This window comes from Yersinia sp. 2540 StPb PI (genome assembly GCF_052217165.1).
GTDB classification, from domain to species: Bacteria; Pseudomonadota; Gammaproteobacteria; order Enterobacterales; family Enterobacteriaceae; genus Yersinia; species Yersinia enterocolitica_E.
Window position 1 is genome coordinate 2,652,610 of sequence record NZ_JAZGQC010000001.1, and the last position, 115,343, is coordinate 2,767,952.

The window sequence follows — 115,343 nt, forward strand, 5'->3', positions numbered from 1 at the left end:
AAATCGCCCAGGCACATCGGCATGGTCGGCGGTTGTATATGGGTACGGTGGATCTCGATTCGCAAAGATTTATTGTCTGGAACATGGGGCTGATTGCGATGAAAGGGACTCCTGAAGCCCTAATGCTATTTCGTAAGGTGATGCTGGCTTCCTCTTCAGTCCCTGTCGCGTTCTCACCGGTATTTTTTGATGTGGTGGCTCAGGGTAAGCATTACGATGAAATGCATGTTGACGGCGGTGTGGCGGCGCGGGTCTTCTATAATGGTGGTGTGTACAGCTCAAAAGTCGTACGTACCAGAGCGGGCCTGGCAGACAGTAAAGAAGATATTTATATCATCCATAATGGACAGCTTGGCCCACAACCAGAACCGACCCCACGGTTGGTGCGTAATATCGCTATGCGTACTCTTGACTCAACCAGCAAAGCGGCATTGGTCGGGGATTTGTATCGTATTTATGCATTCTCTTTGGCTGAAAATTCAGGATTCCACTGGATAACGATTCCATCAAATGTTGATACCAATGGCGCAGAGATTTTTGATCCCATCAAGATGGAGCGTTTGTATCAGGCGGGTTATGCAGAGGCATTACAGGGGCCAAAATGGTCACTACGACCACCAGGTACCATTGAGATGAACTCCTTACTACAAGATGCTGCTGCCATGCACAGTAACTAGAGGGGGCGCTTTGGCGTTGATGCCATTGTCAGGCTGGTACTTGGGTTACATTAGGTCAAGCAGTGGGAGTGAGCCATCAATAAGCGCCGCGGTGATATAGATAATAAATAGTGAATAGAGAAAGAAATTGCTGATCATTCGGCACCTCAATTACTCACACAGATAAGGTCTTTGTCATGGCAAAGCCACTACAATATAGCATGTGAACTGACTAAAAAACGCACTGATCGTGAATAAATAATGAATCTGCTGGGGTGGATTTAGCATGATGAATGCTTTTTAAGCAACTTCTGAGCGCGTAGTAGGGTTTTAGAGTGACTGAACAATGAGGTTAGGAGCAGATCTTGCCTGTCAGGCTTGGTTGAATATGCTGTAATATCAAAACGTTATCTTCAATTGAAAACAATTTAAGCAGCATATGATCAGAGAGAGTGTAATTGTGCTACACTATGCGACCGATAATCAAGGATAAAACATGAAAAAAGTCTCAATCATTGCTCAGTGCTTAATAAACGCTAAGAGTTTCAGTGAGATGTCCGAAGCTGAATCCTCGATAAAAAAAGTTTTCAACGATAGTTACGCAGAACATTCTTTTGATGAATGGAATACCGACGTTTCTACGTTGAGTGCTAACCGTGTTATCAGTTTGGTTGCTGGTGCTTCCAAGGTTCGGGTCAGAGGGTTGATCCAAGAATTATGGAATCACTGACCCCAGACCAAAGGTTTCCAATAACCCGTCTACCACATCACTACGCCAAGCATGCAAGTCATGCTGCGTGGTGAATGATTTCCCCGTACTTTCCATTTTCCGCTTGTTTTTTTCCGTTGTCTCCTGCAAAACCGGCTATTTTCGTGAACAAAAATCTGGCCCGGTACAGATAATCTGAGTAAACGCTGACCACTCCACGGTTTATTGCCGTTGGTTAACGTAATCTAACGAGGTTGTACAACTGAGAGGCGAGCATATGTCATTTCTTGATAGCGTCAAAAGATTGGTTAGCAGTGTAAAAGTGAAGATTAAGTGCCCAGATTGTGGCGCAGTCTCTGAGCAGAGCTCAGAAAAAGTGCACAAAAATACGGCCTTGGTTTGCCCAAAGTGTGGTTGCTTATTTTTACCTAAAGACAAACGCTAGCGGTAGCAATATCAGCCAAAAATCATCGACGCCCACCGCAGCAGCATTAATGCGCCACAGATACAGAGTAACACCACAAACATCTTCCAATGTTTCGTATGCAAGCGTTTGGTCACCATAGGGTCCTTATTCAATTTAGTATTATGTCTGACGGGGTCAGCTCTGCGGAATTCATTTGTTTACTGCGACGCTGGTTACTTTAGGTATATACCCGTCATACATCAAGCTGCATGTGCGTTGGCTGCTTTCGTTCACCCCAGTGACTTACTTGAAGTAAGCTCTTGGGGATTTACTCAATTGCCGCCTTCCTGCAACTCGAATTATTTAGGGTATAGTAGCGAAAATTTATGCTGATGCGAGAGTTAGTCAGTTCGTACCAGTTAAGATAAAGTGTAATATGCGCTGCATCAATAAGATGACGAATAGGAATAATGAAACTATGGCTACAGTCCCACAAAAATATCAAGACGCCGAGCGTTGGGCATTTGGTGATACTGAACAAGTGGCAGATGATGTATTGGCATTAGTACTGAACGGTACGAAAACAGCGATCTGTGCGGCATTGGATGAAGATGGCGTGCCGCAGGCGGGGGATATCTTTGTTGTGGTCAATGGCCGCAATGAACCGGTTTGTGCGATAGAGTTGACCGACGTAGAATTGAAAACGTTTGATCAGGTTGATGAAGCCCATGCTGTCGCTGAAGGTGAGGGCGATCGAACGCTGACGTTTTGGCGTAAAACGCAACAGCGCTTTTTTGAGGAGTACGAGATGTTTTCCCCAGAAATGATGCTGATTTGTATGCAGTTCAAAGTATTGGAAAAATTCTGATAGCTGGCTTCTGGTAGTCAGTAATTTGATTGATTTTGCCCTACAGATATTATCGAGTCGCAAGAGAAGAAACCGTCACTCATAAATTGTAGCTATGGGTTGACGGATCTTCTTATTGCAACAATCACGTTACCCTCATTACCCAAGCATCCTGATGTCGATCGTAATGTTGCTTAAAAAGCAACCGGTCTTTCCCATCTAACGTTGCGGGAATGCTGGTATGTTCATCCCACCCATCTAGCTGCATGCACAATTCAGGATCCGATTTACAGGGGATACTGAGGGTGCTTTCGCCTTTTGTCAGTGGTGCAGATAACTCTGCGTCATCAACTTCAAAATCTCTGATTTTTACTAGGGTTTTTCCCATAAAGACTCCTTACCTATCAAGTGGTATGAGGTATGACCAGATTGGTCGCCTTATTGAGAATAGCTGAGTCAGAAAAAAGTGCCAGAGGCCGCATCTAAAAAATACCGCCTCGGCGAAAATTCTATCCGCATCGAATCTGATGGGGGTTAATTATTTAATACCGAGTATGTTTAGTCAGAGTAGCCTAATGGCTGCATTCGCAGGGGAGTTCAGCCAAATTAAATTGGTTACGGCCATTCTTTTTCGAGTAATAAAGTGCTTGATCTGCCGCGAGCATTAAATCCGCTTGATCCGTAATACCACTATGCTGATGGGCTTGATAAACAGTGACACCAAGGCTGATGGTGACTTTACGGAATTTACTGTCATTGTGTTTAATGCCCATAGCACGGATAGATTGCAATATATGCTCGGCCACCAGGCTGGCGCCCTGTTGGTCGGTATCTGGCAGAATAGCGGCAAACTCTTCTCCACCATAGCGAGCAACAATATCGGTGCTGCGTTTTAGTGATTTGCGTAATGCCCTGGCGACCAAGCGTAAGCAGGCATCACCAGAGATATGACCATAGCAATCATTGAAGTTCTTAAAGTAATCAATATCAATCATTAAAACTGCTAGCGGAGAGTCTGAGCGTTTTGCCCGCATAAATTCATGGGCCAGCACTTTTTTGAACGCCCGGCGATTAGGCAATTTAGTCAGTGAGTCTGTTCTGGCCTGAATTTCCAGACGTCGATTCGCTTTAACCAGCTTAAGTTCCAGCAATTTTCGTTCATGGATATCTTCTGCGGTTCCATACCAACACAACACATCGCCATTGTCACCTACGCTGGGAACTGCTCGGATTCGCATCCAGTTCCATCCCTTTTCAACATGACAAAAGCGGATTTCAACATCCAGTGGCTGCTGTGTTTGTAAGGAGTGTTCCCAACTGATTAAGGTGGGGTGGCGATCATCTAAATGGATGGTACGGAGCCATTTATCTGCCAGCGCCTCTTCGCGGGTTAATCCCGTAATTTTTTCAAAGCGAGAACTGACATCGGTAATCATGCCATCCGGGGATGCAGTCCAGGGAATTTGCGGATTCAGCTCCACCATATTGCGGTAATGCTGTTTACTGCTGCGCAGCTTTTCTTCCATCTCTTTCAATGGCGTAATATCGATCATCGCGACGGACAGCCCACTCACTTGACCACTGGGATATCTGGCGGCATTTATCCGCATAAAGAACACCCGTGCTTTATCCGGCATCTGAAACTCAGCATCGGGGATACTGTCATTGCAATAAGCTTTCAGCAGCGCACTCTGCAAAATAGGAATAATGCCCGGTAGGAAGTCTGCAATTTTGCGCCCATTAATCTCTACTGTATTTTTACCCAGAAGTTCAGCCAGATAATCATTTACAGTAACATAGCGCAGGGTCGTATCGATAAAGCACAGACCAGCCGGAGCACTGGAATAAATCGATTCCAACTCAAATAAGCGTTTATCCGCATCATAAGGTAAATTGCTCAGGTTTCGATCAATTCCGCGGTAACCTTTGAATTCCCCGTTATCATCGAACAGTGGGATACCACTGGTTTCAACTAAGACTTCGCTGCCATCAGCGCGAATATTACGGTTTTGCAAACCGGCAAAAGGGATACGTGCAGCCGCAATCTCTGCAAATATCTTTCCTACCCGGCTGGCTTCATCCTGAGGCATAAAGTCAAACGGCGTTTTACCGACCACCTCATGGGGTAGGCGACCAAGAAGCTCGATGGATTTTGCAGATGAAAACGTATAACGGCCGGAAGCATCAACTTCCCAGATCCAGTCTGAATTATTTTCGATGATGTCCCGTAAGCTGTTCATTTCTTTTAACAGACCAATGTCAGCTGATTCTTCCCGATTATCGTAGTCAGTCATGATGTCCACTCCTGTTTAATCTCGGCTTTCCTTAGATAGAAATATGTCGGCTATTATTTAAGCCCGCAGATTGTATAACAGGGACAGATTTAGTACAGCCCAATCGGATTTTTCTTATAAATAAACAATAACTAAAAATTTCAATCATAAAAAAATAAAAGATTAAAAGACCAATAGTGCATAAAACACAACGAGTTAATGGCTTCTCATCCTCTGTATTCCGGCAGCACACTAGTATTCCAGCACTACACTGACATTGTCCTGATAGGTGCCAACGGTTCTTTGCGTTTGTTGTGCATTGATCATCGCTTTATAAGGGATCTGTTGAGCTGAGCCTGTCGCGGTATCTGATCTTTTGTTGGTTATATTCCAGGGAATCGACCCCGAGCCCTGATACAGTTGATACTGTAAATAGTCGGTAGGGGGTGCAGGTATAACACTCCCTGGGAGCAATTTCATTTGGGGCCAAGGGGCAGAGAAATTATCGCCATTTGTTATGTAGGTAGTGAAGGTGGCGTTCTTGGTACAGGTAGCGGTGATAAATTGATTTACAGGAATAAATTGTGACATTAACGCGTAGCTACCAAAATCGACATTGGGCGCGGCGTTTATGACACAATCGTTGTTGACCACCAATGTGACAGTGACTGTTGATGATGCGGTTCCTTTGAATGTGCCACCGATACAGACGCCAATAACGGCAGAGCATAAATCATAATTCCAGTTCAAAGAGATAGTATCGGTATAAGTGCCAGCACTGATATTGATGTTAATGGCATTATTACTGCCAGTACGGATATAGATAGGTAAATTGGCTTTTATTTTCCCCAGCACGATGGTGAGTAAATTGCTGTTAGCATAGTTAATATTCCCCCCGACTATAATGGGATTGTTGTAGCCTGGGTCAGAATAGATTGAATAAGGAATTAAGTCGCCGGCGGCATTCTTAAGATTAAGATTATTAGCAGTGCTGGTGATGGTGCTGTTCAATACGGGGGTGGATAATACGCTCAGCGCTGTTCCATCACAGCCAAGTGCCGTTATACCACTGGCACTTTCGGGGAGGGTATTGACATTAAACGATGAATTTTGCGGCAGTTTTACTTCTGCGGCAGCAAAAGTGCACGCAGTGGCACTGCTGACAGACAATAGCCACAGTACAGACAGAACCAACCAGTAAGGTAGCCTGTATGGCCGAGGTAGCTTGCTGGCAATTCGCGTCGTGAGCGATATCATTAGCTGCTCCTTAAATAAAGTTGTCGATAGCCAGGTACGGCAATTATTGGCATATGGCTGTACCAGCATCTTGTATCCCTTTAGTATTTTTCAATTGGAATTGGCTGTAGCAGCGGGTGCCATTATCAGCTCGCACGATGGTGAGTTTATTCAATTGGGTGGCTTGCTCAATATAAGCCATACCATCCCAACCGACATAACCGCTAGGTGTGTCGCCCGTGGTATATATCGCGCTGCCTTTCGGTAAGTCTTGACCGGATTTATCGGTAAGTCTGATATTTGCGGCGGTAATCTGTGTTATGGGAAAATCAATTAAATAGCCACTGCGTTCGCTGATCGCTAAATTTCGCTCTACTGTTGGCAATATGACATCGGCAGGTAAATTCATGGGATCAATCTGGAATTTGGCCTGATAATATGAAGAAACTGTCGGAATCAAGATATATCCGTTGTTGTTCGTAGTACCAATCAGTTGATTTTCGTAACTGACCGGAATATTGCTAAAACCATTGGTTGATACCAAGGCAAATGCATCGTTAATCATATTACTGGCATAAACGCCGCCATTCATCATAACCAGCGAGCCACTCATTTCACCCCAACTATTATAGTTATCACTATTGCCATAAACACCGGCGCGACTTTCCATTATCCGAGTGCGCCAAATAATATCTGCTTGTTGGTAACTGCTATTTTCACTGTTGCCGTTGGCATAAGCGAGATTCCAACCCAGCCCGCCATTAGAAGGCGCTGCCCGGCTATAATTCACGCGTTGGGACCACTGGTTATCAACATCACGGCTGGTGCTGGCGCTGGCTGATCCCCATTCACCCAGCGGGATACTCCAGATCAGTTGTGCGTTGTAACCTTTGGTCCCCAACTCACGATTGAGGGAGAGGTAAATACTGGTATTACGGAATATTGAGGTGCTATAGCTGATATTGACCAACCGGGTTCGCTCACCGAGCGCATCCCTGACATCGAAATAACCAGATCCAAGTGTCCCTAAGTTTCCAAGGCTGATACTGCCGGTTATCTGGTCGGTACGTCGGCTCAGACGAAAGTCGCTTTTGTAATTAGCCAGATCGCCATAATTATCGCTGCGGCTAATGCGCTGAGCATTCAGATTAAAGTAGGAATTACTGTAGGTATAACCTAATGAACGCTGGTTACCGATACCACCACGGGTATTAATGGCAACCTGTGAGGTATTAATGGTTGAATTGTTAATATCAGTGGCTGGTTGACTGATGACATCACTAAATGCATCGGCAGAGGTATTACTCATACTGTAGGCACCATTCAGTACCCCAAATAGGCCCAGCCGAAATCCGGCTCCGCCACCTACCACATTCATGCCTTTGGCAGCATCCCCTCGGCCTTCTAGTGTCAACCAAGACGTTGTGCCATAACGAACCACGCCACTGGCGACAGGATCAGCATAATCGGCAGAACGGATGGCATAATTGCGGCGTAAAGCACCGGCTGACAGGCTAAAATCCCACATGCCGGGTTTTAGCAGTGAACTGGCAACATAAAATGGCACTGAGGTGCTGATTTGTCTACCGAGGGCATCGGTTGTAATAATAGTCGCTTGGCCAGCACCATTAATACGAGGGGCATTATCGATAACAAAAGGGCCGGGGTTAATATTGGCTGATTGTGTTCTGAAGTTATCAATATACAGTTCGACAGTGCTAGGTACCGCAGCTTGACCGGCAAATTGCGGCATCGGATAGGTAATAAGGTCGGGGCGAATAGCAAAATTACGCGCGATTTGAACACCACCCAGGCGCACCGCGCTACTCCAGGGCAAGGCTCCGGTGATCAGGTCACCTGCGGTATAACGTAGCAGGTTTTTTTCATCATTCCTCTGCCATTGGGTATCAAACCGAATATAGCCGTTATTATCCGTGTCGCCGTTATTACCTGAAAAGTTAGTACGATAAACGCCGGTATTACTGATCAAACCAAAACGGTCAAAAATACGTTGCTCGCTCCAGGCTGAGGCATTACCTGACTGTGGGTTACCACTGTTCTGGCTGACATAAAAATCATAATTTAATAAAAATCCCAGGCTACTTTGTGCAAGATTAAAATCATCAGTTGCGGCAGAGTTAATTTGCTGTTTCGGTAACCACTCGCTGGGGACATCAATCAATAACCGTTGGTTTTCTCCATCATATTTCACGGCCACCTTATCCATCTTATCAACCGCAACCTCTGCACTAGAGGGTAATCCGATGGTTTTTAACTGTGCTGGTGAAAGATAGTAATGTCCCCCGCGATAGATGACTGGCACAGCATCACCAAAGTTACGGTCATTGACCACTAACTCAAGATATAAGGTACTGTCGGGCATTGTTGCCATAGGTGGCGGCAGATTATCCCCCCAAACCTCCCAGGGGATGAGTGAAGGCAACAACACTGAGCCATACATCAATATTAATAATGGTGACAGCTTGAATCTGATAGTCATTCCCAACCCTAGGTTATTATTAAACACACCTTATCTGCTGTATGCGAACACCTTATTGGTGTGGGATGACTATGGGTTTGGTGCTGTTATTGATAATGGCGCTTAATTCTCCTGTTCTGGCTGTTGGGCTGAGCGGGAAACTCATTTTTTCACCGGCTAACACATAACCGAGTAAACCTTTATTAATGTCTTTCTCTTGCAGGGTCACCCGCGAAATCCGTGCATGAACAGCACCCTGATTAGAGATATTCAACCATTGTTTCTCGCCTTGTGAATGCACGCTATAACTGAGTTTCGTCGGCATAACACCGGGGGCTGGTGTGGTATCAGATGCCGCCAGCACACCACTGCCGTAAACAAACAAGGGAACGGAATAGCGCATTTGGAATTTCAGCCCTAACTGAGTGGCAGCGGGGGCGGTTTTATCGTTTGGGTCCTTATAAGGTATTTCATCAATTAATATGCGGTAGGCTTGTTCTTGCCCGGCGGGAACGGGGGCGTTTTTGACTAAACGAATCAGTTGACGCTTACCGGGTTGAATAGTTGCAACCGGTGGGCTGGCGATAATTCTTGATTGCGGGGTGTAATCGTCTTGGGTGTTGACCTGCTGCCAACCTAATACTCGAATCTGCATATAGATAGGCTGACTATCTTTATTTTCCAACCACAATGCAGTGGCTTTATCACTGTCTGAAATTATCGGGTCAATGGGCCAGATCAGAACGGAGGCCGCAGCATACAGTTGGCTACTGGTCAGTGTGGCCGAAAGCAATATTACCCGAGATAGTAGGTTAAATGGCGTCATAGTGAAATCTCCTGCGGCATCGTGCCAGTAATCAATAAGTAACTGTAACTAATAAAGTATCTGTGTAGACGCCAGCGCTAGGTTGCGTACTACTGGCAGACAGTTGTGCATATAAAATGACTTGTTGCAGGGTGCCATCGGTGGTCACTAAACGTGTCGATCCCCCATTGGCACCATCCCCTCAGATCTGGGTTCGGGCAGAGTTTTGATATATTTGATACAGCAAATATTCGCCCGTTGTGCTGTTGAGTAAGCGCCTGCCGGCAGAAATGTTACCTGAGGTATTGGCCCCGGAATTAAGTGCCAGTGTGACCGTGGGATTACCACTGCACTGGAGGACGATACTGCCTGAGTTGAGTCCAGATATTGCGTTAGTGGCGTTTGCCAATGAAGAGACGGTGCCGAAATCCAATGTGCCAAAGTTGCTGGTATCGGTGGCTCCGCCCCCAAGGCTACAGCCGGTTTGCACTATTGCATTGACAGTGAAACTTTTAGATACCGGTGAGGTGGCAGCATGGGCAACGGCGATGCTGAGTACTAAAATAAGTAGGGCGCGGGTGAGGTTATACTGAGATAAAGCATATTTCATTGTCAGCATCCTCGATAATATTTACCAATTCACCGTGACCTGAATGGTGTCGGTATAAGTCCCAACCGCCGGGGTCGGTTGGACAAAAACCAGACCATAAACCGGAATGACCACCACTGATCCGGTAGCAATCTGGGAAATGCCAGTCAGGTTATCCCAAATTTTGCTATGTGCCGCATCGGTATACAGGTTGTAATTAACATGCTGGCCTGACGGGCCGCCGGCCAAATAACGGCTGGCAGTGCTACCACTCTGCCCACCACTGAGTAGCACATTAAAACTGGTCCCCTTACTGCATTGGACGGAAATAGCACCGTTATTTCCCTGACCGGCGACGGCAATCGGGGTGGTTAACGCAACCACGGTGCCGAAATTCAGGGTACCAAAACTGGTTGCGCCATTAACAATGGTGCCCGCAGTACAAGTGGGCAATAGCGTGGCACGGACGGTGATATTGGCATTTTTCGTTATAGCCCCAACGGGAAAAAGTGGCAGCAGTAATAAGCTGCAAGTGGCGGCCAGAGCAAACAAGCGGCCTGCCATTACCAGGTAACAGTGACGGTAACAGTATCGAGATAGGTGCCGACACTGGGGGTCGCTTGAACAGGGACGCGGGCATAAATAGTCAGTGGGATCGCGGTGGCCAACCCAGTGCCCGTTCCATCAACCGTGCCGGATACTGGCGTCGCATTCCATGGCTGGAGAAAACCGTTGTCTCTGTAAAGGTTATAATTGACGAATTCTGATGTTCCGCCAGCCAGTCGTCGTTGCCCTGAGTTGTCATGTAGCCCATTATCTATTGCGATGGAATAAGCGGTATTATTGCTGCAATGCAATTTAAGTGAATCGTTGGTGGTGCCACTGAATGTCACGCTAAGAGGTGCGGTTAGGTCGCTCACTGTACCGAAATTTACAGTGCCCAGATTACTTAAGTTGCCACTCCCGAGGCCATTATCGATGTAACAACCGGCGATGATGTTGAGTGTTGCGTTTAGTGTTCCACTGGCAGTACCTGCACCTTGCACTGGCGCTGTCTGTAGTACCATCACCGCACCTAAAATAAGTAAGATTTTCTTCATTATTGCTTCCTTAATCATCTAATTTGCAGCCAGGTAAGCGAGAACAGAGTTGCGCCAATAACGTAGCGAAACTAATGTTTATGTAACAAAACATTAAAAATTTAGATATTTAATTAATAGCAGCAAGATTTAGAAAGTGTTTAAAATTAATTAAAAAATCTTTATCCATCTCATTTGCATCATTTATTCCTATTTGTACTGGCAAAAATTCAAAAATGGGTTAGCTATTTTATTCAAGATAAATTGATGTTTTTATATCGGGGGTTTTCTGGCGTGAATCCATTCAGCCAAATAAGGATATGCTGAGATTCATATCAAAGAGCCTGGCTATTGATTAGATTTATTTTTTGAATATATTGCAGAAATAGCTAAAGCAGTACCGCCCAATAGGGCGGCTATGCGGTAAGTAAACTGCATTCCCTGGGTGATATGAGCCACGGTTGCTAATTGAATGTCTTGCTGGGCGCAGGCAAAGGCGAAAATAGCCCCCATGACCGCAGCGCCAGTAATCAGCCCGAGATTGCGCGAAAGATTCAGCAGGCCGGATGCAATGCCTCGCTGTTGCGCGCCAACAGATTTAATCACCAGCGTATTATTCGCAGCCTGGAAAATAGCATAGCCAGCTGTAATCAGGCAGACCGGCAAAATATAGCCGGGCAGGCCGGCAATTGGCCCGATCATCGACAGTGCAATTGCCCCGGTAGTGATCGCCGTTAATTCTGTAATCACCATCATTTGAGCACCGAATCTGTCGACCAGATAACCCGCAGGAACCCCGATGAGTGCCGCGACTATCGGGCCGGCGGACATCGACAATCCAACCCATGGTGTACTCATGGCAAAAGCCCGTGAAAGATAGAATGGCCCAACGACTAAGGTTGCCATCATGATAGTGGTGACCAATGCACTGACTATCAATGCACTACGCAGCTGTGAGTGGCGCCACATAGCGGTTTGAATTAATGGGAATGGAGTGTTCTTTTCCGCCCAGATGAATAACCCGATGCCAATTACCGCAGCGAGTAATAACACTAAATTAAGTGTACCGAAGGTGCCATGGCCCAGCGTCATGGCAAGGGCATACAGTGCCAGAGTCAGGCCCAGCAAGAGCATCCCAAGAGGATCAAAACCACCATGGGCCTGTTGTAATTCGTTGTTAGTGCTAGTGAATGAGTCGGAGATGGGTAAATAGCGTGATAGCAAAAATAAGGCTAATAACCCAAAAGGGATGTTAATCAGGAACATCGCTGGCCAACCGAACCCGCTGATTAACATGCCACCCACTGAGGGCCCAAGTGCCGTGCCGATAGCCGAGATGCTGCCGAGCATGCCCATCGCCCGCCCGATTTTTTCTTTACTAATCGCCTCACCGACCAGCGCCAGAGTCAGTGTCATCATGGTGGCGGCCCCTAATCCCTGTAACACACGGGCAGCAATTAACACTCCGATGTCAGGGGCTAACGCGCAACCCAGAGAGGCCACTGTGAATAAACCAATCCCCGCATTCAACAATCGGCGTTTGTTAGTGATATCCCCCAAACGGCCAATGCTGATGGCCGAGGTGGTAATCGCCAGTAAATAGGCTAAAACGACCCACTGCGCCGCTTGAAAAGAGGCACTGAAAGTGAGTGTTAACGTGGGTAAGCCCACATTGGCGATGCTGGTTGCTAATGAAGAAAGCAGCATCGGCAGGGAGAGGCTGATAATTATTCTGCTTAGTGCACTGTTGGCGATGATGTCACTATTGATGTTTTCGGTATTGATTTTCATTAATAGATTAACTCCTGAATGACCTGTTCAGGAGAGATTAGGGTATTACATCATAAGGCGGAAGACGCATGGAATGCAGGTTATCCATGCATAAAACGCCATGTCAGCATGAGGTTGTGCTAGAGTCAGTACATGACAAAACCTGATCTCAATTTATTAATCACACTCAATGTTCTGCTGGCCGAGGGGAGCGTGGCGCGTGCTGCCCAGCGATTAGGGCTTAGCCCATCGGCGATGAGTCGGGCGTTGGCAAGATTGCGTAAAACAACCGGTGATCCCTTGCTGGTCAGGGCAGGGCGCGCCTTGGTAGCGACACCAAGAGCACTTGAACTGCGTGAACAGGTCAGCCAATTAGTACAAGAAGCCACATCGGTGCTGCGGCCTGCGGCAAAACTGGACCTGGCACAGTTGATGCGTACCTTCACTTTGCGTACCAGCGATGGCTTTGTCGAAAACTTTGGCGGCGCATTGCTGACTCGGATTCATCAACAAGCCCCCAATGTGCAACTGCATTTCATGCAAAAATTGAATAAAGACAGCGCATTGTTACGTGATGGCATGGTGGATCTGGAAACGGGTGTGGTGGGCCAGACTGCCAGCCCTGAATTACGAACACGGGCACTTTTCCGCGATCGCTTTATGGGCGTGGTGCGTGATGGTCACCCGCTATGTGGGGAGGACATCACCCCCGTGCGTTATGCAACTCAGGGGCATATTGTGGTTTCACGGCGTCAGGGCCATAAAGGGCCGATTGATGAGGCACTACAATTACTTGGGATTGAACGGAATATTATCGCCTCGGTTGATTCTATATCCACCGCATTGGCGCTGGTGAGAGGGACGGACTTGGTGGCGACGGTTCCCGAACGGCATAGCCAGAATCTGCGCCGAGGGATGTACAGCTTTCCTCTTCCTTTAACCTTACCGACTATTACGGTTTCGATGTTGTGGCATCCGCGCATGGATGCTGATCCGGCGCACCGCTGGTTGCGTCAATGCGTGCTGGATGTGATGGTGACACCGAGTGAGCAGCAGGTCGCACACGAAGATTAATCTTTATGCGGAAATGATGTCGGGGAATTATCAGGGCAGCCCAGTGTGAGCTACCCTGATGAGCACCTAAAAGCGGGGGATTGCTGTACCCCAATTGCGCCAATCTTTCGGCTCTTCTGGGTTAAGCAAGAAGTGCTGATTTATGCTGGCCTTAGGAGCCAGTGGTGTCGTTGGTGGGGTCGCGAAAGCAATGCCGCCGCGTATAAATTGCTGGAAGGTGCCGCTTTTCACCACACCACCGGTTAGACCGAATTCAAGGTTGTACCCTGATGCCAGCCAGAACACGCTATTTTGCCGCACCAACTGCTGGAATTTCTGGCTGATCCGTATCGATACCTGCACGCGATCAGACATCGCACCAAGGTTAAACCCGGTAACAGTACCCACTTCAAGCCCACGGAAGAGGACCGGTGTGCCAACCTGCAATGATCCTGCCTCCGCGGTATCCAGAATAAGGCTCAGCCCATCAAGATAACGGGAGTCGGTAATAGTGGCGGTTTGCAACTCAAAAGTACGTAATGTGCCACCTTTACCCGGCTCTACATTAATATAAGGTTGGAACAAGGTGTCCAGATTATTGACCCCTGCGGCTGATATCTCCGGCGAGACAATAGAAAAGCGGGTACCGGCCCGGGTAAAGTTCTGCACATATTCTGGATAGAGCACGGCTTTGGCTAACACTTCGTTGCGCTCAGGTGCCAATTTCAGCGATTCGACTTGGCCAATATTGATACCCAAATAACGAATCGGCATGCCGGTTGCCAGTTTGCTGGCATCAAAGGTGCGCAATATGATTTGACTACCGACAGCACGGGCGGCGGTTTCATTACCATACAAGGTGCGTTTGGCCCCCTTATCCAGTGTCACACCTTCCAGATTATCAAAGCTGATAGCCCCTTTTAGGGCGCGATTCAACGGAGATGCCTGCACAGTTAGCCCACTGCCGTTCAACTGGACTTTCGCCCCACCCTCGGCCCAGAAAATGCTCTTATCAGTGAGTAAATTGCGATATTCGGGCTGAATATAGACATCCACTTCAAACTCATTGGCTTTTGGCCTGATATGGGTAATTTCACCTACCTGAAACTTGCGATATAACACCACAGAACCGGTTTGCACATCGGGCAAGCTGGCAGCAGTTAAACTTAGTGTTGTGGCGGGGGCGTTGCCTAAAATGCCATCGGTAGCTTTGGCGACACTGCTATACAGCGGATACTTATTCAGGGCTTCACCTTTGCTGCCCGGCAGTATCAGAATACCGCCATCAATCCACTCCTGCGCACTGGCACCCTGAATATCAATACCATCAATCCCGAGTTTTACCTCCAGCCGACTGTTAACCACAAACTTGCTGTCTTTATGCACCAAATCACGGTATTTGGCTTCAATTGCTGCCGTGAAGGTCACACCGTCGGCTGATAACTCACGGGTCAAGACTTGGCCAATTTTAATGCCATGTAGCGAGATCGGCTGGCCGATATCAATGCCATAACTTTGCGGTGCGGTTAATTGCAATTCGAGCACATTGGGCTGCTGCAACAGACTTTTACTGCTTGGTAGCACGGTAAAGTGTTTTTGTGGTGCCCCTTCACCCGGGATTAACTCTAATGTATTGCCAGTCAAGAGTTCACTCAGTTTGGCATCATTAAGACTGATTCGGGGGCTGTTCATTTCAATGCGGCTGCCTGCACGCATCAAATCGACCACTGACGGGTCAATGGTCAGTTCACCGGTCACTTTACTGTCCGGTTGAAGTGTCATTTTGGTCAGGGTGCCAACCTGTAACCCCTGATAAATCAGCGGTGTTCTCCCCTCACTTAAACTACTCCCACTGGGTAAATCCAGCGTAATTGCCACACCACGTTGGCTATGTGCTAAATCGGGGTAGAGCTGAAAGGGTTGGTCCGGTTTCGCATCTGGGCTGTTTTTGGGTGAGTCAAAGGCAATGGCACCATTGACCAAGGCGGCCAGACTTTCCATTTGAACCGACGCGCCACTAAGACTGAAGTCACCTTTAAAACCAGACACATTCCAGAAGCGGGTATCGTTTTTTACCAATTTAGCGAAGCGCCGATCAATCAGTACATCAATGACAACGCCATTATTATCAGGCGCGATATTGTAGTCATAGACTTTACCCACCGGGATTTTACGGTAGTAAACCAGAGAGCCGTTATTGAGTGAGGCCAAATCGGGGGCATGGAGGTGAACCATCAATTCGCCGGTATTCAGGCGGAACTTAGGCTGGGTATCCAATGCGGTAAAGTGGCTCTGCGGTTTGCCCTCGCCTGGCATCATCCCGATATAGTTACCACCGACTAGCGCATCCAAGCCAGAGACCCCGGCCAAAGAGGCCTTGGGCGTCACTAGCCAGAACTGTGTCCCTTCTCGCAATGAGTCTTCCATATCATTTTTGATACTGGCGGTGACTTTTATATTGCGCAGGTCATCATCCAGACTGATGGATTGCACCATCCCGACTTCAACACCCTGATAGCGAATCGGGGTTCGGCCCGCCACAATACCGGCGGCAGACTGGAAATCAATAGTGACTTCGGTACCACGGTCCTGCCAGTTGTTATAAATCAGCCAACCGGCAATCAGCAGGGCAATAAAAGGCAGCAACCAGAAAGGCGATATCCGGCGTTTATGTTTAATTTGTGCCTCAGTCGGTGTACTCGGCGTTTCCTGTTGCATGTGCATCCCAAATCAATCGGCTATCGAGCCATTCAACAGCAAGGATAGTCAAAATGACCGCAGACCCAAAATAGAAGGCTGCCGGTCCCATAGTGAAGGAAAGGAGCTGATCACGATTAATCAGCGACATCATTAACGCAATAACAAAGAGGTCTAGCATCGACCAACGGCCAATCCAGGTAATCAGTCGCAGTAATCGCATGCGCGTTTTAAGGCTATGTTGTGTCTTTAGATGAATGCTGAGCAACAATGTTAGCAACACAATCACCTTGGTAAACGGCACCAGCACACTGGCGATAAACACCACCGCGGCGATGGGCAGGTTACCCGATGAGGCCAAAGAGACCACGCCGGAGAAAATAGTATCTTCCATGCGGGTGCCATTGGCATAAACAATTGATATCGGTAAAAGATTAGCAGGCAACAGCAGGACTATCGAGGCAATTAACGCCGCCCAGGTTTTTTGGATGCTATGGCGGCGGCGATGGCGCAAAGGGGTATGGCAGCGTGGGCAGCGGCCGTGTGCATCGCAGTGCCCGGTATAATGGCATGACAGGCAAATGCGCAATGTTTCCCGGGGGCCGGGGGGCTGCTCCTGGGGATAAAATCGCTCCCACAACTGCTCCAGATTCAAATGCACTAGCGTCAGAATACTGAGTAACGTCAGAGCCAGAAACGCTATCAATCCGCCACCGGGCATAACGTCCGCATACTCTTTGACCTTAATACAGGCCACCGCCATACCGATAAGATAGATATCTAGCATGACCCATTCTTTTAGCCGCTCCAGCATCAATAACACCGGGCGCAGGTTCATACCAATCCGGCTGCCGATACGCAGATACAGAATCGATGCGGTGAGTGTAACGGGAGCGCCAATAATACAAAATGCCACCATGCTGGCTGTAATCGGGCCGCCCTGACGACTCATTTGCCAGACACCCTCTAACAAACTGGCATCAATCCGCGTGCCGAGCAGGCGAATGGTGATCAGCGGCTCGGTAAAAGCAAATGGCATCAGCAGTAACATGGCAACCGCCATGGCGGTCAGGCGGGTAAGGGACCAATCGCGCCCACTGGCAATTTTTGCGCTGCACCGTGGGCAATAGGCTGTTTGTGTACCATTGAGCGGCGGCAGGGTAAATAGCGCATCGCACTGGCAGCAACGCTGAGCCCTTGCAGTGGAGAGTGGCCGTTGAATGGCATGTACCTTCATATTATAAAACCCTGATGCTGACACCGGTTTATAAAGAATAGCGCGGATGGTAGCAGAGCAATCGGTCAAAACAAGGGGCAAAACGGGCCAAACCCCCGATGGCGATAACTCTTTTACTTCGTTATAGCGGAATAACCTTGTAGCCAAGGGTATTTAATGATTACTTTATATAAGCTAAGCATAACTATCGCCTCTGGCTATTCTTAGGTTTCTAACGGTCATTACATGAAAAAAGCAGAATTCTACGCGGAATTAAAACGTGACTTGAGTGCCCTGATTGCAGGTGAAACGAATTTCATTGCTACTTTGGCTAATGCCAGCGCTTTACTTTATGAGCGTCTTGATGGGTTGAATTGGGCCGGTTTTTACTTGATCGACGGCAAACAATTAGTGCTGGGTCCTTTTCAAGGGAAAATCGCCTGTGTCCGTATTCCAATCGGCAAAGGCGTATGTGGAACTGCCGTGGCAGAAAACCGCGTTCAGCGAGTGGCGGATGTGCATGCATTCCCCGGACATATTGCCTGTGACGCCGCAAGTAATGCTGAAATTGTGCTGCCAATCACTGTGAAGGGTAAAATTATCGGCGTTTTGGATATCGACAGCATTGTTTATGATCGCTTTGATGACGCTGATGAATTGGGTTTAATCTCAGTCGTGGCGGGGCTTTGCGAGCATCTTGACCTGTGTGACAGTGAGAAATATGTCACACAGACTGCAAGTTGATATACGGATAACGTGGCAATTGCTGATGGCGTCATTATAATGACGCCTGTTCATGCCTGCGCTGGTTGGCAAACCCGTTGTAATCAGGAAATTTCATGGAAAATCAACCTAAGTTGAACAGTAGTAAAGAAGTCATAGCCTTTTTGGCTGAGCGGTTCCCGCTTTGCTTCACCGCCGAAGGCGAAGCACGTCCACTGAAGATCGGTATTTTTCAAGATCTGGTCGAACGTGTTCAGGGGGAAGAGAATTTAAGCAAAACGCAATTGCGTTCTGCGCTGCGTCTCTACACCTCAAGCTGGCGTTATCTTTATGGGGTCAAAGTCGGTGCTGAACGTGTTGATTTAGACGGCAACCCTTGTGGTGTGCTGGAAGAGCAACATGTAGAACATGCCCGCAAACAGCTAGAAGAGGCGAAAGCCCGTGTTCAGGCACAACGTGCTGAACAACAAGCTAAAAAGCGCGAAGCTGCCATTGCTGCGGGTGAAACCCCAGAGCCACGTCGCCCACGTCCGGCAGGTAAAAAACCTGCGCCGCGTCGTGAAGCGGGTGTGACTTCGGAAAACCGCAAGCCTCGTCAGTCACCTCGCCCACCACAGGCTCGGCCACCTCGTCCACAGGCCGAGGAAAACCAGCCACGCCCTGTGCCGGTCACAGATATCTCTAAACTGCAAATTGGTCAAGAAATCAAAGTCAGAGCAGGTAAGAGCGCGATGGATGCAACCGTATTAGAAATCGCTAAAGATGGCGTACGGGTGCAGCTATCTTCCGGTCTGGCGATGATTGTGCGCGCAGAACACTTGCAGTTCTGATACGGAGGCCAACCTAGGCATGAACAAATTTGTCAGACTAACAGCAATCGCAGGCTTGTTACTGGCGGGGGCGAGTTACGCAGCGGATACCACCTATCGCATCGATCAGCTACCTCAACTGCGTCAGGAACCCGAGCATGCAACCGTGAGTGAGCGCGTAACATCGCGCTTCACTCGCTCTCACTATCGTCAATTTACACTGGACGATCAGTTTTCCGCCAAAATATTTGATAGATTCCTCAACATGCTGGATTACAGCCATAACGTGTTGTTGGCATCAGATGTGGCACAGTTTGCGGATAAAAAGCAGTCGCTGGATGATGAGTTAAAATCAGGCCAGTTGGACACGCCTTTCGCTTTATTCAATTTGGCGCAAAAACGCCGCTTTGAGCGCTATCAATATGCATTGTCAGTACTGGACCGGCCAATGGTCTTTACCGGGAATGACACCATTGATATTGACCGTGGTAAAGCACCTTGGCCTACCAGCGAAGCTGAGCTGAACAAGCTTTGGGACGCAAAAGTTAAGTACGATCAGCTTAATTTGAAATTAACCGGTAAAACGGATAAAGAGATCAAAGAGACGCTGACAAAACGCTATCAGGCGGCCATTAAGCGTTTGACGCAAAGTAATAGCGAAGATGTATTCCAGCTAATTATGAATGCGTTTGCGCATGAAATTGACCCGCATACCAACTATTTGTCACCACGAAATACCGAACAGTTTAATACCGAAATGAGCTTGTCTCTGGAAGGTATTGGTGCTGTCCTGCAAATGGATGATGATTACACCTTAATCAACTCTATGGTTCCAGGTGGCCCCGCGGCGAAAAGTAAAACTATCGCCGTAGGTGATCGGGTGATCGGTGTGGGTCAAACCGGTAAGCCGATGGTGGATGTGATTGGATGGCGTCTCGATGATGTCGTGGCACTCATTAAAGGGCCGAAGGGCAGTAAAGTGCGGCTGGAGATTTTACCGGCCGGTAAAGGTACTAAACCGCGCACTGTCACCTTGACCCGTGAACGCATTCGTCTTGAAGATCGCGCAGTGAAAATGTCGGTAAAAACTATCGGCAAAGAGCGTGTCGGTGTACTGGATATCCCTGGTTTCTATGTTGGCCTGACCGAAGACGTTAAGGTGCAATTGCAGAAGCTGGAGAAAGAGAATGTCAGTAGCATTATTATTGACTTGCGCAGTAATGGTGGTGGTGCTCTGACCGAGGCTGTGTCGCTGTCTGGTTTGTTTATTCCGAGTGGGCCGGTGGTTCAAGTGCGGGATAACAACGGCAAAGTGCGTGAAGACAGTGATACTGATGGTGTGGTGTACTACAAAGGCCCGCTGGTGGTATTGGTGGACCGCTACAGTGCATCCGCTTCCGAAATCTTTGCTGCTGCCATGCAGGACTATGGTCGTGCATTAATTGTCGGTGAACCAACCTTTGGTAAAGGTACTGTTCAACAGTATCGGTCGTTAAATCGTATTTACGATCAAATGTTGCGCCCGGAATGGCCTGCATTGGGTTCACTGCAATACACTATCCAGAAATTCTATCGGGTAGATGGTGGCAGTACTCAGCGTAAAGGGGTAACCCCGGATATCGTGATGCCAACCGGTGTTGATCCGGCGGAAACGGGTGAGAGTTTCGAAGATAATGCCTTGCCTTGGGACAGTATCAATGCGGCCAGTTACGTCAAGAGTGGTGATCTGAAGCCACTGGAGCCGGAGTTACTGAAAGCACATACAGCGCGGATTGCCGCTGATCCTGAATTCCAGCATATTCAGCAAGATATTGAGCGTTATAAAGCGTTAAAAGAGAAACGCAACATCGTCTCTCTCAATTACGCTCAGCGTGAAAAAGAGAACCATGATGATGATGCCACGCGGCTGAATCGCTTGAATGAGCGTTTCAAACGTGAAGGTAAAAAGCCACTGAAGTCATTGGAGGATTTGCCAAAAGACTATCAGGAGCCAGACCCTTATCTGGATGAGACTGTTCATATTGCTTTGGATTTGGCTCATAAAGAAAAAGCGCAGCCGCAAGTTGAATCACCACCAGCGGCAGCACCTGCGGCAAAATAAGTCAGCAGATAATATGAAGGATCCGGGCCTTAAAAAGAGCCCGGATTTTTTTTACGTTTTTTTCATCGCCGAATTTATCAATTGGCGAAAAAATAGCAAAATATGTAATGAAAAGTATCCAAATTTGTAAAGTTATGTTGATTTACTCTGTTAGAACTTAACAAGCCTTGAAAATTTGTCAGATGCCCATACGATCAGCGTATCTCAGTAGTAATTTGGCTAAGTCATCATCCAGGATTATGCCAATTTTGACTTAAGACCCATGTGACTCAACACAGTGTCGACTTAAAACAATAAGGAAATAAATTTTTATGATGCGTATCGCTCTGTTCCTTCTCACCAACCTGGCAGTCATGTTGGTGTTCGGGTTGGTACTAAGCCTGACAGGTATTCAGTCCAGCAGTGTACAAGGGCTGATGATCATGGCTGGTCTGTTCGGTTTCGGCGGCGCATTTGTTTCGTTGCTGATGTCCAAATGGATGGCTTTGCGTTCAGTGGGTGGTGAAGTTATCGAACAACCGCGCAATGAAACTGAACGCTGGTTGCTGGATACGGTGCGTCGCCAATCCCAGCAAGCCGGTATTGCTATGCCACAAGTTGCTATTTATCAGGCACCGGATATTAACGCCTTTGCGACCGGGGCTCGTCGTGATGCCTCTTTAGTGGCAGTGAGTACAGGTCTATTGCAGAACATGAGCCGTGATGAAGCAGAAGCCGTTATTGCTCATGAAATTAGCCACGTCGCTAACGGCGATATGGTCACCATGACCTTGATTCAGGGGATTGTGAATACCTTTGTAATCTTCATTTCACGCCTGATTGCGCAAGTCGCTGCCGGTTTCCTATCAGGGGACCGTGATAATGAAAGCAGTAGCGCCGGTAACCCGATGGTCTACTTTGCCGTATCAATGGTCTTGGAATTGGTCTTTGGTATTCTGGCCAGCATTATCACCATGTGGTTCTCGCGCCATCGCGAATTCCACGCTGATGCAGGCTCAGCGAAGCTGGTAGGGCGTGAGAAGATGATAGCGGCTCTGCAACGGCTGAAAACCAGCTATGAGCCACAGGAAGCAGGCAACATGATGGCTTTCTGCATTAATGGTAAGTCCAAAACCTTCAGCGAGCTGTTTATGTCACATCCGCCGCTGGACAAACGTATTGAAGCGCTGCGTTCAGGCCAGTATCTGAAGTAGCCACCACCAACTCTTCTGATTGAAAACCCCGCCCGCCAGCGGGGTTTTTTTATTGCAACCCGAGTCTAGCCACGTTTCTGGCTTATGCGCAGCAAACTCACCAATGCGGCGATACTGGCAAAGCAGCCAGCCAGCACCAGAGAAGCATGAGTGCCACTGGTTGAAAACAGATTGAACATTAATGCCACTAATGCCGCCCCAGAGGTTTGCCCCAGTAAACGGGCGGTGCCTAGCATGCCGCTGGCTCCACCGCTACGATGTTGTGGTGCAGCAGAAATAATGGTGTGGTTATTCGGCGACTGAAACAGGCCAAAACCGGCACCACATAGCACCATCCGCCAGATAATATCCACATCACTCGGGTTGGCTGGCAGCAATGCTAGCAGGAACAAACCACTGGCAAACACCGCCAAACCTATCCCGCCTAATAACCCTGCATGATAACGTTCGACTAATCGCCCGGCTATCGGGGCTACCACCATGGTTGCCAACGGCCATGGGGTTAACAGCAGTCCGGTTGCCACTTCATCACGGCCCAGAACAGTTTGTAAAAAGAAGGGCAGTGACACCATTGCCAGCATTTGTGCGGCAAAAGAGCAAATAGAAGTGCTGATTGATAATGCAAAAATAGGAATACGCAGTAAATCAACCGGAAGCAGCGGGAAAGACTGACTAAGTTGACGGCGTACAAAGAAGAAACCAATTAGTAGCAATGCGATAATTTCAGCCGCTATCAGGGTTGGGCTTTGTCCCTGAGCAAAGCCACTGATAGCGGTTATCAGTAAACCAAAGGTCAGAGCATTCATCACACAACTGGTAAAATCGAAACGGTTACCGTTACTTTTCATATTATTGGCAGGCAAATACTTCATACCTAACAACCATGCCAACAAGCCGATGGGCACATTAATGGCAAACAGCCACTGCCATGAAGCAACCGATAGCACCGCCGCGGCAATGGTGGGACCGGCGGCGGCGGAAACGGCCACAATCAATGAATTAATACCGATACCACGGCCCAGTTGTGCTCGTGGATAAATAATCCGAATCAATGCAGTATTAACGCTCATTAAGGCTGCTGCGCCAAGCCCTTGCAGCACACGGGCAAATGTTAGCGTCCATAAGGAGTCAGACAGAGCACAGAACAGCGATGTCACACTAAACACCAGTAAACCTGCCTGATAAACCCGCCGATAACCGATGATATCACCCAGAGATGCCATTGAGAGCAACGACACGGTGATAGCTAACTGGTAAGCATTCACGATCCAAATAGACGTGGCTGGGCTGGCATTGAGGTCACGAGCGATAGTTGGCAAAGCTACGTTGGCGATAGTGCCATCCAACACCGCTATGGTAATACCGAGTGCAATAACCAATATTGCAGCATAGCGCTGAGGAACCGGCATGCCATCGCTTGATGATGGGGTCATAGGTTTTATCTGTAAAAATAATGATGTAGGTAAGTGTTTATATGCTAACCAGTATTGTGCTTGAATGCATCCTTGCCAGCCGGCTTATTTGTAAATAGCGATGTGGTACCGTTATCGCAATCAGATTAACAGGCTGATAAGCACAGTAATTTGGCTAAATCAGTAAAAATAGAACCGCGATCACGGAAAAATGAAACATCGTTTCTATAATGTGAGATAGTAATAGCCTGACAGGTTCCTCTGCGGGCAAATTTTAATTCTCTGATGATTTTAAGGACTTTCCTGATGGCCAAAGGTAAACAAATCCCCCTGACATTTCACACATATCAGGATGCCTCTACCGGTGCACAAGTTACACGGTTAACACCGCCTGATGTCACTTGCCACCGTAACTATTTCTATCAAAAATGTTTCACCCGTGATGGCAGTAAGTTATTGTTCGGCGGCGCTTTTGATGGTCCGTGGAACTACTACTTGTTGGATCTCAACACGCAAGTGGCAACACAACTGACAGAAGGGCGTGGCGACAATACCTTTGGTGGTTTCTTGTCACCTGAAGATGATGCACTGTTTTATGTCAAAGATGGGCGTAACCTGATGCGAGTCTGTCTTGCCACACTGGAAGAAAGTGTGGTTTATCAGGTGCCTGAAGAGTGGGTGGGTTACGGTACCTGGGTCGCCAATTCAGATTGTACCAAGTTGGTCGGTATTGAAATTAAACGCGAAGACTGGGTCCCCTTGACCGATTGGAAAAAATTCCACGAGTTCTATTTCACTAAGCCTTGCTGCCGTTTGATGCGTGTTGACTTGAAAACCGGTGAGTCCGCCGTGATTTTGCAAGAGAATCAATGGCTAGGTCATCCAATCTATCGCCCTTATGATGACAGTACGGTCGCATTCTGCCATGAAGGTCCACACGATCTGGTTGATGCACGTATGTGGCTAATCAATGAAGATGGTAGCAACATGCGTAAAGTGAAAACCCATGCCGAAGGCGAAAGCTGCACCCATGAGTTCTGGGTGCCTGATGGTTCGGCGCTGGTGTATGTCTCATATTTGAAAGGCAGCCCGGATCGCTTTATCTACAGTGCTGACCCACAGACATTGGAAAATCGCCAATTGACCTCTATGCCGGCGTGTTCCCATCTGATGAGTAACTATGACGGTACCTTGATGGTCGGCGATGGTTCAGATGCACCGGTAGATGTACAAGACGATAGCGGCTATAAGATCGAAAACGATCCTTTCCTGTATGTATTCAACATGAAAAATGGCAGCCAGCATCGTGTTGCTCGCCACGATACCTCATGGCAGGTGTTTGAAGGTGATCGGCAGGTGACGCATCCACATCCTTCCTTTACCCCTGATGATAAACAAGTTCTGTTCACCTCTGATGTTCATGGCAAACCTGCACTTTATTTGGCTACTTTGCCTGAATCAGTCTGGCAATAGTTAAATTTTGCACTAGCCTCTTTCATGGAAAGAGGCTAATTTGCTGTCTGCAAGGTTAATATCTTATTATTCACATTGGTTTATTGCACAGTCTCGCAACTTCCCTTTATAATAAAACCACTGTTCTATTTTTTTTAAAACATATTGTTTTATGAAACACAGAAAACTGAGTAGGGTAACCAAGAAATGGCTATTGCAGATCTAGATAAACAGCCCGACTCTGTGTCGTCGGTTCTGAAGGTTTTTGGCATCTTACAAGCATTGGGTGAAGAACGGGAAATTGGTATTACCGAGCTTTCCCAACGTGTAATGATGCCTAAAAGTACGGTTTACCGCTTTCTCCAGACCATGAAATCCCTGGGGTATGTTGCCCAGGAAGGCGAATCAGAGAAATACTCCCTTACGCTGAAGTTATTTGAGCTGGGGGCTAAAGCGCTACAAAATGTTGATTTGATTCGTAGCGCAGATATACAGATGCGTGAATTATCTAATGAAACTCGTGAAACTATTCACTTGGGTGCATTGGATGAAGACAGCATTGTTTATATTCATAAAATTGACTCTATGTATAACCTGCGGATGCATTCCCGTATTGGTCGTCGTAACCCACTGCACAGTACCGCAATTGGTAAAGTGTTATTGGCGTGGCGTGACCGTGGTGAAGTAGAGGAAATCTTGTCTCATATCGAGTTCACCCGTAGCACTAAACACACCCTGGATAGCGCGGCTGCATTATTGCCAGTGCTGGATCTGGTGCGTGAGCAGGGCTTTGGTGAAGATGTCGAGGAGCAAGAAGAAGGTTTGCGTTGTATCGCTGTACCTGTTTTCGACCGTTTCGGTGTGGTGATCGCGGGCTTAAGTATTTCATACCCGACGCTGCGTTTTTCTGAAGACAGCAAGAGTGACATAGTTAAATCTTTGCATCGCGCAGCACGTAACATCTCAGAGCAAATGGGTTATCGTGATTATCCTTTCTGAGGATAAAGCGAAATAGGGTAAATACTTTATAATTATTGGATATTTTTAATCAGCTGTTAATTATAACTATTTATTCCTTCCCAGCGATGCCGGACGGCTCCTTTAACCAGGGGCCGTTTTTTATTGGCAAATCCTCCGCCGCCAAGGTGTAAGCGGCCCGACGTACCAAAATCAGTGATATGACGGTAAGCTGGGTTGTTAAAACAGCCATAACAGCAATTAATTTCTATGTATAATTATTAATCTAATACTATTTATTGTGCTTAGTATTATTCGGTCTTGTGATTTGTTAATTAAATGTATTGTTGACAGTCCATTTAATTCGGTTGGGTCACTATAACCGTGCTTAATCATATTATAGGGAGAAAAATGATGAGGAAGTTATTAAGCGCGGGTTTGTTACTGCTATTGGCGGGTTGTAGTAGCCCTCACAGTGACCGGCCGCATAAACTGATCGACCGTGATGATTATAAAATCGATACTAATCATCCATCAGTGGCTCAAAATGAACGGGTGCGTTTCTTAGTGCTTCATTATACTGCAACAGATGATGCTGAATCACTGCGAATACTGACTCAGGGCAATGTTAGTGCCCATTATTTGGTAAAAACACATCCCCAAAATGTTGAGGGCAAACCGGTTGTTTTGCAATTGGTGCCTGAAAGTCAAAGAGCCTGGCATGCCGGGGTGAGTTACTGGGAAGGGCGCACCAGTCTCAATGATACCTCTATCGGTATCGAAATCGTCAATAAGGGCTTCACTGAGAGGATGTTGGGTAGAAGGTGGTACCCTTACAATGAGTCTCAGATTGAATTGATTGAGCGCCTTACCAGAGATATTGTCGAGCGTTATAATATTGCTCCGATGAATGTCGTGGCTCACAGCGATATTGCCCCACAGCGAAAATCTGATCCCGGCCCGCTATTCCCATGGCAGCGTTTGGCGCAGCAAGGCATAGGCGCCTGGCCAGATGACGCAACAGTCGCTAAGTATATTGATGGTCGAAATAAGTATGATATCGGCTCCGTTACTGTTATTCAGCAGGCACTGGCCCGTTATGGTTATCAAATCCCACAAAGCGGCGTACTGGATAATGAAACCATTCAGGTTATTAAGGCTTTTCAGATGCATTTCAGGGCGCAGAATATTCGCGGCGTACCAGATATAGAAACTGAAGCCATTGCCCTGGCGTTGGTCGAGAAATATTACCCATAGGGTAGTTGACGTCGCCAATTAATTAGCGGCAATAAGCGCTTTAAAAGCAGAAAGCCAGTCATTTTACTGACTGGCTTTCTGAGCCATCACAATAGAGTGACTAATGAGCGTTGGTTACTGATGGGCTAAATCGCCATCATCATCGCTGTTGAGAATCTCTTTATCGGTCTGTTTCATCAATTGGCTGGTAATGGTACCGGCGGTCATTGAACCGCTGACGTTCAGCGCGGTCCGGCCCATATCAATCAATGGCTCAACCGAGATCAATAAAGCAACCAATGTAACTGGCAAGCCCAATGCCGGCAAAACAATCAGCGCGGCGAAGGTTGCACCACCGCCCACACCGGCAACACCGGCAGAACTGATGGTTACAATCCCTACCAGTGTAGCAATCCATACTGGGTCCAGAGGGTTGATTCCCACCGTTGGTGCGACCATTACGGCCAGCATCGCCGGATAGAGGCCAGCACAGCCATTTTGCCCAATGGTGGCACCAAAGGAAGCAGAGAAGCTGGCGATGGACTCCGGGATACCCAGGCGGCGGGTTTGAGCTTCCACATTCAGCGGAATACTGGCGGCGCTGGAGCGGCTGGTAAAGGCGAAGGTCAGCACCGGCCAGACTTTGCGGAAGAACTTCAACGGATTGATGCCAGTGAATGACAGCAACACGGCGTGGACCACAAACATAATCGCCAGACCAAGGTAGGAGGCAACGACAAAGCTCCCCAGCTTGATAATATCTTGAATATTAGAGCCAGCGACAACCTTGGTCATTAGTGCCAATACGCCGTAGGGGGTCAGTTTCATCACCAGACGTACCAGTTTCATCACCCAAGCTTGCAGCGTATCAATAGCAACTAATACGCGTTGGCCTTTCTCGACATCATCTTTCAGCAATTGCAGTGAGGCAATACCGAGGAACGTCGCGAAAATCACCACGCTGATAATTGAGGTCGGACTGGCCCCGGTCAAATCGGCAAACGGGTTTTTCGGAATAAACGACAGGATCAACTGCGGCACTGTCAAGTCCGTCACTTTGCTTAAGTAGTTGCTTTCAATGGCACTTAAACGTGCTGTCTCTTGCGTACCTTGTACCAAGCCTTCAGCGGTTAAGCCAAACAGATTGGTAACCAGCACGCCAACCAGAGCAGCAATTAAGGTGGTGAAAAGCAATGTACCGATTGTCAGTACGCTAATTTTACCTAGCGAAGAGGCATTATGCAGTTTAGCGACAGCACTCAAGATTGAGGCGAATACCAGCGGCATAACAATCATCTGCAATAATTGCACATAACCATTTCCGACAATATTAAACCAGGTGATGGACTCTTTCAGTACCGGGTTATCAGCACCGTATACCCATTGCAAGCCCAGACCAAACAGCACACCCAGTGCCAAGCCAACCAAAACTTTCTTGGCCAGACTCCATTGTTTATGCCGGGTTTGTGCCAATAGTAATAGCAGTGCTACAAATACCAGCACGTTAATCACAAGCGGAAGGTTCATCCCCATATCTCCAAATTATTATTTTAAATACTGGCACATATTCTATTACTATTTTTATCTAGAACAGAGCCAGGCACCGTCATGGTGCAATTAGCCGCATATGGTAGCAGTTCCTCTTCAGGCTCACTTATATCCAAAAGGAATGTTATATAAATTTCTACCCTGATTTGTATGGAATACATTCAAATTGGTGATTATTTACCCATTAAAATGTGATCACAGTCGAAAGTTTTTCAATTGTTCCATATAGGATAGCAAGGGAATGGTGGTATCAGTTTGCCAATAGACGGAAAAACAAACTAATAGAACACAGAATACGCGTTCTAATTGATTGCCTTTTTGTGGGCGTAATAGCGGGATACAGAATCGCCAGCGGCAAGGCCATAACAGCGGTACGCCAGCAGGTGTGAGCATATCCGCTAGCAAATGGCTGAAATAGCCAATAATCATTGCATGGAACGCATCTGCGGGAATAATCCAATCGCGTGAGATGTCCATTTGAAATAGTGCCACACCACCGATAACGGCCAATAGGCTATGGGTAAACCCACGATGGCCAAATGCACGGGCAATGGGGGTGGAGAGCCACTTTAACCGCTGGCCAAGGATTGACTTTGGGTGATCAATATCGGGTAGCAGGGAAGTTAGCAGGGCGCCAGGGATAATATGCCACCAGTCACCCTGTGCCAGTTCCGGTGTAAGACCGACTTTTTTGGCAAAGATAGCGCAGGCGACAGAAAAAATAAGGTGTCCTTCCCCTGTCATACTTGAATTCCGAGTCTGTAGCTGTTGATTTATCCAGTATATGAGATTTATCTTGGCGTGGATAGTCGTTACGCTGTAACTAAATGTCTCATTTTTCTCTGGCTGAGAGCAGGGAGTTTAACGTGAGTATTCAGGGGGGAAATATCAGGTCTTGGGCTGAAATGAAGTTACATTGATAAAAAAAGGGGAAAAGTGACCGGGAGTCGACTTTTCCCCAAAGTAATACGGGTATGGGCATAATTTAACAAATAATGATGAGGGTACTCATAACGACATAATAGTTAGAAGCTGTACTGTACACCGACACGGTAGCGAGTTTGACGCTCGTCAGTCGTTTTGCTACCTGCTACGTTGCCGATAGCAACATATGGCTTCCAGTTTTTATCCCATTTGTAAGCAATTTTCACATCATGAGTCCATTCTTCTTTTTCTTTATTTGCCAGAATTTCATCTTCAGATTTCTTGTAGTTTAATTCGTATTCTGCTGAATAGTCTTTCAAGAAGTTATAAGCAAACAGCATGGTGAACTCATGGCCTTTCTCTGTTGCTTTGGTCTGAGCTGGCTGGTTACGCTTGTAATATGGGCGATAACGCAGTGAGGTAGAGAAATCATCAGTAAAGGACACTTTACCGCGCAGGTAAGGGCGATAGTTGTTCGAGTCAGATGATGACTCTAATGAGAAACCAGGCTCAATCTGGAATGTTTTGTTGAATTGATAGACATAGCTGGCAACCACTTCGGTACCATTACTGACTTGCTCATTAAATGGTTTATTAGGCGTAGTATCAGAGCTGTGCTGGCCCCATTTCCCTTCTAAAGATAAACCAAAACCATTGGCAAAACGGTTGGAGATCAGTAAACGGTCTTTATGATCAGATTTACTGGTATCTTTCATTTCATGCCGATAGTCAATTGTTGTTGCAACAGAACTAAAACTGATAACAGATGCCACTGCCAAAGTAAGTAATTTAAATTTCATTTTTTATATAATCCCAGGGTTATGGTTATTTAAAACAACAATCATTAACAAGTTTATAAAAATCAACATACGACTAAAAAACAATTCCACAATCAAAGAAACAACGTTTCACTTTATGTGGATTCATATTCTATTTATATGAATAATTATTTGTGTGATCCAGATCTTTCTTAGAGATTAATTTTTTAATCAGATATTAATTTGTGATGGCGATCTAATTGGCTATTATTATTTTTTATTTATAAAACAAAACAACCCCGCCAAATCAATGGCAGGGTTTAATAACCACTTAAGTTAAATAGATTTACATATTATCTCATGGCGCGTTTCAGGATGCGGTCACCTTGTTTATTAAAGTATTCCGCAGATTCTTCAACAGATTTCTGACCATAATCGATATATTGGATTGCATCTCGGAACAATGAAACGATTTGCGGGTCATCAAAGTATGGTGACGTTTTCATTTCATGTGGCAGTTCTAATGCCATATTTAAACCAGCAACAGATGGGTCTTCATCTTTAATTACACCGCTGGCACGCAGTTGAGTTACCGCAGTCTTACTCAGTGGCACACCACGCTCTAAGCCCATAGCATCAACACCTTCTTTGCTGTTAAGCAGGAAGTTGATGAGCATGGCACTTTCTTTAGGATACTTAGTCGATTTACCAATAGAGAGCATTTGAGCAGGTTTAAAGAACAGACCTGCATCTTTTGCCTCTGGCAACATCGGATAAGGGCCAAGTATCAATTTTGCTGGTTTAGTCAGGTTATCGGAATACTTAGTAATGGTGGAGTTCCACATATAAGTACCACCCCATTCACCATTAATCCACGGCTTCATTTCGTACATATTGCTTTTGCCGAATGATGCATAGTATTTAGTGGATGGCATTACATGGTTATCAACCATTTTCTTATACATAGTAAAGAACTCAACCCACTGTTCTGGTGTATAAGCAAACTTTTTATTAGCTTCATCGATAGTCGGGGTGTTGTATTTTTGTGTCATATAAGAGCGAATTAATGCCAGAGTATCCTGGTGCTCTAATACCACAGGGTAATATTGGTCACCCAGTTTTTCTTTAAATACTAAACCTGCTTTAAGTAATTCGTCCCACGTTTTAGGATACTCTAAACCAGACTTAGCCCAGGTCGCGTCATTAAAATAGAAAATACGCGCTGTCACTGAAATCGGGATACCGTTTAATTTGCCATTAACGGTAGTCTGTTGCAGTTCTTTCGGATCGAATTGAGCCAAATCCAACTGCTCTGACACTTTATTTAAGTCATAGAAGCCAGTGCCGTCTTTGGAGAAGATGGGCAACCAGTTCCAGTTTGTTTGCATAACGTCAGGTTCAGTTCCACCCGCAATTTGCGTCGTCAGACGAGAAAGGTGACCGTCCCAGCCAGTGTATTCTGCTTTAACATTAATATTTGGGTGCTGCTTGTGGAACTCTTCCAGCGCCTTAAGTGTCATTTGATGACGCCCATTGCCCCCCCACCATGACATGCGTAGGTTAACGTCATCCTGTGCAAAAGCCTGATGTGATAATAAAGCCAGAGTGGATGCTATCAGCGTGTGTAGGATCGCTTTTTTCATTGGGTACTGCTCCTGTTAAAGAGAGATATTTTTTTCTGTTTTTGCATCAAAGATATGGCATTTATCCATATCAAATTGGAAGTACACGGTGCGATGCAGGCCACTTTCAATAATTGGCCGTGCTTCATCAGACGGTAAGCGACAAGTCAATTCAAAGTCGTCAACCTTGATGTATAAGAAGAATTCATGCCCCATGTTTTCCACACGAACTAATTCACCTTGCGAATGGTTATTGGCAAAGGGTTGTTGTGACATGCGAATAAATTCTGGACGTACACCAAAGAACACTTTCTCTCCGGCATGGGCGGCCACTTTGGCTTGCTGCTTTTCACTCAATACCAGGGTGTACTGGCCAACTGTCAGGCCAATCTGCCCCTCTTTTTCTACCAGCGTACTCGGTTTGATGTTCATTTCCGGTGCGCCAATAAAACCTGCAACAAACATGTTGGTAGGGAAGTGGTAGAGATTATCCGGGGTATCAACTTGCATGATATGGCCCAGTTTCATTACACAGATTCTGTCACCCATGGTCATGGCTTCGGTCTGGTCATGGGTAACATAAACAGTTGTTGCTGCTTTGCCGCTTTTTTTCAATTGCTTATGCAAATCTGAGATGCGGATACGCATTGAGGCACGCAACTTGGCATCGAGGTTCGACAACGGTTCATCAAACAAGAAAACATCAGGTTTTTTCACAATCGCCCGGCCTACTGCCACACGTTGTGCCTGGCCACCTGACAACTGGCGCGGCAGTCTGTCCAGCAGGTCTTCCAGCTCCAGAATTTTGGCCGCTTCTGCGACTTGCGCTTCAATCTGATCTTTTGGCAGCTTGCTCAGTTTCAGGCCAAAGGCCAGATTCTCTTTCACTGTCATGTGCGGATATAACGCATAGTTCTGGAACACCATGGCAATACCACGTGATTTAGGTGCCAGATTATTGACCACCCGATCACCAATTCGAACTTCGCCATCACTGATGGTTTCCAGACCTGCCAGCATGCGCAGAGTGGTGGATTTAGCACAGCCTGATGGACCAACAATAACCATAAACTCGCCATCATGGATTTTCAGATCAATGCCATGAACCGCGCGGAAACCGTTGGAGTAAACTTTGCCTAATTTATTGAAAATGACTTCAGCCATGATAAATCCTCTATTAACCTTTAATTCCGCTGCTGGTTACGCCTTGCACGAAGTAGCGTTGAGCCAGGAAGAAAACAATGATGGACGGCAGAATGGAGATGCTTGCCATTGCCAGAATTTCGTTCCACGGTGCGCCTTCGGTGACGTCGATAGACATCTTCAGAGCCAGCGCTATCGGGTACTTATCTACGCTGTAGACATAAATCAGTGGGCCGATAAAGTCGTTCATTGACCACATAAACTGGAACAGTGCGACAGAGATAATGGCCGGCTTCAAGATTGGCACAACCACATACCACAACACCTGTAGCGAGTTACAACCGTCGATCTGTGCCGCTTCTTCCATATCACGTGGTACACCACGCAGGAACTGAATCAGCATGAAGACGAAGAACCCTTGGGTGGCGAAGGCCGTTGGCAAATAAAGTGGTAAGTAGCTATTCAGCATGCCCATTTCACGGAACATGATGTATTGCGGAATCAATAACACAGTACTTGGCAGCAACATGGTGGTAATCAATGTTGCAAACCAGAATTTCTTCCATGGGATCTCAAAGCGTGCGAAACCATATGCCACGATAGTGGAAGAGATAATAGTCAGAATGACTTTCGGGATTACAAACTTAAAGGTGTTAAGCATGTAGTGACCGAAGTTATATTCAGTACCGGTTTTCCAACCATTAACGAAACCATCACTGGTTGCGTTTTCTGGCCATAATCCTAATGTGGTGAAAATTTCATTATTGGGTTTAAACGCCGCAGAGAACATCCACAGCAGCGGATAAAGCATCATCAGACCGACAATAATCAAAATGATGTAGCGGAAAGCAGCACTGACTTTTGCTTTGCGTTCTGTGCGGCTAATTTCCGCATTAGCAATTTCCTGCGCCAGATCTAATTTCTTCTGGTTGGAAGTTTGTTGTACGTCAGTCATTTTTTCCTCCTTTATCGGCGGAGTAGAAGACCCAATATTTAGATGATTTAAATGCAATTGAGGCGAAGAGGGCGACTACCAGGAATAATACCCAGGCCAGTGCAGCACCGTATCCCATATCAAAGTATTTAAACGCGGTATCATAGATATAGAGCGAGAATAAATACGTATAGTGAGTTGGCCCACCGTCGGTAATAACGTACGGCGCGGTAAACTCTTGGAACGCCTGCGTGGTTTGCATAATAAAGTTAAAGAAAATAACCGGCGTGATCAGTGGCACGGTAACTTTCATAAACATTTGCCATTTAGAGGCACCATCAATCATGGCTGCTTCATATTGTGACTGCGGTACGTTCTGTAATGCAGCCAGGAAGATAACCATGGCGGAACCGAACTGCCAGACACGCAGTAATGTCACGGATGTCAGCGCCAGCGCGGGTTCTCCCAACCAGTTGATGGCATCAAACCCGAACACGCCAATAAAGCTGTTTAACAGGCCATCAATGGCAAACAGGGCACGCCATAACACGGCAATTGCAACGCTGCTGCCGAGGATTGATGGAATATAGAAAGCAGTACGGAACAGGCCAATACCGCGTAATTTAAAGTTCAGTACAAAAGCGATCCCTAGAGCAAATGCCAGTTTTAAAGGAATAGTCAGAAAAACATAAGCGAATGTAACGCCCATGGATTTCCAGAATAAATCATCTTCAAGGAACATATGACGATAATTCTCGATCCCGTTAAATACGGGAGGGTTCATTAAGTCATACTCAGTAAAACTGAGAAAGAAGGATGATACAAAGGGGAAAGCCGTAAATATTATCAACCCGAGTATATAAGGTGATAAATAGGCTAACCCCAGCATTCTGTTTTCATTCATAATGCTTACCTATTTTTAATAACATGAAAGATAAATAAAATTACTGATTCAAAAGCGTCGGATAAATAAAATCAATATCATACAGAGTACGGTTTTCCCCGTTCACCCGATAATCTCCATGAATGTAACCACCATTGGTAATAAATTGAGGCATAGCAGCAGACTTATTTTGTTTTGCTGCAATTAAGGCCAATATTGCTAATGCAATTGGATTGTCGATACGGAAATAACGGTGTTGAGCCGATTCAACAAACAGGCCGCGATGGTAATGTTGTTTAAATAGTTCATCGCCAACTTGCCAGGCTAATTCAAATAATCGGCTACATTGGCAGTGCTCTGCCAGTTCAATTAAGGCCAACAATAGGTGTGCAGTGGCAGCAGGTTTTTTACCCACCATCAATGATGCCCGGCGTTTTTGTTTGTTCAATTCAGCAAACTGCCAGCGGTGCAGTAACACACCAATCAGATCCAGCAGCTCTTCATCTTCACTCAAGCGCCAGGCGCGAACTAATGGCAGCAAATAATCAACATCTAATGGGAAGGGAGAAATAACCGTACCTTTGGCGCCATAGTAACCATCCCGCTGCAATACATAGCCGCTCATGTCTTGTCCATCGTTCCATAACGGGCGCAATGTATTGCTCTCAACGTTATAAGCGAAACGATAGTAGTTCTTTAAGCCATCAATAACCCATTGCAAGACTTGTGCATCGGGTTGTTGGCGCAGGATATCTAACATCGCCAATGGGTTATCAATCAGTAGCGGGCGCATATCGCGAAACAGCACATTAGCTTCGCGAGCAATGTCACCAAACTCTGGACCAAACTGGCGTTTGGCACGATCGCCATACCAAGATTGGGTCTGATTATCGTCCGCCGGGATAGGGCGACGCTGTTGTGGCGAACTGAACTGATAAACCGGTAAACCGGTTTCCGGGTTACGGGCTAATACATATTGGCGATAGAGATGTTTCCCCCAAGCCGCAGCGGCGATATCACCGGTATATTCAGCATATTTATATGCGGCATAAATCAGGTCAGTACCCGCATTCACAAAGGTCAGGCCTTTGGTTTCAGGAAGGCGTGGTAAGTCAGTAGGGTTAACCACATCGCGGCGAGCATGGGTAAAAACATGTGGGTCGCGTAACTTGTCGTAGCTACCGTGGCGGCCCAGATCCAGCGTTTGCCAATCCTCTACATGGGCGTGCCAAAAACCCTGTAAGAAATTAAGTGTTTTTTCCCGGTCAACAGTGACCAGAAAATCGTAATAGGGCAGATGATGTTTCAGTTCATGTACTTGCGCTTTTGATTCTGGCCCTTCGGTCGTTAATGTATCCAGATTGAGGAAACGATGGCCGCCCCAGTAAAACAACCCGCTTTGCTCATGAACGCCACGGTGCATAAAATAGCTGCTTTGCACTCGTGCTTGTTGGTGATATTGCGGATCCTGAGTCACCAGACTGAGGGCATCCAATGTCCGCAGCCAGTTTTGCTGACTGGCAAAATTAGATATTGGTGTATTGTGGCCATCAGGAAATTCCCATACGACCGGTTGATGTGTCAGCACATCAAAGCCATCAGCTAGCAGGGGGGTAGGGTTTTGGTTGCTATGGCCAATAGACTGGACCAGATCAACATAGCTGCGAATAGCGCTGAGCCAGTTAATCATCATTGCGTCGCTGCCTTTAATGTTGCCTACAAAATCCATTGCCATAACCCCATCATCGAACATCAGGATAGAACCGGTTTAAGGTTCCTTATAAATAGAAACGTCGTTTCACAATCTATTATATTTGTATTTACTGACGAGTCATTGAGCGAATGACAAAAGTGTGATCGGAGTCGGAACGTTGTTTTGAATTTTTTATTTTTGCGCTTTTGGCAGAAATTTATCGGTAGATTTATTTGTTAACTAATTGATAAATAAGTAATAAAAAAGGCACAACAGAAGTTGTGCCTTGATGCGTTTTTGAGTCAAAACATTGCGAATAACTCCGCCAGATAGACCTTAACTCAAATTAGTCATGATTATCGGCTTAGCGAGCCAACCAACCGCCATCAACCGCGATGGTGTAACCGCTGATATAATCAGATGCTTTAGATGCCAGGAAGACCACTGGGCCTTTCAGATCATCAGGCAAGCCCCAACGGCCAGCAGGGATACGGTCAAGGATCTCTTTGCTGCGTTCTTCATCTTTACGCAACTGTTGGGTATTGTTGGTCGCCATGTAACCCGGTGCCACTGCGTTCACGTTGATGCCATGTTTAGCCCACTCGTTAGCTAACAGACGGGTCACACCCATGACTGCGCTTTTCGATGCGGTGTAAGATGGCACACGGATACCACCTTGGTAAGACAGCATTGATGCCACGTTGATAATCTTGCCGCCATGGCCTTGTTTGATGAACTGTTTAGCAACCGCTTGAGACATAAAGAACACGGTTTTGATGTTAACGTTCATGACATCGTCCCAGTCCTTCTCGCTGAAGTTGATCGCATCTTCACGGCGAATGATACCGGCGTTATTGACCAGAATATCGATTTGGCCAAATTCAGCGACAGCTTGCTCTAACAGGGCAGGGATGTGCTCAATTTTGCTCAGGTCAGCCGTCAGGCTAAGGAAACGGCGGCCCAGTGCAGTCACTTTATCAATAGTTTCACGTGGCTCAACAATGTTGATACCCACGATATCACAACCGGCTTCGGCTAAACCGATCGCCATGCCTTGGCCCAAACCTGTATCACAGCCAGTAACCAGTGCAACTTTACCTTTCAATTCAAAGGAATCTAAAATCATAGCTAACATCTCTCTCAAGGCGGTCAAAGATTGCCGCGATTTCAATATTGGGGAGAAAACCGCCCAAAGGACGGATTCGGTTGGTGACGCTTAACGCAATTCGCTAACAGCGATGTGGTCCATATCACTGAAGACTTGGTTTTCACCGACCATGCCCCAGATGAAGGTATAACGCTTAGTGCCCACGCCAGAATGAATAGACCAACTTGGTGAAATCACAGCTTGTTCGTTGTGGACTAACAAATGACGTGTTTCCTGTGCCTGGCCCATCATGTGGAACACCGCTGTTTCTTCGTCCATATCAAAGTAGAAATAGACTTCCATACGACGTTCATGGGTATGACAAGGCATGGTATTCCACAGATTGCCCGGAGCCAGTTTGGTTAAACCCATGGTCAGTTGGCAGGTTGGCAACACGTCAGGCACGATGTACTTATTGATAGTGCGACGGTTGCTGGTGGCATCATCACCCAATGTTTGCGGTGCGGCCTCTGCCAACGTGATTTTTTTGTTCGGGTAAGTGGTGTGTGCTGGCGCACTGTTGTAGTAAAACTTGGCAGGTTTTGTGCTATCGATACTGCTGAACTGCACCTCTTTCGCACCTTTACCCACATACAATGCTTCTTCATTGTTAATTTCATAACGCTGACCATCAACAACGATAAGTCCTGAGCCACCGATGTTGATAACGCCCAATTCGCGGCGTTCCAGAAAGTAACTGACACCCAGTTGTTTACCTACATCATCACCAATGCTGACTGCTTTACTGACGGGCAAAATACCCCCGACGATGATGCGGTCAATGTGGCTATAGGTCATGGTGTACTCATCTGCGGTGAATATATTTTCGATCAAAAATTCACGGCGCAAACCGGCAGTATCAAGCTGTTTCGCGTGGTCGCTATGGATGCTTTGGCGAACTTGCATGTCAGTACCTCTTTTACAGAACAGTATCTTGGTGGGTAAAACCCAACTCAGAAAGCAAGACCGGCTCAAACAAGCGCATGATGTCGACAATTGTTGCTGACAACCTGTACTGGTCTGATGTCTGACCGAGTGTTTCTTGTAATGCTGATGATGATAGTGTTTGCGGGAAGTTAATTCAATAAAAATGAAATGATGTTTTATTATTTTTTGAGGGATGTCATGATTTTTGGATTATTTATGGCTTATCTGCCAATTTTGCCCGTAGAATGGGCAGAATTCAGCGTGAAACTGTGACTACGCTACATCAGAAACTTATTCTGCATAATGAGGTGAGACAATGAAGATGTTCTTTATTAATGATGAAACGCCATGGGAAGAGTTAGGAAATGGCATTAAACGCAAAGTAATGACTTGGAGCGATGACCTGATGATGGTCTGCGTTCACTTTGACAAAGGTGCCATTGGTACTGCACACAAACATGACATTCATGACCAGATTGCTTATGTTGCCGCAGGCAGCTTTGAAGTGGAAATTGAAGGGCAGAAACGCATATTGAAAGCGGGTGATGCGTATCGTGCCGTGAAAAATGAGATGCACGGCGCGGTATCACTGGAGGATAACAGTATTTTAATCGACACCTTTAACCCTAAGCGAGATGATTTCCTCTAAAGGGTATTCGGGCGGTTGAGTCATTGGCTCCACCGCCCTCTATCATCAATACGGTAATATTACGTTATATCTTTTTTACTCAATTGCTCTAATGATTCCAACTTAATATCAGCCAATACCCAGCGTGGGTCTGCGCGATATTCGAGGGATGGGATCACGATAGAGCGCATTCGTGCTGCTTTAGTCGCAATCATACCGTTTACCGAATCTTCCAGCGTGACGCATTGTAGCGGATCGATACCGAGATCAGCCGCAGCATTCAGATACACCTCAGGGTGCGGTTTACTGTAGGGCAGGTATTCGGCTGAAACCAGACAGTCGAACTGATTTCTAACACCTAACATGTCCAGCACAAGCTCTTGCATACGGAGCGGGGATGCTGATGCCAGGCCGATTTTCAGCCCTTGTTGGCGGCAAAGGTCCAGTGCGTACTCAACGCCTGGCAGCACCGGGCGGGTCTCTTCGACCAGTTCTATCGCCCGAACAATAATCCGGTTGCACACTTCCGCCTGACTAGGACCCTGCCATGGCATGGCTTGGAACCAAAGCTTCACCACTAAATCGATACGTAAACCCAAGGTATCGGGTAATGAATCCCGTGAGGATGTATCCAGCCCAAGATTGGTGAAAATATCGAGTTCGGCCTGTAGCCATAATGGTTCCGAATCTATCAGCAAGCCATCCATATCGAAAATTGCCGCTTTAATCGGGTGAGGGGTTGCCATTTATCATCACTCCTGTGGTTTTTTTAGCTACGGGCTGAATACTTTATCATTAACTTAATGATAAAGCGCCGAATGAGCTAGGCTTGAATTTGTGTTAAGGGTGAGAGTTATAGCAAAAATTTTGCACAAAGAGCGAATGTAGCGGGTAAACTAGAGCTACATAAGTTGTGGTATTTACAAGGAGAAGTCATGACCTATCAACAGGCTGGGCGCGTCGCTGTTATCAAACGGATTGCAGGGTGGCTCGTTTTTATTCCAGCACTGCTGTCAACATTGATCTCAATTATCAATTTTGCCTATCAATATAGTCAAAAAAGCAGCGGGATTAATGCGGTCATGTTGGATTTTATCCATGTGATGACTGATATGATTCGCTTCAATACCACTTTTCTGGATGTTTTCTGGTTCAACTCGCCAGTACCTGATCTTCAGCAGGGTCTAACCGCCGCGAATATTATGTTCTTTATCATCTATATGCTGATTTTTGTCGGTTTGTCATTACAGGCATCTGGTGCTCGTATGTCGCGGCAGGTGCGGCACATTCGTGAAGGTATTGAAGATCAATTGATTTTGGAACAAGCCAAAGGTAGCGAAGGGCGCAGCCGTGAACAGCTAGAAGAGAAGGTGGTTTTACCGCATCACACCATCTTCTTGCAGTTCTTTACCTTATATATCTTGCCGTTAGTGATTGCGGTGGTGGGGTATTTTGTTCTTAAATTGTTGGGATTGATGGCTCAGGGGTGATTCTGTAGTAAGCAAACTGTAGTAAGCAAACTGTAGTAAGAAAGCCTTGCTGAGTGATAGAGATATATAGAAACAAGCCAGTGTGTGACACAGCATTCTGGCCTTTTTATTGTCTATTTTATTGATATATAAATAAATTAATGTATTGAAAGAATTTTACCAGAAAATGGTAGTGATACTCTTCTTGCACTCACACTATTTCTGATGTGATTCCCTTATGCTGTAGCACTCTCTCCTCTGTCATATCAGTAAAGTAATGAACGTTTTCATTTCCAAGAAAATGCGTAATTTTATTGTGTTAGCCCAAACAAATAGCATGGCGAAGGCGGCTGAAAAATTACACATGACGGCATCTCCTTTCGGCAAAAGTATTATGGCGCTGGAAGAATTGGTCGGTTATTCCTTATTTACTCGTAATGAGAAAAGTATCAGCCTCAATAAAGCAGGACAAGAGCTTTATCAGGAACTATTTCCTATTTATCAACGACTTTCAGCTGTAGATAACAGCATTGTGGCTATGTCACAGCGCCAGAAGAATATCGTGATAGGAATTGATAACACTTACCCAACCATCATTTTTGATCAATTGTTCAGTCTCAGCGATAAATACGACGGGATTACCGCTCAGCCTTTTGAGTTTAACGAAAACAGTGTGATTGATGACTTACTCGAAAGCCGTGTAGATTTTATTATCTCCCCGCAGCAAGCGTCACAACGTGTCACCCATATTGATACCCTGCAAGCCACGGAGCTTCCCTCTTTACGGCTCGGTTTTTTAGTGTCACGTCGCTTTGAGAATATCCAGGCGTTAGAGTTGTTGAATACATTGCCTTGGTTGCAAATGCGCTTCCAAAATAGGGCCAATTTTGAGGCTCTACTGGATGCGCATTTCCGTGCGATTGGCATTAACCCCACCATTATCTATCGCCCCTACAGCTTTATGGCAAAAATCAGTGCTGTTGAGCAGGGGCAGTTTCTGACGGTAGTGCCTCAGTTTGCTTATCGGTTAGTTAACCCCGCCAAGCTGAAATATTTTGATGCACCGAATCAGCCCATGTATATGCGAGAGTACCTATATTCGCTCAAGAATAATCATCACATCGAAAAAGTCATGGGCTATATACATTCAGACCGAGAGGGTGATTAAGGTGCCAACATTGAGCCAAATTCGAACAGATTTTGGTGCAACTGGAATGCTTGCGCCAGATTGTGATGCAAATGTCCGCCTTTGGCCTGTGCCAGATAGCGATGCAGGTAGTCACGATACATCGGATGTGCACAGTTATTGATAATCGTGGTGGCACGCTGCATGGGTGATAGCCCGCGTAAGTCAGCCACGCCTTGTTCGGTAACGATAACTTTTACGCTGTGCTCACTATGATCAACATGGGTACACATCGGCACAATGGTGGAGACCTTTCCACCTTTGACGATGGAGGGGGCCATAAAGATCGACAAATAGGCGTTGCGCTCAAAATCTGCACTGCCGCCAATGCCGTTGACCAATTCCGTACCGGCAACGTGGGTCGAGTTGGCATGGCCGTAGATATCAAATTCAAGCCCGACGTTAAGGGCAATAACCCCTAACCGACGAATGATTTCTGGGTTGTTAGAAATCTCCTGTGGCCGCAATACAATGCGGGTAGAGAAGAAATCCATATTGTCATAGATTTTTTTCAATGAGGCGGGGGAAACGGTCAAGCTGGAGGCACTTACCCCCATCACTTTTTCGGTTTCTAATAATTGAACCACCGACTCTTGTAGCACCTCTGAATACATCATAAACGGCGGAATATCTGGGTTTTCTCCCAGGCGTTTCATCACGGCGTTATTGATATTACCGACGCCGCTTTGCAGCGGGAGAAACTCTGGTGGAATACGGCCCAATTTGAGTTCATTAAGCAGGAAACTCACCACATTGTCGGCTATTTTTTCACATAGTGGGTTTGCGCTGTCCAGACTATTACCGGCATCCGGCAGTTCGGTTTCAACGATGGCAAAAATTTTACTCGGATCCACCTGTACATAGGGCTGACCGACTTTATCCAACGTATGGTAGATAGGCAGGGTATTACGCCGTGGTGGGGCACCGAGCATGATGATATCAGCCAGTTCAGCGACCCGTGGGCTGTGATAATGATTGAGTTCTATGATGATTTTCTTGGCTTTATGTAAAAAAATCGGGGCATTACCAATGCCGCTGCTAAGATACACCTTGCCATCAGCGGTGATCGCCGAGGCTTCAATAACCGCGACATCAATGTCGCCAAAGAAGCCATAGTTAACCATTTGCGCCACTTCACTCAGATGCAGGTCGACAAAACTGACCGCGCCCAAGTTGATTTTTTCCCGCAATAATGATGCGGTCTGATAGGGCGCGCGCCAGGCGATAGCGTCAGCCTCAGCCATTTCATCATCAGCTTTAGCACTAATGGACGCGCCGGTCAGTAAACGAATCTGAAAATCTTTTTGCTGCTGATGATGCGCTATTGCGCGCCGGGCTATGGCGGCAGGAAGCGCCTTAGGCGCTCCGGCTGGGGTAAAACCACTGAACACCACCATATGACCATGTTCAATACATTCAGCGGCTTCATCCGCGCTCATTATGCAATATGACCGTTTCATAAAGAAATCCTCTGGTTGAGAAGGTTTAATGCCCCAAAAAGGTAGGCTTACGCTTCTCCATAAATGCACTCATGCCCTCGAGATAGTCCTCACTATCGTAGACGGCACGCCGCAAACCTTGAATGCGCTCAAACTCATCTGAATTCATGGTGTGGGCTTCGCCTAAAACCCGTAGTTCTTCTTTAATAACGGCTATCGCCAGTGGTGCTTTTTCAGAAATGACGTGGGCCAATTTCAGTGTGAAATCCTCCAGTTCAGCGGGGTCAACCACATGATTGAGAATACCAACCGAAAGTGCACGCTGCGCGGTTATTGGCGCGGCAGTGAATATCAACTCTTTCACGATATGGAAGCCAGCATCGCGAATAAGGTTGTGGATACCCACCAAATTGTAGGGAACGCCCAGATTCACCGGTGTCATCGAAAAGGTTGAGGTGTTACAAGCCACAATAATATCTGAGCTCATGATCATCTCGAATGCACCCCCCCAAACGCTACCTTCGACCATTGAAATAATCGGTTTAGGATATTTTTGGATAGTTCGGGTGATTTGACGCAATGGATCATCATATGACAGTGGGTCCCGTCGGCCAGTGGGTAATTCGTGAATATCATGGCCTGCGGAGAACACTTTTGAACCTTCGGGCGCGCGGAGAATAATGCAGCGGATATCGGTATGATTGAGGTCATGCAGCGCTTGCATCAAATCATCAATAAACACCTTACTTAAGGCATTGAGTTTGCGTGTGTGGTTGAACTCAATAATACCCACCCGATTGGCAATCAACACTTTGACATACTGATAAGACATGGTTGTTCCCTTTAATTAATAATTTTTTGTGTAATAAAATGGGTTACGTCATTAATACCGGCTCGCGGCGAGATTTGATTTTGACGTAACAGATCTTCAATTTGTTGATAGTGCTGGCGGACCTCGGGGTGAGAAAACAGCATTGCAAGTGCATTTGCCTCTACCTGATGACGCACCCAACTAAGATTTTGTTGTTGGCGCAAGGTGGTGAGCTGCCCACTTTGCATCATGACCGGCCAAAAACGTTGTACTGCCTGCCACACTTCGCGGATACCGCGTTTTTCCAACGCGCTACAGGTGAGAACCCGTGGCTGCCATGCGGGATATTTACGGCGAATGATATGCAGTGCGCTGTGATACATATGGCGGGCGATCTCAACATTGCTATGGTTGTCGCCGTCATCTTTGTTAATCACAATAAAATCGGCCATTTCCATAATGCCTTTCTTAATGCCTTGTAGGTCATCGCCAGCACCGGCGATTTGCAAAGAGATAAAGCAGTCCACCATTTCAGCCACTTCGGTTTCAGACTGCCCAACGCCGACGGTTTCAACGATGATGACGTCGTAGCCTGCGGCCTCACAGAGCAAGATCAACTCGCGGGTACTCTGGCTTATCCCGCCGAGGTGGCCCCCTGACGGCACCGGGCGCACAAACGCATGCTCAGCGCGTGAGAGATTCAGCATGCGGGTTTTGTCGCCCAAAATACTGCCGCCACTGATCGGGCTGCTGGGGTCAACTGCAATCACCGCGACCTTATGCCCTTGTGCCAATAACTCTTCGCCTAGCGCCTCAAGAAAGGTGCTTTTCCCCGCACCGGGTGTGCCGGTAACGCCCAGCCGTTTAGCCTGACCGGTATAAGGCATAATGCGGTCTAACAGCCGAGCGCTTAATGCCTGATGTCGGGGGAGGCGGCTTTCTGCCAGGGTCATGGCTTGCGCTAATGCGGCTCGGTCTCCCTGGCGTAAACGGTGAACGTAGTCCTCCATATTGTCGATATCAATCATGGCGGCGGCTGATGAGTTGCAGAACGTCACGCACGCTAACGAGCATTGGTGTACCCGGCCCATAAATTGCTGCCACACCCTGTTCACGCAAGAAGGCGTAGTCCTGTGGCGGAATAACCCCCCCAGCCACCACCAGAATATCTGGCCGTGCATATTGACGCAGCGCTTCAATCAACTCGGGGATCAATGTTTTGTGGCCGGCGGCAAGGGAAGAAGCACCGATGACGTGAACGTCATTCTCCACCGCCAGACGGGCGATTTCATCCGGTGTTGAGAACATCGGGCTAAGATCGACATCAAAACCGAGGTCAGAGTAAGCGCTGGCAATAACCTTAGCCCCCCGGTCGTGGCCATCCTGACCCATTTTGGCAATCAGAATTCTGGGTCTGCGCCCATTTTCACTGAAGAACGTTTGGGTCTGCGCCACTATTTGATCAAATTCCTGAGCGTCTTTCTCGCTCTGGTGATAGCTGCGCGCAATGACACCGGTAACGCATTCGCTTGGTACCAGGTAGCGGTCAAATACCCTCTCCATTGCATCTGAGATTTCACCCAGTGTTGCCCGCAGTCGTGCAGCTTGAACTGCGGCTTCCAGTAGATTTTCATGGTTTGCCGCCGCATGACGCAGGTTTAGCAATGCTTGTTGAACCGCGCTGTTATCTCGCTCGGCGCGAATACGTTTAAGTTGCGCAATTTGTTCATTGCGCACTTTAACGTTGTCAATTTCCAACACCTGAGTTTCAGCTTCTGTCTCTAACTTATATTTATTCACCCCGACAATAACGCGTTTTCCCTGATCGATAAGTGATTGCTGACTGGCGGACGCCTCTTCAATCATCCGTTTGGGTAGCCCAACCTCAATGGCTTTGGCCATGCCGCCCACATCATCGATCTGTTTGATAATGGTTCTGGCTTGTTTCACCATTTGATCGGTTAATGACTCGACAAAATAAGAGCCTGCCAGCGGGTCAATGGTGCGGCAAATCGCCGATTCTTCCTGAATGATTATTTGTGTATTACGCGCAATGCGTGCTGAGAAATCAGTCGGTAGGCCGAGAGCCTCATCAAAAGCATTGGTATGCAAAGACTGTGTGCCGCCGAGTGTTGCGCCCAGAGCTTCGATGGTAGTACGAATAATATTGTTGTAGGGGTCTTGCTCGGTCAGGCTCCACCCTGAAGTTTGGCAGTGGGTGCGTAGCGCTAATGATTTAGGGTCGGTTGCGCCAAATCCACTGACCGCCTCACTCCAGAGGTAGCGTGCGGCGCGTAACATGGCGATGTTCATAAACAGATCCATGCCAATGCCGAAGAAGAATGAGAGGCGTGGGGCGAAGTCATCAATATTTAAACCGGCATTTAAGGCCGCTTTGATATATTCAATACCATCAGCAATAGTAAAAGCCACTTGCTGCACGCAGTTAGCGCCGGCTTCTCCCATATGGTAGCCACTGATGCTGATAGTGTTGAAGCGCGGCATATTTTGCGAACTCCAGGCGATGATGTCGGAAATAATGCGCATGGAGGGTTTGGGTGGGTAAATATAGGTGTTGCGGCACAGATATTCTTTCAGAATATCGTTCTGAATAGTGCCGGTCAGTAGCGCAGGCTCCACCCCTTGCTCTTCGGCCGCGACGATATAAAACGCCAGAATGGGCAGCACCGCACCATTCATCGTCATCGAAACAGACATTTTATCGAGTGGTATTTGCTCGAACAGAACCTTCATATCCTCAACGCTATCAATTGCCACACCTGCTTTACCCACATCACCAGAAACGCGTGGGTTATCTGAGTCATAACCACGATGAGTGGCAAGATCAAATGCGACAGAAAGACCTTTTTGCCCCGCAGCCAGATTTTTGCGATAAAAGGCATTTGATTCTTTAGCCGTTGAAAAACCAGCATATTGGCGAATTGTCCAGGGCTGAGCGGCATACATTGTGGCTCTTGGCCCCCTAACGTAGGGTGCAAGGCCGGGGAACGAGCCAGTGACCTCTAATCCATCAAGGTCACTGGCGGTATAAAGTGCTTTTACCGCAATACCTTCGGGCGTCTTGCTGATCAAATCTTCTATTTTTTTTCCTCGCTTGCTTAATTCTTTATTAGCGAGGTTTTCCCACTCACGCATATCCACCATTTGTCTTGCTCCCAATTACTGGCAATAGAATGCCTATCGAAGGCTATGAGATATTCCTCGACGAAGGCTTTATACCCGTCATACTTCAAACTGCATGTGTGTTGGCTGCCATCGCTACTCGGCCCATCCATGGGCCTCGCCTCTGCGAGGCCGCTGCAAGCAGCGTTCAAATCTGCTCCTGACCGATTTGTCACTCAAGTCATTGAGTTATCTCAACTCCTTGGGTTCATTTCGTTGCCGCCTTCCTGCAACTTGAATTATTTAGGGTATAGATTTTATTTAAGTAAGCGCTTTTTGCCGTGGGTTGTCGCGGGCAAAAAAGAACAGGGTGTCATGTCATTATTAGTCAGTGGGAATGCATCTAATCTGTGGTTTTGTTCATGTTTTTTTAGGAAAGGTGTCTTTCGTTATGAGATGTTGGTCATAAAAAAAGCACCCTTATTGGTTGGCTAGCCAATAATTGGGGTGCTATTTATAATAGGCGGGTTATTCGTGCTAACCAGCGAGCGGGTATCTCACTAAAAACGTTCGGGGTGCAGCAAATGTTCAACCGCTTTCTGCGCGTTAATCCAGTGTTGCCCGCCAAATAAATTACTGCGGTTCAATAAATAATAAAGCTGATAAATAGGTTGGCGCTCAATAAAATCGGCAGGCAGCGGCCAAACACGCTGATAACCATCATAAATTTGGGCGGGTAAGGCAGGGTAGAGCGGTAACATCGCAAGGTCGCACTCGCGATCTCCCCAATAACAGGCGGGATCAAAAATTACTGGCCCTTGGGCACTGGCAGCACAGTTAGCTGGCCATAAATCACCGTGTAGGAGTGAGGGCTGTGGCTGGTGGCCTTGTAAACGTGCTTGCACTAAGTCAGTTATCTGGTCGATATCACCAAAAGACATGCCTTTTTCCGCGGCTAACTGCAATTGCCAACCGATACGCTGCTCAGCAAAGAATTGCCCCCAACGGCGCTGCCAGCAATTAGGCTGCGGTGTGGTGGCCAGATCATTATCAAAATCCAGCCCGAATTGCAGTTGTTCGCTCCATTGATGCAGATGGGCTAATTGCTGTCCCAGGCAATAGGCGTTATGCGCATCGAGTGGCTTTAGGGGGATATACTCTAGTAACAGAAAACTGTAATCGCGATCGCTGCCCACGCCGTAGACTTCAGGGACTTGGACTGTTTTGCTGCGGGATAATAAAGCGAGTTGATCAGCTTCGGCGGTAAATATGGGTAGCATCTCGCGGGTATCGCATTTCACGAAAACCTCAGTCTCACCATAACTGAGACGCCAGGCTTCATGAATATCTCCGCCCGGTAATTCAGTCCTTTCCCTAATTTCAGCGGGACCGAGATATTCACCTAACAGACGATTCACTGCTTGCCACATGATTCACCCCCTATTAGCTGCCAGTTAAACCCTGTGAACTTGAAATTACAGGGTTGTTAGCGAGGTTAACTTATCCTCATCACTCGACTACATTAGCGCATCAGGATTAATGAGCCTAATCCATAAGGCTCATCCTGCGGGCTGGCATTAATGCTATTTAAATCGACTCCCGGCCGATTTGACATTCGCTGCTACCTGCAAGTCCAATGACTCTGGCTACAGATCATTAGGTTAGCGTCTTTATGGTGCGAAGAACAAGAGCTGGCGCACAGGGATACCCGTGCCGGATCAAACAAAAGACTGATTCTACTGGTAAAACGTTAGTCGTTTCGCTGTTTTGCTCATCTTACGACAAAAATGGCATGGTAAAAAACTTGCTGCTGGCTGAATCTGAATAATAGATATGCCGTACAGCGTAATGGCCATCCGGCATATTTATTGGGACTTAATTGATTATAGCAGGTTACCTTTCGGCACGTTTTTAGCGCTAGCAGCTTTGGCCTGAGGGGATATTTTTCGGCCCTTTACGGGTTTTATATGGCTATAAATCAGGGCGACCACAAAGAACAGTGCCTGAATAATGACAATACAGGGACCCGTGGCACCATCAATATGGAAACTGATTAAGGTGCCCAGCACACAGGCCACCACTGACACCAGTGTGGCAACAATCAGCATTTGATCAAAACTACGGCAAACCATAAAGGCGATAATACCGGGGGCGATTAACATGGCGATAACCAGAATAACCCCAACCGCCTGCAATGATGCCACGATGGTCAATGCCAGCAGGCAAAGTAAGCCATAGTGCAGCAATTTGACCGGCAGCCCAATCACCCTGGCATGGTTTGGATCAAAGCAGTAGAGCATGAAGTCTTTACGCTTTAATAGCACCACCAACAGAGTGAAGCCGGCAATCCACAATGTCTGTTTCAGTTCCGCTAATGAAATACCCAGCATATTGCCGAATAAAATATGGCTGAGGTGCTGGTCTGTATCCATGCGGGAAAATAGCACCAGGCCAAATGCGAACATACCGGAGAACACAATCCCCATAACAGTATCTTCTTTGACCCGGCTATTATCTTTTAAATAACCGGTGGCAATCGCGCAGAATATACCCGAGACAAAGGCACCGATAACCAGCGGAATACCGAGCCAAAAGGCCAGCACAATGCCTGGTAGCACGGCATGAGAGATAGCATCCCCCATTAATGACCAGCCTTTTAACACCAGATAACAAGACAAGACTGCACACACCACACCGGTAATAATCGCGGCCACTATCGCCCGTTGCATAAAGGGGTAGGCGAAGGGTTCGCTGACCAGACTAAACAATGTATTCATACATTATCCTCTGGCAGATGGGGTAATGGGTGGCGGCGTTTTTGCCGTGAACGAAAACGGGTCGCCAGTAATCCGTGTTTCGGCGCGAAGAAAAAGGCTAAGAGGAAGACCAGTGTTTGTAAGGTCACAATGACCCCGCCTGTTGCGCCGTCCAGATAGAAGCTGAGATAAGCACCAAAGGCACTGGTAAAGGCACCAATGGCAATCGCTATCATCAGTAAACGGCTGAAACGGTCCGTGAGTAGGTAAGCGGTCGCCCCGGGGGTCACCACCATGGCAATGACTAAGATCGCGCCAACAGTCTGTAAAGCCGCGACAGTACAGGCGCTTAACAGGGTGAAGAACAAAATTTTCAGGCGCAGGGGTGAGAGTCCTATCGACATGGCGTGGCTTTCATCGAAAAACACCGCCAGCAAGTCTTTCCAGATCAGACATAGAATCACAAACGAAACCAAAATGATGATCTCTACCTGCAATACATCTTCGTCTGCTATCCCCAGAATATTACCGAAAATGATCGACTGGACATTGACCGAGGTAGGGTTGAGCGAAACAATTAATAAGCCAACAGCAAAAAAGGTCGAGAAGATGAAACCAATGATGGCATCTTCACGCAGACGAGTGATATGGCGCACTAATGTCATCGCCAATGCGGCGAGCATGCCGGTAAAGAATGCACCAGCGGCATAAGGTAGCCCAAGAGCATAAGCGCCAGCGACCCCCGGAACGACGGAGTGCGATAGCGCATCCCCCATTAGCGACCAACCTTTCAGCATCAGATATGCCGATAAGAATGCGCAGACGGCACCGACAATCGCACTGACCCAGATAGCCTTGACCATGTAATTGTAGTTAAACGGTTGCAGTAACAGTTCCAGCATCAGGGATTATTCTCCTTTGACTGACTCTGTGCCGGCGGGTCATTCTTGGTGTGACCATAAAATACCGCAGGACGTTCATCATCGGTAATGACCGTGACGGTGCGTGGGTCATTATCATCGTGCAGTGCCGTACCGGAGAGATTGATATGGCGCAGAACACCACCAAAAGTCATTTCGAGATTCTTTTGGGTAAAGGTGGTTTCGGTCGGCCCGGCGGCTAGCACGGTTTGGTTAATCAGAATTACGTGGTCACAAAATTCTGGCACGCTACCGAGGTTATGCGTGGAAACCAGAATCAGATGGCCTTCATCACGCAGTGCGCGCAATAAATCAATAATGGCATTTTCTGTTTTGACGTCAACACCGGTGAACGGCTCGTCTAATAACAAGACTGAACCTTGCTGTGCCAACGCGCGGGCCAGAAACACCCGTTTCTTTTGCCCCCCCGATAGCTCACCGATCTGACGTGACCGTAATGCCGTCAAGCCGACTCTCTCAATGGCTTTATCGACAATGGTTTTATCTTCACGGCTCGGGATGCGCAGAAAATTCATTTTGCCATAACGGCCCATCATGACCACGTCTTCCACCAACACTGGGAAGTTCCAGTCGACATCTTCGGTCTGCGGCACGTAAGCGATGGTATTTTGTTTTAAGGCATGGCTGATGGGTTTATGACTCAGCTCCACTTTCCCGATACTGGGTTTAACTAACCCCATAATACTTTTAAACAGTGTCGACTTACCGCTACCATTCACACCGACCAAGGCGCAAATTGTGCCACCGGTCAGTGAGAAACTGGCGTCATAGATAGCAGTATGCCCGTTGTTATAAGTGACAGTGACATTATCCACTACCAGCTCCGGGCGGACAAAAACAGCATGGCTCATTGACCAAATCCTTTCGCGATAGTTTGTACAGTGGCGTTAATCAGATCGATATAAGTGGGGACCGGCCCCTTTTCATTCGACAGAGAATCTACATATAACACACCACCATATTGTGCACCGGTTTCTTTGCTAACTTGTTTCGCCGGTTTATCGGAAATAGTACTTTCACTGAATATCACCGGGATTTTATTTGCGCGCATGGTATCAATCACGTGGCGCACTTGTTGCGGGGAACCTTGCTCTTCCGCATTAATTGGCCACAAGTAAACTTCTTTAAAACCATAATCTTTTGCCAGATAACTGAAGGCACCTTCACTGGTCACCAGCCACCGTTGCTGTGCGGGGATGCGAGATAAACGTTCACGCAACGGGGCATCCAAGGCGGCAATTTTTTCAGCATAAGCTTTGGCATTACGATTATAGGTTTCAGCATGGGTGGGATCGTGCTCCACCAGTGCTTTACGAATATTCTCAATATAGATTAAAGCGTTTGATGGTGACATCCAGGCATGTGGATTCGGAATACCTTTATATGGCCCCTCACGGATAGGCAGGGGGGTGATGCCATCTGTAACCACAGCCGAAGGGACATCTTTAATATTTTCAAAGAAACGCTCAAACCAGCGCTCCAGGTTCATCCCATTCCAGAGAATCAAGTCTGCTGATTGTGCCTTCACGATATCTCGTGGCGTGGGCTGATAGTCATGAATTTCTGCGCCAGGTTTGGTGATTGACTCAACAATGGCAGCATCACCGGCGACATTCTGCGCAATATCTTGAATAATTGTGAATGTAGTCACAATTTTGAATTTTTTATCAGGGTCGCTGGGTTTATTTTCTGCCAAGGCTGAGTTGCTGATCATCGAGGAGAATGCAACAAGAGCCAATAGGGTAATGGCAGATAAAAAACGGGGTGTAATACGGCTAATTGAGTGCAGGTAGGGTATTTTTTGCTTAGTAAACATGGCGATGTTCCCTTTCTTTAAATGAAAATGATTATCAATATCATTAGCGATGAAGTCAAGCCTTGCCATACAATAAACTAAAACTTACCGATAGTTACTGAATATAGCCTGATCATTATGTTGATAATGGTCAAACTAGGCCAAAAAATCTATTTGGACGAGGTGACAACTTGTATATGCTACAAAACGGCTTATCAGCACGGGGAATACTGTGAATCCAAAAGTCGGTTGCCTAATGGCAATTTTATTGCTGGCGGGGTGTGCTAAACAAACTCCGTCACCACAAGCAAATAACGGGTGGCTGAAGAAAGCGCCACAGGGTGGTTTCCTTAACGCACCGAAAAGCAGCGGCGGTTCAAGTACAGTTGCCTATAGCGATGTAATTAAACAAGCAGCCAGCCATTACGGCGTTGATGAAACGTTGATTAAAGCCATTATTCAGGTGGAGTCTGGTTACAATCCTGATGTGGTGAGCACCTCGAATGCTGTGGGTTTGATGCAGATTAAAGCCTCTACCGCTGGTCGAGATGCCTACCGGATGAAAGGGCGTGATGGTCAACCGAGTTCAGGTGAATTAAAAGATCCGGTGAAGAATATTGATATTGGCGCGGCGTATATCAATATTTTGCAAAACCAGCAGTTAGCGGGGATAAGTGATCCGCAAACATTGCGTTATGCCACCATCGTTTCTTATGCCAATGGTGCGGGGGCGATGCTACGGACTTTTTCATCAGATAAACGTCTGGCAGTAAATAAAATAAATAGTCTTAGCCCGAACGAGTTTTATCAGCATATACAAAAGAAACATCCGGCCGCACAAGCCCCACGCTATTTGTGGAAAGTAGATACCGCGTACCGGGCAATGTCAGAGTAATATTAAAACGCTAACCGATGTAGTCTTATAGGCGCCGTAACTGTTATCAGTATAAACATCGGCTAGCGTTTCCCTCTTCAATCTCACTCTTGGTTATGCAAGTGCTGGATGGTAGTTGGCAATAATGTCCAGGATGCCGTTTATAATAAATTGTACGCCCATACACACCAGCAAGAACCCCATCAAGCGTGAAATGGCTTCAATGCCGCTTTTGCCCACCCAGCGCATAATGGCCCCGGAACTGAGCAGTGAACCCCATAAAATCAATGAAACACAAAGAAAAATCAGCACTGGGGCAACCGTAACAACCCATGGGCTGAATACGGCGTGGCCTTTCATTGATGCGGCAGAACTGATTATCATGGCAATAGTACCTGGCCCAGCGGTACTTGGCATCGCCAGTGGTACAAAAGCGATATTGATAGATTTTCGCTTCTTTAAATCCTGCGATTTTGCTTCTAATTGCGTATCTTCAGCGGATTGCTGCGGAAAAAGCATACGAAAACCGATAAACGCCACAATTAGCCCACCGGCAATCCGCAAACCGGGAATCGATATGCCGAAGGTATTCATCACAACCTGACCGGCATAATAAGCGATGGTCATAATAAAGAAGACATAGATTGATGCCATCTTCGACTGATGATTGCGCTCTTCGCTGGTCATATTGCCAGATAACCCGAGTAATAGGGCCACTGTTGTTAACGGGTTTGCCAGTGGCAGCAGTAATACCAAGCCTAAACCAATGGCTTTACATAATTCGAAAACACTTTGCATCAGTCTTGCTCCGAAAATAACATCAAACGCACCCGATGAAAGTAGAGCATATCAGGCAATTAATTGCATATCGGGCCAATATACCCGCACAGAGTATTATTACTCAGTTTGCCACTCTACGCGATACGTCAGGTAAAAGGCTATCGGGGATTAACTCATGGCGGGGGAATCACTGATAAGTGAAAGGGTTGAGTGAATAAATACAGCCAACGTCACTGCAACTTATATGTGATATAGATCAAATCTCTGGCGAGCAACAGTTGGTTCAATAGGGTAGATCCAGAATAATCATGTCAGCATTAATTTCTGCAAGGAATACGGTTTTGTGCATTTGTGATATCAGCGTTGAAGACGAATATACTCGTCAGCCACTATCGGCTTCTGCCGCGTGGGTGTTAGATACGCAAGCCGCGCGTGCGCGTGGTCGGTTACGTTTTTTAAAACCTAAGCGTGAAGCCCGGCCGCGTTGGCGTTTAGCCCCCCTGAAAGATACCTACGAAATTCGTTTTTATCCTAACCGTATGCCAGAACTCTGGTTCTTCAGTGCGGAGAATGCGGCCAGAAAACGGCTCTGATAGTTAAATGTGGAGTAAGCTGATATGGCCTTTAACGCCGATGAACGCAATGCGCTGTTAGCCGTCAAAGGGGTCGGGCCAACGGTAGTCACCCGCCTGGAACAACTCGGTTTTACCTCCCTTGCGCAACTCAGTCAGGCGGATATGGGTGAAATTGTCACCAGTGCCGCGGCCATGGTGGGTTCTACTTGTTGGAAGAATAGCCCGCAAGCGCGCTCAGCGATTCAAGCTGCCATAGCGTTGGCTAAAACGCACACATCTGAGTGAGCCGGTTGTAGCCACCTCCCGTCTGGGCCTCTCTTCATGAGGTCAGCTATCTGCTTCGCTCACAGCACTTATTGCTTCTGTTGGGGCTTCTCTGAATATGGCAGCAGTAAGTCATCCAGTATTTGCATTCTTTCTGCTACCGGAAGATATAACCAACGCGTAAACCAAGGTGTTTTGGCGGTGCATTGCTGGTGTGTTTGTTGGAAGTAGCGTTCGAGATCCGACAGATCGTCTGTAATCTTTTGCATTATATTTCTCCCCTCGTTGACCGGTGAACAAATCATAGACAACAAAATACGGAAGAAAAACGGATGGAAAGTATTATTTTGTTCCGTATTTATCATTGTCAGGGCAAAAGCTAAACAGTGAGAGATGCACGGTAGGGGGCGGTTGCGCGTTTTTGGCGTGAGAAATGGTGGATAGCGGCCAAATAAAACGCCCCGATTGCATGAACAATCGGGGCGGCGTTCCAGTAACCATTGCTACACGGAAACGGAAATTGATTATGAGCACATCCTGTAGAAATAGCAATACACCCAGCGCTACTCAAAAGCAATAGATCATAATGTAAATCATTGTTGGTGGTGATAAACACCTTTACACAGCCAATGTCAGCCGTCTCTGTAGGTTTTTTGTTCCCAATTCGTTTCTTTGCCAATACCGTAATGCAGCCAACGCTAAATTAGGGGGTGAGTCCCCCCTGTTGCATTCGTTGTTCAATCCAGCGGCGAGCCTGAACAATTTCCGCCACCGGTTCCTCTGCTTTCTCCGTCCACATTTCAATCAGGAATGCGCCGCGATAATTGAGTTGATTAAGTGTCTTAAAAACATTGACGAAATCCACGCATCCTTCACCAAAAGGCACATCACGAAATTGCCCTGGTGACTGGTCAGTGACTGGATAAGTATCTTTCAGATGAATGGCTGCAATACGGTCAATTCCTATCGATAACTCATTACTGACATCATTACCCCAGGCACTCAGGTTGCCGACATCAGGATAAACCGTGAACCACGGTGAAGCGAGGCAGTTATCCCAGACCTTCCATTTACTGATTGAATTGATAAACGGCGTGTCCATTATTTCGACCGCCAACATAACCTGCGCGGCGGCTGCCTGTTGCACCGCCCATTGCAGCCCTTCGGTAAAGCGTCTTAGAGTGCCAGCATCCTGCTCTTCGTAATAGACATCATAGCCCGCCAACTGAATGGTGCGGATACCCACGTCTTTCGCCAATTGAATCGCTTGTTGCATCAAAAGGTAGGCCTGCTTTCTCAGCTCGTCATCATGGCTGCCAAAAGGGAAACGGCGATGAGCCGACAAGCACATGGAAGGGATTGCAATCCCAGTTTCTAACATGGCATCAACCAGAGATAAACGCTGTGCTTTGCTCCAACTGAGCCGGGCTAACCTTTCATCTGTTTCATCGATAGACATTTCAACAAAATCAAAACCACATGCTTTGGCTAAGGCTAAACGCTCAGGCCAGCTCAAGTGCTTAGGCAATGCTTTTTCATAAATACCTAATGGATGTTGGCGCATATTATTTCCCCCAAATAGCGTCAATGGCATGGTGAAACGCGGTGGCGGTAGCTACGGGATGTTCGGCTTCAGACAGTGCACGGCCGACAATAAAGGCACGTACCGCAATGGTGTGGAAGAGGGGCAAATCAGCAGGAGTGATACCGCCGGTAACCGACAGTTCGATTCCTAAGTCGGACAGTGCCTGCATCCTCTCTAGATCAGCCTGACTCCAGCTTTGTCCGCAGGCTTGAGCATCGCGGCCACGATGATAAATGGCTTGAGTTAACCCTAAGTCACGCCAGTTTTTAGCGTCATTTAGCGTCCAGTGACCAAACAGTTCTATCTGGATATCGCCATCATGTTGCTTTGCCACCTCCAATGCGGCTGCCATGGTGGCGAGAGGGGCTGCGCAAATCACCGTCATCCAGTTTGCGCCAGCAGAAAATGCTTGCTGCGCCAGTGTGGCACCCGCGTCAGCCACTTTAAGATCAGCAACCAGCGTATGTTGTGGATACCGTTGACGTAGAGTTTTGACTGCCTGAATACCTTCACTGATACACAGGATGGTACCGGCCTCGATGATATCGACATGGCGGTGCAGCAACGCGGTGGTCGCCAGTGCGGCATCAAGCCGGGTATGGTCCAGTGCGAGTTGTAATTGCGGCCTGAGGTGCTGAGTTGTCATAGTATCAATGTCCTAAATAGAGTCGGTGCCGCAACCTTGCCTGAGCAATAGAAGCTCATTGCAAAGTGCCAAGAGCAGCAACCAGAGCCTGATAGCGGAGATATTTATCCTGATATGCCTGTCGGGCGTGCTGATCGGGTTGCAGAGTATGCAGTTGCGGGGTTAAGGCCTGCTGAGCATCACTGAAATCGACAAAGCGCCCCGTGCCGACCATTGCCGCCAGTGATGCGCCCAGGCAGCCAGTCTCCTCAACTTGCGGCAGCTCTACCGGTAACCCGCTGATGTCGGCAAACATCTGCATCCATTGCCGTGATTGAGCCGGTCCGCCGGTAATCCGTAGTGCGCTGACGGACGAAAAACGTTTCAGCATTCGGTTGAGGTGGGTCATATGGCTGAATACCACCCCTTCGTAGATGGCTTGCACCAGATGTTGGCGCTGGTGGAAAGATTGCATGCCATAAAATCCGGCACACATTCCTAATCCAGCGTTGGAGCCATATAAAAACGGCACAAACAGTAGCTGGCTACCTGCTTTGGGTAACTGTGCTACCCATTGATTAAGCTGTTGGTAGTCTGTTTTCCCGCCCTCAGCACCAAACCATTGGTGGGTAAACCACTCCAGATTGGCCGCAGAGGTCGGGCTGGCTTCATGCACAATATATTTACCTGCTTCGGCATAACGGCCATAAACGAAGGGATATTCAACATCAGCTTTAAGCTGGTCGGTGATTCCCGAGGTCACCGACCAGGTCCCCATCACTGCATTTAATCGGCTTTCATCCTTCAGGCCAGCACAGAGGGCGGTAGAGACCACATCAAACAAACCGCCGACAACGGGGAGGCCAACCGGCAGACCGGTGGCATTGGCGGCAGCCTGAGTGATGGTGCCGACAATTTGTGCCGAAGCCACAATCGGTGGCAGGGCCGCCATAACTTCAGGGATACCTAGCAGTTGTGCCAGTGCGGGTTGATAGCCACCTTCGGCCATCGGATAGAGATTAGATTCTGAGATATTGGTCTCTTCGCAACCTAATTGGTCGGTCAGGCAGTAACGCAAATAGTCGTGGGCCATCAGAATGCTGCCAATCTGCTCATAACGGCCGGGTTGATGTTCTTTCAACCAGCGCAGCAAGGACACTGGGTGTCCGGTCCACAACGTTTGGCGGGTGATTGGGTAGAGCATTTGTGGGATGCCATCTCGCTGCCACTGTTTAACCAATGACAGCGCCCGTTGGTCAGAGGATAATATGGCATTGCCTAATGGATCACCTTTTTTATCAAGTAAAAACAGTCCCTTACCTTGAGCGGAAATGCCCACGCCCTGAATATTGCTGGAGGGAATCGTGTGGCGGGCTAACAGTTGGCGAATCACCGCACTCATTGCCTGCCATAGCACAGTCATATCGCGCTCAGCCCATCCCGGCTGGGGGCTGATAATGGCTAAATTTTGCCGTGCGATCCCGCATTCGTTACCGTCTCGGTCATACAGACCCGCTTTAATAAAGGTGCCGCCACAATCGATACCCAACCAATATTCCATTTCAGCCTCCGGTCAGCTTTTTTGTCTATTTTGGGCAGCAACAGTGCCAATAAGGAGGCGACAGCTAGTGATATAAATATCAAGTATATTTATATAAAGAGACGTCTTTCCTATTTATTATTAATGTTTAAATTTAATGATGATTAATTTTCATCCGAGATTATTCCGCTGAATATTTATTTTAACTCTCGAGGTTAATCCATTGGCTAAATATTTTAAGGACTCACGGCCCTTAATTCTCCTTCAAGATGAAAATAAGTATCCAACTGAATTTTATTGATTTTAATTACATTGCTAAGATTTTTTTCCAAACCTGGTCATTAATGGGAATACCATCGCGCTGATTTTCCGCTTTAATGCGAGGGAATTTATGCCCTGGTAGACGAATAGCGACATCAGGGTTATCGCGCTCAGCTTGAGTGACATAATCACAAATGCGTTTTAATTTTTCATCGCGAGTTTTGCCATCAATCAGACGATCGATTTCAATGGCAATAAACACTTGTGAGATACAGAATTCATCTGATTTGTCTTGCGTGACTTCGGCAACGGATAAACCGCCAGAGAGCAGGGTGGCAATCATATCCAGCACAATGGATAAACCAGAACCTTTCCAATAGCCCATTGGCAGAATGCGCCGGTTTTCCTCAATAATGGCCGGATCCCGCGTGAGATTGCCGTCATTATCGAAACCACCATCCACGGGCAATGTATTGCCCGCCAATCGGTTAACTTCCAGCATGCCATAAGAGAACATCGACATAGACATATCGACCATAGTGATGGTTTCACCGGGAACGGCAATGATCAGAGGATTGGTGCCGATACGGCACTCTTTGGCTCCCCACGGCGGCATTACAGCAATTGAGTTTGTCCAGCAGATGCCAATATAACCTTGTTCTGCCGCTTGCCAGCCGTAGGCACCACCGCGCATCCAATGGTTAGCATTGCGCAAGGCCACCACCCCAATACCATGCTGATCCGCTAATACCATGGCACGATCCATCATTTGTTTGGCGGTTAAATTGCCAATAGCCTGATGAGCATCCCATTGCTCGATAGCCCCGAGTGCTAATGCCTTGGTTGGAATAGCATCAGGCACGATATCACCGGCTTCCAATTGTTGAATAAAACGTGGGAATCGATTTACGCCGTGGGAATAAACACCGTATTCAGTGGATTGCGCAAACATCTCGGCACAAGCATCAGCGGTAACTTCACTCACTTTTCGCGCCAATAGTACCCGTTTAAACTCTGCCTTTAACTGCTGGTAACTGACTCTCATTGCGCGCTCCCCTGAATAATTTAAAAATTGAAGTGTATTTTTTTGATGCGCTAAATTTCAATATGCGGAATCACATTTCAAATTAATGCTATACCTCCACAGAAGTGAAGTCAAAGCAGCACCGTAGTTAAATATTTTTTAAAAACAATTGGTTATATTGTTTTTAGTCAAAATGTGATCACTACCTCATTTTGTTGATTATTCAGGCTGTGCAGCGCACAGATACGACGTGGCCGTGCGCAGGATAATCCTGTTTTATTATGGGGTTACGAGGGTAAATGCCGGATGAATCCGGCATGGATAGGGGGCTGGGTTATGGGTTTTTCTCAGCCATAAGTATTCACTCTGATGCGATACAGTGAAGTACCGGCAGTGATATAAAGTTCATCACCGTTCGGTCCGCCGAAAGTGCAATTTGATACCCGCTCAGGAACTGAAATCTTACCCAGTAATGTTGCTTGTGGGGTAAAAACCAGCACACCATCCGCACAACTGCAAAATAGATTGCCCGCATGATCGACACAGAATCCATCAGGGAAGCCCGGTGATATTTCTGCAAAAATACGGCCATCACCCAGTTGTAACCCAATTACGGGGTAAACCCGCAACTGCCGCCGGCCGAGGGTGGGGAAATCGACAATTGACATATCCGCCACATACAGCAGTTGTTCATCTGGCGAAAAAGCCAGCCCGTTTGGGCGCTGTAAGTCACAGGCCGCGATACGTAGTGCGCTATCTTTAGGATCGAAACAGTACAAGTAGCAGCCAATAACCTGACTTTCTGATTTATAGCCCTCGTCGTCGCCGGTAATGCCATAAGGCGGATCGGTAAACCATAAGGTACCGTCTGATTTCACTACAATGTCGTTGGGCGAGTTAAAACGCTTGCCGTCGATACGATCAACCAATAGCGTGATATTGCCTTGTATATCAGTCTGGCTGATACCGCGTCGGCCATGCTCACAACTGACAATCGAGCCATTAGCCATACGGGCATTACCATTAGCAAAGTTGGACGGTGACCGGTAGAGGCTGAGTTCGCCGTCGCGACACCAGCGAAACATCCGGTTCCCTTTTACATCACTGAATACCACGGCATTTTCTTGTGGTAACCAGACCGGCCCTTCCGCCCAGATAGCCGGGGAGCATAAACATTCCAGTGGGCTATCGGCGGCCAACACCGCCGATAATTCACCGATACCTGTCTCAGCCAGCGTTAACATGGTCATGGTTGCTGCCTCCGACGGCGTATTTACGCCTGACTTATTTCACGCCCCAAATAGCTTTATAGTGACCCTGATAATCGTTCTGTGGGTCAAACATCTGTTTATCACCCCCGTCGCTGCTTATGTTGTCGCGGGTAACCAAATGAGCAGGAGTCACGTAGCCAGAGGGGGGCTGTTTGGCGAATGCACGGTTAAATTCATCCAGTAGTTGCCAGCCATGCAGTTTCAACGGCTCCGGCACCGTAGCTGACTGGCTGTCGCCAGAGCGGATGCGTTGATAGGCAGAAATAGAGCCATCCCCCGCCGAAATATTGTAAGGCGCGTTGTTGCCACCTTTACCCGCCGTTTTCAGGGCAGGGGCCATAAAATCAAAGTAGAGGTCGTTAATTGCTAAAGCGTATTGGAAGTTATCACCGTATTTTTGTAACAGGCTGAAGGTCATTGCTGGCATACGGTTGGCGGTATCTGCCAACGGGGTATCAATAAATTCAATCACCTGGCATCCGGTACATTTCTCAATGGTTTGTTTCATCACATTGGCTTTGTCCAACGCGATTTGATACAGCGAATCAGTGAAAATCAGGACCTTGGCCTGACCTTCTGATTTTGCTACGGCATACAGTGCAGCAATACGGGCTACATCATTGGAGTCGGAGGTAACATTATAAAAAATATTGTAATTCTTCACCGGACCCGGCTCTGGGACGGCATGCCAGGCGGTCAGCACAATACCTTGTGCAATGGCTTTTTTGAGTGGTATTTTCGCGACATTGGGATTCCAACCACCGATAACAATACCGTCAGGTTTTTGTGCAATCGCCTGATTTAATGATGATAACTGATCTTTAACCGAGCCTCCGCCATCAAGCGTTTCCAGCTTCCAGCCAGCGGCTTTGGCCGCTTGTGATAAGCCTTCTTGTACTCCTTGCACGCCGCCGTTTTTCATATCAGAAGCAATAAAAATAATATGCTTATTGGGTTGCAGTGCTGGGCCACTGGTGGGGCCATCCCATTCAGTCACCGTTGATGTAGCCTTACTGACTGCGGCCTTGGCTTCATCAAGATAGCTGTCAGCCCAGCCGGGTAATGCAGTGGCAAATACCGTGGTAAAAAGTAAGCCCTGTAGTATCAAATTGCGTTTCATATTCTGTTCCTTGGTGAGGTTAAGAATTTGTAGCTTTTTTAGTGTTGCCCGGCGTTTGGCTGGGCTTGACGGCTTTTTGATTCAATAATCTGCGCCGTTGGGCATAACCGGCTAAGGTGATGGAAAGCAGCAATGTGGCACCGTTAAACAAGGGTTCAACCCAGAACTCGCCACCGAATTGCTGAATACCTGCAATACCAATTGCCAGAATCGCAATCCCTACTACCGTTCCCCACACATTGACCCGGCCTGGGCGGATGGTAGTACTGCCGAGGAAGGCACCGACCAGTGCCGGTAACAGATAGTCCATACCGACACTGGCCTGGCCAACCCCTTGCTCCGAGGCGATGAGCACACCACTGAATCCTGTCAACACGCTGGAGGTGATAAATGCGCCGACAGTAAAACGGTTGACCGAAATCCCGTTAAGCCGAGCGGCTGCGGGATTCCCACCCACGGCATACATACAGCGGCCAAGCGGGGTATGTTCGGTAATGAGCCACAGCACCACAGCGATAATCAATACATAGAATGCAACAATAGGAATGCCGAATATCTCGGTATGGTGCAGCGCAATAAAAGCATCAGGAAGATCACCGACTATCTGACGGCCACCTGAGTGCCATAACGCGATGGCGTAAAGCACGGTGCCGGAGCCTAAGGTCGCCACAAAACTATCAATGTCGGCTAATGCCACCAATATGCCGTTTAATAGCCCGTAAAGTGCTGAAATTATCAATACGGTTATGACGGCAGCCTGCCAGGAAAAACCGTATTGCACTTGCAGGGTTATCGCCAGAATGTGCCAGAGCACAATACCGAAACCGACGTTTAAATCGATCTTGCCGACAATCATCGGAATAGTGGCGGCCAGTGCCAGCAAAGCAATTTTTGATTTACTGGACAAAATAGCTTGCAAAGTGAGCATGGAAGCAAACGACGGGGTGGTCAGTGAGAACACCAGCACCAATAAAATACACAATAATAGTAAGCCGTAGCGCGTCATGGCCTGCATGGACCAGGCACCGAAACCGTGTTCACTCAGGCTGACTCGTTGTTCAAGCGCTGTCGATTTTATGGATGTTTTAGACATAACACTCTCCGAAACCTGAGCACCACAATGACACCGCGAGGGGCGATGTAACCATTAGCACAGGTCACTGTTTTAAACGGATATAACTTCCCCGGTGCTGGCAGACGCCAACTCCAATAAATTAGCGAACGAGACCTGCTGGTTACGCAGTTCACCAACCACTTCGCCACGGTTAAACACCAATGCCCGATTACAGATATGCGCGATCTCCTCTAAATCATTGGAAATCACCAAAACCGCCACACCTTCTGCTAATGATTTGTTTAATAAGTGATAAATCTCAGCACGTGCACCAACATCCACGCCGGCGGTGGGATCTTCAAGGATCAGTAATGGTGCGCCCAGGTGCATCCAGCGTGCCATAACCACTTTTTGTTGGTTACCGCCGGAAAGGGCGCTGATATCGATATTGACGTCTTTAGGTCGGACATCGAATAACTGCACTTTCCACCAACTTTCCCCCATTTCGCTGCGGGTGCTATAACGGGAAAGTAATTTGTGACCGCTGGCAATTGGGTTAATGAATAGGTTTTCGCGCACCGACATCGACATCACCAGACTTTCACCGGTGCGATCACCGGCCACCAGGGAAACACCTGCTGCCATAGCTTGCTGCGGTGAGGCGGCGGTATAGGGGCGGTCGCGGAAAATAATTTCACCCTGATCACAATGGCGTAAACCAAATAGCAGGCGGCCTAACTCTTCTTGGCCCGCCCCTCTTAGCCCCGCTAGTGCCAGCATTTCGCCTGGTTGCAGGCTGAAAGTAACCGGGCCAATCTCACCTACCACCACCGCGTTAAGCTGTAATACAGGTTTACTGGCTTCAGGTAACGGTTCACGCTGGGAGTCGCCCATGGCTTCACCAACAATCATTTGCACCAGATCACGCAATGAGTAATCGGCGGTATTCCCACCCGCAACATAGCGCCCATCGCGCATCACACACACCCGGTCGGCAATTTCAATCACTTCATCCAAACGATGAGTGACATAAATCATGCCAACATGTTTATCCCTCAGGCGGTTAATCACTTCAAATAAATGGCGGACATCGTTGGCGGGTAGAGAGGCGGTCGGCTCATCCAACACCAGTAGTTCGGCATTAACCGCAACGGCGCGGGCAATGGCCAATAATGACTTTTCAGTGCGCGACAGTTCAAACACGCGCGCATCAGGTGAGAGGTCAATGCCGATATCCTGCAAAGCCCGACGGGCTTGCTGGCGAATAGCGGACCAATTAATCAGACCGAATCGCCGCGGAAACCCCATCACCAACGCCATATTTTCGGCAACGGTCATCCAGTCAATTAGCCCTAAATCCTGATGGATAAAAGCAATAGGCTGACGAGTATCACTTTTAATTTCTGCGGCAGAACGTATGTTATTCCCCTGGAACAGGATATCGCCACTGTCCCGTGGGTAGACGCCCGCCAATACTTTGATTAGAGTAGATTTTCCTGCGCCGTTTTCGCCGAGCAATGCCAGTACTTCGCCCGGCATAACATCAAGACTGACATCGTTGACCGCAATATTGCCGCCAAATCCTTTGATGATATGGCGCATCGAGAGAATGGGTTGGCCCAATTCAGTGGTATTCATCAGTGTGACGCCCCTTATCCGGTGAATGTCTTGAGTGAAAGCATTCGCGATTTAGTGGTTATCGAGCATAAACTAGACTTTACATTTCAATGTACGAAATCTGATTTCAAAAATAATATGCTGATATCTTCGCTAAAGCAAAAGAAGTGATGAATTAAGTTGCTATAAAAAACAAGCAGTTATTTATTTGTTTATGGAAATGTGACGAACTACGCACTTCTTATGTTGGATAAATGTTGCGAGATACGGCGCCAGGGATGATAACGAAACACTGTTTCGTGCTTCACACAGACTGCGGCTTTGGAGTACCATTTCATGCTAAACAACAAGGATATCGTCTATGGCCCTTACACTCACAGATGACAAGAAAGATAAGCCGTTAGGCAGCCAAAGTCTGTTCCGCGGGCTGCAACTGATTGAGATATTAAGTAATTACCCTAATGGCTGCCCATTGGCGCATTTATCTGAATTGGCCGGGATGAACAAAAGTACCGTTCATCGGTTATTGCAGGGGCTACATACCTGTGGCTATGTCACTCAGGCGCCTTCTCCAGGCAGTTATCGGCTGACAACCAAGTTCATCTCAATTGGCCAAAAAGCACTGTCATCACTGAATATTATCCATGTCGCGGCCCCACATTTAGAACAACTCAATCTTGAACTTGGTGAGACAGTCAATTTTTCAACCCGCGAAGATGACCACGTTATCCTGATTTATAAGTTAGAACCTACCACCGGCATGATGCGCACCCGCGCTTATATCGGGCAGCATATGCCACTGTACTGCTCGGCGATGGGTAAGATATTTATGGCGTACGGTAAAAGTGACTATCCAGATGATTATTGGCAGAGCCATCAGCATGAGATTCAGCCGCTGACGCACAATACCATCACCGAATTACCCAAAATGTACCAGGAACTGGCAGATATTCGTCAAGCAGGGCTGGCGATGGATCGTGAAGAGAATGAGCTAGGTGTATCTTGTGTGGCGGCTCCTGTTTTTGATATTCAGCAACGGGTACCGTACTCCGTTTCAGTTTCCCTGCCCACAGCCAAACTGCAACAGGTGGGGGTAAAAACCCTGATTAAACCTATTCTGGCTACGGCCCAGCGTATTTCGCAGGAATTGGGGTTTGTGACACCGTAACATATAATTTGTCTGTATGGGGTATTCCAGTGGTCGGGATAGCCCTCATCTCCGTTGTTTGTCTTTAGCTATTATCGAAATCCCTAATTCTAAAACAGACACATTTTTTATCAGCAGAACGCGTTTTAGTCATTGGGAGCACGGTATGGTTGGCCCATTTATTAACAGTGCAGGCATTATCCTGGGGGGGATAGTTGGCGTATTACTCGCGCGTCATGTCCCTAAGCGTTTACAGGAAGGGTTACCGGCTACGTTTGCGCTAGCTTCTATCTCCATCGGTATTGTGATGGTGGTAAAAGTACATTTTATGCCAGCGGTTATTTTGGCGTTGATTATCGGGACAGCCGTAGGGGAGTTATTATCCCTTGAGCAAGGGGTAAAATGGGGGGCAAATAAAACCCGTATAATGTTGGAACGAGTTATTCCATCACGCAGTACATTGCCGCCTCAGGAGTTTGCGCAGAGTTTCACCGCGATGATTGTGCTGTTTTGTGCTAGTGGACTGGGCGTTGTCGGTTCGTTGACTGAAGGCATTACTGGTGATTTTCAACTGCTATTTGTCAAAGCGTTAATGGACTTCTTCACCGCGCTGATATTCTCCATCTCGCTCGGTATCGCGCTGGTGGCTATTGCTGTGCCGCAATTGTTGATCCAAATTGCATTGGTTTTGTTGGCTAAACTCATCATGCCGTATATGGATGATATTGCCTTTGCTGATTTTTCCGCCTGCGGTGGGATTATTATGATTGCAGTGGGGTTACGTATTGCACAAATTAAAATATTCGCGGTGGTGAATTTCCTGCCCGCGCTATTGTTTGTGGTACCCATATCCTATTTATGGCGCTACTTGATGGGATAATCTGTGGAGCGGAAAGATGATTTCTAAAACGGTAGGCTTCTCTGCACAGATTTATCATTGAAGCGACCGTTTCAGATTTATTTAGTTGACTGTTTTAATTGGTTATTTTTTTAATTAGCCAATTTTCCGACACAAAAACTTACCCTTAATCACGCCATCAAAAAAACGACCTTTCGAAACCACGGACATAAAATTCTGATGAACGCGCTCCGGGACGCCAAGATATTGATAAATCCCTTGTTCGCGAAATTGTATCTCCAGCATGCGATTTTCAGGATCATAACCAATCGACAGAATTCTGGAAGATGTAACAGGTTGTCGCTGCACTAGTTGACCCTCAGTTGTACGGTATTGATATTATAGTGATCGTAGAGCAGTTTGAGCTTGATAACTTTGTCGGTGATCATTATCACCGTTTGGCTGTAGTATTAATAGATTATTCGCTAGGTATTATTCTATCCGTGACGACCGATTGCGGAGCTACACCCTCTTTATTGGCATTGGGTCGATCATGCCAGGAGCGGATTGAACTGCCATTCTAAATACAAAAACTGGACGTAATTGCCCGGTCTATTCATCACTCTTCAGGGATGCTGGCTTAAGGCTGAAACCAATCATCAGCACTTTCCCATGTTTCTTGTAAAATCTCTTCTACTGCTTTCTTATCATCTGGCGCACCACCTAGAACTGATAGACCATCAGCGCCCGCAAACCTTACTTTCACATCAATATCGTCAAATTTCCTCCCAAGCCGCTTATCCAACTCTTCAGTGAGTGCGTCGGTGTATCCTGCCGGGAATTTATTGATATTAAGCTTATCTATTGTCACTTCGATACGTAGCATGATGTTGCCCTTAACTGTGATAGCCGTTGCTAGTGTGGCTGGTCGTTCCCCGATTCGATGTAGTCTACGCGTTTTTGTCATGCCCTAATCAGTTCTTTAGTCGCAATATGGCAAATTCGCCGAGGGTAACGTCGACAGCAACATCGCTGAGTGAAGTGACCAATTATCAGATAATTATCACTCTTTAACGGGGCAGGGATGCCTGATAAAGAAATCATTCTGAGTGGATAAACCAATAATGAGGATGTTAGTATGGTTCGTCCGTTATAGCGTCACACCCTATGTGCAAAACAAGTTGTGTACATATGAGTGTATATATCAGGCAAAGTAAAGTCGGATAGCGTTTATAACATATTGATTTTAAATAGTATTAGACTTTTGCATGTGATCTGTCGTGTGGGTCACCACTGTAGATAAGGAATTAGAATGCCCGTTATTACCCTTCCTGACGGCAGTCAGCGTCATTTCGATCACGCCGTTTCTGCTCTCGATGTTGCCTTGGATATCGGCCCTGGTTTGGCAAAAGCCTGTATTGCTGGTCGAGTTAATGGCGAACTGGTCGATGCCAGAGACTTGATCGAATCTGATGCCCAACTGGCTATTATCACCACCAAAGATGCTGAAGGTCTGGAGATTCTCCGCCACTCTTGTGCACACTTATTGGGGCACGCAATCAAGCAACTTTGGCCTGATACCAAAATGGCCATCGGCCCGGTTATCGACAACGGTTTCTATTACGATGTAGATATCGACCGCACCTTGACGCAGGAAGATCTGGATCTGCTGGAGAAGCGGATGCATGAACTTGCCGATAAAGATTACGATGTAATCAAGAAGAAAGTCAGTTGGCAAGAAGCCCGCGACACTTTTGCTGCTCGTGGTGAAGATTATAAAGTGGCGATTCTCGATGAGAATATTAGCCGCGATGATCATCCTGGTTTGTATCACCATGAAGAATACGTTGATATGTGTCGTGGCCCGCACGTACCGAATATGCGTTTCTGCCATCACTTTAAATTGCAGAAAACATCCGGTGCTTATTGGCGTGGCGATAGCAAAAATAAAATGCTGCAACGTATTTATGGCACGGCTTGGGGTGATAAGAAGCAACTAAATGCTTATCTGCAACGTCTGGAAGAAGCGGGCAAACGCGACCATCGTAAGATTGGTAAGCAATTGGACCTTTACCACATGCAGGAAGAAGCACCAGGTATGGTGTTCTGGCATAACGACGGTTGGACTATCTTCCGTGAACTGGAAACTTTTGTGCGGACCAAGCTCAAAGAGTACCAGTATCAGGAAGTGAAAGGGCCGTTTATGATGGACCGCGTACTGTGGGAAAAGACCGGACATTGGGAAAACTATGCTGAGCATATGTTCACCACATCGTCTGAAAACCGCGAGTATTGCATCAAACCAATGAACTGCCCAGGGCACGTGCAGATTTTCAACCAAGGGTTGAAATCATACCGTGACTTGCCATTGCGTATGGCTGAGTTCGGTAGCTGCCACCGTAATGAGCCTTCAGGCGCACTGCATGGTTTAATGCGTGTCCGTGGTTTCACTCAGGATGATGCACACATTTTCTGTACCGAAGAGCAGGTTCGCGATGAAGTGAATAGCTGTATCAAGATGGTGTACGACATGTACAGCACTTTTGGCTTCGAGAAAATTGTGGTTAAGCTGTCTACCCGCCCTGAAAAACGGATTGGGAGTGATGATCTGTGGACCCGTGCCGAAGATGATTTGGCCGCTGCGCTGACTGAAAATGGTATTCCATTTGATTATCAGCCGGGTGAGGGAGCGTTTTACGGTCCGAAAATTGAGTTTACCTTGCATGATTGTTTGGATCGCGCGTGGCAGTGTGGTACCGTACAGCTCGATTTCTCATTACCGGGCCGCTTAAGTGCGTCTTACATCGGCGAAAATAACGATCGTCAGGTGCCAGTAATGATTCACCGGGCTATTTTGGGGTCAATGGAGCGCTTCATCGGTATTTTAACCGAAGAGTATGCAGGCTTCTTCCCAACGTGGTTAGCTCCGGTACAAGTCGTGGTGATGAATATCACCGATAGTCAGTCTGATTATGTCCAACAAGTGACCAAAAAACTGCAAGATGCAGGGATTAGGGCAAAAGCGGACTTGAGAAATGAGAAGATTGGCTTTAAAATTCGTGAACATACGTTGCGTCGGGTTCCATATATGTTGGTCTGTGGCGATAAAGAGGTCGAATCAGGCAAAATTGCCGTTCGTACCCGCCGTGGTAAAGACTTAGGAAGCTTGGACGTCAACGTGGTCGTAGGCCAGCTGCTAGCAGAAATTCGCAGCCGTAGTCTTCATCAACTGGAGGAATAAAGTATTAAAGGCGGAAAACGAGTTCAACCGGCGCGTCCTAATCGCATCAACAAAGAGATTCGCGCCACAGAAGTTCGCTTAACAGGCGTCGATGGTGAGCAGATTGGCATTGTCAGTCTGAATGAAGCTCTTGAAAAAGCTGAGGAAGCTGGTGTTGATTTAGTAGAAATCAGTCCGAATGCCGAGCCGCCGGTTTGCCGAATCATGGATTACGGCAAATTCCTCTATGAGAAGAGCAAGTCGACAAAAGAACAGAAGAAGAAGCAAAAAGTCATACAGGTCAAGGAAATCAAATTCCGTCCTGGTACCGATGATGGCGACTATCAGGTCAAACTACGCAACCTGATTCGCTTTCTGGAAGATGGCGATAAAGCCAAAATCACCCTGCGATTCCGTGGGCGTGAAATGGCGCACCAGCAGATCGGCATGGAAGTCCTTAACCGTGTCAAAAAAGATCTGACTGAAGATTCTGATTTGGCTGTCGTGGAGTCTTTCCCGACTCGTATCGAAGGCCGTCAGATGATCATGGTGCTCGCACCTAAGAAGAGACAGTAAGGCACTCAAGTAATAGGCCTCTTTCTGCTTGCAGAGTAGGGGTCTGTTCGCCTAGCTAGCTCGTTGTAATTAACAATGCGAAGTGGATATATTCAATGCCAAAAATTAAGACAGTACGCGGCGCCGCTAAGCGCTTTAAAAAAACCGGTGCCGGTGGTTTTAAGCGTAAGCATGCCAACCTGCGTCATATTTTGACCAAAAAAGCTACTAAGCGTAAACGTCATTTACGTCCAAAAGGCATGGTATCTAAGAACGATCTAGGTTTGGTCGTAGCATGTCTGCCATACGCATAAGTAATTTTGGTTTGAATTAAGACGATAGGAGAAGTAAATGGCTCGCGTAAAACGTGGTGTGGTAGCTCGTGCACGTCACAAAAAAATATTAAAGCAGGCGAAAGGTTACTACGGTGCCCGTTCGCGCGTTTATCGTGTTGCTTTCCAGGCAGTAATCAAGGCAGGCCAATACGCCTACCGTGACCGCCGTCAACGGAAGCGTCAATTCCGCCAACTGTGGATTGCACGTATCAACGCAGCTGCTCGTCAGAATGGTCTGTCTTACAGCCGTTTCATCAATGGTCTGAAAAAGGCTTCTGTTGAGATCGACCGTAAGATCCTGGCTGACATCGCAGTATTCGATAAAGTGGCATTCTCTGCACTGGTCGAAAAAGCGAAAGTAGCTCTGGCGTAAGTCAGAATTGAAGAGGGAGCTTGTCTCCCTCTTTTAATCTTTATCTTCTTGGTAAGAAGGTTTTTTGTATGATACACGCAGTTAATTTTCGCTTCTTTTTTTACTTTAGCGCCTGATTTCAGGAGGCTTGCGCGTAAGAATAGAAACGAAAAATAGCGCCTAAGCCTCCCATCGTGGAGGCTTTTTTGTTTTTACTCTACGGCACTTACCGTGACTAGAGTGCAGATATCACTAATAGTGATATCTTGCTGATTTTGTGTAAAAAATTTATTTCAGTTATCGGGGTTTAACTCATTATATATATCCAAAGTTATTGGAGTTGCAGGTAGGCAGCAAGCGAGTAAATCCCGATGAGCTTACATAGGTAAGTGATTCGGGTGAGTGAGCGTAGCTAACACTCCAGCAGCTTCAAGAACAAAGGATATAACTACAAGCGGGCCATACTGGCCAGAGGAAGAGAGAACAATGCCACATCTCGCAGAGCTGGTTGCCAAAGCTAAAGCAGCCGTAGAAGATGCCCAAGATGTTGCCGCGTTGGATTTGGTACGCGTCGAATATCTAGGTAAAAAAGGCCATTTGACCCTTCAAATGACATCACTGCGCGAGCTGCCAGCTGAAGAGCGTCCGGCAGCGGGGGCCGTTATTAATCAGGCCAAGCAGGAAGTACAAGAAGCGCTTAATGCACGCAAGGACAAGCTGGAATCAGCGGTCATGAATGCCCGATTGGCAGCCGAAACCATTGATGTCTCTCTACCGGGGCGTCGTATGGAAAATGGTGGGTTGCATCCGGTTACCCGCACTATCGATCGTATCGAAACGTTCTTTGGTGAGTTGGGCTTTTCCGTTGAGTCTGGCCCGGAAATTGAAGATGACTATCATAACTTCGATGCATTGAATATTCCGGCTCATCACCCAGCGCGTGCTGACCACGACACCTTCTGGTTTGATGCTACCCGGTTGCTGCGCACGCAGACCTCGGGCGTGCAAATTCGCACCATGAAAACCCAGCAGCCACCTATTCGAATTATCGTGCCGGGCCGTGTGTATCGTAATGATTACGACCAAACGCACACTCCAATGTTCCATCAAATGGAAGGGCTGATTGTTGACCGTGATATCAGCTTCACCAATTTGAAAGGCACCTTGCATGACTTCTTGCGTAATTTCTTCGAAGAAGATTTGCAAATTCGTTTCCGCCCTTCCTATTTTCCGTTTACCGAACCGTCCGCTGAAGTGGATGTGATGGGTAAAAATGGTAAATGGCTTGAAGTGCTTGGTTGCGGCATGGTGCATCCAAATGTATTGCGAAACGTCGGTATTGATCCTGATATTTATTCAGGTTTTGCATTCGGTATGGGGATGGAACGCTTAACTATGTTGCGTTACGGCGTCACCGATTTGCGGGCATTCTTCGAAAATGATCTGCGTTTCCTCAAACAGTTTAAGTAAGGCGGGAATATCTCATGAAATTCAGTGAACTTTGGTTACGCGAATGGGTAAACCCAGCCATTAGTAGTGATGACCTGGCCCATCAAATCACTATGGCCGGTTTAGAAGTTGATGGTGTAGATGCGGTTGCGGGCGAATTCAATGGTGTCGTTGTCGGTCATGTTGTCGAATGTGGCCAACATCCCAACGCCGATAAACTGCGGGTGACCAAAATTGATGTAGGCGGTGACCGCTTATTGGATATCGTGTGTGGTGCACCGAACTGTCGTCAGGGCTTGAAAGTCGCTGTTGCGACTGTTGGTGCTGTGCTGCCGGGCGATTTCAAAATCAAAGCTGCTAAACTGCGTGGTGAACCATCAGAAGGCATGCTGTGCTCTTTCTCTGAGCTGGCTATTTCAGAAGATAGTGACGGTATTATTGAACTGCCTGCTGATGCGCCTATTGGTGTCGATCTGCGTGAATATCTGCATCTGGACGATAAAACCATTGAAATCAGTGTGACACCAAACCGGGCCGATTGCTTGGGCATTATTGGTGTCGCGCGCGATGTGGCGGTTGTGAATCAATTGCCATTAATCGAACCGGATATGAGTCCTGTTGCGGCTTCCATTTCAGATACATTCCCAATCCATGTAGAAGCTCCGCAGGCTTGTCCGCGCTATCTGGGCCGAGTAGTTAAAGGGATTAACGTTAAGGCTGCAACACCATTGTGGATGCGAGAGAAACTGCGCCGCTGTGGTATTCGTTCGATTGATCCGGTGGTAGACGTTACTAACTTTGTGTTGCTGGAGTTAGGCCAGCCAATGCATGCGTTTGATCTGGACCGTATTGAAGGCGGGATTATTGTTCGCCTGGCGGCTGAAGGTGAAGAATTAACACTGCTGGATGGCACAAAAGCCAAATTGAATGCAGATACGCTGGTCATTGCTGATCAGCATAAGCCGTTGGCGATGGCCGGTATCTTTGGTGGTGAACATTCAGGTGTTAACGAAGCAACCCGCAATGTCTTGCTGGAATCCGCTTTCTTCAATCCATTATCAATTACTGGTCGTGCGCGTCGCCACGGTTTGCATACCGATGCATCTCACCGCTATGAGCGTGGTGTCGACCCTGCGTTACAGCATAAAGCGATTGAGCGTGCGACACGTCTGCTAATTGATATCTGTGGTGGTGAAGCGGGGCCGGTAATTGACGTGACCGCGGCCGCAGAATTACCAAAATGCGCCACCATCACGCTACACCGTGAGAAATTGGATCGGTTGATTGGTCATCATGTCCCTTCACCGCAGGTGAGTGACATTCTGCGCCGGCTCGGTTGTCAGGTGACTGAACTCGGTTCTGATTGGCGGGCAGTAGCGCCAAGCTGGCGTTTCGATATGGAAATCGAAGAAGATCTGGTGGAAGAAGTTGCCCGCATCTACGGTTATAACAATATCCCGGATGTGCCTATCAAAGCTGATTTGGTGATGACCAAACATCGCGAAGCTGATTTATCATTGAAGCGTGTAAAAACCGCTTTAGTCGATCGCGGCTATCAGGAAGCAATTACTTACAGTTTTGTTGACCCGAAAGTACAAGCACTTCTGCACCCACAGCAAGACGCATTAATTTTGCCAAGCCCTATCTCGATTGAGATGTCTGCGATGCGCTTATCATTGTTGACAGGTTTACTGTCAGCAGTGGTTTATAACCAGAATCGCCAGCAATCTCGCTTGCGTTTATTTGAAAGTGGGTTACGCTTTGTACCTGATAGTACAGCAGATCTCGGGGTTAGACAGGATGTAATGCTAGCCGGTGTCATTGCTGGCCACCGTTTTGAAGAGCATTGGGATCTGGCGCGTCAGCCAATCGACTTCTATGATTTGAAAGGTGATCTGGAAGCAATTCTGGAACTTACCGGCAAATTATCTGATGTTCAGTTCCGTGCACAAGCACATCCTGCACTGCATCCAGGGCAGAGTGCGGCAATTTATTTAGCAGGGGAACACATTGGTTTCATTGGTGTAGTTCATCCTGAGTTGGAACGTAAGCTGAGTCTAAATGGTCGGACTGTGGTGTTTGAAGTGCAGTGGAACAAGCTCGCAGACCGCGCTGTGCCTCAGGCCAGCGAGATTTCACGCTTCCCAGCAAACCGTCGTGACATCGCCGTTGTGGTGGCCGAAAACGTCCCCGCAGAAGATATTTTGGCGGAGTGTAAGAAAGTTGGCGCAAATCAGGTAGTTGGCGTAAACTTGTTTGATGTGTACCGTGGCAAGGGCGTAGCAGAGGGCTATAAGAGTCTGGCTATTAGTCTGGTGTTGCAGGATACCGCACGTACACTGGAAGAAGAGGAGATCGCCGCTACCGTTGCAAGATGTGTAGAGGCGTTAAAACAGCGATTCCAAGCATCCTTGAGGGATTGAACCTATGGCGCTTACTAAAGCTGAAATGTCAGAACATCTGTTTGAAAAGCTAGGGCTTAGCAAACGTGATGCCAAAGATCTGGTTGAGTTATTCTTTGAGGAAGTACGTCGTGCTCTCGAGAATGGCGAACAGGTCAAACTGTCTGGCTTTGGCAATTTTGATCTGCGAGACAAGAACCAACGTCCGGGCCGTAATCCGAAGACGGGTGAGGACATTCCTATTACGGCGCGCCGTGTGGTGACTTTCCGTCCAGGGCAAAAGCTAAAAAGCCGGGTAGAGAGTGCTACTCCAAAAGAGTAAGTATTTCCCCAAACAAAAGGCCGCGCAAGCGGCCTTTTTCTTGCCTGTACCTCATTGAAAATCATCGATTTTATTTTATAAGTGCCCACATCATGACCGCAGGTTGGGGCCATTTCCCTTTATTTGTTTTCTACCTTAGCCTTAAGGTGGGATCACTGAAACCAATGGGGTTGATTGGCAATGGAATTTTCAGCATTTAGTTTGTCTAGTCTACAACCGTTGCCAAAGCATTAATCTAGAGTAGGATTTGTCATGTTTCTGCTAATGTTCGGTGGAGTGGCACCATTCATTCTATAACATTTTTTTTAATTAAATTGTAAGGGCTATATTAATCATTAAGTGATAATTAATTTTTGCATCCAAATCAGATTGGGCGTGATTATATTTTCATGAAATACTTAAGTTAGCACTCAATATATTTTCTAAATAAATTAGACTATTCTTATTGAATGCCAGTTTTATACTTGTTTTTTAGGATGTAATCTAACGCAACTGATGGTTGTCATAATGCATCCTTGGGCCGCCACCGCCACCGCCACCGCCACCGCCACCGCCACCGCCATGCGGTGGGAATATACAGCAAGCTGATAATGTAGTGCTTAATAAGAGTACTATTGTCATTAACGTTATACGTTGCATTTTATTTGTCTCATCTTTTATTATCGGGCTAAGCTGGGATTATAATTCAATACAATAAATGTCACTGTCAGATAAACGTTAAGATATGTTAGGAGTGGTGGTAAATGAAAATGTCTGACTTGTAAGGACTGTATGTATTGCGTAAGTAAGATGAAATGAAAATGAAAAGAGCGGATTGTCTGATAGATGGTTTTTATTTTCGCTGATATAAATTTAATAACTGTTAAATAATATATTCGGATGTATATGAAAAGATATCTGCTATTACTTGGGGTGTTGGCATTAATGCCATCGTTTGCACAGGCAGACGTATCACTTGACATCAATATACCCGGAGTCAGCTTACATCTAGGTGATCAGGACAACCGTGGCTATTACTGGGATGGTTATGATTGGCGTCCGCCACAGTGGTGGCATGAACATCGTGGTGGCCATATTGGTGATCGCAATGACCGTGGCTATTATTGGGACGGGGGGCGTTGGCAACATCCACAACCGCAGGATGGCCATAACCCGTTCCGTGGGCAGCAAGGTAGTCAACGCCATAATGAACGCAGCGATTACGGTAATTCGCCACAGCACAATAATGGCAGTGAGAATAATGGGCGCGGCCAGCCAGTGAATAATAGCCGACAGGGTAGTGGTGCTAAGCAAGGTGGGCCAAATAATAACGATAATCATGATGGTCAGCCACCCTACCCATCGCAAAATAAGGGCCATCGTTGACAGTAAGTAACCGATGAATGCAGGCTTTGTCGCTAAAATCATCGACAGAGTTTGCGTTCTCTTGCCATAAAAAAGTCTTATTCTTCATGCAAAACTTCCCCTTATCGCGTTAACCCCCTACTATCTGTAGCCTAGCTATGGGTATCAGCCCCTAATATTTATGAGACATCTTCAGGTTAATCCTGAGGCAGCGACCGAGGATGTAATGCAGACCAGTCAGTTATTTACTGCGCTTCAACAGCGGCAACAACAACGTGATCACCGTTACCTCAAGGGATTGGTGGTGATACTTTTTTTTGCGCTGGTAGTCAGCTTGTGTGCTGGAGATGCGTGGATTTGGCCCACTCAGTGGTTCGGTGAAAGCGGGCAATTATTCGTCTGGCAGTTGCGCTTGCCCCGAGCCTTAGCCGTAATGATGGTTGGTGCAAGTCTTGCTGTTGCGGGTGCTGTAATGCAGGCATTGTTTGAAAATCCATTAGCCGAACCCGGTCTGTTGGGGGTGGCGAATGGTGCAGGTGTTGCATTAGTTATGGCGGTCTTGCTAGGGCACGGGTTATTGCCGATCTGGTTTTTAAGTGGCTGTGCTATTGCTGGAGCCTTACTTATGACGGTGCTGCTGTTAGGTTTCGCTCGCCGGCGTTTGTTGACTAACGCTCGTCTGTTACTGGTTGGTGTTGCATTGGGGATCGTTTGCAGCGCGGTGATGACATGGGCTGTTTATTTCAGTACCAGCTTGGATTTACGCCAGTTGATGTATTGGATGATGGGGGGATTCAGCGGCATAGATTGGCGACAGCAGGGATTGGTCGTAGCATTGGTGCCGATCGTGGTATGGCTTTGTTGCCAGGGGCGAGTGCTCAATTTTATGTCATTGGGTGAGCAGCAAGCCAGGCAGTTGGGGATCCCACTCCATTTATGGCGGAACTTATTAGTACTGGCTATAGGATTGCTGGTAGGTATTAGTGTTGCTCTGGCTGGTGTTATCAGCTTTATTGGCCTGGTTATTCCCCATATCTTGCGATTGACCGGTTTAACTGACCAACGCCATCTGCTAAGCGGATGTGCACTAGCTGGCGCTGGAATACTGTTGTTTGCGGATGTTATCGCACGTATCGCTCTATTTTCGGCTGAGCTGCCCATTGGTGTGGTGACCGCAACGTTGGGTTCGCCATTATTTATCTGGTTGCTGACACGAGTGAAAAGTGTAAAGTGATCTGCCTTACACCTATTGATACTCTTGTAAGTTCATCTGTATATCATCACTGAATAAGGATCCTTCCTGATGAGTAATCCAATTTATTCCATTCCTGTTAAAACCATTGAAAGTGAATCTATTCTGCTGGAAAAGTATAAAGGCTCAGTGCTGTTGGTGGTTAATGTAGCTTCTCAGTGTGGTCTGACTAAGCAGTATGAAGGGCTTGAAAACCTCTATAAAACATATCATCAGCAAGGTTTTGAAGTCTTAGGTTTTCCGAGTAATGAATTTGCGGGGCAGGAGCCTGGCAGTGATGAAGAGATCCAAGCTTTCTGCCGTGGCACATTTGGGGTTGAATTTCCGATGTTTAGTAAAATTGAGGTTAATGGCCCGCAACGGCACCCTTTGTACCAGCAATTGATTGCGGCTAAGCCTGTCGCAATAAAACCGGAAGGGAGCGAATTTTATCAACGGTTAGCCAGTAAGGGGCGTGAGCCAAAGCAACCGGGTGATATTCTGTGGAATTTTGAGAAATTCCTGGTTAGTCGTGAGGGCGAAGTCCTTGAGCGTTTTGCTCCCGATATGGCACCAGAAGATTCGATTCTAATCAGTGCAATTACTCAAGCGTTAGCCACCAAATAATTTACCGACAACAGGTTTATTTTGATGCTTTTGCAACTCAGCAATGTCCATGTCGAAACCCGCCTTGCGCCTTTTTCTGCCCAGGTGGCTGCTGGGTTGCAAATTCATTTGATAGGTCCAAATGGTGCCGGGAAAAGTACTCTGTTGGCCGCTCTGGCAGGCATGTTGCCTGCTCGTGGTGATATTTTACTGGCCGGGCAACCACTGCCCATCTATGCAGGGCACGACTTGGCCCGTTCACGAGCATATCTAAGTCAACAGCAATCGGCTCTGACTCTAATGCCGGTTTTCCAATATCTGGCTCTGTATCAGCCAGCCGGTGCCGCTTTGGATGCTGTAGCGGCAACGATTGGTTATCTCTGTAAAAAATTACGATTAACCGATAAATTGCCAAGAATGTTATCGCAACTTTCAGGCGGCGAGTGGCAGCGTGTTCGGCTCGCGGCGGTATTCTTGCAAGTTTGGCCGGATATCAACGCTGACAGCAAGCTGCTATTACTTGATGAACCCTATACCGGGCTTGATGTGGCGCAAAAAGTGGCACTTGATAGTCTGCTTGCTGAGTTTTGTGCGGCTGGGCGCAGTGCTATCATTAGTGCTCATGACCTTAACCATACCTTGCAACAGGCTGATCAGGTTTGGTTAATGTCTAAAGGGGACGTGCTTGCACAGGGTGGGGCTAAACAGGTAATGGAGGCAGATATTTTATCTGATGTGTTCGAAGTGGAGTTTCAAATACATAGTTTTGATGGCCAGAATTGGATTATTACAAAAAGCATATGATGCTTACATTTAGCTACTAAGTTTATTGGTAGTATAAAATTAATAACCTGTATTTATAATTTGCATTAATATTTATTATGACGCCTATTTTTCTTTTTCTCCGCAGATAAAATCTATTAAATCATTGTGATGAAACATCCCACAGTGTTTTATGTTAGTTGTTTGATTTTTCTATGAAAACTAATTCCTTTCTTCGTGACATACCCTTTCTGAATATATCAGCAAAAAAACGCTATCTTAAGGTTTATTTAAGGTTAATGGACTAGAGTTGACCCTAGCAGACCACCGGTTTATCTGATGGGCGTTTAGTTTTCGTTAACTTAAGTGAGCATATAGTTGCCGACAGCTCTGGTGTCCTAAGGGATTATTCAATGCAGAATTTTTTGCCATTTTCACGTCCGTCAATCGGTACGGACGAAATTAATGCGGTCATAAATGTATTAGGCTCAGGTTGGATAACCACCGGCCCACAGAATCAACAGTTAGAAACTGATTTTTGTAAGGCATTTGGTTGCAAGCATGCTATTGCTGTCAGTTCGGCCACTGCGGGAATGCATATCACCTTGATGGCCTTGGGTATTGGCCCAGGGGATGAAGTTATTACCCCGTCTCAAACGTGGGTTTCTACTCTTAATATGATTGTGTTGCTGGGCGCTGAGCCGGTAATGATTGATGTTGATCGCGACACTTTAATGGTAAATGCTGCGGATGTTGCAGCAGCTATCACCGCAAAAACCAAAGCCATTATCCCGGTACATTATGCCGGCGCTCCCTGTGATCTTGATGCTTTGCGTTTAATTGCTCAGCATCAAGGTATCCCATTGATTGAAGATGCGGCCCATGCTGCTGGCACCCGCTATGGTAATCAATGGATTGGCGAGAAGGGCACCGCTATTTTCTCTTTCCATGCCATTAAAAACATGACTTGTGCTGAAGGCGGCTTAATTGCCACTGATGATGATGAGCTAGCCGACAAAGTACGGCAACTTAAGTTTCATGGCCTGGGTGTGGATGCCTTTGATCGACAGCGACAAGGGCGTAGCCCACAGGCCGAAGTCATAGTGCCTGGTTATAAATATAACTTATCTGATATTCACGCAGCGATTGCGGTAGTGCAACTCAGGCGTTTACCTGAAATCAATGCTCGTCGCCAAGAATTAGTTGCCCGCTACTATAAGGCATTGAACGATTCCCCCTTGCAACCCCTGGCGGTTCCCGACTATGCCCATCTCCATGCATGGCATCTGTTTATGGTGCGTGTTGATGAAGGTCGCTGCGCAATGAGTCGCGACTCACTGATGGAGCGGTTGAAAGAGTCAGGAATTGGTACTGGTCTGCATTTTCGTGCCGCCCATACTCAAAAGTATTATCGCGAACGCTATCCACAGTTGCACTTACCCAATACCGAGTGGAATTCCGCCAGATTATGCACATTGCCCCTTTTCCCCGACATGCTAGACAGTGATGTTGACCGGGTAGTTGATGCATTGGCAACTATTATAGGGCCGCACCGTGTTACAAAATGAGCAAATCAAAAAAGTATCAATAGTTATCCCTGTTTATAACGAGCAAGAGAGCTTGCCGGCATTAATAGAGAGGACGTCGGCTGCCTGTAAGTTACTCACCCAACCTTATGAAATTATTCTGGTTGATGACGGGAGTAGTGATAGTTCTGCTGAAATTTTGACAACAGCGGCGAACGTACCTGAAAACCACATAATCGCAGTTTTGCTAAATCGTAATTATGGCCAACATTCAGCCATTATGGCTGGATTCAATCAGGTTAGTGGTGATTTGGTCATTACACTTGATGCTGATCTGCAAAACCCGCCGGAGGAAATCCCACGGCTGGTCAGTGTGGCAGAAGAGGGCTACGACGTCGTCGGGACTGTGCGCGCTAATCGGCAAGATTCGCTGTTTCGTAAAACAGCCTCCCGTTTGATTAATCTGATGATTCAACGTGCTACAGGTAAATCTATGGGTGACTATGGCTGCATGTTACGAGCCTACCGCCGTCATATCGTAGAAGCAATGTTACACTGTCACGAACGCAGTACCTTTATTCCCATTCTGGCAAACACCTTTGCCCGCCGTACCACTGAAATTACAGTTCATCATGCTGAGCGCGAATTCGGTGACTCAAAATACAGCCTGATGAAGCTCATTAATCTCATGTATGACTTGATAACTTGCCTGACAACGACCCCATTACGTCTGTTAAGCCTGGTGGGCAGTGTCATTGCACTTTCTGGTTTTACTCTTGCTGTGCTGTTAGTGGTTTTGCGTTTGGTATTTGGCCCGGAATGGGCAGGCGGCGGTGTCTTTACGCTCTTTGCCGTGTTGTTCATGTTCATCGGTGCCCAATTCGTTGGTATGGGGCTACTCGGTGAATACATCGGTCGAATTTATAACGATGTGCGCGCGCGCCCACGTTATTTCATACAGAAAGTGGTCGGGACAGAGCATACCGACAATAATCAGGAAGTAGAAAAATGAAAGCGATTGTATTTGCCTATCATGATATTGGCTGTGTAGGTCTAAAAGCACTAGTAGCAGCAGGTTACGATATTCAGGCAGTATTTACCCATACTGACGATCCTAATGAGAATCGTTTTTTCTCTTCAGTGGCCCGGGTTGCTGCTGATTTAGAACTTCCTGTATTTGCACCGGATGATGCCAATCATCCGTTATGGGTTGAGCGTATTAAGCAATTACAGCCGGATATTATTTTCTCTTTCTATTATCGCAATATGCTGTGTGATGAAATTTTGTCGTTAGCACCGCAAGGAGGGTTCAATTTACACGGCTCCTTGTTGCCGAAATACCGTGGGCGTGCTCCGATTAACTGGGCGCTGGTTAATGGGGAGACCGAAACAGGTGTAACCTTGCACCAAATGGTAAAAAAAGCTGATGCAGGCCCAATTGTGGGCCAACACAAAGTTACCATCAGCGATACAGATACTGCATTGACATTACATGCAAAAATGCGTGAAGCGTCGCAAGAGTTGTTACGTGATTTATTGCCAAAAATGAAGTGTTCTTCACTGCATCTGACACCACAAAAAGAAGCCGATGCCAGCTATTTTGGCCGACGAACTGCTGCTGATGGAGAGGTCAATTGGCAAAAGTCAGCATCAGATATCAATAATTTAGTTCGTGCCGTGACGGAGCCTTATCCCGGGGCATTCAGCTATCTTGGGCAGCGTAAACTCATCATCTGGCGTGCGCGACCGCTGAAGATGGCACACGGAAAGTTACCCGGCACCATACTCTCAATTTCACCTTTAGTTGTCGCCTGCGGTGAAGGTGCGCTGGAGATTGTTACTGGTCAGGGAGACGCGGGTTTGTATGTTCAGGGTAGTCGATTAGCCCAAGAAATGGGCATTGTCACGGATGTGCGTTTAGCTAACAGACCAAGCAATGCTTTGAAAAGACGTACCCGTGTACTGATCCTTGGTGTGAACGGCTTCATTGGTAATCACTTAACCGAACGCTTGTTGCGTGATGACCGTTACGAAGTCTATGGTCTGGATATTGGTTCTGATGCTATTAGTCGTTTCTTGGATAACCCTTTCTTCCATTTCGTGGAAGGCGACATCAGTATTCATTCCGAATGGATCGAATATCATATTAAAAAATGTGATGTCATTTTGCCGCTGGTGGCTATTGCGACGCCAATTGAATATACCCGCAATCCACTGCGTGTTTTCGAATTAGATTTTGAAGAAAATTTAAAGATTGTTCGCGATTGCGTTAAATACAATAAACGTATTGTCTTCCCATCCACTTCTGAAGTTTATGGTATGTGTGATGACAAAGAGTTTGACGAGGACAGTTCGCGACTGATTGTTGGGCCAATTAACAAACAACGCTGGATATATTCGGTATCCAAACAATTATTGGATCGTGTTATCTGGGCTTATGGTGCGAAAGAAAACCTCAGATTCACATTGTTCCGCCCATTTAACTGGATGGGGCCACGTTTGGATAACCTTGACGCTGCTCGTATTGGCAGTTCCCGCGCCATTACACAATTGATATTAAATCTGGTTGAAGGCTCTCCTATTCAACTGGTTGATGGTGGCGCGCAAAAACGCTGTTTTACTGATATTCATGATGGCATTGAAGCGCTATTTCGCATTATTGAGAACAATGATGGCTGCTGTGATGGTCAGATAATCAATATTGGTAACCCGACGAATGAGGCCAGTATTCGCGAATTAGCGCAAATGCTGCTGAGTAGTTTTGAAAAACATCAATTACGTGGTCACTTCCCACCATTTGCTGGCTTTAAAGATATCGAAAGCAGTGCCTATTATGGTAAAGGCTATCAGGATGTCGAATATCGCACCCCCAGCATCACGAATGCGCGACGTATTTTACATTGGCAGCCAGAAATCGCTTTGCAGCAAACTGTCAGCGAAACCTTGGATTTCTTCCTTCGTGGTGCTGTACTGGAACTGGGTGAAACCCAAAAGGATGAGCATTATCTATGAAGCAAGTTGGACTAAGAATTGATGTGGATACCTACCGTGGAACAAAAGAAGGTGTGCCATCATTACTTGCTGTATTGGAACAGTATGATATCAGCGCCAGCTTTTTCTTCAGTGTTGGCCCAGATAATATGGGGCGTCACTTGTGGCGTCTTTTCCGACCTCGTTTCTTGTGGAAGATGTTGCGTTCTAATGCCGCTTCGCTTTATGGCTGGGATATCTTACTGGCCGGAACCGCCTGGCCGGGTAAAAAAATCGGTAAAGACCTTGGCTCATTAATGAAAGCCACGTTACAAGCAGGGCATGAGGTTGGTTTGCATGCATGGGATCATCAAGGCTGGCAAGCTAAGGTTGCATCGTGGTCAACACAACAGCTAACTGAGCAGGTTCAATGGGGTGTGGATGCATTACAGAACAGCATTGGGCAGCCGGTAACTTGTTCCGCGGCTGCCGGCTGGCGTGCAGACTCGCGGGTGTTAGCCATCAAGCAACCGTTCGCTTTTCGTTATAACAGTGATTGTCGTGGTACTCATCCTTTCCGCCCCCTATTACCTGATGGCAGTCTTGGCAGTGTACAAATTCCTGTTACGTTGCCAACGTACGATGAAGTCGTAGGGAGTGAAGTGCGGGCTGAGGATTTTAATAATTTCATCATTGAAGCTATTTTGCGTGATAGAGGTGTCTCGGTTTATACCATTCATGCTGAAGTTGAAGGGATGTCTCAGGCAGTAATGTTTGAGCAATTATTAGTCCAGGCCAAAAAACAAGGTATCCAGTTTTGCCCGCTTCGAGAGTTATTACCCGATGATTTAGATTTATTGCCGATAGGGACCGTCGAGCGTACCACCTTTCCTGGCCGAGAGGGTTGGTTAGGGTGTCAGACAAAAATTAAGGATGTCGGATGAAACTGTTAAAAGGAGGCGGGGCAGCACTGTTGGCGTTGTTTTTTGCTTTGCTATACCTATTGCCAATCAATAGTCGTTTACTGTGGCAACCTGACGAAACTCGCTACGCTGAGATTAGCCGGGAAATGTTGCAACGTGGTGATTGGGTTGTGCCGCATTTTCTGGGGATCCGCTATTTCGAAAAGCCTATCGCTGGATATTGGTTTAATAATATTAGCCAGTGGATATTTGGCGACACTAATTTTGCCGTCCGATTTGGTTCCATTTTTAGTACCGCGCTAAGTGCAATATTAGTCTATTGGTTAGCGACTTTATTGTGGCGTAATCGCTCCACATCGGTACTGGCGACATTAATTTATCTCTCCATGTTGTTGGTATTTAGTATCGGCTCCTATGCGGTATTGGACCCGATGATTTCATTATGGTTGACCGCTTCAATGGTCTGTTTTTATCTCACATTGCGGGCCGAAACCTTGGCGCAGAAGGTGGGGGCTTACCTTTTGCTCGGCCTTGCTTGTGGCATGGGCTTTATGACCAAAGGTTTTCTGGCGTTGGCCGTGCCGGTTATTTCGGTATTGCCTATTGTCATACAGCAAAAGCGAATAAAAGAACTCATCATTTTTGGCCCGATAGCGATATTGGGTGCGGTAATCTTGAGCTTGCCGTGGGCATTGGCCATCGCGCAACGTGAACCCGATTTCTGGCATTACTTCTTTTGGGTTGAACATATTCAGAGATTCGCTGAAAAAGATGCTCAACATAAAGCCCCCATTTGGTATTACCTGCCTATTCTTTGCATCGGTGTATTGCCGTGGTTGGGGTTATTACCGGGAGCGTTACTTAAAGGGTGGCGTGAACGGGTGGCAAAACCAGAGCTGTTCTTTTTGCTCAGTTGGGTCGTCATGCCGTTGTTATTCTTCAGTGTGGCTAAAGGAAAACTCCCAACGTATATCTTGCCATGTATGGCTCCACTATCTTTACTGATGGCGGCATATGCAACAGATTGCGCCAGTAACATGCGTATGCGCGCGCTGAAAATAAATGGTGCAATAAATCTTATTTTTGGATTAGTTTGCGCGCTGGCGGTATTAGTTATTGGTTTGAATTTGGTAGGGCACTTGGTCGCCTATGGGCCACACGAGCAGCAGAAAGTAGTGTTGGGGATAGTCGCCTTTACTGGATGGGGGTTGGTGGGACTGATTACATTGTATAATAACGCCCGTTATTGGCGTTGGGCTGCCGCCTGTCCATTATTGTTGGTTTTGCTGGTGGGTTACCTGATTCCTCAACAGGTTATTGATTCCAAACAGCCGCAAAATTTTATTCAGAATAATTTTGATGCGTTGAGCAGCAGTCGCTATGTGCTTACCGACAGTGCGGGGGTAGCGGCAGGGTTAGCGTGGCAACTGAAACGTAGCGATATACTGATGTTCAGCGAAAAGGGCGAGCTGTCTTATGGGCTGAACTATGCTGACAGCAAAGATAAATACATTAGCAATAAAGATTTTAGTGAATGGTTGGCTCATGCAAGGCAGCAAGGTGACGTGTCGTTAGTTGTGCAATTATCTCGCGGTGAGGACATCTCTGCCCATTATCCGGTAGCCGACAAGGTTAATTTAATGAATCGTTTGGCACTTTTGTGGTACCAAAAGACACCATGACAAATTATTTGCTATTGATAGTTGTCAGTTTATTGACCTGTGCGGGGCAACTGTGTCAGAAGCAAGCTGCACAATGCTGGGGGCAATCTGGTGAAAAACGGCTTGCGCCAACACTGCGTTGGCTTGCTATCGCAGTGATATTGCTGGGCTTAGGAATGGTGCTGTGGTTACGTTTATTGCAACATCTGCCTTTGAGTGTGGCTTATCCGCTATTAAGCTTTAACTTTGTGTTGGTGACCTTGGCCGCGCAGTTGTTTTATGGAGAAAAGGCAACTTCTCGCCATTGGTTGGGTGTTGCCGCCATTATGTTTGGCATCCTTTTGATTAGTTGGCATTTATGAAAGGTTACCTGTGGGGAATAGGCAGTGTGGTGTTGGTGACCATGGCCCAACTCATGTTGAAGTGGGGGATGATGCATACCCCATTAATATCGTTGGCAGATATTAATGGTCAGTTTTTAGCACATCATCTGACACAATTAATGGCGGTAACTTTCGGGCTAGCCGGCTATGCAGTATCTATGTTGTGCTGGTTTTTTGCCTTAAGGTATTTGCCACTCAATCGAGCCTATCCATTACTGAGTCTTAGTTATGCGCTCGTCTATTTAGCCGCTGTATTGTTACCCTGGTTCAATGAGTCGGCGACGTTATTAAAAACGTTAGGGGCGGGGTTTATCCTACTGGGGATATGGCTGATTCACACCAAACCTATAAAAAGTGATTAAATCTATTATCTCATTCATATAACTTGTTTTTTCCAGACTCGATAGCTAAATTAGCTCTACTGGTACCTCTTGCTGGCCAGATATAGCGCCGAATAGCTTGCTGTGCGGTGGATTGGCTAAGCCTTACCCTGGTGATATCTCGATGCGGATGCGTTTCTGGATCTTTTTGGTCAGTATGATTCTTGCTGGTTGTAGCAGCCATGCTCCAACACCGAGTGGTCACTTATCAGATTCTATTGTGGTAGTTGCTAAACTGAATGAACAACTGCGTCAATGGGAAGGAACGCCATACCGTAATGGTGGGCTGGATCAAAGTGGGGTTGATTGTTCAGGGTTTGTTTACCGCACATTCCGTGATCGTTTTGATATGCAATTACCCCGAACAACAGCAGCGCAGACCACCTTAGGCACTAAAGTCTCTCGTGATGAACTCATGCCTGGCGACTTGGTGTTTTTCAAAACTGGCAGTGGACAAAATGGGCTGCATGTCGGTATTTACGATACTAATGATGAATTTATTCATGCCTCAACGAGTAAAGGTGTGATCCGTTCATCGCTAGAAAATGTTTATTGGAAACGTGTGTACTGGCAAGCGCGTCGCATTTGATGCATTTTCGATATAGTTCTTAATCAATACAGAATGAATCCTCGAACCTAAAGATATCGGCGTTGGTTATGTTATCTTAATAGCTGCTTATTTTGGTTCGGAGCCGCGTTTATGTCATCCCTTCGCTTACTCATTTCTGATTCTTATGACCCCTGGTTTAATCTGGCGGTAGAAGAGTGCATTTTCCGTCAGATGTCCCCGGATCAGCGAGTGTTATTTTTGTGGCGTAATGCTGACACCGTGGTGATAGGCCGCGCTCAGAATCCATGGAAAGAGTGTAATACGCGCCAAATGGAGCAAGATGGCGTGAAGCTGGCTCGGCGCAGCAGCGGCGGCGGGGCGGTATTTCATGATTTGGGCAATACCTGTTTCACCTTTATGGCGGGTAAACCTGAATATGATAAAACGGTCTCCACTCAAATTATTCTTACTGCGTTAGCCTCGCTCGGAATTCAGGCCACCGCTTCAGGTCGTAATGATTTGGTGGTTAAGAACGGTGATGATGAGCGCAAAGTTTCGGGCTCGGCATATAAAGAGACCAAAGATCGTGGTTTTCATCATGGCACATTGTTATTGAGTGCGGATCTGAGTCGTTTGGCCGATTACCTTAATCCTGATCCGAAAAAATTGCAGGCCAAAGGGATTACATCAGTGCGCTCCCGAGTCACCAATCTGGTGGAGCTATTACCGGGAATTGAGCATCAACAGATTTGTGTCGCCATTGAGCAGGCTTTTTTCGATTATTATAATGAAAAGGTGCTGGCGGAAAGAATCTCCCCACAAGCATTGCCCGACCTACCTGGTTTTACCGAACAATTTGCTAAACAGAGTAGCTGGGAATGGAATTTCGGTCAGGCCCCCGCCTTTAGCCACTTAGTCGATACCCGTTTTATTTGGGGCGGAATTGAACTGCATTTTGATGTATTACAGGGTGCCATCGCTCGCTGCCAAATCTTTACGGATAGTTTGAATCCGGCTCCGCTGGAAGCTTTGGCTGAGCGGCTACAAGGGACGGTGTATCGTCCCGAGGCTATTAACGTTGTTTGTCAGCAATTAAGCGATGATTTTCCTGAGTCACACGCTGAGCTGTTGCAAGTTAGTCACTGGCTGGCTGAGGTATTACGCTGATGACCCCTTTTAACTTTATTCCATCAGATAGCGCTTCAGAATCTGAGAAGACGCCTCAATTTAATAATAGCTACGGGCAGCAATTGAGTGGTTTTTATACTCACTTGCAACCAACGCCGTTAAAGGGGGCACGCTTGCTGTACCACAGTTCCCCTTTAGCGCAGGAGCTTGGGCTGGATGAGAGTTGGTTTAGTTTGCCGAAAGCCAGCGTATGGGCAGGAGAGGCTTTGCTACCAGGTATGGAGCCGCTGGCACAAGTATATAGTGGCCACCAGTTCGGCGTATGGGCAGGGCAGCTCGGGGATGGCCGTGGGATTTTGCTCGGGGAACAACAACTCAGTGACGGCCGCAGTATGGATTGGCATTTGAAAGGCGTAGGGTTAACCCCTTATTCCCGCATGGGGGATGGGCGGGCCGTTTTGCGCTCAGTCGTCCGGGAGTTTTTAGCCTCCGAAGCATTGCACCATCTAGGAATACCTACCAGCCGTGCACTGACCATTGTTACCAGCGAACATCCTGTTTATCGTGAGCAACCAGAACGTGGGGCGATGCTATTACGCGTGGCTGAAAGTCATGTTCGTTTTGGCCATTTCGAACACTTCTATTATCGACAGCAGCCTGCACAGGTCAGACAGTTGGCTGATTATGTTATTGCTCGTCACTGGCCGCAATGGGCCGGTCAACCGGAAAGTTACCTGTTGTGGTTTACTGATGTGGTAAAACGCACGGCACGTTTAATCGCTCATTGGCAAACGGTCGGTTTTGCTCATGGTGTGATGAATACCGATAATATGTCGATTCTTGGTATTACCATGGACTATGGTCCATTTGGTTTTCTTGATGACTATGTACCGGGATATATTTGCAATCACTCTGATGGTCAGGGGCGTTATGCTTTCGATAATCAGCCAGCGGTCGCACTATGGAATCTGCATCGGTTGGGGCAGGCGTTGTCCGGCTTAATGTCGGTGGAGCAGCTACAGTTGGCACTAGGGGCTTATGAGCCAGAGTTAATGGCAGCTTATGGCCAACAGATGCGCGCTAAACTAGGTTTTGTCGAAAACAGCAGCCAGGATAACGAGTTACTGACAGGATTATTGAGTTTGATGATTCAAGAGGGGCGAGATTATACCCGTACATTCCGCTTGTTGAGCCAGGTTGAAATGCATTCGGCGCAATCGCCACTACGTGATGATTTTATCGATAGAGCCGGTTTTGACAGTTGGTACCACCGTTATCGTACACGTCTGCAACAAGAGCCGATTGACGATGTTCAGCGTCAGCAATTGATGAAAGCGGTTAACCCGAAATATATATTGCGTAACTACCTGGCACAGCAAGTGATTGATCACGCTGAAAAGGATGATATTCAACCGCTACAGCGGTTGCATCAGGCATTACAGCATCCTTTCGCAGAGCAACCTGAATTTGATGACTTGGCGGCATTACCCCCTGACTGGGGGAAACATCTGGAAATCTCCTGTTCCAGTTAGTTGGTTGCATATCCAACGTATTCAGTGACTCGGGTGAGTAACAGCCGCTAACTTAGCTGCGGCTTCAAGGATGAAAGGTATTGCAATCACTCCTACTCGTCGCTAACAGAAGACGCTTTTACCGGCTGGACTCCCCGGCACTCCGCAACTGTTGTAGAACTTGGGGTGTTTGCAGGCCAAAACTCAGTAATGCTCTATCATCAATTACCAGTAATCGTTGCTTTTTACCCGCAGGAGTCAGAGCTATTCCCGGTAAACGCCATATATTATCAATACCACCCAGTGATTTAACGCTATATGACGTAACAATCAGCAGGTCAGGAGCACTGGCGATAATCCCTTCTTGTGATAAAGGGCGATATCCGCTGAATTTTTGCATGGTGTTGTTCAGGCCTGAAAGGCGAAATAAGCTATCCGCAGCAGTATTTTTACCCGCAGCCAGCGGCGGTAACCCCGCGTGGCTTATGATAAATAGAACCTTTACCGACAATGGTGTGGAATCTATCATTGCCAGCTGTTGCTGGTAGTGATTGATCAGTTGTCGGCCTTTCTGTTGCTGATTAACTGCGCTGGCAATCAACTGAATTTTAGTTACCACTGTTTGTGGCGAACTGTCCGCGGGAATAAGTATGACCTTTACCCCATAGTCAGTGATTTGCTTTAGCGCTCGTGACGCTGAAGCCTGTTTACGACATAACACCAACGTAGGTTGTAACGCGAGAATGCCTTCGGCATTGAGTTGTCGCAAGTAACCCACGTCGGGTAAGGCTTTCAATTCACTGGGGTGTTGGCTGGCACTATCCCTGGCCACAATGTTGGCACCTACGCCTAATGCGTAGGTGATTTCAGAGATATCACTGCCGAGTGTGATAATGCGTTGGCTGGCAATGCCACTGATTGGAATTATAATGGCAATAAATATTAGCCATTTATTCATCAGCGGAGCCTATGGCAGTCAATTCGGCCAGTTGCTGATGCCAGTGGTGCTGCTCTGGTTGGCCTTCGCTACGTTGCCCAAATAGTTGCAGAATATGGTTACCTTGAGTATCCAGCAGCTCCAGACTTGAGATGTAACCCTCTTTGGTCGGTTTGCGGGTTACCCAACTTTCTGCAATGGCATTCTCATGCAGGTGCAAAGCAAAACGGCGGTTAAGCACACTCATCCAATGAGGCGGCGGTGTTTGCTTCCCCTGACAGGCAATGAATTGTTCTATCACGCCAGTGAAGATCTGCATACACCCGGTGTTACCGACAAAGATCATCACTTCATTCTGGCAAGCCTGTGCCGCATATAAAATTTGCCTTAATGCTTTATTATCAACCGGATAAGCCAGATCATCACCGACAGCCCGGAAGGCTTGCCGGCGGGTGATTTTATTGCGTTTGAGTAGCATAAAGAACCGATGGATATCGTTCATCTTGCGCCATTCATTATCTATCGCAGCGTTATCAATGACTGTCTCTGGAGTGAACGCTTTCTCTGTGGGGGAGAACACCAACCGCGCATTGGTTTCACAGCGATACTTTTCCACCAACTGCTGCCATGCGTTAAGGTCTGTTTCTTCGGTACAGTAGATTTGATGGATTGCCTTGCCTTGCAGATTACAGCAGTGAATACTCAATTGCTTACCCTGTGGTGTCTCCTCGCTCAGGCTAAAAATGCTGTCCCATTGACGGAAAAACAGCCTTAAATCCAGCGCGCGTGGATTAAGAACCAAACCCAGGTGACCGTGCAAGCGCAAATTCTGGTACTCACCCCAATGCTCATGTATTGCATAATCGTTACGGGTGATCGATTTAGTGACACCGACACTGGCCAACTCAGTCAGCAGTCTATCGGCACTGATATCCAGGCGTTGCGCATCCTGTCCTACCCGCGCATAAAATAGCTCGGCTTCACTGATATTCATCATACGAGCGATATCGTGTAGAGGCTTGCTGGGGTGTTGCTGCCGAGTGTTGAGATAGTGTTGGTAATGTGATATTTCCATGAGCCGCTTCCTTGTGATTACCACTGATAGCTGATTAATAGTTTGGCATTACGACCATCCTGCGGGATTGCTTGTGGTGAGTAGTGCACCTTATTGAATGCATTACCCAATACTGCGGTGGTGGTGAGGCCATTCAAGCTGCCAGCCCCACGGTAGCTTAGGTAAAAGTCATGGACCGCATAACCAGCTTGCGGCGCATAGGGACGGCGTGACGACGTTTTGGCATCGTTATTTTTCATAAACTTGGTATTTTCTGCCATTGTCAGGATCCAGCCAGTGCTAAAACCACTGTTGGCAATAGGGATATTAAGCCTGCTGGTGACGGTATCTGGATTGATACTGTTAATAAATTGGCGGGTGTCGAGATTAATAGCACGAGTGCGGTTATAGGCCAGCGTCCAGTCAATCCATTGATTCTGGTAATCCAATGACACATCCCAACCCCAGCTTTTACTGCGCGGGATATTGATGTAGCCGGAGCTCATCATATTGACATGACTGGTAATGCGGTCTTTAGCGTGGATATCAAAATAGCTGGCTTTAAATTTAACTGAATCGTTATCGGCAAATAGATTATCAAAATACACTCCGAACCCCGTTTCGCGGGTGATGTTGCTTTCTGGTCTTAAGTTTGGATTAGGGGCCCAGTAATTAGAGAACCATCCGGCAGAGAAGTGTAGCGAGTTGTTATAAAGCTCCGCTAGCGTTGGGGTACGAAATGCCTGACTGTAAGCACCAAACAGCATCAACCAATCGGTTGGATCAATCGTAATTGCCCCCCGTGTTGACCAGTTTTTTGCCTCCTTATCAGCAAATCCTATGCGGCTGTTTTTATAACTGTCGAAGCGGCTGCCTACCAGCAAGGTAACGGGTAAATCACGCAGTGTAACTTCGTCTTGCAACCAACCGGAGGAGAATTTGATTTCAGCAGGGGGAAAATTACGAATAACGCCGGTTGGCACTTGCTCTTGATGGTAGGCTTCCACACCATAAGTGAACAAATGTGCGACTGGGCTGTAGGCAAATAGCTTACTGTTATTTTCCAGCTTTATGCCGTGGGTGATCTGTTTACGGCGGCCTGAACCCTCGCGATTGACGTCATCACTAATATTGATCTCGGAATAGTAGAGTTGGCTGGTGGCATCCAACCAATCAAGGTGTTGTGGTTGCAGGCGGTAGGTTAACTCGGCATCACGTTGCAGGGTGGAACGATTCATCATTGGACTTTTATTAAATTTTAAGTCAGGTGTACTAAGGTTAGCCATGCGCGGTTCTAGTGCCTGGTTATTGTAATAACGCAAGGCGGTGGTTAACGATTGGCTGTCAGAAAGATAGGCGGTGCCCTTAAACATCAAGCTGTTAATCGTTTCATCATTCGGCGCTTCATTACCGTTACCGTGGTAAATATTGCCGACCTTACGTTTACTTAGCGCGATAATGCCATCAAGACTCTCTGTACGGCCAAAAATGGACATCCCAGAGCCGATACTGTGATAACCCGTGGCGCCATAACCGCTGACGCGGAAACCAAGATTTTGGCCCTCTGCCAGCAAATCGGCCGCATCAATGGTCTGGTAAGCAATCACCCCGCCCATGGCGCCACTACCAAACCTTGATGTTGATGGGCTACGAATGACGCTGACCCGCTTTATCAGTGCCGGATCAAGGAAAGTACCACTGATATTGGCCCCCGTGATGCCCTGACGAATACCATCAATGAGCACCAGCACACCATACTGATCATAGCCTCTGATATTAACGTTCTGTCCATTGGTGCGCCCAACACCGCTAACACTCACACCGGGTACGTTTTGCAACATTTCTGCGGCGGAGGTGGCAGTTTGTTTGTCTGGTAATGCAGCATCAATGACGGTGACTGTGCCGGGGGGGGTGAAACTGTCAGTCGTCGGTTGATTTCCGGTAACAATAAGGGTGTGATTCTTACTGGCGGGTGCTGAATGGGCTGTCGCCAGTGGAGATAACGCCACTGTTATTGCCAGACTGCATAAAGATAAACGAAAGAAACGAAGCATGAGCAACTCTCCCTATGTTATTAAACATAATCAATAAGTTGCTGGCTGCCTTAGTGTTCAGTATGAGGTGGCTGGCGTAGTGGATTTTTTTGCAAATAGGATTGAGTGACTAAAAATTATTTAGTCAGTATCAGTTTTCCTGCTTTGGTTTGGCGCAAATAATAGAGCTGCCCTTGGTGATTGATCACCACGACATCATGTTGACCAAGCAGTTGTCCGCTGTTGATACAGGATAATTGCAACACCGCAGGAAATGGGTCTGGTGTGCAATTTACGGCTTGAGTAGGATAGGTGCCCTTACGCATAAGAAGTATTCTTTAGAGTATCCAGTTAAGTGATAATTATTATCATCTTCATGTGTGGATAGTTTCAATAACAATCTCTATTACTTTTTATGTTAATTTCTTTATTTTGCTTAGTAATTAATATGTTGGATAGATAGTTTAGAATTGATTGGTAGAAAAAGGGTTTGAGCGGTATGAGAGGGCGTAGAACATTTAATTCAGTGATAGAACAGAACCGCTATAGCGGTTAAACCATTCTATCACTGTGTGTTAATCAAAACCGACTGCTGACCGCATCCGCTAACAAGCTCAATAATTGCTCAGTATCCGCCCAGTTTAGGCACGGGTCGGTGATGGACTGCCCGTAGGTCAAGGCTTGACCCGCAACAATTTTCTGCGAGCCCTCAATCAGGAAGCTTTCAGCCATCACACCGACAATAGCGCTAGAACCGTTACGGATTTGCTGCCCGATATCAGCGGCAACTTCCAACTGGCGGCGGTGCATTTTCTGACAATTACCATGGCTAAAATCGACCACCAGATGTTCCGGTAAATCGAATTCACGCAGGCTGTCACAGGCTGTGGCAATATCAGATGCACCATAATTAGGCTGCCGACCGCCACGCATAATAATGTGCCCATGCGGGTTGCCACTGGTTTGGTAAATCGTCATCTGGCCGTTTTTATCCGGGGATAAAAACATATGGCTGGCTTGCGCGGCACGGATAGCATCAATTGCAATGCGGGTATTGCCGTCAGTGCCATTTTTGAAACCCACCGGGCAGGAGAGGGCCGATGCCATTTCTCGATGAATCTGGCTTTCCGTGGTACGTGCGCCAATGGCCCCCCAACTGATCAGGTCGGCAATGTACTGACCTGTCACCATATCAAGGAATTCGGTGGCAGTAGGTAGACCTAACTCATTAACTGCCAATAGCAGTTTGCGCGCCATCTCAATCCCACGATTGACCTGACATGAGCCATCCAACGCCGGGTCAGAAATCAACCCCTTCCAACCCACGACGGTGCGCGGTTTCTCGAAATAGGTGCGCATGACGACTTCCAGGCGATCCTGATAGCGCTCGCGTAATACATTCAGTCGGGTGGCGTAATCAATGGCGGCATCAAGGTCGTGAATCGAGCAGGGACCGACAACCACTAGCAAGCGGGAGTCTTCGCCGGTGAGGATCCTTTCAATTCGTTTACGTGACGCTGTCACGTTATCGGCAATGCTGGCGGAAATCGGTAATTTTTCCGCCAGTTGTTGTGGCGTGATTAAGCTATCGATGCGCGCAGTCCGCAGTTCATCTGTTTTATGCATGGAAATTCTCTAAATCTGTTCTTCTCTGCGGCAGGAATACCGGGAAGTGATGGCGATCACAATAAACCAAAACTAAATGAATTCAACCGCCACGGCCTTGATTCATACAATTTGTGATGAAATAAACTGTAAATAATATCCCAGGCAAATATTCCATTAGAACATGCGGCGACTCATGCCTAAAATATCCAGGATTTTGGTGGAGATTTCCTCAACGGAGTAGTTAGTGGAGTTCAGATAGCGAATCTGATTCTTGCGAAATAGCGCTTCTACTTCACCCACCTCTATTCGGCATTGGTGCAGCGAGGCATAACGGCTATTTTCACGCCGTTCTTCACGGATTGCCGCCAGCCGTTCAGGGTTAATTGTCAAACCAAACAGTTTTTGCTGAAAAGGTTTCAGCGCGGCGGGAAGTTGCAAATTGTCCATATCATCGGCGATAAATGGGTAGTTGGCAGCACGAATCCCAAATTGCATGGCTAAATAGAGGCTGGTTGGGGTTTTACCGCAACGGGAAACCCCCAATAGAATCACCTGTGCCTGGTCCAAATTGCGCAGAGAAATACCGTCATCATGGGCCAGGGCGTAGTCGATAGCCGCAATCCGCGCATCGTATTTGCCCAAATTGCTTTCAGTAAGACCGTGGGTTCGGTTGAGCACCGGCTGGGGGGCAACCCCCAGTTCGCCCTGTAGTGGGGCAACCAGTGCTTGCACAATATCCTGACAAAATCCTTCACTGTGCTGAATGAGTTCACGCACTTCCGCACTGATTATCGAATAGAAAACCAGCGGTCTAACGCCAGTGTCTTGATATATCTGATTAATCTTCTGGCAAACCTCTTGCGCACGCGCAGCACTTTCGACAAACGGCAGCGTAAAGGTAGTGGCTTTAACAGGGAACTGCGACAAGACAGCATGACCGAGCACTTCTGCAGTGATGGCGGTACCATCCGAAATATAAAACACACTTCTCTCCACGCTGACTCCTGAGTATTTTTCTGGTCGGATTTTCGCACTGATAAATGAGCATCTGGTGACAAGTTTAGCCTAATCAGTGTGCCTGATTCGGCCTATCGGTAAAGCGTTTGCTGTCAGAATCGCCTGAAAATAACTTTTCTTGTTGGGTTGATCGATTCACCTGTCCATGGACTATGGATCATTGTGCTAGTCTGAAACAGCTGATTCGTCAGCCGTGATACCTCCGTCTGTACCCTACTGACCGTCCATAATTAATAGACAATGTAAAAAGGATTGTTTCGATGTCCAACAATGGCCTAAATCTGTGCAATGTGCTTTGGTACAATCAGCTTGGCATGAACGATGTTGAGCGGGTAGGCGGCAAGAATGCCTCCCTGGGTGAAATGATAACCAATCTTTCAGACCTGGGTGTTTCGGTACCTAATGGTTTTGCTACCACAGCTCAAGCATTTAACGAATTTCTGGAGCAAAGCGGTGTTAACCAACGCATTTATCAATTGTTGGATCAGACCAATGTTGATGATATTGCAGCATTAGCCAAAGCGGGCGCGCAGATTCGTCAATGGGTGGTTGAGACGCCGTTCCATCCCGAGTTTGAACAGGCTATTCATGAAGCCTACCAACAATTAGCTGACGGTGAGCCAGAGGCTTCTTTTGCCGTGCGTTCATCGGCTACTGCCGAAGATATGCCAGATGCCTCCTTTGCCGGCCAGCAGGAAACCTTCTTGAATGTGCAGGGGATTGATGCGGTGATGGTTGCTATCAAGCACGTATTTGCCTCACTGTTCAATGATCGCGCTATTTCCTATCGTGTGCATCAAGGCTACGACCACCGTGGGGTGGCGCTGTCTGCAGGTGTACAACGGATGGTGCGCTCTGATCTCGCTTCGGCGGGCGTGATGTTTACTATTGATACTGAATCAGGCTTCGATCAGGTGGTTTTTATCACCGCAGCTTATGGTTTAGGCGAAATGGTGGTGCAAGGAGCGGTGAACCCGGATGAGTTTTATGTCCATAAGCCAACATTGCGTAATGGCAAACCTGCGATAGTACGCCGCACTATGGGTTCGAAAAAAATTCGCATGATCTATGCCGAAAGCCAGGAGCATGGCAAACAGGTGCAGATTGAAGATGTGCCAGAAGCACAACGCAATCGTTTCGCTCTCAGTGATGAAGAGGTGCAAGCGCTGGCGCATCAGGCACTATCAATCGAAAAGCATTATGGCCGCCCGATGGACATTGAGTGGGCCAAAGATGGTCATACCGGTAAGCTGTTTATCGTGCAAGCTCGCCCGGAAACAGTACGTTCCAACGAGCAAGTTATGGAGCGTTATCTGCTGAATGCCCAAAGTGAGGTGTTGGTGGAGGGGCGTGCCATTGGTCATCGTATTGGTGCGGGGCCGGTTAAGGTGATTAATGATATCAGCGAGATGGACCGAATTCAGGCCGGTGATGTACTGGTAACCGACATGACGGACCCTGACTGGGAACCGATCATGAAAAAAGCATCAGCGATTGTGACCAACCGTGGCGGGCGTACCTGCCATGCGGCAATCATCGCTCGTGAGCTGGGGATCCCAGCCGTTGTGGGTTGTGGTAATGCCACTGATATTTTGAGAGAAGGGCAAAAGGTTACGGTTTCCTGTGCTGAAGGGGATACGGGCTATGTTTATCAAGAGTTGCTCGATTTCTCGATTCAGAGCTCACAAGTTACTGAACTGCCTAATTTGCCGTTGAAAATAATGATGAACGTTGGCAATCCAGACCGAGCCTTCGACTTTGCCCGTCTCCCTAATGACGGCGTTGGCTTGGCGCGCCTGGAATTTATCATCAACCGCATGATTGGTGTGCATCCTAAAGCATTGCTGGAATTCGATAGCCAGGAGCCTGCAATTCAGGCGGAAATCAAAGCCTTGATGAAGGGTTATGACGATCCGGTCGAGTTTTACGTTGGTCGCTTGACCGAAGGGATCTCTACCTTGGGTGCCGCTTTCTGGCCAAAACGTGTGATTGTGCGCTTGTCGGATTTTAAATCTAACGAATACGCCAATCTGGTTGGCGGAGAAGCTTATGAGCCACATGAAGAGAATCCGATGTTAGGTTTCCGTGGGGCGGGTCGTTATGTCGCAGACAACTTCCGTGATTGTTTCGCACTGGAGTGTGAGGCGGTTAAGCGGGTGCGGAATGTGATGGGGTTGACTAACGTCGAAGTCATGGTGCCTTTCGTACGTACAGTGGCTCAGGCAGAGGCGGTGGTGGCAGAACTGGCAAGACAAGGGCTGAAACGTGGTGAGAATGGCCTGAAGCTTATTATGATGTGCGAAATCCCGTCCAATGCATTGCTGGCGGATCAATTCCTAGAGCATTTTGATGGCTTCTCTATCGGCTCCAATGATATGACTCAGTTAACATTGGGTCTGGATCGTGACTCCGGTGTGGTTTCTGAACTGTTTGATGAGCGCAATGAAGCCGTTAAGGCGTTGCTGTCGATGGCCATTCAGGCGGCGAAACGTCAAGGCAAGTATGTGGGGATTTGTGGTCAGGGTCCGTCAGACCATGAGGATTTTGCTTTATGGCTGATGGAGCAGGGGATTGACAGCTTGTCCCTTAACCCAGACACCGTAGTACAAACGTGGGTCAGTTTGGCGCAACATACTAAGTATTGATTGGACTCGGGTTATACCGATAGAGAGACATTTAATTATCCGCAGCTTAGGTTGCGGATTTTTTGCAATAATAAGTAAAAAAAAAGCCCGTCTAAGATGACAGGCAAAGACTACACACAGCAATACGTGTATTCGATTACAGATATTTAAATAAGTCATTTGAAGATGAATTATTTAAATGCCTTGGGGAAAGCACTTTCTAATAATAATATTAAGTAAATTCCGTGGCTTAGTCATTAAGAATCTTCTGAATATAATAGGTTAAATAAATGTTTTTATAGGATTAATTTCATATAGTTATTAATAATCATTCTATTTAATAACTAATGAAATACAGGTTGAGAATAGAAATAGAGGAATTAAAACGGTTGTTCTTAATTGTTAATAGCGAATGTCGCTGGATAATAGGGGTTCGGCAGCATAACTACCAAACCCCGGTAAGTGCTAAAGCTCTTCTAAATGCTTGGCTACTTCCTTCATACTCTCTTCAGGTTCCGGTGCTTCATTGACCCAGGCAGAAGTCAGGCGATAGGAGATGGCTAACACCACCGGCCCAATAAACAAGCCAATCATGCCGAATGACAACAAGCCACCAATCACCCCGGACAGGATGAGAATCATCGGCATATCGGCTTCCATACGGATAAGGTAGGGGCGCAAAACGTTATCCATAGTACCAACGATACAGCTCCAAACCAGCAGTGCCGTACCCCAGGTGGTATCACCGGTCCAATACAACCAGATAATCGCCGGGACCAGTATCAACAGTGGCCCAAGTTGAGCTACGCAGCAGATAAACATTAATACGGTAAACAGTGTGGCGTATTGAATGCCCGCAATCGCCAGCCCAATCCCACCCAGCACTGCCTGTACCAGTGCGGTGACCACGACCCCCAATGCGACGGCCCGGATAGCTTTAGCGGCCAGCACCACGACGGCATCGCCACGTTTATCGGCAGCGCGCACCGCAAAATGGCGGATACCCAGCCCGACTTGCTCACCATGGAAATAGAGTAAAACACTGAATAGCACCATCAGCGCCAGATGAATCAAAAAATAACCGACATGGGCGGCTTGAGCTACCAGCCAGGTCGCGGCCGCACCAATATAGGGTTGAACTTTGGCGATCATCGCATTGCCACCACCGGCAACCAATGTATGCCAACTACTATAGAGTTTGTTCCCCACCATTGGGATCGATTGCAACCAGGTCATATCCGGCATGCGCACATTAGACGGGCTGGATGCCCACTGGATAAGCGGGCCGCTGTTTTCCACCAGGCTGCTGACCAGTAGGGCTATCGGGATGACAAACAGCAACACCAGCAGCAGAGTCATGACAATAGCAGCCAGCCAGCGCTTACCCCAAAGTAGCCTTTGCAGCCTAATCAGCAGTGGCCAGGTCGCAATGACTACCATGCCCGCCCAGGCAAAACCCATAATAAAAGGCTGTACCACCCAGAAACTGGCGATAATCATTATCATAATGAATATCACCCCAAACATCAGTTTAGGTAAATCGAAACGGCGCTGCTGCGGGTAATTCATCAATGGGTTCTCACATCGAAAGTCATGGCAAGGTGGCCATCGCACTGTTTTTTAGGCACTCATTAGATTTTGAACTAATTAAGCATCTGTACTAATCATGGTGTATTTTTTAATGTTTTAACAGACAACGCCGGATTTTACTGCTGTGATTTGTTAAAAAATAGCATTAGCTTGGACATAACAAAACACCGACCGCAGCCAAGGTGCTGAAACAATGTTCTTTCGGCGTGGTGCGACTATTATTTATACAATATATAATTTTGATACTTAATGATTTATTGCCGCATTTATCCTCGGCAGATACGCATCACTTTCTCATCATTCTGAATTGACATAAATTATTCGACAAAGAGGATTGCTAGCAGATAATCTCTTGGCGGAACCACAAACATACCTATTAGATAGGGTCACACTAATGATCCCACAGATTTCTCAGGCACCGGGTGTCATCCAGTTGGTGCTGGATTTTTTGGATGCTTTGAAGCAAAACGGATTCACCGGCGATACCGCCACTAATTATGCCGATCGCCTAACCATGGCAACGGACAACAGCATTTACCAACTGCTACCCGACGCCGTGGTTTTTCCTCGTTCGACTGCGGATGTTGCCTTGATTGGCCGTCTGGCTGGCCTGGAGAGTTTTAAATCCCTGGTATTTACGCCGCGCGGCGGCGGGACTGGCACCAATGGCCAGGCACTGAACAGTGGCATTGTGGTGGATATGTCGCGCCATATGAACCGTATTCTGGAGATTAATCTCGAACAGGGTTGGGTGCGGGTTGAAGCGGGGGTGATTAAAGATCAGCTCAATCAATATCTGCGGCCATTCGGCTACTTCTTTTCGCCCGAGTTATCGACCAGTAACCGCGCTACGTTGGGTGGAATGATCAATACCGATGCTTCCGGTCAGGGGTCGCTAGTGTATGGCAAAACGTCCGACCATGTGTTGGGGCTGCGTGCCATATTGCTGGGTGGAACCCTGCTCGATACCCGCGCCATGCCGACGGCATTGGCACAAACGATTGCGCAGGAGGACTCTGTAACCGGCCGTATTTATCATACGGTGCTGCATCACTGCCGTGAGCAGCGCGCGCTGATTCTGGAGAAATTCCCGCAATTAAACCGTTTCCTGACCGGGTATGATTTACGTCATGTTTTCAGCGATGACCTGCAAACCTTTGACCTGACAAGAATTTTAACCGGTGCAGAAGGCACTCTGGCCTTCATTACTGAAGCGACACTGGATATAACGCCGCTGCCTAAAGTTCGCCGTCTGGTGAATGTAAAGTATGACTCCTTCGATTCCGCTCTGCGTAATGCCCCGTTTATGGTGGAAGCCAAAGCGCTGTCAGTGGAAACCGTGGACTCTAAAGTTCTTAATCTGGCCAAAGAAGATATTGTCTGGCACTCAGTAAAAGAGCTGATTACCGATATCCCTGATAAAGAGATGCAGGGGTTGAATATCGTTGAGTTTGCCGGTGATGATAAGGCACTGATCGATAGTCAAATGGAGGCACTTTGTCAGCGCTTGGATGACCTGATGTCTGCTCAGCAAGGCGGCGTTATTGGTTACCAGATTTGCAGTGAGTTAGCGGGTATTGAGCGCATCTATGGTATGCGCAAAAAAGCGGTTGGCTTGTTAGGCAACAGTAAAGGCCAGGCTAAGCCCATTCCGTTTGCGGAAGATACCTGTGTGCCACCACAGCATTTGGCCGATTATATTGTCGAGTTCCGCCAACTGCTTGATAGCCACAATTTGAGCTACGGCATGTTTGGCCACGTGGATGCGGGGGTATTACATGTACGCCCAGCGCTGGATATGTGCGATCCACAGCAAGAAATGCTGATGAAACAGATATCTGACCAAGTGGTGCAACTGACGGCGCGCTATGGCGGTTTGCTATGGGGCGAGCACGGTAAGGGGTTCCGTGCAGAATACAGCCCTGACTTCTTTGGTGAAGTGCTTTACCACGAGTTGCGGCGCATTAAATCCGTTTTCGATCCTGATAATCGCTTAAATCCGGGGAAAATATGCTCACCGTTGGGCAGTGATGCGCCAATGATGAAAGTGGATACCTCAGATAAACGCGGTACCTTGGACCGGCGTATTCCGTTAGCAGTAAGAACCTCATTCCGTGGTGCGATGGAATGTAATGGTAACGGTCTGTGCTTTAACTTTGATGCACGTAGCCCGATGTGCCCGTCGATGAAGATTACCGGTGACCGTATTCATTCACCAAAAGGCCGGGCAACGCTGGTGCGAGAATGGTTACGGCTGCTATCTGAGCAAGGGGTTGACCCCATTGCACTAGAGAAAGGGCTGGCGACCAAACGCCCCAGCCTGCGTAGTTTGATTGAGAAAACCCGTAATACCTGGGCTGCCAGTCAGGGGGATTATGATTTCTCTCATGAAGTCAAAGAGGCGATGTCAGGTTGTCTGGCATGCAAAGCTTGCTCGACGCAGTGCCCGATAAAAATTGATGTACCGGGCTTCCGCTCCCGCTTCCTACAGTTGTATCACACCCGTTATCATCGCCCACTGCGTGACTATGTGGTGGCTGGAGTAGAGAGTTATGCGCCGTTAATGGCCAAAACCCCAAAAGTGTTTAACTTTTTCCTCAAACAACCGTGGGTCAGGGAGCTAAGCCGGAAGAGTATTGGTATGGTGGACTTGCCGATGCTTTCTAGCCCAACGTTGAAGCAATCATTATCCGGCCATTATGCCAGTACTATGACCCTGGAGCAGTTGGAGAAACTGTCTGAGTCAGAGCGCCGCCAGCATGTGCTGATCGTGCAGGATCCCTTCACCAGTTACTACGACGCTCAGGTGGTGGCGGATTTTGTTCGCTTGGTCGAAAAACTGGGCTTCAATCCCGTGCTGTTGCCATTCTCACCCAACGGTAAAGCGCAGCACATTAAAGGTTTCCTGCAACGTTTTGCTGAAACGGCGCGTAAGACGGCAGATTTTCTTAATCGCATTTCGTTACTGGGGATGCCGATGGTTGGGGTTGATCCGGCGCTGGTTCTTTGTTATCGCGATGAATATAAAGAGATTCTTGGTGATGCGCGCGGTGACTTTGCGGTGCAATTGGTGCACGAATGGCTACAGGTGGCCCTGGCTGACCTGCCAGAGCAGCAGATGAGTGGCGAATCCTGGTACCTGTTTGGGCATTGCACCGAAACCACGGCACTACCTGCCAGCAGCCAGCACTGGGCAGCAATATTCTCCCGTTATGGTGCCAAACTGGAAAACATCAGTGTCGGGTGTTGTGGCATGGCCGGAACTTATGGTCATGAAGCGAAGAACATCGATAACTCGTTGGGTATTTACGCGTTATCCTGGCAACAGGCGTTACAAAAGTTACCGGGTAAACGTTGTTTAGCCACAGGTTACTCTTGCCGGAGTCAGGTTAAACGTATTGAAGGCAATGGACTGAGACATCCGTTACAAGCTTTGCTTGAGCTGGTTTAACCTGCGAGCTGAGTATGCTATTTACTTGGTGCTACTTGCCGCCGCCTCGCAGAGGCAAAGCCCAAGGATGGGCTGAGTAATCAGAACAGCTATTACTGCCGTAATTTCAACAACCAAGGGGAAAAGATGCTGTGGAAACGCACCGCAACGCTGGAACAGTTAAACCAGCAATGCCAGGGCTGTATGGTTGGGCATTTGGGCATTGAGTTTACCCGCCTCTCTGATAACGAAATAGAAGCCACGATGCCAGTAGACCAGCGGACGACTCAACCTTTCGGTTTACTTCATGGTGGTGCGTCGGTGGTGCTGGCGGAGTCGCTCGGTTCGATGGCCGGATATCTGTGTACCACCGAAGGCCAGCAAGTCGTGGGGTTGGAGATTAATGCTAACCACCTGAAAGCAGTACGTTCCGGGAAAGTACGGGGTTGCTGTCGGGCCATTCATATCGGCCGCAGCCATCAGGTGTGGCAGATTGAGGTTTTTGATGAAGAAGACCATCTGTGTTGTACCTCGCGTTTAACCGTCGCCGTGTTGTCCAGATAAGGTCATTCCCCGCCAAATTACACGTGATTAGACTACTCAGGGCCAGCCAACGGCTCTGAGTGACTTCAACAGCTCATGGCACTTGCTGCTGCTCCCTTCAGACTGTTTCATTTATCCGATAAATGCGGCGAATCTCTATGATAGGTTTCCCCTGTGGGGGTTTTCAGCTAAAGTTAAAACAGAAATAGGTATTTTTTATGAATGTTTTAAATACTCAGCGGCTGACTGCGATTAGCCCTTGATATAGTAAGGGAATTTAGCGTCGCCGGGGAATTTATTCATTTATTTCAGGGTGATAAAAGTGCATTTTTTCCTCCAGACCTCTTCGGCCATCGCAGCATGCTTACTCGTTGCCGCCTCATTCGAGGTTCAAACGGCACTTTTCTTAATATCCCTGCAAAACAAACGGTTGAAGTGATAATTATTATCACTACCATTGTGAATAATCTGTGTTGATTCTTCAATAATCAGCCAGCAAATTGTTAACCTGAAAAGATCAACCTAATGGGTGATTGCGAAATATAAGGTAGGGCATATGCAACAGGAATCAGTCGGGACATTTTCACTCGACGAGAATGTCTGGCAGGGTGTAACGATAACAGAGAGCGCTGCCGCACAAATTACACGGCTCATGCAGCAAGATCCGCAAATTAAAGGGTTGCAGCTTGGCGTGAAACAATCCGGTTGTGCGGGGTTTGCTTATGTAATGGATATGGCTAAAGAGCCCGCCAGCGACGCTCTGGTTTTCGAACAGGGCAGTGCCAAACTCTACGTACCGTTAAAAGCGATGCCGTTTATCGATGGCACCGAGGTGGATTATGTCCGCGAAGGGCTAAACCAGATTTTTAAATTTAATAATCCTAAAGCTCAGCATTCCTGCGGGTGTGGCGAGAGTTTTGGCGTTTGAGCGATGTAAACGAAATGACACGAAGCAATGTAGAGGTTCCAGATGATGTGCAGGCTTGGGTCAGCGATGGTCGTTACAAAGAAGGCTTTTTTACCCAGCTTGCGACTGATCAGTTAGCGAAAGGCCTTAGTGAAGATGTCATTCGCGCCATCTCTGCGAAACGTAATGAGCCTGAATGGATGCTGGAGTTTCGTCTTGGTGCTTATCGTAGTTGGCTCGAAATGGAAGAGCCTCACTGGCTGAAAGCCAATTATAAAAGTCTGGATTATCAGGATTACAGTTATTACTCCGCCCCATCCTGTGGCAGTTGTGATGACAGTTGTGATTCGCAACCCGGTGCAGTGCAGCAATCGTCTGCGGACAGTGCGGCACCACGTGATCTGTCTGAACAGGCGATGAATGAGTACCTCACCGCAGAGGTCGAATCTGCCTTTGCCCAGCTAGGAGTTCCGGTACGCGAAGGGGCCGAGGTAGCAGTAGACGCTATTTTTGACTCGGTTTCGGTTGCGACTACCTATCGTGGGAAATTAGCCGAACAAGGGATTATTTTCTGCTCATTTAGCGAAGCCATTCAGGAATACCCGGATTTGGTACGTAAATATCTGGGGTCGGTGGTACCGGCTAAAGATAACTTTTTTGCCGCGTTAAATGCGGCGGTGGCCTCTGATGGAACTTTTGTTTATGTGCCAAAAGGTGTGCGCTGTCCGATGGAGCTATCCACCTATTTCCGTATTAATGCGGCTAAAACAGGGCAGTTTGAACGCACCATTCTGATTGCTGACGAAGACAGTTATGTCAGCTATATCGAAGGGTGCTCAGCGCCAGTGCGAGACAGCTACCAGCTACACGCTGCGGTCGTTGAAGTCATTTTGCACAAAAATGCTGAAGTGAAATATTCAACGGTGCAGAACTGGTTCGCCGGTGCTGATAGCACTGGCGGTATTCTTAACTTCGTGACCAAACGTGCGCTGTGTGAAGGTGCGGGTTCAAAAATGTCATGGACTCAATCTGAGACTGGCTCCGCTATTACCTGGAAATATCCAAGCGTTATTTTACAGGGTGATAACTCAATCGGTGAGTTCTTCTCGGTGGCACTAACGAATGGCCACCAGCAAGCCGATACCGGTACCAAGATGATTCATATTGGCAAAAACACCAAATCAACAATTATTGCCAAAGGGATCTCTGCTGGGCATAGCCAGAACACCTACCGTGGTTTGGTGAAAATCCTGCCCGGTGCGGATAACGCACGTAACTTCACGCAATGTGATTCGATGTTGATTGGGCCGGACTCCGGTGCGCATACCTTCCCGTATGTGGAAGTGCGCAATAACTCAGCCCAATTGGAACACGAAGCGACAACATCAAAAATTGGCGATGACCAACTGTTTTATTGCTTGCAGCGTGGCATCAGTGAAGATGATGCCATCTCAATGATTGTTAACGGATTCTGTAAAGATGTGTTCTCCGAACTGCCACTGGAGTTTGCCGTCGAAGCACAGAAACTGTTAGCCATCAGTCTGGAACACAGTGTCGGTTAAGTGTGAGTTGAAACACGCATTCGCAGAGTTTTGCGCTCTGGCGCACCAAGGAACCCTATGTTAAGCATTAAGAATTTAAAAGTCAGTGTTGAAGGTAATGAAATCCTCAAAGGTTTGGATCTGGAGATCAAACCCGGTGAAGTGCACGCCATCATGGGGCCAAACGGCTCAGGGAAAAGTACATTATCTGCCGCGTTGGCGGGGCGTGAAGAGTATGAGGTGACCGAGGGGCATATAACCTTTAAAGGGAAAGACCTGCTGGAGTTGGACCCAGAGGATCGCGCGGGTGAAGGCGTATTTTTGGCTTTTCAGTACCCGGTGGAAATTCCGGGTGTCAGTAACCATTTCTTCTTGCAAACTGCCGTCAATGCGGTGCGTAAATATCGCCAGCAAGAGCCATTGGACCGCTTTGATTTCGCTGATTTTATTGAAGAAAAAATTGAGTTACTGAAGATGCCGGCTGATTTGTTGACCCGTTCGGTTAATGTGGGCTTCTCCGGCGGCGAAAAGAAACGTAACGATATTCTGCAAATGGCGGCACTGGAACCCTCGTTATGTATTCTGGATGAAACCGACTCTGGGCTGGATATTGATGCGCTGAAAATTGTCGCTAACGGGGTTAACTCGCTACGTAACGAAAACCGTGCATTTATTATTGTGACTCACTATCAGCGTATCCTTGATTATGTAAAACCCGACTTTGTGCATGTGCTGTATCAGGGGCGGATCATTAAGTCAGGTGATTTCACATTGGTAAAACAGTTGGAGGCGCAAGGCTATGGCTGGCTTACCGACCAACAGTAAAATGCTGGAACAGCAGCATCTGCAACAAAAACAGCGTGCTGATGCGCTCAAGCACTTCGGTCAACTGTTTAATCAGCGCCAGAGTGGCCATTCAACACAGGCTAGTGCGCACTGGCAACAGGTGTTGCAGTTGGGCTTCCCGAGCTTTAAACATGAAGACTGGAAATACACGCCACTGGAACGTTTGCTGGTCAATAATTTCAGTTTCGCCAGCCCTGCGCAGGTGACGGCTAGCCAACGCGATGAACTGTCGTTGGTGCAAGATGCTCATCGTTTAGTCTTTATTGATGGCCGATATGCACCTGAACTCAGTGATATTGAGTGTGGCCCTTATCAACTGACCAACCTGAGTGGAAATACGCAGTTTCCTCCGGCGATCCAATCTGAGGTGTTTTTGCATCTGACGGAAAGTCTGGCGCAGGAAAGTCTGCATATCCGATTGCCGGTGGGGAAACACAGTGAGAAGCCGCTTTATCTGCTGCATATCAGCTCAGGCAATGATTCTGACGTGGTGAATACCAGTCACTACCGACACCATCTGGTGATTGAAGCTAATGCACAGGCTGAAGTGATTGAACATTTCGTTAGTCTGAGTGAGCACCCTCACTTTACCGGCGCACGGCTTACCATTGCGGTAGGTGATAATGCTGAACTGCGCCATTGTAAATTGGCATTTGAAACCCCTCACAGCTATCACTTTGCCCATAATGATCTGGTATTAAGTCGTGATGCGCGGGCGCGTAGTTATAGTTTCCTGCTGGGGGCCGGGTTGACCCGTCATAATACCAGCGCCCAGTTGAACGGCGAAGGTGCCACGTTATCTATTAATAGCTTGCTGCTCCCGATAGGGCGCGAAATCTGCGATACCCGCAGCTATCTGGAGCACAACAAGGGTTATTGTGAAAGCCGCCAGTTACACAAAACCATTGTGCGTGAACGGGGTAAAGCTATCTTTAACGGCATGATTAAAGTGGCTCAACATGCATTAAAAACTGACGGCCAGATGACCAACAATAATTTACTGTTGAGTAAATTGGCTGAAGTTGATACCAAGCCACAGTTAGAAATTTATGCCGATGATGTGAAATGCAGTCATGGTGCGACGGTTGGGCGCATTGATGCAGAACAGCTTTTTTATCTGCAATCGCGCGGGATTAATCAGGCTGATGCGCAACAGATGATTATTTTTGCCTTTGCTGCCGAATTGACGGAAGCCATTCACAGCGACGCCATTCGCAAAGTAGTGCTGGCGCGGATTGCTGAGCGCTTAGCCGGAGAATCGCTATGAGTTTCCCTATCGAACAGGTCAGAGCTGATTTTCCACTGCTGAGCCGTCAGGTTAACGGCCAGCCGCTGGCCTATCTGGACAGCGCCGCCAGCGCACAGAAGCCACAAGTGGTCATCGACAGGGAGCTTAACTTTTATCGTGAGGGTTATGCCGCAGTCCATCGTGGTATCCATACCCTAAGTAGCGAAGCGACCCAACAGATGGAAGCGGTGCGCAGCCAGGTTGCAGGTTTTATTAATGCCGCCTCGGCTGAAGAGATTGTTTTTGTTAAAGGGACCACCGAGGCCATCAACCTGGTGGCTAACAGTTATGGCCGTCATTTCCTGAGCGCCGGTGACAGCATCATCATCACTGAGATGGAGCATCACGCCAATATTGTGCCGTGGCAGATGTTAGCAACTGACTTGGGTGTTGAAATTCGTATCTGGCCGCTGACGGCGACCGGGGAACTTGAGTTAGCGGCATTGGCGGACTTAATTGATGACACCACCCGGTTGTTGGCGATTACTCAGGTTTCCAACGTATTGGGGACCGTGAATCCCATACAGCAGATTGTTGCTCAGGCTAAAGCTGCTGGTCTGGTGGTGCTGGTGGATGGTGCGCAGGCTATCATGCATCAATCGATAGATGTGCAGGCATTGGATTGTGATTTTTATGTCTTCTCCGGCCATAAACTTTATGGACCGTCGGGCATTGGTATTTTATACGGCAAGAGTGAACTGCTACAACACATGCCACCATGGGAAGGGGGCGGTTCGATGATCAAAACCGTTAGCCTGACGCAAGGTACCACTTTTGCTGATGCGCCGTGGCGTTTCGAGGCCGGTTCACCCAATACCGCAGGCATTATGGGACTGGGTGCGGCTATCAGTTATGTTACTGATCTTGGACTTGCGCAGATCCAGCACTATGAGCAGTCGCTGATGCAGTATGCCTTGAAACAACTGGGTCAGGTAAACAGCCTGACACTTTATGGCCCGCAAGCCCGTGCCGGGGTTATCGCGTTTAATTTAGGGGTGCACCACGCGTATGATGTTGGCAGTTTCCTTGACCAATACGGTATCGCGATTCGTACTGGTCATCATTGTGCCATGCCTCTGATGGCGTTCTACCAGGTCCCGAGTATGTGTCGTGCCTCATTAGCACTTTATAATACCCGTGAGGAAGTCGATCGCTTGGTGGCAGGGCTACAGCGCATTGAAAAATTACTAGGTTGAGTGCTATTAATAAGCGCCGTAACTAAAATCAACTATTACCACATTATTGATGCCGTAGGATGAAACTCATTAATGCCAATGAGCTTACACGTTCGTGTAATTTGGCGGGGCAGTGGGTCTTAATCTCCTGCGACATCAAGTACAAAGGGTATCAGGAAGCACGCTATGGCTGTTTTGCCAGATAAAGATAAATTGATTCGTAACTTTTCCCGTTGTTTGAATTGGGAAGAAAAGTATCTGTATGTGATCGAGTTAGGTGGGCAGTTGGCAGCGTTAACGGAACAACAGCGCCAGCCGGAGAATCTTATTTCCGGTTGCCAAAGCCAGGTGTGGATTGCCATGACAACCTCTGATGAGGGCCAGGTGGTTTTTGCCGGTGACAGTGATGCGGCTATCGTTAAAGGGTTGGTCGCGGTGGTGTTTATCCTTTATCAAGGTTTAACGCCACAACAGATAATCGAATTGGATGTTCGGCCATTTTTTGCCGACTTAGCCCTGAGTCAGCACCTGACACCATCGCGTTCGCAAGGTCTGGAAGCGATGATCCGTGCTATTCGCATTAAAGCGGCAAGTTTAAAAGCTCACTAATTCATGCCAACATTTTGTGCTTTATTCCTCGGTGGCTGACCATTTTTGCGTCATGGGTCACAGTCTTAAAATGGTGGAATTTCAGCAGGTTAAATCGGCTTTCTTGCTGGATAAAGCATAATAAATTACTTTGTAACACCTTGATTTCTAGAGATATAAATTGCCTTTATAATAATGGCTGTTACTATATGTTGGCCTTATAATTGGCTGCTAGAATTAACGTAGATATACCCGTCATCTTTCAAACTGCTGGTGTGTTGGCTGCTCTCATCCCCCCGAATCACTTACTTGCGTAAGCTCAGCGGGATTCATTTGTTTGCCGCCTTCCTGCAACTTGAAATCTATCGGGTATAGCCGTGTAAACCGAATTTGAAGAAGTGATGTAGGAACTAAGCATGAAACGTGCATTAACTTTGATTGGTATGTTATTCGCAACTTGTATGGCGGGAAGTATCACCGCTGCCAATGCGACCGAGTATCCTCTACCGCCAGCCAATAGCCGTCTGATTGGTGAAAATACTACCTATACCGTTCCAAACGATGGCCGTCCGCTTGAGGCTATTGCTGCCGATTATAAAATCGGTTTGCTGGGGATGCTCGAAGCCAACCCAGGTGCTGACCCGTATTTGCCGTTACCGGGTTCAGTATTAACTATCCCGACCCAGATGTTGCTGCCTGATACCCCACGTGAAGGTATCGTCATCAACCTGGCTGAGCTGCGTCTTTATTACTACCCTAAAGGCCAGAACAAGGTCATCGTATATCCTATCGGTATCGGCCAGTTAGGGCGTAATACTCCGACGATGACGACGTCTGTTAGCCAGAAGATCCCGAATCCGACCTGGACACCGACTGCGAACATCCGTAAGCACTACCTGGCACAAGGCGTTACCTTGCCATCAGTTGTTCCAGCAGGGCCGGAAAACCCAATGGGCCTGTTTGCTATGCGTCTGTCAGCCGGCGGCGGTGAGTACTTGATCCACGGTACTAATGCCAACTTTGGTATCGGTATGCGTGTCAGCTCCGGGTGTATCCGTTTACGTCCTGATGATATCAAGGCACTATTCAGCTCAGTACCTAAAGGTACTCGCGTACAGATAGTCAACGAACCGGTTAAATATTCCGTAGAACCTGATGGTAAACGTTATGTGGAAGTTCATCAGCCGTTGTCCCGTGTAGACAGTGATGACCCACAAACGATGCCAATTGCGATTAGCAGCAGCCTACTGAAGTTTATGAGTGACAGCCAGACTGATGCTCAAGTGGTCCAGGATGCGATTGTACGCCGCGCTGGTATGCCCGTCATCGTAACGGTAGGTGAGACTGCCCCTGTAGAGGCTCCGGCCGCTGTAGCGCCTCAGGGCGAGCAACAGGCACAACCGCAGACAGAAGAGCAGCAACCGGCTGATGAAGTCGCACCTAAGCTGGTTCAGCCAGGTCCGGTCTACTCCGCCGCTAATTAAGTTTTAGATGCACCTTTGCCATGGCAACTTATCCGTCGTGGCAAAGCGTGTAGCAGCAACCGCAGGATGATATGGCGAGTAGTAGCAAAGGAAGGTCGATATCAAGGAAGGTAACGTCAGGGATTCATTTTAGCGGGGTAAAAAAAATGGCGCACAATGTGCGCCATTTTTCATTTTCAGGAAGTAATATTACTTCTTGTAAGCGTGAGCTTGGTTGTCCAGACGTTGGTTAGCACGTGCTGCATCGTCTTTAGCTGCTTGAACGTCAGAACGGATTGCGTTCACGTCGTTGCTCAGTTGGTCAACTTTAGCGTTCAGAGTTTGAACGTCAGAAGACAGTTGGTCGATTTTAGCATTGCTTGAACAACCAGCCAGCATAGTTGAAGCCAGGATTACCGCGCCCAGTACAAGTTTAGTACGATTCATTATTAACACCCTCTAGATTAAGTTAATCTCCATGTAGCGTTACAAGTATTACACAAAGTTTTTTCGAAAGAGAATAAATTTTTAGTGTTAGAGGGGTTTATTTTGATCGTTCGCTCAAAGAAGCACCTTGTTTTAAAAAAAAGTTAAAAAAACGAGGCAAAACAGCCGGATTCTATGGGATAAGTCTTATTTGAAAAAATGGCTTTGACGCAGTTGGGATAAAGCAGATTTTTCAGAAAGTTTATTTGGACGGTTTAAAAAAGGAAACGCCGCTATTGAAAGCGGCGTTTTTAATTATCATCCGAGAGGACGTGTTGGGATTATAACACGTGCACCGAAGCAGTATTGGTGGTGCCACTTGCCACCAGAGCACCAGAAACCATAACCACAACTTCGCCTTTCAGTGCCAGACCGCTGGCCAAAGCAGCTTCTTTACCGATGCGGTAGAAATCATCAGTTGAAGCGATCTTATCGACCAGTTGAGTCACCACGCCTTTAGTCAGAATAAGCTGACGTGCGGTGGTTTCATTGGTGGTCAATGCCAGAATGGTGGCGGTAGGGAAGTATTTACGCACTGATTTTGCTGATTTACCGCCGCCAGTGGCAACGATAATCAGTTTTGCTTCCAGCTTTTCTGCTGTT

General features: G+C 47.3%; 105 protein-coding genes, 1 other RNA gene, 1 pseudogene and 1 other annotated feature (2 of these 108 only partly in view). Of the genes and pseudogenes, 51 read left to right on the plus strand and 56 right to left on the minus strand.

Annotation, left to right across the window (positions count from 1 at the left end; all coding sequences use genetic code 11):
• The 3 genes from V1956_RS12105 to V1956_RS12115 all read left to right on the plus strand — a co-directional run.
• Nucleotides 1–677, plus strand: the 3' portion of a protein-coding gene (locus V1956_RS12105; protein WP_372559185.1) for a patatin-like phospholipase family protein. The gene continues 565 nt to the left of window position 1, outside the view; only the last 677 of its 1,242 coding nucleotides appear in the window; its start codon lies off the left edge, out of view; the stop codon is at nt 675–677.
• A 475-nt stretch (nt 678–1,152) separates the two neighbouring features.
• Nucleotides 1,153–1,386: a hypothetical protein gene (locus V1956_RS12110; RefSeq protein WP_005182969.1), complete on the plus strand. Its 234-nt coding sequence runs from the start codon at nt 1,153–1,155 to the stop codon at nt 1,384–1,386.
• Nucleotides 1,387–1,642: 256 nt separating this feature from the next.
• On the plus strand, nt 1,643–1,810 hold the full coding sequence (locus V1956_RS12115) for a YnfU family zinc-binding protein (protein ID WP_227746530.1): 168 nt from the start codon (nt 1,643–1,645) through the stop codon (nt 1,808–1,810).
• A gap of 11 nt (nt 1,811–1,821) precedes the next feature.
• On the opposite strand, the gene yniD is transcribed toward V1956_RS12115, so the two are convergent.
• Nucleotides 1,822–1,929, minus strand: coding sequence for a small membrane protein YniD (yniD, locus tag V1956_RS12120; RefSeq protein ID WP_086018937.1), 108 nt, complete (start codon nt 1,927–1,929; stop codon nt 1,822–1,824).
• A 320-nt stretch (nt 1,930–2,249) separates the two neighbouring features.
• Between yniD and V1956_RS12125 the strand changes: the two genes are divergently transcribed.
• On the plus strand, nt 2,250–2,639 hold the full coding sequence (locus tag V1956_RS12125; protein ID WP_442825163.1) for an ASCH domain-containing protein: 390 nt from the start codon (nt 2,250–2,252) through the stop codon (nt 2,637–2,639).
• A gap of 124 nt (nt 2,640–2,763) precedes the next feature.
• Here the strand turns inward: V1956_RS12125 and V1956_RS12130 are convergent, their stop codons facing one another.
• The 9 genes and pseudogenes from V1956_RS12130 to V1956_RS12170 form a co-directional block, all read right to left on the minus strand.
• Nucleotides 2,764–3,006 (minus strand): DUF1480 family protein, encoded by a 243-nt coding sequence (locus V1956_RS12130; RefSeq protein WP_420075278.1) that lies wholly within the window; start codon nt 3,004–3,006, stop codon nt 2,764–2,766.
• Between the two features lie 184 nt (nt 3,007–3,190).
• Nucleotides 3,191–4,912 carry a sensor domain-containing diguanylate cyclase gene (locus V1956_RS12135; RefSeq protein ID WP_420072170.1) on the minus strand — a complete coding sequence of 574 codons (1,722 nt, stop codon included), beginning with the start codon at nt 4,910–4,912 and terminating at the stop codon, nt 3,191–3,193.
• Nucleotides 4,913–5,143: 231 nt separating this feature from the next.
• A complete protein-coding gene (locus tag V1956_RS12140; RefSeq protein WP_372559182.1) occupies nt 5,144–6,148 on the minus strand; it encodes a Csu type fimbrial protein in 1,005 nt (334 codons plus the stop codon).
• A 43-nt stretch (nt 6,149–6,191) separates the two neighbouring features.
• Nucleotides 6,192–8,627, minus strand: a complete 2,436-nt coding sequence (locus V1956_RS12145; protein ID WP_420075346.1) for a fimbria/pilus outer membrane usher protein — start codon at nt 8,625–8,627, stop codon at nt 6,192–6,194.
• Nucleotides 8,628–8,679: 52 nt separating this feature from the next.
• Nucleotides 8,680–9,432 (minus strand): fimbrial biogenesis chaperone, encoded by a 753-nt coding sequence (locus V1956_RS12150; protein WP_442825164.1) that lies wholly within the window; start codon nt 9,430–9,432, stop codon nt 8,680–8,682.
• 31 nt (nt 9,433–9,463) lie between these two features.
• A pseudogene (locus V1956_RS12155) lies at nt 9,464–10,021 on the minus strand (Csu type fimbrial protein).
• A 21-nt stretch (nt 10,022–10,042) separates the two neighbouring features.
• Nucleotides 10,043–10,564: a Csu type fimbrial protein gene (locus tag V1956_RS12160; RefSeq protein WP_420075345.1), complete on the minus strand. Its 522-nt coding sequence runs from the start codon at nt 10,562–10,564 to the stop codon at nt 10,043–10,045.
• Nucleotides 10,564–11,100 (minus strand): Csu type fimbrial protein, encoded by a 537-nt coding sequence (locus V1956_RS12165; RefSeq protein WP_372559177.1) that lies wholly within the window; start codon nt 11,098–11,100, stop codon nt 10,564–10,566. Before V1956_RS12165 ends, V1956_RS12160 begins: the two co-directional genes overlap by 1 nt.
• A 327-nt stretch (nt 11,101–11,427) precedes the next feature.
• Nucleotides 11,428–12,870 carry an MFS transporter gene (locus V1956_RS12170; RefSeq protein WP_442825165.1) on the minus strand — a complete coding sequence of 481 codons (1,443 nt, stop codon included), beginning with the start codon at nt 12,868–12,870 and terminating at the stop codon, nt 11,428–11,430.
• A 132-nt stretch (nt 12,871–13,002) separates the two neighbouring features.
• Here V1956_RS12170 and V1956_RS12175 point away from each other — a divergent pair, with 132 nt between their 5' ends.
• On the plus strand, nt 13,003–13,923 hold the full coding sequence (locus tag V1956_RS12175; protein ID WP_372559175.1) for a LysR family transcriptional regulator: 921 nt from the start codon (nt 13,003–13,005) through the stop codon (nt 13,921–13,923).
• A 66-nt stretch (nt 13,924–13,989) separates the two neighbouring features.
• On the opposite strand, the gene V1956_RS12180 is transcribed toward V1956_RS12175, so the two are convergent.
• Together V1956_RS12180 and yebS are read right to left on the minus strand one after the other, a co-directional pair.
• Nucleotides 13,990–16,620: a PqiB family protein gene (locus V1956_RS12180; protein ID WP_420071857.1), complete on the minus strand. Its 2,631-nt coding sequence runs from the start codon at nt 16,618–16,620 to the stop codon at nt 13,990–13,992.
• Nucleotides 16,589–17,836, minus strand: coding sequence for a membrane integrity lipid transport subunit YebS (gene yebS, locus V1956_RS12185; RefSeq protein ID WP_442825166.1), 1,248 nt, complete (start codon nt 17,834–17,836; stop codon nt 16,589–16,591). Before yebS ends, V1956_RS12180 begins: the two co-directional genes overlap by 32 nt.
• 225 nt (nt 17,837–18,061) lie before the next feature.
• Here yebS and V1956_RS12190 point away from each other — a divergent pair, with 225 nt between their 5' ends.
• The 4 genes from V1956_RS12190 (at nt 18,062) to htpX (ending at nt 22,641) form a co-directional block, all read left to right on the plus strand.
• A complete protein-coding gene (locus V1956_RS12190; protein WP_083158658.1) occupies nt 18,062–18,559 on the plus strand; it encodes a GAF domain-containing protein in 498 nt (165 codons plus the stop codon).
• A gap of 95 nt (nt 18,560–18,654) precedes the next feature.
• Entirely contained in the window at nt 18,655–19,368 is a 714-nt protein-coding gene (gene proQ, locus V1956_RS12195; protein WP_372559172.1) for an RNA chaperone ProQ, read from the plus strand.
• A 19-nt stretch (nt 19,369–19,387) separates the two neighbouring features.
• On the plus strand, nt 19,388–21,448 hold the full coding sequence (gene prc, locus V1956_RS12200; protein ID WP_083158659.1) for a carboxy terminal-processing peptidase: 2,061 nt from the start codon (nt 19,388–19,390) through the stop codon (nt 21,446–21,448).
• Nucleotides 21,449–21,759: 311 nt separating this feature from the next.
• Complete coding sequence (htpX, locus tag V1956_RS12205) at nt 21,760–22,641, plus strand: protease HtpX (RefSeq protein WP_005182949.1); 882 nt, start codon at nt 21,760–21,762, stop codon at nt 22,639–22,641.
• Nucleotides 22,642–22,706: 65 nt separating this feature from the next.
• On the opposite strand, the gene V1956_RS12210 is transcribed toward htpX, so the two are convergent.
• A complete protein-coding gene (locus V1956_RS12210) occupies nt 22,707–24,074 on the minus strand; it encodes an MFS transporter (protein WP_420074952.1) in 1,368 nt (455 codons plus the stop codon).
• 285 nt (nt 24,075–24,359) lie between these two features.
• Between V1956_RS12210 and ogl the strand changes: the two genes are divergently transcribed.
• From ogl to V1956_RS12225, 3 genes are all read left to right on the plus strand, one after another.
• A complete protein-coding gene (gene ogl / locus V1956_RS12215; protein ID WP_083158661.1) occupies nt 24,360–25,526 on the plus strand; it encodes an oligogalacturonate lyase in 1,167 nt (388 codons plus the stop codon).
• A 186-nt stretch (nt 25,527–25,712) separates the two neighbouring features.
• Nucleotides 25,713–26,504, plus strand: coding sequence for a DNA-binding transcriptional regulator KdgR (gene kdgR, locus V1956_RS12220; RefSeq protein WP_050077553.1), 792 nt, complete (start codon nt 25,713–25,715; stop codon nt 26,502–26,504).
• Between the two features lie 372 nt (nt 26,505–26,876).
• Nucleotides 26,877–27,719, plus strand: coding sequence for an N-acetylmuramoyl-L-alanine amidase (locus tag V1956_RS12225; protein WP_372559911.1), 843 nt, complete (start codon nt 26,877–26,879; stop codon nt 27,717–27,719).
• A gap of 114 nt (nt 27,720–27,833) precedes the next feature.
• Here V1956_RS12225 and V1956_RS12230 read toward each other — a convergent pair whose 3' ends face one another.
• The 10 genes from V1956_RS12230 to kduI all read right to left on the minus strand — a co-directional run bounded on the left by V1956_RS12230 (nt 27,834) and on the right by kduI (nt 39,256).
• The gene (locus V1956_RS12230; protein ID WP_193784651.1) at nt 27,834–29,225 is read right to left on the minus strand and encodes an L-cystine transporter; all 1,392 of its coding nucleotides are present in this window, start codon (nt 29,223–29,225) and stop codon (nt 27,834–27,836) included.
• 216 nt (nt 29,226–29,441) lie between these two features.
• Entirely contained in the window at nt 29,442–29,990 is a 549-nt protein-coding gene (locus V1956_RS12235) for a metal-dependent hydrolase (protein WP_005182936.1), read from the minus strand.
• 281 nt (nt 29,991–30,271) lie between these two features.
• Nucleotides 30,272–30,970 carry an oligogalacturonate-specific porin KdgM family protein gene (locus tag V1956_RS12240; protein ID WP_372559170.1) on the minus strand — a complete coding sequence of 233 codons (699 nt, stop codon included), beginning with the start codon at nt 30,968–30,970 and terminating at the stop codon, nt 30,272–30,274.
• Between the two features lie 311 nt (nt 30,971–31,281).
• Nucleotides 31,282–32,571 carry an ABC transporter substrate-binding protein gene (locus V1956_RS12245; RefSeq protein ID WP_083158665.1) on the minus strand — a complete coding sequence of 430 codons (1,290 nt, stop codon included), beginning with the start codon at nt 32,569–32,571 and terminating at the stop codon, nt 31,282–31,284.
• A gap of 15 nt (nt 32,572–32,586) precedes the next feature.
• Nucleotides 32,587–33,714 (minus strand): ABC transporter ATP-binding protein, encoded by a 1,128-nt coding sequence (locus V1956_RS12250; protein WP_083158666.1) that lies wholly within the window; start codon nt 33,712–33,714, stop codon nt 32,587–32,589.
• A gap of 13 nt (nt 33,715–33,727) precedes the next feature.
• Nucleotides 33,728–34,648, minus strand: a complete 921-nt coding sequence (locus V1956_RS12255; RefSeq protein WP_083158667.1) for a carbohydrate ABC transporter permease — start codon at nt 34,646–34,648, stop codon at nt 33,728–33,730.
• Entirely contained in the window at nt 34,641–35,531 is an 891-nt protein-coding gene (locus tag V1956_RS12260; RefSeq protein ID WP_019210193.1) for a carbohydrate ABC transporter permease, read from the minus strand. The genes V1956_RS12255 and V1956_RS12260 overlap by 8 nt, the downstream gene beginning before the upstream one ends.
• Before the next feature lie 40 nt (nt 35,532–35,571).
• Nucleotides 35,572–37,239 (minus strand): pectate lyase, encoded by a 1,668-nt coding sequence (locus V1956_RS12265; RefSeq protein WP_420072296.1) that lies wholly within the window; start codon nt 37,237–37,239, stop codon nt 35,572–35,574.
• A gap of 328 nt (nt 37,240–37,567) precedes the next feature.
• Nucleotides 37,568–38,329: a 2-dehydro-3-deoxy-D-gluconate 5-dehydrogenase KduD gene (kduD, locus tag V1956_RS12270; protein ID WP_005182925.1), complete on the minus strand. Its 762-nt coding sequence runs from the start codon at nt 38,327–38,329 to the stop codon at nt 37,568–37,570.
• Nucleotides 38,330–38,419: 90 nt separating this feature from the next.
• Nucleotides 38,420–39,256, minus strand: a complete 837-nt coding sequence (kduI, locus tag V1956_RS12275) for a 5-dehydro-4-deoxy-D-glucuronate isomerase (protein WP_372559169.1) — start codon at nt 39,254–39,256, stop codon at nt 38,420–38,422.
• Nucleotides 39,257–39,593: 337 nt separating this feature from the next.
• Between kduI and V1956_RS12280 the strand changes: the two genes are divergently transcribed.
• On the plus strand, nt 39,594–39,926 hold the full coding sequence (locus tag V1956_RS12280) for a cupin domain-containing protein (RefSeq protein WP_032905805.1): 333 nt from the start codon (nt 39,594–39,596) through the stop codon (nt 39,924–39,926).
• A 59-nt stretch (nt 39,927–39,985) separates the two neighbouring features.
• On the opposite strand, the gene hxpB is transcribed toward V1956_RS12280, so the two are convergent.
• Nucleotides 39,986–40,651: a hexitol phosphatase HxpB gene (gene hxpB / locus V1956_RS12285; protein WP_442825167.1), complete on the minus strand. Its 666-nt coding sequence runs from the start codon at nt 40,649–40,651 to the stop codon at nt 39,986–39,988.
• A gap of 189 nt (nt 40,652–40,840) precedes the next feature.
• Between hxpB and V1956_RS12290 the strand changes: the two genes are divergently transcribed.
• A complete protein-coding gene (locus V1956_RS12290) occupies nt 40,841–41,395 on the plus strand; it encodes a YniB family protein (protein ID WP_083158671.1) in 555 nt (184 codons plus the stop codon).
• A gap of 256 nt (nt 41,396–41,651) precedes the next feature.
• Entirely contained in the window at nt 41,652–42,542 is an 891-nt protein-coding gene (gene srsR, locus V1956_RS12295; protein WP_442825168.1) for a LysR family transcriptional regulator SrsR, read from the plus strand.
• On the opposite strand, the gene V1956_RS12300 is transcribed toward srsR, so the two are convergent.
• From V1956_RS12300 to yfeA, 9 genes are all read right to left on the minus strand, one after another.
• Nucleotides 42,539–44,020 (minus strand): succinate CoA transferase, encoded by a 1,482-nt coding sequence (locus V1956_RS12300; protein ID WP_442825169.1) that lies wholly within the window; start codon nt 44,018–44,020, stop codon nt 42,539–42,541. The two genes, srsR and V1956_RS12300, sit on opposite strands and share 4 nt — an antisense overlap.
• A 25-nt stretch (nt 44,021–44,045) precedes the next feature.
• Nucleotides 44,046–44,831, minus strand: coding sequence for a methylmalonyl-CoA decarboxylase (gene scpB / locus V1956_RS12305; RefSeq protein WP_083158674.1), 786 nt, complete (start codon nt 44,829–44,831; stop codon nt 44,046–44,048).
• An 11-nt stretch (nt 44,832–44,842) separates the two neighbouring features.
• Nucleotides 44,843–45,838 carry a methylmalonyl Co-A mutase-associated GTPase MeaB gene (meaB, locus tag V1956_RS12310; RefSeq protein ID WP_420071687.1) on the minus strand — a complete coding sequence of 332 codons (996 nt, stop codon included), beginning with the start codon at nt 45,836–45,838 and terminating at the stop codon, nt 44,843–44,845.
• Nucleotides 45,831–47,975: a methylmalonyl-CoA mutase gene (gene scpA / locus V1956_RS12315; RefSeq protein ID WP_420074819.1), complete on the minus strand. Its 2,145-nt coding sequence runs from the start codon at nt 47,973–47,975 to the stop codon at nt 45,831–45,833. Before scpA ends, meaB begins: the two co-directional genes overlap by 8 nt.
• A 518-nt stretch (nt 47,976–48,493) precedes the next feature.
• Nucleotides 48,494–49,363 carry a fructosamine kinase family protein gene (locus V1956_RS12320; RefSeq protein WP_420074818.1) on the minus strand — a complete coding sequence of 290 codons (870 nt, stop codon included), beginning with the start codon at nt 49,361–49,363 and terminating at the stop codon, nt 48,494–48,496.
• Between the two features lie 453 nt (nt 49,364–49,816).
• Nucleotides 49,817–50,710 (minus strand): iron/manganese ABC transporter permease subunit YfeD, encoded by an 894-nt coding sequence (gene yfeD, locus V1956_RS12325; RefSeq protein ID WP_372559162.1) that lies wholly within the window; start codon nt 50,708–50,710, stop codon nt 49,817–49,819.
• A complete protein-coding gene (gene yfeC, locus V1956_RS12330; RefSeq protein ID WP_083158679.1) occupies nt 50,707–51,591 on the minus strand; it encodes an iron/manganese ABC transporter permease subunit YfeC in 885 nt (294 codons plus the stop codon). The genes yfeD and yfeC overlap by 4 nt, the downstream gene beginning before the upstream one ends.
• On the minus strand, nt 51,591–52,481 hold the full coding sequence (yfeB, locus tag V1956_RS12335; protein ID WP_372559161.1) for an iron/manganese ABC transporter ATP-binding protein YfeB: 891 nt from the start codon (nt 52,479–52,481) through the stop codon (nt 51,591–51,593). The genes yfeC and yfeB overlap by 1 nt, the downstream gene beginning before the upstream one ends.
• On the minus strand, nt 52,478–53,446 hold the full coding sequence (gene yfeA / locus V1956_RS12340; protein ID WP_420071689.1) for an iron/manganese ABC transporter substrate-binding protein YfeA: 969 nt from the start codon (nt 53,444–53,446) through the stop codon (nt 52,478–52,480). The genes yfeB and yfeA overlap by 4 nt, the downstream gene beginning before the upstream one ends.
• A 211-nt stretch (nt 53,447–53,657) precedes the next feature.
• Between yfeA and V1956_RS12345 the strand changes: the two genes are divergently transcribed.
• A complete protein-coding gene (locus V1956_RS12345) occupies nt 53,658–54,320 on the plus strand; it encodes a transglycosylase SLT domain-containing protein (RefSeq protein ID WP_083158682.1) in 663 nt (220 codons plus the stop codon).
• 93 nt (nt 54,321–54,413) lie between these two features.
• Here V1956_RS12345 and V1956_RS12350 read toward each other — a convergent pair whose 3' ends face one another.
• Nucleotides 54,414–55,097 (minus strand): MarC family NAAT transporter, encoded by a 684-nt coding sequence (locus V1956_RS12350; protein WP_442825170.1) that lies wholly within the window; start codon nt 55,095–55,097, stop codon nt 54,414–54,416.
• A 323-nt stretch (nt 55,098–55,420) separates the two neighbouring features.
• Between V1956_RS12350 and V1956_RS12355 the strand changes: the two genes are divergently transcribed.
• Nucleotides 55,421–55,672: a hypothetical protein gene (locus tag V1956_RS12355; protein WP_193784813.1), complete on the plus strand. Its 252-nt coding sequence runs from the start codon at nt 55,421–55,423 to the stop codon at nt 55,670–55,672.
• Nucleotides 55,673–55,696: 24 nt separating this feature from the next.
• A complete protein-coding gene (locus V1956_RS12360) occupies nt 55,697–55,939 on the plus strand; it encodes a helix-hairpin-helix domain-containing protein (RefSeq protein ID WP_372559158.1) in 243 nt (80 codons plus the stop codon).
• 68 nt (nt 55,940–56,007) lie between these two features.
• Here the strand turns inward: V1956_RS12360 and V1956_RS12365 are convergent, their stop codons facing one another.
• From V1956_RS12365 to V1956_RS12405, 9 genes are all read right to left on the minus strand, one after another.
• Nucleotides 56,008–56,187, minus strand: coding sequence for a hypothetical protein (locus tag V1956_RS12365; protein WP_083163601.1), 180 nt, complete (start codon nt 56,185–56,187; stop codon nt 56,008–56,010).
• Between the two features lie 434 nt (nt 56,188–56,621).
• Entirely contained in the window at nt 56,622–57,482 is an 861-nt protein-coding gene (locus V1956_RS12370) for an L-ribulose-5-phosphate 3-epimerase (protein WP_372559157.1), read from the minus strand.
• A 1-nt stretch (nt 57,483) separates the two neighbouring features.
• Complete coding sequence (ulaD, locus tag V1956_RS12375; protein WP_420071692.1) at nt 57,484–58,149, minus strand: 3-keto-L-gulonate-6-phosphate decarboxylase UlaD; 666 nt, start codon at nt 58,147–58,149, stop codon at nt 57,484–57,486.
• A gap of 55 nt (nt 58,150–58,204) precedes the next feature.
• Nucleotides 58,205–59,689, minus strand: a complete 1,485-nt coding sequence (locus V1956_RS12380; RefSeq protein ID WP_420074814.1) for an FGGY-family carbohydrate kinase — start codon at nt 59,687–59,689, stop codon at nt 58,205–58,207.
• 286 nt (nt 59,690–59,975) lie between these two features.
• Nucleotides 59,976–60,974 (minus strand): 3-dehydro-L-gulonate 2-dehydrogenase, encoded by a 999-nt coding sequence (gene yiaK, locus V1956_RS12385; RefSeq protein ID WP_420075557.1) that lies wholly within the window; start codon nt 60,972–60,974, stop codon nt 59,976–59,978.
• A gap of 326 nt (nt 60,975–61,300) precedes the next feature.
• Entirely contained in the window at nt 61,301–62,203 is a 903-nt protein-coding gene (locus V1956_RS12390; protein ID WP_442825171.1) for an SMP-30/gluconolactonase/LRE family protein, read from the minus strand.
• Between the two features lie 34 nt (nt 62,204–62,237).
• Nucleotides 62,238–63,344 carry an ABC transporter substrate-binding protein gene (locus V1956_RS12395; RefSeq protein WP_420071740.1) on the minus strand — a complete coding sequence of 369 codons (1,107 nt, stop codon included), beginning with the start codon at nt 63,342–63,344 and terminating at the stop codon, nt 62,238–62,240.
• A gap of 19 nt (nt 63,345–63,363) precedes the next feature.
• Nucleotides 63,364–64,437: an ABC transporter permease gene (locus tag V1956_RS12400; protein WP_372559151.1), complete on the minus strand. Its 1,074-nt coding sequence runs from the start codon at nt 64,435–64,437 to the stop codon at nt 63,364–63,366.
• Between the two features lie 72 nt (nt 64,438–64,509).
• On the minus strand, nt 64,510–66,036 hold the full coding sequence (locus V1956_RS12405) for a sugar ABC transporter ATP-binding protein (RefSeq protein WP_442825172.1): 1,527 nt from the start codon (nt 66,034–66,036) through the stop codon (nt 64,510–64,512).
• Between the two features lie 340 nt (nt 66,037–66,376).
• Here V1956_RS12405 and V1956_RS12410 point away from each other — a divergent pair, with 340 nt between their 5' ends.
• A complete protein-coding gene (locus tag V1956_RS12410) occupies nt 66,377–67,183 on the plus strand; it encodes an IclR family transcriptional regulator (RefSeq protein WP_372559149.1) in 807 nt (268 codons plus the stop codon).
• A 145-nt stretch (nt 67,184–67,328) separates the two neighbouring features.
• A complete protein-coding gene (locus tag V1956_RS12415) occupies nt 67,329–68,042 on the plus strand; it encodes a DUF554 domain-containing protein (RefSeq protein WP_083163605.1) in 714 nt (237 codons plus the stop codon).
• A gap of 114 nt (nt 68,043–68,156) precedes the next feature.
• On the opposite strand, the gene V1956_RS12420 is transcribed toward V1956_RS12415, so the two are convergent.
• Both V1956_RS12420 and V1956_RS12425 read right to left on the minus strand, forming a co-directional pair.
• A complete protein-coding gene (locus tag V1956_RS12420; protein ID WP_005161573.1) occupies nt 68,157–68,369 on the minus strand; it encodes a KTSC domain-containing protein in 213 nt (70 codons plus the stop codon).
• Nucleotides 68,370–68,640: 271 nt separating this feature from the next.
• Nucleotides 68,641–68,886 (minus strand): DinI-like family protein, encoded by a 246-nt coding sequence (locus tag V1956_RS12425; RefSeq protein WP_372559148.1) that lies wholly within the window; start codon nt 68,884–68,886, stop codon nt 68,641–68,643.
• Between the two features lie 426 nt (nt 68,887–69,312).
• On the opposite strand from V1956_RS12425, the gene thrS reads away from it, so the two are divergent.
• The 7 genes from thrS (at nt 69,313) to ihfA (ending at nt 76,635) form a co-directional block, all read left to right on the plus strand.
• A complete protein-coding gene (gene thrS / locus V1956_RS12430) occupies nt 69,313–71,241 on the plus strand; it encodes a threonine--tRNA ligase (protein WP_442825173.1) in 1,929 nt (642 codons plus the stop codon).
• Between the two features lie 3 nt (nt 71,242–71,244).
• Nucleotides 71,245–71,796 carry a translation initiation factor IF-3 gene (gene infC / locus V1956_RS12435; RefSeq protein ID WP_011816226.1) on the plus strand — a complete coding sequence of 184 codons (552 nt, stop codon included), beginning with the start codon at nt 71,245–71,247 and terminating at the stop codon, nt 71,794–71,796.
• 95 nt (nt 71,797–71,891) lie between these two features.
• Nucleotides 71,892–72,089 carry a 50S ribosomal protein L35 gene (gene rpmI, locus V1956_RS12440; protein ID WP_004713020.1) on the plus strand — a complete coding sequence of 66 codons (198 nt, stop codon included), beginning with the start codon at nt 71,892–71,894 and terminating at the stop codon, nt 72,087–72,089.
• A 37-nt stretch (nt 72,090–72,126) separates the two neighbouring features.
• A complete protein-coding gene (gene rplT, locus V1956_RS12445) occupies nt 72,127–72,483 on the plus strand; it encodes a 50S ribosomal protein L20 (protein WP_004706556.1) in 357 nt (118 codons plus the stop codon).
• Nucleotides 72,484–72,550: 67 nt separating this feature from the next.
• Nucleotides 72,551–72,673, plus strand: a sequence feature (Phe leader region).
• A 275-nt stretch (nt 72,674–72,948) separates the two neighbouring features.
• Complete coding sequence (pheS, locus tag V1956_RS12450) at nt 72,949–73,932, plus strand: phenylalanine--tRNA ligase subunit alpha (protein ID WP_083158696.1); 984 nt, start codon at nt 72,949–72,951, stop codon at nt 73,930–73,932.
• Nucleotides 73,933–73,946: 14 nt separating this feature from the next.
• A complete protein-coding gene (pheT, locus tag V1956_RS12455; protein ID WP_372559146.1) occupies nt 73,947–76,334 on the plus strand; it encodes a phenylalanine--tRNA ligase subunit beta in 2,388 nt (795 codons plus the stop codon).
• A gap of 4 nt (nt 76,335–76,338) precedes the next feature.
• Complete coding sequence (ihfA, locus tag V1956_RS12460; protein WP_002211830.1) at nt 76,339–76,635, plus strand: integration host factor subunit alpha; 297 nt, start codon at nt 76,339–76,341, stop codon at nt 76,633–76,635.
• Between the two features lie 483 nt (nt 76,636–77,118).
• Here the strand turns inward: ihfA and V1956_RS12465 are convergent, their stop codons facing one another.
• The gene (locus V1956_RS12465) at nt 77,119–77,274 is read right to left on the minus strand and encodes a hypothetical protein (RefSeq protein ID WP_442825174.1); all 156 of its coding nucleotides are present in this window, start codon (nt 77,272–77,274) and stop codon (nt 77,119–77,121) included.
• Between the two features lie 246 nt (nt 77,275–77,520).
• Here V1956_RS12465 and V1956_RS12470 point away from each other — a divergent pair, with 246 nt between their 5' ends.
• The 14 genes from V1956_RS12470 to V1956_RS12535 all read left to right on the plus strand — a co-directional run bounded on the left by V1956_RS12470 (nt 77,521) and on the right by V1956_RS12535 (nt 91,631).
• Complete coding sequence (locus tag V1956_RS12470) at nt 77,521–78,000, plus strand: DUF2502 domain-containing protein (RefSeq protein WP_442825175.1); 480 nt, start codon at nt 77,521–77,523, stop codon at nt 77,998–78,000.
• Nucleotides 78,001–78,205: 205 nt separating this feature from the next.
• Complete coding sequence (gene btuC / locus V1956_RS12475) at nt 78,206–79,213, plus strand: vitamin B12 ABC transporter permease BtuC (RefSeq protein WP_083158699.1); 1,008 nt, start codon at nt 78,206–78,208, stop codon at nt 79,211–79,213.
• A gap of 69 nt (nt 79,214–79,282) precedes the next feature.
• Nucleotides 79,283–79,837 (plus strand): glutathione peroxidase, encoded by a 555-nt coding sequence (locus V1956_RS12480; RefSeq protein WP_372559143.1) that lies wholly within the window; start codon nt 79,283–79,285, stop codon nt 79,835–79,837.
• Between the two features lie 24 nt (nt 79,838–79,861).
• Nucleotides 79,862–80,620: a vitamin B12 ABC transporter ATP-binding protein BtuD gene (gene btuD, locus V1956_RS12485; RefSeq protein ID WP_420075435.1), complete on the plus strand. Its 759-nt coding sequence runs from the start codon at nt 79,862–79,864 to the stop codon at nt 80,618–80,620.
• 371 nt (nt 80,621–80,991) lie between these two features.
• Nucleotides 80,992–82,146: a UDP-4-amino-4-deoxy-L-arabinose aminotransferase gene (arnB, locus tag V1956_RS12490; RefSeq protein WP_372559142.1), complete on the plus strand. Its 1,155-nt coding sequence runs from the start codon at nt 80,992–80,994 to the stop codon at nt 82,144–82,146.
• On the plus strand, nt 82,133–83,116 hold the full coding sequence (arnC, locus tag V1956_RS12495; RefSeq protein ID WP_372559141.1) for an undecaprenyl-phosphate 4-deoxy-4-formamido-L-arabinose transferase: 984 nt from the start codon (nt 82,133–82,135) through the stop codon (nt 83,114–83,116). Before arnB ends, arnC begins: the two co-directional genes overlap by 14 nt.
• Nucleotides 83,113–85,116: a bifunctional UDP-4-amino-4-deoxy-L-arabinose formyltransferase/UDP-glucuronic acid oxidase ArnA gene (arnA, locus tag V1956_RS12500; protein WP_372559140.1), complete on the plus strand. Its 2,004-nt coding sequence runs from the start codon at nt 83,113–83,115 to the stop codon at nt 85,114–85,116. Before arnC ends, arnA begins: the two co-directional genes overlap by 4 nt.
• Entirely contained in the window at nt 85,113–86,018 is a 906-nt protein-coding gene (gene arnD, locus V1956_RS12505) for a 4-deoxy-4-formamido-L-arabinose-phosphoundecaprenol deformylase (RefSeq protein WP_372559139.1), read from the plus strand. The genes arnA and arnD overlap by 4 nt, the downstream gene beginning before the upstream one ends.
• Nucleotides 86,015–87,679 carry a lipid IV(A) 4-amino-4-deoxy-L-arabinosyltransferase gene (arnT, locus tag V1956_RS12510; RefSeq protein WP_420074943.1) on the plus strand — a complete coding sequence of 555 codons (1,665 nt, stop codon included), beginning with the start codon at nt 86,015–86,017 and terminating at the stop codon, nt 87,677–87,679. The genes arnD and arnT overlap by 4 nt, the downstream gene beginning before the upstream one ends.
• Nucleotides 87,676–88,020 (plus strand): 4-amino-4-deoxy-L-arabinose-phosphoundecaprenol flippase subunit ArnE, encoded by a 345-nt coding sequence (gene arnE, locus V1956_RS12515; RefSeq protein WP_420074944.1) that lies wholly within the window; start codon nt 87,676–87,678, stop codon nt 88,018–88,020. Before arnT ends, arnE begins: the two co-directional genes overlap by 4 nt.
• Entirely contained in the window at nt 88,017–88,403 is a 387-nt protein-coding gene (arnF, locus tag V1956_RS12520; protein WP_372559137.1) for a 4-amino-4-deoxy-L-arabinose-phosphoundecaprenol flippase subunit ArnF, read from the plus strand. Before arnE ends, arnF begins: the two co-directional genes overlap by 4 nt.
• Nucleotides 88,404–88,545: 142 nt before the next feature.
• The gene (locus V1956_RS12525) at nt 88,546–89,010 is read left to right on the plus strand and encodes an NlpC/P60 family protein (RefSeq protein WP_083158708.1); all 465 of its coding nucleotides are present in this window, start codon (nt 88,546–88,548) and stop codon (nt 89,008–89,010) included.
• A gap of 111 nt (nt 89,011–89,121) precedes the next feature.
• Nucleotides 89,122–90,138 (plus strand): lipoate--protein ligase A, encoded by a 1,017-nt coding sequence (locus V1956_RS12530; protein WP_372569235.1) that lies wholly within the window; start codon nt 89,122–89,124, stop codon nt 90,136–90,138.
• The gene (locus tag V1956_RS12535) at nt 90,138–91,631 is read left to right on the plus strand and encodes a protein adenylyltransferase SelO (protein ID WP_442825176.1); all 1,494 of its coding nucleotides are present in this window, start codon (nt 90,138–90,140) and stop codon (nt 91,629–91,631) included. The genes V1956_RS12530 and V1956_RS12535 overlap by 1 nt, the downstream gene beginning before the upstream one ends.
• A 118-nt stretch (nt 91,632–91,749) precedes the next feature.
• Here V1956_RS12535 and V1956_RS12540 read toward each other — a convergent pair whose 3' ends face one another.
• The 6 genes from V1956_RS12540 to ppsR all read right to left on the minus strand — a co-directional run bounded on the left by V1956_RS12540 (nt 91,750) and on the right by ppsR (nt 98,238).
• Complete coding sequence (locus tag V1956_RS12540; protein ID WP_372559134.1) at nt 91,750–92,568, minus strand: heme/hemin ABC transporter substrate-binding protein; 819 nt, start codon at nt 92,566–92,568, stop codon at nt 91,750–91,752.
• The gene (locus tag V1956_RS12545; protein ID WP_442825177.1) at nt 92,561–93,622 is read right to left on the minus strand and encodes a hemin-degrading factor; all 1,062 of its coding nucleotides are present in this window, start codon (nt 93,620–93,622) and stop codon (nt 92,561–92,563) included. Before V1956_RS12545 ends, V1956_RS12540 begins: the two co-directional genes overlap by 8 nt.
• 17 nt (nt 93,623–93,639) lie before the next feature.
• On the minus strand, nt 93,640–95,655 hold the full coding sequence (locus V1956_RS12550) for a TonB-dependent hemoglobin/transferrin/lactoferrin family receptor (RefSeq protein WP_442825178.1): 2,016 nt from the start codon (nt 95,653–95,655) through the stop codon (nt 93,640–93,642).
• 116 nt (nt 95,656–95,771) lie between these two features.
• Nucleotides 95,772–95,960, minus strand: a complete 189-nt coding sequence (gene hemP / locus V1956_RS12555; RefSeq protein ID WP_372559131.1) for a hemin uptake protein HemP — start codon at nt 95,958–95,960, stop codon at nt 95,772–95,774.
• A gap of 253 nt (nt 95,961–96,213) precedes the next feature.
• A complete protein-coding gene (locus tag V1956_RS12560; RefSeq protein WP_372559130.1) occupies nt 96,214–97,260 on the minus strand; it encodes a 3-deoxy-7-phosphoheptulonate synthase in 1,047 nt (348 codons plus the stop codon).
• Nucleotides 97,261–97,416: 156 nt separating this feature from the next.
• Complete coding sequence (gene ppsR, locus V1956_RS12565) at nt 97,417–98,238, minus strand: posphoenolpyruvate synthetase regulatory kinase/phosphorylase PpsR (protein ID WP_083158716.1); 822 nt, start codon at nt 98,236–98,238, stop codon at nt 97,417–97,419.
• A 281-nt stretch (nt 98,239–98,519) separates the two neighbouring features.
• Here ppsR and ppsA point away from each other — a divergent pair, with 281 nt between their 5' ends.
• Nucleotides 98,520–100,904, plus strand: a complete 2,385-nt coding sequence (gene ppsA, locus V1956_RS12570) for a phosphoenolpyruvate synthase (protein WP_442825179.1) — start codon at nt 98,520–98,522, stop codon at nt 100,902–100,904.
• 75 nt (nt 100,905–100,979) lie between these two features.
• Here the strand turns inward: ppsA and rprA are convergent.
• Nucleotides 100,980–101,084: antisense sRNA RprA (gene rprA / locus V1956_RS12575), an RNA gene on the minus strand.
• 264 nt (nt 101,085–101,348) lie between these two features.
• A complete protein-coding gene (gene ydiK / locus V1956_RS12580; protein WP_083158718.1) occupies nt 101,349–102,452 on the minus strand; it encodes an AI-2E family transporter YdiK in 1,104 nt (367 codons plus the stop codon).
• Between the two features lie 415 nt (nt 102,453–102,867).
• Between ydiK and ydiJ the strand changes: the two genes are divergently transcribed.
• The 9 genes from ydiJ (at nt 102,868) to V1956_RS12625 (ending at nt 114,275) form a co-directional block, all read left to right on the plus strand.
• Nucleotides 102,868–105,924, plus strand: a complete 3,057-nt coding sequence (gene ydiJ / locus V1956_RS12585) for a D-2-hydroxyglutarate dehydrogenase YdiJ (RefSeq protein WP_442825180.1) — start codon at nt 102,868–102,870, stop codon at nt 105,922–105,924.
• A 126-nt stretch (nt 105,925–106,050) separates the two neighbouring features.
• The gene (locus tag V1956_RS12590; protein ID WP_083158721.1) at nt 106,051–106,467 is read left to right on the plus strand and encodes a hotdog fold thioesterase; all 417 of its coding nucleotides are present in this window, start codon (nt 106,051–106,053) and stop codon (nt 106,465–106,467) included.
• A 535-nt stretch (nt 106,468–107,002) separates the two neighbouring features.
• The gene (gene sufA, locus V1956_RS12595) at nt 107,003–107,374 is read left to right on the plus strand and encodes a Fe-S cluster assembly scaffold SufA (protein ID WP_083158723.1); all 372 of its coding nucleotides are present in this window, start codon (nt 107,003–107,005) and stop codon (nt 107,372–107,374) included.
• A gap of 14 nt (nt 107,375–107,388) precedes the next feature.
• Nucleotides 107,389–108,915 (plus strand): Fe-S cluster assembly protein SufB, encoded by a 1,527-nt coding sequence (gene sufB, locus V1956_RS12600; protein ID WP_372559127.1) that lies wholly within the window; start codon nt 107,389–107,391, stop codon nt 108,913–108,915.
• A gap of 57 nt (nt 108,916–108,972) precedes the next feature.
• Nucleotides 108,973–109,719, plus strand: a complete 747-nt coding sequence (gene sufC, locus V1956_RS12605) for a Fe-S cluster assembly ATPase SufC (protein WP_442825181.1) — start codon at nt 108,973–108,975, stop codon at nt 109,717–109,719.
• A complete protein-coding gene (sufD, locus tag V1956_RS12610; protein ID WP_372559126.1) occupies nt 109,694–111,007 on the plus strand; it encodes a Fe-S cluster assembly protein SufD in 1,314 nt (437 codons plus the stop codon). Before sufC ends, sufD begins: the two co-directional genes overlap by 26 nt.
• A complete protein-coding gene (sufS, locus tag V1956_RS12615) occupies nt 111,004–112,224 on the plus strand; it encodes a cysteine desulfurase SufS (protein WP_420071786.1) in 1,221 nt (406 codons plus the stop codon). The genes sufD and sufS overlap by 4 nt, the downstream gene beginning before the upstream one ends.
• A gap of 165 nt (nt 112,225–112,389) precedes the next feature.
• The gene (gene sufE / locus V1956_RS12620) at nt 112,390–112,812 is read left to right on the plus strand and encodes a cysteine desulfuration protein SufE (protein ID WP_442825182.1); all 423 of its coding nucleotides are present in this window, start codon (nt 112,390–112,392) and stop codon (nt 112,810–112,812) included.
• Between the two features lie 395 nt (nt 112,813–113,207).
• The gene (locus V1956_RS12625) at nt 113,208–114,275 is read left to right on the plus strand and encodes a L,D-transpeptidase family protein (protein WP_372559123.1); all 1,068 of its coding nucleotides are present in this window, start codon (nt 113,208–113,210) and stop codon (nt 114,273–114,275) included.
• A gap of 189 nt (nt 114,276–114,464) precedes the next feature.
• On the opposite strand, the gene V1956_RS12630 is transcribed toward V1956_RS12625, so the two are convergent.
• Both V1956_RS12630 and pykF read right to left on the minus strand, forming a co-directional pair.
• Nucleotides 114,465–114,701 (minus strand): major outer membrane lipoprotein, encoded by a 237-nt coding sequence (locus V1956_RS12630; protein WP_005165631.1) that lies wholly within the window; start codon nt 114,699–114,701, stop codon nt 114,465–114,467.
• Nucleotides 114,702–115,021: 320 nt separating this feature from the next.
• Nucleotides 115,022–115,343: the 3' portion of a pyruvate kinase PykF gene (pykF, locus tag V1956_RS12635; protein WP_372559909.1), read on the minus strand. 1,097 nt of this gene lie beyond the right edge of the window; the window shows 322 of its 1,419 coding nt (coding positions 1,098–1,419); its start codon lies beyond the right edge, outside the window; the stop codon is at nt 115,022–115,024.

Excerpts from the sequence above, each read along its gene's own strand:
- V1956_RS12110 (WP_005182969.1), top strand. The coding sequence starts at position 1,153 with ATGAAAAAAGTCTCAATCATTGCTCAGTGCTTAATAAACGCTAAGAGT.
- V1956_RS12115 (WP_227746530.1), top strand. The coding sequence starts at position 1,643 with ATGTCATTTCTTGATAGCGTCAAAAGATTGGTTAGCAGTGTAAAAGTG.
- yniD (WP_086018937.1), bottom strand. The coding sequence starts at position 1,929 with ATGGTGACCAAACGCTTGCATACGAAACATTGGAAGATGTTTGTGGTG.
- V1956_RS12125 (WP_442825163.1), top strand. The coding sequence starts at position 2,250 with ATGGCTACAGTCCCACAAAAATATCAAGACGCCGAGCGTTGGGCATTT.
- V1956_RS12130 (WP_420075278.1), bottom strand. The coding sequence starts at position 3,006 with ATGGGAAAAACCCTAGTAAAAATCAGAGATTTTGAAGTTGATGACGCA.
- V1956_RS12135 (WP_420072170.1), bottom strand. The coding sequence starts at position 4,912 with ATGACTGACTACGATAATCGGGAAGAATCAGCTGACATTGGTCTGTTA.
- V1956_RS12140 (WP_372559182.1), bottom strand. The coding sequence starts at position 6,148 with ATGATATCGCTCACGACGCGAATTGCCAGCAAGCTACCTCGGCCATAC.
- V1956_RS12145 (WP_420075346.1), bottom strand. The coding sequence starts at position 8,627 with ATGACTATCAGATTCAAGCTGTCACCATTATTAATATTGATGTATGGC.
- V1956_RS12150 (WP_442825164.1), bottom strand. The coding sequence starts at position 9,432 with ATGACGCCATTTAACCTACTATCTCGGGTAATATTGCTTTCGGCCACA.
- V1956_RS12160 (WP_420075345.1), bottom strand. The coding sequence starts at position 10,564 with ATGGCAGGCCGCTTGTTTGCTCTGGCCGCCACTTGCAGCTTATTACTG.
- V1956_RS12165 (WP_372559177.1), bottom strand. The coding sequence starts at position 11,100 with ATGAAGAAAATCTTACTTATTTTAGGTGCGGTGATGGTACTACAGACA.
- V1956_RS12170 (WP_442825165.1), bottom strand. The coding sequence starts at position 12,870 with ATGAAAATCAATACCGAAAACATCAATAGTGACATCATCGCCAACAGT.
- V1956_RS12175 (WP_372559175.1), top strand. The coding sequence starts at position 13,003 with ATGACAAAACCTGATCTCAATTTATTAATCACACTCAATGTTCTGCTG.
- V1956_RS12180 (WP_420071857.1), bottom strand. The coding sequence starts at position 16,620 with ATGCAACAGGAAACGCCGAGTACACCGACTGAGGCACAAATTAAACAT.
- yebS (WP_442825166.1), bottom strand. The coding sequence starts at position 17,836 with ATGAAGGTACATGCCATTCAACGGCCACTCTCCACTGCAAGGGCTCAG.
- V1956_RS12190 (WP_083158658.1), top strand. The coding sequence starts at position 18,062 with ATGAAAAAAGCAGAATTCTACGCGGAATTAAAACGTGACTTGAGTGCC.
- proQ (WP_372559172.1), top strand. The coding sequence starts at position 18,655 with ATGGAAAATCAACCTAAGTTGAACAGTAGTAAAGAAGTCATAGCCTTT.
- prc (WP_083158659.1), top strand. The coding sequence starts at position 19,388 with ATGAACAAATTTGTCAGACTAACAGCAATCGCAGGCTTGTTACTGGCG.
- htpX (WP_005182949.1), top strand. The coding sequence starts at position 21,760 with ATGATGCGTATCGCTCTGTTCCTTCTCACCAACCTGGCAGTCATGTTG.
- V1956_RS12210 (WP_420074952.1), bottom strand. The coding sequence starts at position 24,074 with ATGACCCCATCATCAAGCGATGGCATGCCGGTTCCTCAGCGCTATGCT.
- ogl (WP_083158661.1), top strand. The coding sequence starts at position 24,360 with ATGGCCAAAGGTAAACAAATCCCCCTGACATTTCACACATATCAGGAT.
- kdgR (WP_050077553.1), top strand. The coding sequence starts at position 25,713 with ATGGCTATTGCAGATCTAGATAAACAGCCCGACTCTGTGTCGTCGGTT.
- V1956_RS12225 (WP_372559911.1), top strand. The coding sequence starts at position 26,877 with ATGAGGAAGTTATTAAGCGCGGGTTTGTTACTGCTATTGGCGGGTTGT.
- V1956_RS12230 (WP_193784651.1), bottom strand. The coding sequence starts at position 29,225 with ATGAACCTTCCGCTTGTGATTAACGTGCTGGTATTTGTAGCACTGCTA.
- V1956_RS12235 (WP_005182936.1), bottom strand. The coding sequence starts at position 29,990 with ATGACAGGGGAAGGACACCTTATTTTTTCTGTCGCCTGCGCTATCTTT.
- V1956_RS12240 (WP_372559170.1), bottom strand. The coding sequence starts at position 30,970 with ATGAAATTTAAATTACTTACTTTGGCAGTGGCATCTGTTATCAGTTTT.
- V1956_RS12245 (WP_083158665.1), bottom strand. The coding sequence starts at position 32,571 with ATGAAAAAAGCGATCCTACACACGCTGATAGCATCCACTCTGGCTTTA.
- V1956_RS12250 (WP_083158666.1), bottom strand. The coding sequence starts at position 33,714 with ATGGCTGAAGTCATTTTCAATAAATTAGGCAAAGTTTACTCCAACGGT.
- V1956_RS12255 (WP_083158667.1), bottom strand. The coding sequence starts at position 34,648 with ATGACTGACGTACAACAAACTTCCAACCAGAAGAAATTAGATCTGGCG.
- V1956_RS12260 (WP_019210193.1), bottom strand. The coding sequence starts at position 35,531 with ATGAATGAAAACAGAATGCTGGGGTTAGCCTATTTATCACCTTATATA.
- V1956_RS12265 (WP_420072296.1), bottom strand. The coding sequence starts at position 37,239 with ATGGATTTTGTAGGCAACATTAAAGGCAGCGACGCAATGATGATTAAC.
- kduD (WP_005182925.1), bottom strand. The coding sequence starts at position 38,329 with ATGATTTTAGATTCCTTTGAATTGAAAGGTAAAGTTGCACTGGTTACT.
- kduI (WP_372559169.1), bottom strand. The coding sequence starts at position 39,256 with ATGCAAGTTCGCCAAAGCATCCATAGCGACCACGCGAAACAGCTTGAT.
- V1956_RS12280 (WP_032905805.1), top strand. The coding sequence starts at position 39,594 with ATGAAGATGTTCTTTATTAATGATGAAACGCCATGGGAAGAGTTAGGA.
- hxpB (WP_442825167.1), bottom strand. The coding sequence starts at position 40,651 with ATGGCAACCCCTCACCCGATTAAAGCGGCAATTTTCGATATGGATGGC.
- V1956_RS12290 (WP_083158671.1), top strand. The coding sequence starts at position 40,841 with ATGACCTATCAACAGGCTGGGCGCGTCGCTGTTATCAAACGGATTGCA.
- srsR (WP_442825168.1), top strand. The coding sequence starts at position 41,652 with ATGAACGTTTTCATTTCCAAGAAAATGCGTAATTTTATTGTGTTAGCC.
- V1956_RS12300 (WP_442825169.1), bottom strand. The coding sequence starts at position 44,020 with ATGAAACGGTCATATTGCATAATGAGCGCGGATGAAGCCGCTGAATGT.
- scpB (WP_083158674.1), bottom strand. The coding sequence starts at position 44,831 with ATGTCTTATCAGTATGTCAAAGTGTTGATTGCCAATCGGGTGGGTATT.
- meaB (WP_420071687.1), bottom strand. The coding sequence starts at position 45,838 with ATGATTGATATCGACAATATGGAGGACTACGTTCACCGTTTACGCCAG.
- scpA (WP_420074819.1), bottom strand. The coding sequence starts at position 47,975 with ATGGTGGATATGCGTGAGTGGGAAAACCTCGCTAATAAAGAATTAAGC.
- V1956_RS12320 (WP_420074818.1), bottom strand. The coding sequence starts at position 49,363 with ATGTGGCAAGCAGTGAATCGTCTGTTAGGTGAATATCTCGGTCCCGCT.
- yfeD (WP_372559162.1), bottom strand. The coding sequence starts at position 50,710 with ATGAATACATTGTTTAGTCTGGTCAGCGAACCCTTCGCCTACCCCTTT.
- yfeC (WP_083158679.1), bottom strand. The coding sequence starts at position 51,591 with ATGCTGGAACTGTTACTGCAACCGTTTAACTACAATTACATGGTCAAG.
- yfeB (WP_372559161.1), bottom strand. The coding sequence starts at position 52,481 with ATGAGCCATGCTGTTTTTGTCCGCCCGGAGCTGGTAGTGGATAATGTC.
- yfeA (WP_420071689.1), bottom strand. The coding sequence starts at position 53,446 with ATGTTTACTAAGCAAAAAATACCCTACCTGCACTCAATTAGCCGTATT.
- V1956_RS12350 (WP_442825170.1), bottom strand. The coding sequence starts at position 55,097 with ATGCAAAGTGTTTTCGAATTATGTAAAGCCATTGGTTTAGGCTTGGTA.
- V1956_RS12360 (WP_372559158.1), top strand. The coding sequence starts at position 55,697 with ATGGCCTTTAACGCCGATGAACGCAATGCGCTGTTAGCCGTCAAAGGG.
- V1956_RS12365 (WP_083163601.1), bottom strand. The coding sequence starts at position 56,187 with ATGCAAAAGATTACAGACGATCTGTCGGATCTCGAACGCTACTTCCAA.
- V1956_RS12370 (WP_372559157.1), bottom strand. The coding sequence starts at position 57,482 with ATGCGCCAACATCCATTAGGTATTTATGAAAAAGCATTGCCTAAGCAC.
- ulaD (WP_420071692.1), bottom strand. The coding sequence starts at position 58,149 with ATGACAACTCAGCACCTCAGGCCGCAATTACAACTCGCACTGGACCAT.
- V1956_RS12380 (WP_420074814.1), bottom strand. The coding sequence starts at position 59,689 with ATGGAATATTGGTTGGGTATCGATTGTGGCGGCACCTTTATTAAAGCG.
- yiaK (WP_420075557.1), bottom strand. The coding sequence starts at position 60,974 with ATGAGAGTCAGTTACCAGCAGTTAAAGGCAGAGTTTAAACGGGTACTA.
- V1956_RS12390 (WP_442825171.1), bottom strand. The coding sequence starts at position 62,203 with ATGACCATGTTAACGCTGGCTGAGACAGGTATCGGTGAATTATCGGCG.
- V1956_RS12395 (WP_420071740.1), bottom strand. The coding sequence starts at position 63,344 with ATGAAACGCAATTTGATACTACAGGGCTTACTTTTTACCACGGTATTT.
- V1956_RS12400 (WP_372559151.1), bottom strand. The coding sequence starts at position 64,437 with ATGTCTAAAACATCCATAAAATCGACAGCGCTTGAACAACGAGTCAGC.
- V1956_RS12405 (WP_442825172.1), bottom strand. The coding sequence starts at position 66,036 with ATGAATACCACTGAATTGGGCCAACCCATTCTCTCGATGCGCCATATC.
- V1956_RS12410 (WP_372559149.1), top strand. The coding sequence starts at position 66,377 with ATGGCCCTTACACTCACAGATGACAAGAAAGATAAGCCGTTAGGCAGC.
- V1956_RS12415 (WP_083163605.1), top strand. The coding sequence starts at position 67,329 with ATGGTTGGCCCATTTATTAACAGTGCAGGCATTATCCTGGGGGGGATA.
- V1956_RS12425 (WP_372559148.1), bottom strand. The coding sequence starts at position 68,886 with ATGCTACGTATCGAAGTGACAATAGATAAGCTTAATATCAATAAATTC.
- thrS (WP_442825173.1), top strand. The coding sequence starts at position 69,313 with ATGCCCGTTATTACCCTTCCTGACGGCAGTCAGCGTCATTTCGATCAC.
- rpmI (WP_004713020.1), top strand. The coding sequence starts at position 71,892 with ATGCCAAAAATTAAGACAGTACGCGGCGCCGCTAAGCGCTTTAAAAAA.
- rplT (WP_004706556.1), top strand. The coding sequence starts at position 72,127 with ATGGCTCGCGTAAAACGTGGTGTGGTAGCTCGTGCACGTCACAAAAAA.
- pheS (WP_083158696.1), top strand. The coding sequence starts at position 72,949 with ATGCCACATCTCGCAGAGCTGGTTGCCAAAGCTAAAGCAGCCGTAGAA.
- pheT (WP_372559146.1), top strand. The coding sequence starts at position 73,947 with ATGAAATTCAGTGAACTTTGGTTACGCGAATGGGTAAACCCAGCCATT.
- ihfA (WP_002211830.1), top strand. The coding sequence starts at position 76,339 with ATGGCGCTTACTAAAGCTGAAATGTCAGAACATCTGTTTGAAAAGCTA.
- V1956_RS12465 (WP_442825174.1), bottom strand. The coding sequence starts at position 77,274 with ATGCAACGTATAACGTTAATGACAATAGTACTCTTATTAAGCACTACA.
- V1956_RS12470 (WP_442825175.1), top strand. The coding sequence starts at position 77,521 with ATGAAAAGATATCTGCTATTACTTGGGGTGTTGGCATTAATGCCATCG.
- btuC (WP_083158699.1), top strand. The coding sequence starts at position 78,206 with ATGCAGACCAGTCAGTTATTTACTGCGCTTCAACAGCGGCAACAACAA.
- V1956_RS12480 (WP_372559143.1), top strand. The coding sequence starts at position 79,283 with ATGAGTAATCCAATTTATTCCATTCCTGTTAAAACCATTGAAAGTGAA.
- btuD (WP_420075435.1), top strand. The coding sequence starts at position 79,862 with ATGCTTTTGCAACTCAGCAATGTCCATGTCGAAACCCGCCTTGCGCCT.
- arnB (WP_372559142.1), top strand. The coding sequence starts at position 80,992 with ATGCAGAATTTTTTGCCATTTTCACGTCCGTCAATCGGTACGGACGAA.
- arnA (WP_372559140.1), top strand. The coding sequence starts at position 83,113 with ATGAAAGCGATTGTATTTGCCTATCATGATATTGGCTGTGTAGGTCTA.
- arnD (WP_372559139.1), top strand. The coding sequence starts at position 85,113 with ATGAAGCAAGTTGGACTAAGAATTGATGTGGATACCTACCGTGGAACA.
- arnT (WP_420074943.1), top strand. The coding sequence starts at position 86,015 with ATGAAACTGTTAAAAGGAGGCGGGGCAGCACTGTTGGCGTTGTTTTTT.
- arnE (WP_420074944.1), top strand. The coding sequence starts at position 87,676 with ATGACAAATTATTTGCTATTGATAGTTGTCAGTTTATTGACCTGTGCG.
- arnF (WP_372559137.1), top strand. The coding sequence starts at position 88,017 with ATGAAAGGTTACCTGTGGGGAATAGGCAGTGTGGTGTTGGTGACCATG.
- V1956_RS12525 (WP_083158708.1), top strand. The coding sequence starts at position 88,546 with ATGCGGATGCGTTTCTGGATCTTTTTGGTCAGTATGATTCTTGCTGGT.
- V1956_RS12530 (WP_372569235.1), top strand. The coding sequence starts at position 89,122 with ATGTCATCCCTTCGCTTACTCATTTCTGATTCTTATGACCCCTGGTTT.
- V1956_RS12535 (WP_442825176.1), top strand. The coding sequence starts at position 90,138 with ATGACCCCTTTTAACTTTATTCCATCAGATAGCGCTTCAGAATCTGAG.
- V1956_RS12540 (WP_372559134.1), bottom strand. The coding sequence starts at position 92,568 with ATGAATAAATGGCTAATATTTATTGCCATTATAATTCCAATCAGTGGC.
- V1956_RS12545 (WP_442825177.1), bottom strand. The coding sequence starts at position 93,622 with ATGGAAATATCACATTACCAACACTATCTCAACACTCGGCAGCAACAC.
- V1956_RS12550 (WP_442825178.1), bottom strand. The coding sequence starts at position 95,655 with ATGCTTCGTTTCTTTCGTTTATCTTTATGCAGTCTGGCAATAACAGTG.
- hemP (WP_372559131.1), bottom strand. The coding sequence starts at position 95,960 with ATGCGTAAGGGCACCTATCCTACTCAAGCCGTAAATTGCACACCAGAC.
- V1956_RS12560 (WP_372559130.1), bottom strand. The coding sequence starts at position 97,260 with ATGCATAAAACAGATGAACTGCGGACTGCGCGCATCGATAGCTTAATC.
- ppsA (WP_442825179.1), top strand. The coding sequence starts at position 98,520 with ATGTCCAACAATGGCCTAAATCTGTGCAATGTGCTTTGGTACAATCAG.
- ydiK (WP_083158718.1), bottom strand. The coding sequence starts at position 102,452 with ATGAATTACCCGCAGCAGCGCCGTTTCGATTTACCTAAACTGATGTTT.
- ydiJ (WP_442825180.1), top strand. The coding sequence starts at position 102,868 with ATGATCCCACAGATTTCTCAGGCACCGGGTGTCATCCAGTTGGTGCTG.
- V1956_RS12590 (WP_083158721.1), top strand. The coding sequence starts at position 106,051 with ATGCTGTGGAAACGCACCGCAACGCTGGAACAGTTAAACCAGCAATGC.
- sufA (WP_083158723.1), top strand. The coding sequence starts at position 107,003 with ATGCAACAGGAATCAGTCGGGACATTTTCACTCGACGAGAATGTCTGG.
- sufB (WP_372559127.1), top strand. The coding sequence starts at position 107,389 with ATGACACGAAGCAATGTAGAGGTTCCAGATGATGTGCAGGCTTGGGTC.
- sufC (WP_442825181.1), top strand. The coding sequence starts at position 108,973 with ATGTTAAGCATTAAGAATTTAAAAGTCAGTGTTGAAGGTAATGAAATC.
- sufD (WP_372559126.1), top strand. The coding sequence starts at position 109,694 with ATGGCTGGCTTACCGACCAACAGTAAAATGCTGGAACAGCAGCATCTG.
- sufS (WP_420071786.1), top strand. The coding sequence starts at position 111,004 with ATGAGTTTCCCTATCGAACAGGTCAGAGCTGATTTTCCACTGCTGAGC.
- sufE (WP_442825182.1), top strand. The coding sequence starts at position 112,390 with ATGGCTGTTTTGCCAGATAAAGATAAATTGATTCGTAACTTTTCCCGT.
- V1956_RS12625 (WP_372559123.1), top strand. The coding sequence starts at position 113,208 with ATGAAACGTGCATTAACTTTGATTGGTATGTTATTCGCAACTTGTATG.
- V1956_RS12630 (WP_005165631.1), bottom strand. The coding sequence starts at position 114,701 with ATGAATCGTACTAAACTTGTACTGGGCGCGGTAATCCTGGCTTCAACT.